Annotated in this window: 76 protein-coding genes and 4 tRNA genes; 54 read left to right on the top strand and 26 right to left on the bottom strand. The window is 57.0% G+C overall.

The window, feature by feature from the left end; all coding sequences use genetic code 11:
* Positions 1–426 precede the first annotated feature (426 nt).
* Together E1J53_RS13985 and E1J53_RS13980 are read left to right on the top strand one after the other, a co-directional pair.
* Positions 427–3,522 carry a DUF2723 domain-containing protein gene (locus E1J53_RS13985; protein ID WP_134273068.1) on the top strand — a complete coding sequence of 1,032 codons (3,096 nt, stop codon included), beginning with the start codon at positions 427–429 and terminating at the stop codon, positions 3,520–3,522.
* A gap of 235 nt (positions 3,523–3,757) precedes the next feature.
* Entirely contained in the window at positions 3,758–4,282 is a 525-nt protein-coding gene (locus tag E1J53_RS13980) for a DinB family protein (protein ID WP_134273067.1), read from the top strand.
* 140 nt (positions 4,283–4,422) lie between these two features.
* On the opposite strand, the gene E1J53_RS13975 is transcribed toward E1J53_RS13980, so the two are convergent.
* Positions 4,423–4,875, bottom strand: coding sequence for a hypothetical protein (locus E1J53_RS13975; RefSeq protein ID WP_134273066.1), 453 nt, complete (start codon positions 4,873–4,875; stop codon positions 4,423–4,425).
* A 236-nt stretch (positions 4,876–5,111) separates the two neighbouring features.
* Between E1J53_RS13975 and E1J53_RS13970 the strand changes: the two genes are divergently transcribed.
* The 17 genes from E1J53_RS13970 to E1J53_RS23985 all read left to right on the top strand — a co-directional run bounded on the left by E1J53_RS13970 (position 5,112) and on the right by E1J53_RS23985 (position 25,379).
* Positions 5,112–6,119: a hypothetical protein gene (locus E1J53_RS13970; protein ID WP_134273065.1), complete on the top strand. Its 1,008-nt coding sequence runs from the start codon at positions 5,112–5,114 to the stop codon at positions 6,117–6,119.
* A 69-nt stretch (positions 6,120–6,188) separates the two neighbouring features.
* The gene (locus E1J53_RS13965) at positions 6,189–7,040 is read left to right on the top strand and encodes an alpha/beta fold hydrolase (protein ID WP_134273064.1); all 852 of its coding nucleotides are present in this window, start codon (positions 6,189–6,191) and stop codon (positions 7,038–7,040) included.
* Between the two features lie 30 nt (positions 7,041–7,070).
* The gene (locus E1J53_RS13960; RefSeq protein WP_134273063.1) at positions 7,071–7,700 is read left to right on the top strand and encodes a LysE family translocator; all 630 of its coding nucleotides are present in this window, start codon (positions 7,071–7,073) and stop codon (positions 7,698–7,700) included.
* A gap of 3 nt (positions 7,701–7,703) precedes the next feature.
* Positions 7,704–8,456: a bifunctional 2-polyprenyl-6-hydroxyphenol methylase/3-demethylubiquinol 3-O-methyltransferase UbiG gene (locus E1J53_RS13955; protein ID WP_134273062.1), complete on the top strand. Its 753-nt coding sequence runs from the start codon at positions 7,704–7,706 to the stop codon at positions 8,454–8,456.
* Between the two features lie 104 nt (positions 8,457–8,560).
* Positions 8,561–8,911, top strand: a complete 351-nt coding sequence (locus E1J53_RS13950) for a TfoX/Sxy family protein (protein ID WP_134273061.1) — start codon at positions 8,561–8,563, stop codon at positions 8,909–8,911.
* A 72-nt stretch (positions 8,912–8,983) separates the two neighbouring features.
* Positions 8,984–9,487: a DUF1203 domain-containing protein gene (locus tag E1J53_RS13945; protein WP_134273060.1), complete on the top strand. Its 504-nt coding sequence runs from the start codon at positions 8,984–8,986 to the stop codon at positions 9,485–9,487.
* Positions 9,488–9,594: 107 nt separating this feature from the next.
* Complete coding sequence (locus E1J53_RS13940) at positions 9,595–11,079, top strand: acyl-CoA synthetase (RefSeq protein WP_134273059.1); 1,485 nt, start codon at positions 9,595–9,597, stop codon at positions 11,077–11,079.
* Positions 11,079–11,201 carry a hypothetical protein gene (locus E1J53_RS24470; protein ID WP_256366207.1) on the top strand — a complete coding sequence of 41 codons (123 nt, stop codon included), beginning with the start codon at positions 11,079–11,081 and terminating at the stop codon, positions 11,199–11,201. Before E1J53_RS13940 ends, E1J53_RS24470 begins: the two co-directional genes overlap by 1 nt.
* Before the next feature lie 11 nt (positions 11,202–11,212).
* Positions 11,213–12,733, top strand: coding sequence for a hypothetical protein (locus E1J53_RS13935; protein ID WP_134273058.1), 1,521 nt, complete (start codon positions 11,213–11,215; stop codon positions 12,731–12,733).
* A gap of 187 nt (positions 12,734–12,920) precedes the next feature.
* On the top strand, positions 12,921–14,096 hold the full coding sequence (locus E1J53_RS13930) for an AGE family epimerase/isomerase (RefSeq protein ID WP_134273057.1): 1,176 nt from the start codon (positions 12,921–12,923) through the stop codon (positions 14,094–14,096).
* Positions 14,097–14,470: 374 nt separating this feature from the next.
* A complete protein-coding gene (dnaB, locus tag E1J53_RS13925; protein WP_134273056.1) occupies positions 14,471–16,012 on the top strand; it encodes a replicative DNA helicase in 1,542 nt (513 codons plus the stop codon).
* Between the two features lie 248 nt (positions 16,013–16,260).
* Positions 16,261–20,400, top strand: a complete 4,140-nt coding sequence (locus E1J53_RS13920) for a DEAD/DEAH box helicase (protein WP_134273055.1) — start codon at positions 16,261–16,263, stop codon at positions 20,398–20,400.
* Between the two features lie 22 nt (positions 20,401–20,422).
* The gene (pgl, locus tag E1J53_RS13915) at positions 20,423–21,160 is read left to right on the top strand and encodes a 6-phosphogluconolactonase (RefSeq protein ID WP_134273054.1); all 738 of its coding nucleotides are present in this window, start codon (positions 20,423–20,425) and stop codon (positions 21,158–21,160) included.
* Between the two features lie 182 nt (positions 21,161–21,342).
* Complete coding sequence (locus E1J53_RS13910; protein ID WP_134273053.1) at positions 21,343–21,726, top strand: 2TM domain-containing protein; 384 nt, start codon at positions 21,343–21,345, stop codon at positions 21,724–21,726.
* 814 nt (positions 21,727–22,540) lie between these two features.
* Positions 22,541–23,680: a glycosyltransferase family 1 protein gene (locus E1J53_RS13905; protein ID WP_173021489.1), complete on the top strand. Its 1,140-nt coding sequence runs from the start codon at positions 22,541–22,543 to the stop codon at positions 23,678–23,680.
* 179 nt (positions 23,681–23,859) lie between these two features.
* Positions 23,860–25,092: a serine hydrolase gene (locus E1J53_RS13900; protein WP_134273051.1), complete on the top strand. Its 1,233-nt coding sequence runs from the start codon at positions 23,860–23,862 to the stop codon at positions 25,090–25,092.
* A gap of 128 nt (positions 25,093–25,220) precedes the next feature.
* Positions 25,221–25,379 (top strand): hypothetical protein, encoded by a 159-nt coding sequence (locus tag E1J53_RS23985; RefSeq protein ID WP_173021488.1) that lies wholly within the window; start codon positions 25,221–25,223, stop codon positions 25,377–25,379.
* Positions 25,380–25,476: 97 nt separating this feature from the next.
* On the opposite strand, the gene rsmG is transcribed toward E1J53_RS23985, so the two are convergent.
* Positions 25,477–26,112, bottom strand: a complete 636-nt coding sequence (rsmG, locus tag E1J53_RS13895; protein ID WP_134273050.1) for a 16S rRNA (guanine(527)-N(7))-methyltransferase RsmG — start codon at positions 26,110–26,112, stop codon at positions 25,477–25,479.
* Positions 26,113–26,248: 136 nt separating this feature from the next.
* On the opposite strand from rsmG, the gene E1J53_RS13890 reads away from it, so the two are divergent.
* The gene (locus tag E1J53_RS13890) at positions 26,249–27,046 is read left to right on the top strand and encodes a helix-turn-helix transcriptional regulator (RefSeq protein WP_134273049.1); all 798 of its coding nucleotides are present in this window, start codon (positions 26,249–26,251) and stop codon (positions 27,044–27,046) included.
* A 61-nt stretch (positions 27,047–27,107) separates the two neighbouring features.
* Positions 27,108–28,721, top strand: coding sequence for a serine hydrolase (locus E1J53_RS13885; RefSeq protein WP_134273048.1), 1,614 nt, complete (start codon positions 27,108–27,110; stop codon positions 28,719–28,721).
* On the opposite strand, the gene E1J53_RS13880 is transcribed toward E1J53_RS13885, so the two are convergent.
* The 3 genes from E1J53_RS13880 to E1J53_RS13870 form a co-directional block, all read right to left on the bottom strand.
* Positions 28,718–29,425, bottom strand: a complete 708-nt coding sequence (locus E1J53_RS13880) for an RluA family pseudouridine synthase (RefSeq protein WP_154640202.1) — start codon at positions 29,423–29,425, stop codon at positions 28,718–28,720. The two genes, E1J53_RS13885 and E1J53_RS13880, sit on opposite strands and share 4 nt — an antisense overlap.
* Positions 29,426–29,436: 11 nt before the next feature.
* Positions 29,437–29,622, bottom strand: coding sequence for a hypothetical protein (locus E1J53_RS13875; protein ID WP_134273046.1), 186 nt, complete (start codon positions 29,620–29,622; stop codon positions 29,437–29,439).
* A 140-nt stretch (positions 29,623–29,762) separates the two neighbouring features.
* A complete protein-coding gene (locus tag E1J53_RS13870; RefSeq protein ID WP_134273045.1) occupies positions 29,763–30,215 on the bottom strand; it encodes a GNAT family N-acetyltransferase in 453 nt (150 codons plus the stop codon).
* A 45-nt stretch (positions 30,216–30,260) separates the two neighbouring features.
* On the opposite strand from E1J53_RS13870, the gene E1J53_RS13865 reads away from it, so the two are divergent.
* From E1J53_RS13865 to E1J53_RS13855, 3 genes are all read left to right on the top strand, one after another.
* Positions 30,261–31,472, top strand: a complete 1,212-nt coding sequence (locus tag E1J53_RS13865) for a murein hydrolase activator EnvC (RefSeq protein ID WP_134273044.1) — start codon at positions 30,261–30,263, stop codon at positions 31,470–31,472.
* Between the two features lie 128 nt (positions 31,473–31,600).
* Positions 31,601–33,373: a right-handed parallel beta-helix repeat-containing protein gene (locus tag E1J53_RS13860; RefSeq protein ID WP_134273043.1), complete on the top strand. Its 1,773-nt coding sequence runs from the start codon at positions 31,601–31,603 to the stop codon at positions 33,371–33,373.
* A gap of 144 nt (positions 33,374–33,517) precedes the next feature.
* Complete coding sequence (locus tag E1J53_RS13855) at positions 33,518–33,979, top strand: four helix bundle protein (protein ID WP_134273042.1); 462 nt, start codon at positions 33,518–33,520, stop codon at positions 33,977–33,979.
* 27 nt (positions 33,980–34,006) lie between these two features.
* Here the strand turns inward: E1J53_RS13855 and E1J53_RS13850 are convergent, their stop codons facing one another.
* A complete protein-coding gene (locus tag E1J53_RS13850; RefSeq protein ID WP_134273041.1) occupies positions 34,007–34,675 on the bottom strand; it encodes a polysaccharide deacetylase family protein in 669 nt (222 codons plus the stop codon).
* A 350-nt stretch (positions 34,676–35,025) separates the two neighbouring features.
* Between E1J53_RS13850 and gltX the strand changes: the two genes are divergently transcribed.
* From gltX to E1J53_RS13825, 5 genes are all read left to right on the top strand, one after another.
* Positions 35,026–36,564 (top strand): glutamate--tRNA ligase, encoded by a 1,539-nt coding sequence (gene gltX, locus E1J53_RS13845; RefSeq protein WP_134273040.1) that lies wholly within the window; start codon positions 35,026–35,028, stop codon positions 36,562–36,564.
* 350 nt (positions 36,565–36,914) lie between these two features.
* On the top strand, positions 36,915–44,054 hold the full coding sequence (locus tag E1J53_RS13840; RefSeq protein ID WP_134273039.1) for a gliding motility-associated C-terminal domain-containing protein: 7,140 nt from the start codon (positions 36,915–36,917) through the stop codon (positions 44,052–44,054).
* A 4-nt stretch (positions 44,055–44,058) separates the two neighbouring features.
* Positions 44,059–45,009, top strand: coding sequence for a type IX secretion system membrane protein PorP/SprF (locus E1J53_RS13835; protein ID WP_134273038.1), 951 nt, complete (start codon positions 44,059–44,061; stop codon positions 45,007–45,009).
* Positions 45,010–45,393: 384 nt separating this feature from the next.
* Positions 45,394–45,561: a hypothetical protein gene (locus tag E1J53_RS13830; RefSeq protein WP_154640201.1), complete on the top strand. Its 168-nt coding sequence runs from the start codon at positions 45,394–45,396 to the stop codon at positions 45,559–45,561.
* 464 nt (positions 45,562–46,025) lie between these two features.
* On the top strand, positions 46,026–46,694 hold the full coding sequence (locus tag E1J53_RS13825; protein ID WP_134273037.1) for a DUF937 domain-containing protein: 669 nt from the start codon (positions 46,026–46,028) through the stop codon (positions 46,692–46,694).
* A gap of 143 nt (positions 46,695–46,837) precedes the next feature.
* On the opposite strand, the gene E1J53_RS13820 is transcribed toward E1J53_RS13825, so the two are convergent.
* From E1J53_RS13820 to E1J53_RS13810, 3 genes are all read right to left on the bottom strand, one after another.
* Positions 46,838–47,092 carry a twin-arginine translocase TatA/TatE family subunit gene (locus tag E1J53_RS13820; protein ID WP_134273036.1) on the bottom strand — a complete coding sequence of 85 codons (255 nt, stop codon included), beginning with the start codon at positions 47,090–47,092 and terminating at the stop codon, positions 46,838–46,840.
* Between the two features lie 146 nt (positions 47,093–47,238).
* Positions 47,239–48,186 (bottom strand): isopenicillin N synthase family oxygenase, encoded by a 948-nt coding sequence (locus E1J53_RS13815; protein WP_134273035.1) that lies wholly within the window; start codon positions 48,184–48,186, stop codon positions 47,239–47,241.
* Positions 48,187–48,379: 193 nt separating this feature from the next.
* Positions 48,380–49,429 (bottom strand): hypothetical protein, encoded by a 1,050-nt coding sequence (locus E1J53_RS13810; RefSeq protein WP_134273034.1) that lies wholly within the window; start codon positions 49,427–49,429, stop codon positions 48,380–48,382.
* A 60-nt stretch (positions 49,430–49,489) separates the two neighbouring features.
* Between E1J53_RS13810 and E1J53_RS13805 the strand changes: the two genes are divergently transcribed.
* The gene (locus E1J53_RS13805) at positions 49,490–50,248 is read left to right on the top strand and encodes a porin family protein (RefSeq protein WP_134273033.1); all 759 of its coding nucleotides are present in this window, start codon (positions 49,490–49,492) and stop codon (positions 50,246–50,248) included.
* A 388-nt stretch (positions 50,249–50,636) separates the two neighbouring features.
* On the opposite strand, the gene E1J53_RS13800 is transcribed toward E1J53_RS13805, so the two are convergent.
* On the bottom strand, positions 50,637–52,442 hold the full coding sequence (locus E1J53_RS13800) for an ABC transporter ATP-binding protein (protein ID WP_134273032.1): 1,806 nt from the start codon (positions 52,440–52,442) through the stop codon (positions 50,637–50,639).
* A gap of 274 nt (positions 52,443–52,716) precedes the next feature.
* Between E1J53_RS13800 and E1J53_RS13795 the strand changes: the two genes are divergently transcribed.
* The gene (locus tag E1J53_RS13795) at positions 52,717–53,082 is read left to right on the top strand and encodes a BlaI/MecI/CopY family transcriptional regulator (protein ID WP_134273031.1); all 366 of its coding nucleotides are present in this window, start codon (positions 52,717–52,719) and stop codon (positions 53,080–53,082) included.
* Positions 53,079–54,881, top strand: coding sequence for a M56 family metallopeptidase (locus E1J53_RS13790; protein WP_134273030.1), 1,803 nt, complete (start codon positions 53,079–53,081; stop codon positions 54,879–54,881). The genes E1J53_RS13795 and E1J53_RS13790 overlap by 4 nt, the downstream gene beginning before the upstream one ends.
* 751 nt (positions 54,882–55,632) lie before the next feature.
* Here the strand turns inward: E1J53_RS13790 and E1J53_RS13785 are convergent.
* Complete coding sequence (locus tag E1J53_RS13785; protein WP_134273029.1) at positions 55,633–56,514, bottom strand: DUF2911 domain-containing protein; 882 nt, start codon at positions 56,512–56,514, stop codon at positions 55,633–55,635.
* Positions 56,515–56,727: 213 nt separating this feature from the next.
* On the opposite strand from E1J53_RS13785, the gene E1J53_RS13780 reads away from it, so the two are divergent.
* The 12 genes from E1J53_RS13780 to E1J53_RS13725 all read left to right on the top strand — a co-directional run bounded on the left by E1J53_RS13780 (position 56,728) and on the right by E1J53_RS13725 (position 67,356).
* On the top strand, positions 56,728–57,684 hold the full coding sequence (locus E1J53_RS13780; RefSeq protein ID WP_134273028.1) for a phytanoyl-CoA dioxygenase family protein: 957 nt from the start codon (positions 56,728–56,730) through the stop codon (positions 57,682–57,684).
* Between the two features lie 526 nt (positions 57,685–58,210).
* A tRNA-Lys gene (locus tag E1J53_RS13775) sits at positions 58,211–58,283 on the top strand.
* 158 nt (positions 58,284–58,441) lie between these two features.
* Positions 58,442–58,518: transfer RNA gene (locus E1J53_RS13770), tRNA-Ile, on the top strand.
* A gap of 162 nt (positions 58,519–58,680) precedes the next feature.
* A tRNA-Asp gene (locus E1J53_RS13765) sits at positions 58,681–58,755 on the top strand.
* A gap of 66 nt (positions 58,756–58,821) precedes the next feature.
* Positions 58,822–58,893: transfer RNA gene (locus tag E1J53_RS13760), tRNA-Asn, on the top strand.
* 329 nt (positions 58,894–59,222) lie between these two features.
* Positions 59,223–59,786, top strand: coding sequence for a rhodanese-like domain-containing protein (locus E1J53_RS13755; RefSeq protein WP_134273027.1), 564 nt, complete (start codon positions 59,223–59,225; stop codon positions 59,784–59,786).
* A gap of 8 nt (positions 59,787–59,794) precedes the next feature.
* The gene (locus E1J53_RS13750; protein WP_134273026.1) at positions 59,795–61,417 is read left to right on the top strand and encodes a T9SS type A sorting domain-containing protein; all 1,623 of its coding nucleotides are present in this window, start codon (positions 59,795–59,797) and stop codon (positions 61,415–61,417) included.
* 120 nt (positions 61,418–61,537) lie between these two features.
* Positions 61,538–62,698, top strand: coding sequence for a PDZ domain-containing protein (locus tag E1J53_RS13745; RefSeq protein WP_134273025.1), 1,161 nt, complete (start codon positions 61,538–61,540; stop codon positions 62,696–62,698).
* Positions 62,699–62,767: 69 nt separating this feature from the next.
* Positions 62,768–63,535, top strand: coding sequence for a DUF1080 domain-containing protein (locus tag E1J53_RS13740; protein ID WP_368671756.1), 768 nt, complete (start codon positions 62,768–62,770; stop codon positions 63,533–63,535).
* A 71-nt stretch (positions 63,536–63,606) separates the two neighbouring features.
* A complete protein-coding gene (locus E1J53_RS13735; protein WP_173021486.1) occupies positions 63,607–64,287 on the top strand; it encodes a class I SAM-dependent methyltransferase in 681 nt (226 codons plus the stop codon).
* Positions 64,284–65,540 carry a GrpB family protein gene (locus tag E1J53_RS13730; protein ID WP_134273022.1) on the top strand — a complete coding sequence of 419 codons (1,257 nt, stop codon included), beginning with the start codon at positions 64,284–64,286 and terminating at the stop codon, positions 65,538–65,540. Before E1J53_RS13735 ends, E1J53_RS13730 begins: the two co-directional genes overlap by 4 nt.
* A gap of 262 nt (positions 65,541–65,802) precedes the next feature.
* Positions 65,803–67,356 carry a glycosyltransferase family 39 protein gene (locus tag E1J53_RS13725; protein WP_368671755.1) on the top strand — a complete coding sequence of 518 codons (1,554 nt, stop codon included), beginning with the start codon at positions 65,803–65,805 and terminating at the stop codon, positions 67,354–67,356.
* 26 nt (positions 67,357–67,382) lie between these two features.
* Here the strand turns inward: E1J53_RS13725 and E1J53_RS13720 are convergent, their stop codons facing one another.
* On the bottom strand, positions 67,383–68,828 hold the full coding sequence (locus E1J53_RS13720) for a S41 family peptidase (protein WP_134273021.1): 1,446 nt from the start codon (positions 68,826–68,828) through the stop codon (positions 67,383–67,385).
* 85 nt (positions 68,829–68,913) lie between these two features.
* Entirely contained in the window at positions 68,914–69,738 is an 825-nt protein-coding gene (locus tag E1J53_RS13715) for a helix-turn-helix transcriptional regulator (protein WP_134273020.1), read from the bottom strand.
* Between the two features lie 426 nt (positions 69,739–70,164).
* Here E1J53_RS13715 and E1J53_RS13710 point away from each other — a divergent pair, with 426 nt between their 5' ends.
* Positions 70,165–70,410 (top strand): hypothetical protein, encoded by a 246-nt coding sequence (locus E1J53_RS13710; RefSeq protein ID WP_134273019.1) that lies wholly within the window; start codon positions 70,165–70,167, stop codon positions 70,408–70,410.
* Positions 70,407–70,829: an HNH endonuclease signature motif containing protein gene (locus tag E1J53_RS13705; RefSeq protein WP_134273018.1), complete on the top strand. Its 423-nt coding sequence runs from the start codon at positions 70,407–70,409 to the stop codon at positions 70,827–70,829. The genes E1J53_RS13710 and E1J53_RS13705 overlap by 4 nt, the downstream gene beginning before the upstream one ends.
* On the opposite strand, the gene E1J53_RS13700 is transcribed toward E1J53_RS13705, so the two are convergent.
* From E1J53_RS13700 to E1J53_RS13670, 7 genes are all read right to left on the bottom strand, one after another.
* Positions 70,826–71,194 carry a hypothetical protein gene (locus tag E1J53_RS13700; RefSeq protein WP_134273017.1) on the bottom strand — a complete coding sequence of 123 codons (369 nt, stop codon included), beginning with the start codon at positions 71,192–71,194 and terminating at the stop codon, positions 70,826–70,828. The genes E1J53_RS13705 and E1J53_RS13700 overlap by 4 nt on opposite strands.
* Before the next feature lie 14 nt (positions 71,195–71,208).
* Positions 71,209–72,531, bottom strand: coding sequence for an NAD(P)/FAD-dependent oxidoreductase (locus E1J53_RS13695; RefSeq protein WP_134273016.1), 1,323 nt, complete (start codon positions 72,529–72,531; stop codon positions 71,209–71,211).
* Positions 72,532–72,743: 212 nt separating this feature from the next.
* Positions 72,744–74,381, bottom strand: a complete 1,638-nt coding sequence (locus E1J53_RS13690) for a DUF4038 domain-containing protein (RefSeq protein WP_134273015.1) — start codon at positions 74,379–74,381, stop codon at positions 72,744–72,746.
* 234 nt (positions 74,382–74,615) lie between these two features.
* A complete protein-coding gene (locus tag E1J53_RS13685) occupies positions 74,616–75,041 on the bottom strand; it encodes a CBS domain-containing protein (protein WP_134273014.1) in 426 nt (141 codons plus the stop codon).
* Between the two features lie 481 nt (positions 75,042–75,522).
* On the bottom strand, positions 75,523–76,428 hold the full coding sequence (hemF, locus tag E1J53_RS13680) for an oxygen-dependent coproporphyrinogen oxidase (RefSeq protein WP_134273013.1): 906 nt from the start codon (positions 76,426–76,428) through the stop codon (positions 75,523–75,525).
* Positions 76,429–76,567: 139 nt separating this feature from the next.
* On the bottom strand, positions 76,568–76,924 hold the full coding sequence (locus tag E1J53_RS13675; RefSeq protein WP_134273012.1) for an arsenate reductase family protein: 357 nt from the start codon (positions 76,922–76,924) through the stop codon (positions 76,568–76,570).
* A gap of 72 nt (positions 76,925–76,996) precedes the next feature.
* Positions 76,997–77,608, bottom strand: coding sequence for a CatB-related O-acetyltransferase (locus tag E1J53_RS13670; RefSeq protein ID WP_134273011.1), 612 nt, complete (start codon positions 77,606–77,608; stop codon positions 76,997–76,999).
* Positions 77,609–77,814: 206 nt separating this feature from the next.
* Here E1J53_RS13670 and E1J53_RS13665 point away from each other — a divergent pair, with 206 nt between their 5' ends.
* Positions 77,815–78,693, top strand: a complete 879-nt coding sequence (locus E1J53_RS13665; protein ID WP_134273010.1) for a hypothetical protein — start codon at positions 77,815–77,817, stop codon at positions 78,691–78,693.
* An 84-nt stretch (positions 78,694–78,777) separates the two neighbouring features.
* Here E1J53_RS13665 and msrA read toward each other — a convergent pair whose 3' ends face one another.
* The 4 genes from msrA to E1J53_RS13645 all read right to left on the bottom strand — a co-directional run bounded on the left by msrA (position 78,778) and on the right by E1J53_RS13645 (position 83,516).
* A complete protein-coding gene (msrA, locus tag E1J53_RS13660; RefSeq protein WP_134273009.1) occupies positions 78,778–79,506 on the bottom strand; it encodes a peptide-methionine (S)-S-oxide reductase MsrA in 729 nt (242 codons plus the stop codon).
* Between the two features lie 98 nt (positions 79,507–79,604).
* Positions 79,605–81,041 carry a hypothetical protein gene (locus E1J53_RS13655; RefSeq protein WP_134273008.1) on the bottom strand — a complete coding sequence of 479 codons (1,437 nt, stop codon included), beginning with the start codon at positions 81,039–81,041 and terminating at the stop codon, positions 79,605–79,607.
* The gene (locus E1J53_RS13650) at positions 81,038–81,583 is read right to left on the bottom strand and encodes an RNA polymerase sigma factor (protein ID WP_253931719.1); all 546 of its coding nucleotides are present in this window, start codon (positions 81,581–81,583) and stop codon (positions 81,038–81,040) included. The genes E1J53_RS13655 and E1J53_RS13650 overlap by 4 nt, the downstream gene beginning before the upstream one ends.
* A gap of 493 nt (positions 81,584–82,076) precedes the next feature.
* A complete protein-coding gene (locus E1J53_RS13645; protein WP_173021484.1) occupies positions 82,077–83,516 on the bottom strand; it encodes a sulfatase-like hydrolase/transferase in 1,440 nt (479 codons plus the stop codon).
* Between the two features lie 265 nt (positions 83,517–83,781).
* Between E1J53_RS13645 and hppD the strand changes: the two genes are divergently transcribed.
* Both hppD and E1J53_RS13635 read left to right on the top strand, forming a co-directional pair.
* Positions 83,782–84,909: a 4-hydroxyphenylpyruvate dioxygenase gene (gene hppD / locus E1J53_RS13640; protein WP_134273006.1), complete on the top strand. Its 1,128-nt coding sequence runs from the start codon at positions 83,782–83,784 to the stop codon at positions 84,907–84,909.
* Between the two features lie 421 nt (positions 84,910–85,330).
* Positions 85,331–85,951, top strand: a complete 621-nt coding sequence (locus E1J53_RS13635) for a DUF2202 domain-containing protein (RefSeq protein ID WP_134273005.1) — start codon at positions 85,331–85,333, stop codon at positions 85,949–85,951.
* Positions 85,952–86,043: 92 nt separating this feature from the next.
* On the opposite strand, the gene bamA is transcribed toward E1J53_RS13635, so the two are convergent.
* Both bamA and E1J53_RS13625 read right to left on the bottom strand, forming a co-directional pair.
* Entirely contained in the window at positions 86,044–88,575 is a 2,532-nt protein-coding gene (gene bamA / locus E1J53_RS13630; protein ID WP_134273004.1) for an outer membrane protein assembly factor BamA, read from the bottom strand.
* A gap of 65 nt (positions 88,576–88,640) precedes the next feature.
* Complete coding sequence (locus E1J53_RS13625) at positions 88,641–89,399, bottom strand: isoprenyl transferase (RefSeq protein ID WP_134273003.1); 759 nt, start codon at positions 89,397–89,399, stop codon at positions 88,641–88,643.
* Between the two features lie 233 nt (positions 89,400–89,632).
* Here E1J53_RS13625 and E1J53_RS13620 point away from each other — a divergent pair, with 233 nt between their 5' ends.
* From E1J53_RS13620 to E1J53_RS13600, 5 genes are all read left to right on the top strand, one after another.
* A complete protein-coding gene (locus tag E1J53_RS13620; RefSeq protein WP_134273002.1) occupies positions 89,633–90,109 on the top strand; it encodes a DUF4199 domain-containing protein in 477 nt (158 codons plus the stop codon).
* Between the two features lie 76 nt (positions 90,110–90,185).
* Positions 90,186–90,743, top strand: a complete 558-nt coding sequence (locus E1J53_RS13615; RefSeq protein ID WP_134273001.1) for a class I SAM-dependent methyltransferase — start codon at positions 90,186–90,188, stop codon at positions 90,741–90,743.
* Between the two features lie 193 nt (positions 90,744–90,936).
* Positions 90,937–91,539 (top strand): MCP four helix bundle domain-containing protein, encoded by a 603-nt coding sequence (locus E1J53_RS13610; protein ID WP_134273000.1) that lies wholly within the window; start codon positions 90,937–90,939, stop codon positions 91,537–91,539.
* Positions 91,540–91,568: 29 nt separating this feature from the next.
* Positions 91,569–94,400: a PD40 domain-containing protein gene (locus E1J53_RS13605; RefSeq protein ID WP_134272999.1), complete on the top strand. Its 2,832-nt coding sequence runs from the start codon at positions 91,569–91,571 to the stop codon at positions 94,398–94,400.
* A 78-nt stretch (positions 94,401–94,478) separates the two neighbouring features.
* Positions 94,479–95,099: a hypothetical protein gene (locus tag E1J53_RS13600; protein ID WP_134272998.1), complete on the top strand. Its 621-nt coding sequence runs from the start codon at positions 94,479–94,481 to the stop codon at positions 95,097–95,099.
* Positions 95,100–95,210 lie beyond the last annotated feature (111 nt).

The raw sequence follows: 95,210 nt of genomic DNA, 5'->3' as shown, positions 1-95,210 counted from the left end.
AAATGAAGTAGGCGAACCTCTCAGTCCGCCTACAGTAGCTCACTCAGTAAACTGAGCGGCTTTTTGATCCCTCAAGGTAAAAAACTTCTCACTTTACTTGGTTTTTATCATAGCACCTCGGAGGAGCGCAACGTGGGCTAGTCCCGTTCACGGCCAGTTTCTTTAAGTCTACCCGCGAGTTACCCTGTCCTTTCAATACAAATTTTCCTGCCCCGATTGAACGGGGAGCCCCCAATAGTGTATGCCCCCCAAAATTGCCTTCTGGTTCCCGCTACCTCACGGCAGTACAGGGTATTTTCGCTCATGGGGACCAAAGATGGGCCACGTTGTTCCTGATAAGGCCGGGGGCATTATGCTTGGAAGCAGCAATAAAGTGCTAGCTTTGTGGCGTTTTGCTCTTTGGAGCACTTGCAATAGAAAAATTACATGGGAAAATTAAATCGCCTACACCAATTAACGGGCTGGCTAGTTTTTGCCGTCGCGGCGGTCGTCTACCTGCTTTCCGCCGAGCGTACGGGTAGTCTTTGGGATTGTGGAGAATTCATCCTTGGTGCCTACAAACTACAGGTCGTGCACCCTCCCGGGGCACCGCTCTTCCTGATCATCGGTCGCATATTTGCCGGCCTGGGCAGTTTGCTGTCCTCCAGTCCGGAGGCCATCGCCTACGGCGTTAACGCCATGTCTGGCATCAGCACGGCCTTCGCCGCCGCCCTGGTTTCCTGGATCACCATCCGCCTCAGCATCCTTTCCCTGCTGGGCCGGGACGAGGAAGCGGAACTCGGCAGCGGACAAACCATTGCCGTAGCCGCTGCCGGCCTCGTGGCCGGGCTGGCTACGACCTTCAGTTCTTCCATCTGGTTCTCTGCCGTGGAGGGTGAGGTATACGCCATGTCGCTCCTCTTCACCTGTCTTACGGTATGGGCCATGATCCGCTGGTACGCCAAGCCGGACACCCCGGAAGCCGACCGCTGGTTGCTCTTTGCCCTTTTTGCCTCCGGCCTGTCCATCGGGGTTCACCTGCTGTCGATTCTGACGATCCCCGCCATGGCGATCTTCTACTACTTCAAAAAATATAAGGAAACCAGCTGGCTGGGCCTCGGCCTCGCCGTGGTCACCGGCATCGGCATTATCGTCTTCATTCAGGCCTTTATCATCGTGGGTATTCCCACCATCTGGCACTTCTTTGAAATCCCGATGGTGAACAGCTTCGGCTTGCCGGTTCATTCCGGCATCGTTCCCACCATCCTGCTCATGGGGGCCATCGTCTACTTTGGCCTGCGCTACGCTCACCGCAAGCAGAGTGCCGTCTGGCAGCAGGTATTCGTGGGCTTCGCGCTCTTGTGTATTGCCTTCAGCACCGTCGGAGTCGTCGTGACCCGGGCCGCCGCCAAGACGCCGGTGAACATGAACAATCCGGACAACGTCACCAGCCTCCTTCCCTACCTCAACCGGGAGCAGTACGGTGAGCGGAGTCTGCTCTACGGTCAGACCTTCCAGGCCCAGGTCGTTTCCACCGAGGTGGAGGGTCGCTACGGGCTGGTAGGCGACAAGTACGAAGAAGACGTTACCTACAAGATTACGCCGGAGTACAACAAGAAGATGTTCTTCAGCCGGATGTACGACAACAGCCAGGGCCGCCCTGGCCTCTACGCCCAGTGGATGGGGCTGGACCCCTCCCAGCCGGTTCCCCGCGGTCGTCCGACCCAGCTGGACAACATCCGCTTCCTGTTTAACTACCAACTGGGCTGGATGTACTGGCGCTACTTCATGTGGAACTTCGCCGGCCGTCAGAACGGTGAGCAGGGCTTCTACAGCTGGGACGAAAGCTCCGGCAACTGGATCAGCGGTATCAAGTTCCTCGACGAAGCCCGACTCGGCAACCTCGACGAACTGCCCGAAGACTTCAAGAATGATCCCGCCCGGAATACGTACTACCTGCTGCCGCTGCTCTTTGGCCTGATCGGTTTGTTCTGGCACGCCGGTCGGCGTAACAAGGAATTCCTGGGGCTGCTTACCCTGTTCGTCATTACGGGTATCGGCATCATCATCTACACCAACCAGCCGCCCAACGAACCCCGGGAACGGGATTACGTACTGGTCGGCTCCTTCTTCACCTTCTGCATCTGGATGGGCATGGCCGTTCCGGCCCTCTACGAGATGGCCCGGAAATACCTCAACCAGAAAGGATTTGCCGTAGCGGGAGGTATCGGTGCCGTTGTGCTGGTGGCTCCCCTCCTGATGGGCTTCCAGAACTGGGACGATCACAGCCGCGCCCTGCATTCCGGTGCCCGCGACTACGCCCACAACTTCCTGGAGTCCGTCGATCAGGACGCGGTAATTTTCACCTACGGTGATAATGATACCTATCCGCTCTGGTACGCCCAGGAGGTGGAAGGTATTCGTCCGGACGTCCGGGTGGTCAACCTGAGCCTGATTGCCGTGGACTGGTACATCGACCTGCTCCGGTACAAGATGAACGACTCTCGTCCGTTGAACCTGACCCTGACCGCCGACCAGATGCGGGGCCGTAAGCGGAACCAGATTCCCTACTTCAACCGCGACAATATGGAGCGGCAGTGCAACCGGGATCGCCCGATGAGCCTGGAGCAATTCGTAGCCGATCTCGGCACGGATCGCCCCGTGCCCACCCAGGGTGGCGGGCAGTTTGAAACCTACTACACCAGCTGTAACGTTGGCATTCAGGTGGATCCCCGCCGTCTGCAGAGTGCGCCGTGGTTGGTTCCCGACGGGGAGCCCGTGCGCCAACGCATTCCCATCCGGGTGAACAACAACCGCCTGCTCAAGGACGAGATTGCGATTATGGACATCATTGCCTCCAACATGTATGATCGTCCCATCTACTGGGCAGTTACCTGTCAGCCCAGCAAACTGCTGGGCCTGGAGGACTACCTCGAACTGGAGGGCCTGGCCCTGAAGCTGACCGTAACCCAGAACCCCTCCGACGCCAACTACGGCATCATCGGCAGTGGGGGCGTCAACGAAGACAAGACCGCTAACCTGGTGATGAACGAGTGGATGTACGGTAACTTCGATAAGGTCGACACCCACATCAGCAGTAGTTATGCCCCCGCCATCCAGTCGCACCAGCTCGTCACCATGCGCACCATGGAGACCCTGCTGGCCAAGGGCGACAAGGAACGGGCGCTGGCCCTCGGTGATCGTTACTTCGAGGCCTTCCCCGACATGAACTTCCCCTTCTTCTACCAGACGCTGTTGATGCTCCAGCCCTACTTCCAGGCCGGAGAACCCGATCGTGCCGCGGAGGTCATCCAGCAACTGGCCCGTAACACGGCCGACCGCCTGGATTACTTCGACAGCCTGGACGAGGAGATCATCAACACCAGCTACCGCCGGGAACTGAGCCAGGCGCGCAACATCGTGCAGCAGCTGCTGCTGCAGCTGCGCGTCAGTGGCAGCCCCGAGCTGCGGTCTTCCGTGGAGGCCATCCTCGGCAACCACCTCTACCTCCTGCCCGATCAGGACGGTCGCCTGCCGGGATAAGTTGAATCCCGTGTGAACCACAAAAGCCGCTTCCCGATGGGGGAGCGGCTTTTGTGGTTTTACCTCCCTTCAGTAGACAATGCTCCCAGTCAGAAGGTAGCCCATAAGATACCCTTCGAGACCATGGAATAGTCCCCGGTGGCTTCTTGGTGAGCGACCAAATTTCGGACGCCTGGTCTTCACCGTTACGGGTGCATCGTACCTTAGGTCAAAAGAATCAAAAAGCCCCAAATAGATGACGTACGAAATTGATAAAGCCATCGAAATTCTAAGCCGGACTCCCTTAGTGCTGGAAACTTTACTGAACGGAATTTCAGAAGAATGGGTGAGGTCAAATGAAGGAGCAAACACCTGGAGTCCCTACGATATCGTCGGACACTTTATTCACGGAGAGAAAACGGACTGGATTCCGAGGGCCAGGATCATTTTATCGGACGCGACGGATAAGACCTTTGCGCCCTTCGATAGATTTGCCCAGGAGCGAGAAGACCAGGCAAAGCCTATCACCGAATTATTAGCGGAATTCAAGTCCCTGCGGAAAGCGAACATTAAAGCATTACGATCGCTGGGAGTCAATGATTCAACGCTTCAGAAAACGGGGATGCACCCTGAGCTAGGAGAAGCCAACCTGAAGGAATTATTGTCTACCTGGGTAGTACATGATCTGGGGCATATTGCTCAAATGACTAGAGTAATGGCAAAGCAATATAAAACGGAAGTCGGGCCGTGGAAGGCGTATCTGACCATTCTAAAGAAGTAACTCAAACACCCCGCTTGATTTTGGTAGTCCATAACTCCCCCCTACCTTATACGAAAGTCACGGTCCTCCGTTTATTCCATCACCTTTAGGAACAACTAGAGTCTTCTACGGATGGTGATTGTCAGCAATCACTCTTCAGGTTATTCGGCCCTTTTCATTCTGGAAAACGGAAATCCATTACAGCCGGTCATGAGATTGGACTTATCCGTATTGACACTATCAATGGCGTTTTCAACGCTAATTTCATCGTAGCTACTGAAGCATAAGGCCCACTCGTAGGGGGCCATACCGTCAAGCTTTTGGTAGTCAATCCTCGTAAATAAAGCGGGGGCGAAGGTATTCAGCGAATCATTTTGCAGGATTAAATATCCTTCGGCAACATTTACGTTGAGGAGGTGGAACCTATCGTTAGGCAACAGACGAATTTCCTTTTGGTCGATTTGATAGCTAATGCCGTAGTCGTCTTCAAATTCGCCAAGTAGAAAGGTAGGCAGGGAGTTGGGGTGGTGTTTAGGAACGGCGGCGCACGAAAGCTGGAACAGCACGTAGGACATTAGTCCCACAAAAACCAGCATTCTACTTACTGACACCATATCATTGTCCGTTTTATCTCCACAGCCATGGTGGCTCAGCAAATATATTTGTTTTCGGACGGCTACCGTCCGGGAACTTCCTTAGGGATAGCGACCATTGGCCTGAGGCCATCACAAGCTGAAATTCTCCCGTAGCTTGGTCGCCTCTGTTTCTCTGCGCCTTGAGTCGGATGTAGGGGTAGAATAGATCGTTGAAACGAACCAGCAATCAGCGTTCAATGTGATAAAGTAAAGCCATGATCAAAAAGCAGTTATTATTACTCCCGTTGATCTTCTTTGTTTCCTGTCAGGAAGATGATCCCGTCATTCCTGAACCAGAGCTCTTCACAACGGACGCCAATCCAGTGTATCAAAGCCCCTTGAATCTCGCGGCGGACCCTGGAATAGTAAGAAGTTCCGACACGCTGTTTCTGTATTTTTCGGCCGCTGATTATGAGATTGGGGTAGTCTATTCCCTGGACGATGGAACGACCTGGACAACCCCCGATCGTGATACGGAAAACGATTATGGTGCCCTCAGCGGGCAATCCGACCACTGGGACCAAACCCTGGAGACCGTCGACGTAATTAAGGTGAATGGTTTGTACTACATGTACTACACCGGATATCGAGAAAACGAAAGCGACAACGAGCACGTAGAAAATTATGAAATTGGCTTGGCGACTTCTATTAATGGCATTGATTTTACAAGACATCCGACCAGTATAACCAGCCCGATACTCGCTCGAGACCTGAGGGACGATAATTCAAATGATCGTCACGCGATGACTAGTCCAGCGGTGCAATACGTTGACGGGTTATTTTTCATGACCTATACCGGATGGAACGTTGCTATGGACTGGACGGGGCCTAATGCGGGCTTTAAAATCCTTGGTGCTACTTCAACGGATGGGGTTAACTGGACGAAGCTTCCCGATCCTTTGATTGAATCATCTGATATCGTTTTTAGCCAGGACATTAATGAATCGTCTCTGGTTTATTCACCGGAAAGTAATCAATGGTACATCCCCTTCTCAACGGATAGATCCATCGGGTTGGCCCGGTCAACTAATTTCTCGGGGCCGTACGACATTTATCCGCAGGCAATAATCAACCCCAATGATTCCTGGGCTGGAGAAGTGACGGCACCGGACGGAATAATTGAAGATGGGAAACTGAAACTTTGGTTTCATGGCGTGCAAACCCCGGAATACTGGCCGTGGGTTATCGGATACGCAGAAGCCGACTTTCCTTTGAATTGGTAGTTTTGAAAAAGGAATAGGAATGACCTTTTCTGGCGATTATTACCAATATTGAACCATATATAGTAAAACATGCAGGAGACGGAAATAAAAATTCAATGTAGCGACGGAGTAAAACTCTCGGGTACACTATTCGAGCCGTCGCAGGCGAAAGCGGCCGTCATGATCGCCCCCGCCACGGGCATTAAGCGGCAGTTTTACCGGGCCTTCGCCAAACATCTGGTGGGAAAAGGATTCGCCGTCGTGACCTTCGACAATCGGGGTATCGGGCAATCCCTTCAGGGGGCCATCAACGCCGGCGATCCTTCCCTGATCAACTGGGGCACCCTGGACATGACGGCGGTGCTGGACGATCTGATGGCCAGATACCCCGGGCAGGATTACCATTTGGTCGGACACAGTGCGGGCGGACAGCTGGTCGGCCTCATGAAAAACGCCACGGCCCTGACCTCCATGTTCAACTTTGCCAGCTCTTCCGGGAGCATCCATAACGCTGAGTACCCCTTCAAGATCAAGTCGGCCTTCTACCTGAATTTCTTCATCCCGGTGAGTAACCTTCTGTTCGGGCACACGAAATCGCAGTGGGTGGGCATGGGCGAGCCCCTACCCAAAAACGTAAGCCGCGAGTGGTCAAGGTGGTGCAACGGGAAGGGGTACGTAAAGGTCGATTTGGACACAAAAATCAAGGACCACCTTTACGACCAACTGGAATTTCCTTCGCTGTGGGTACACGCCACGGACGATGACATCGCCAACTACGACAACGTCAAAGATATGGTCCGGGTGTTCTCGAAAATGAACGCCGAAATAATTACGCTGTCCCCGCAAGCCTACGGATTTAAATACATCGGGCACATGAAATTCTTCAGCAAACGGAGAAGTGCTCTGTGGGCTCTGGCCGTTGACTGGTTGGAGAAGAACTAGCCTGGGGGGCGTAAATTAGAATCAAATACTATGGATTTCACCACCTGGCTTTCCTACGTGGGTACCGTTTTTCTTCTGGCCATCACCCCTGGCCCCAGCGTACTCCTGGCCACCGCTAACAGTATGAAATTCGGAAGGGAAAAAGTCCTGGGAACTGTTGCCGGAGATTTAACGGCCAATCTCTGCCAAATCATCCTGGCCTCAATTGGGCTAGCGACCATCGTCGTTTCTTCGGGAACCTTATTTCAGGCCATCAAGTGGCTGGGGGTAGCCTATTTGATTTATATGGGAATCTCGAAAATAATCTCAAAGCCACAAATACAGCTTGAGACCGGAGCAGAAGAAAAAGGAAGCTTTTCGAAATTGTTCCTGGAAGGCTTCTTAATGTCCGCCGCCAACCCAAAAGCAATTGTCTTTTTTGCCGCACTCTTCCCGCTGTTTCTAAATAGTGCGCAACCCGTCATCCCGCAAATCGTCATTCTAGCCATTACTTTTCTGACCATCGACGGGCTTTCATTATTTACCTACGCCACCTTCGCGGAACAATTAAAGTCCTATCTGGAAAACCAGGAGAAAGTCCACTTACAGAATAAAATAGTTGGAGTCCTCCTAATACTAAGTGGTCTGCTACTTTCAATGGTTAAGCGAGCAAATACATAGAAAATGAAGAAGAAAAATCTGGTGGGCAACCTCATTTATGACGGCAATATTTATGACGGCATGAATACGCAGGTAGATGACATCGCCTTCTACCGGCGTTGGCTCCCGAAAAATAAGGACGCCCGAATTTTGGAGCTTTGTTGTGGCACCGGTCGCATTACCATTCCCATCGCTCAAGCGGGATATTCCGTTACCGGAGTAGACCACATGCCTTCCATGCTAAAGAAAGCAAAGATTAAGGCGGCAAGCGCAGGTGCAAAGATCAAATTTATTCAAGCAGACATCCGGGCGCTCGACCTCAAGGAGCAGTACGACTTTATCTTCATTCCCTTCAATTCCATTCACCACATGTATGAGAATGAAGATCTCTTCAATATGCTCAAAAACGTGAAAGACCACCTGAAGGAAGGTGGCCTTTTTTTGTTTGACTGCTTCAATCCCAGTCTGGAATACATCGTAGCCAGCAGTAAAGAAGAAAAAGAGGCGGCAAACTATACTACGGAAGATGGTCGGGCAATCGTGATCAAACAAACTATGCGCTACGAAAAAGACACCCAGATAAACCGGATTAAGTGGCACTTCTATATTAATGGTGAGTTTGATTCTACCCAAGAACTCGACATGAGGATGTTCTATCCCCAAGAATTAAATACCTACCTCAAGTGGAGTGGGTTTGACATCCTCCACAAATTCGGGAGCTTCGAGGAAAAGGCGTTTAGTGGCGAGTTTGATAAGCAGATCTTTGTTTGCCGGTAACCAGGTGAAAGATCTGGATTTCCTATTGACGACTCAGCCTCATCCGCGTATCTTATTGGTATTATCACAGTATCAACTCCCCCATCCCAACCAAAACCACCGCCATGGCCTACGATGAACTTTTCGCCGACCGCGTCGCCAATACCCTGACCGGACTCGGCGCCACCTACGACACCCGCAAAATGATGGGCGGACTTGTCTTCATGGTCCGGGGTAACATGTGCGTGGGCGTAGCCACCGACAAGGAAACCGGAGAGCACCGCCTGATGGCCCGCATCGGGCGGGCCGCCGAGGAAGCCACCCGCTCCCGACCCGGACAACGGGAGATGGCCTTCACCGGCAGGAAAATGAAGGACTTTGTTTTCGTCTACCCCGAAGGCACCGATCGAGAGGAAGACCTCACCTTTTGGGTGCAGTCTGCGCTTGATTTTGTGGCCGAGCTTCCGCCAAAGTGAGCAAGAATCGGATTGCGCTCGCCTGCCTAAGGCTCGAATTTTGGGTAATCAAAAAACTTCAACCCCAAAATAATGGCAACCGACTTCATCATTTCTGGCATTCAAAAAGCCGAAATCCAACACCTTTTTTCGCTGTCCAACGAAGAGCTCACCTCCCGGGGCATCACCCGGATGACCGTAGATGAGTACCCCGGCTATCCCTGTCGGCTAAGTTTAGAGGACGCCCCAATCGGGGAAGAGGTGCTCGCCTTTAATTATGAGCATCACGCCATCCAATCACCTTACCGGGCCTCGGGGCCCGTTTTTGTTCGGCTGAACCAGGAAGCTGCCCAACTAGAGAAGAACGAAATCCCCGCCATGCTCCTACACCGCTACCTCTCGCTGCGGGTTTACGATGATCACGGAATGATGATCGACGCCACGACCGTTGTGGGAGAACACCTGGAAGACGCCATCCAGACCATCTTCAGGGATCCCGCAGCCAAATACATTCAGGTACACAACGCCCGCCCCGGCTGCTATAACTGTCAGGTTGATCGGATTCCTAAAGGCCCCGGAGGGGACTTCCTCCAATAGCGAGGTCTGCAATCCGATGCGCTGCGTCGGATCAGGGCCTTGCGATCATTGATCTCCGGCACAACCCTAACCTCCCCACCAAACCCCAATTTCCTACCTTTAGCCCCATGCCAACATTAATGGACAACGCCCGGGGCTTCGCGGACCGGGAAGCCATCGTATCGGAAGGAACCGTTTATACCTACGGGGAATTAATGGCCGCCGCCAACGGCGTCTCCCGCAAGCTACTTGCCGGAAAGGGGAGCCTTCGGGAAGCACGGATTGCCTTCATTGTGCCCCCGTCCTTCGAGTACGTGAGTTGCCAGTGGGGTATCTGGCAGGCCGGTGGCATTGCCGTCCCCCTTTGCGTGGACCATCCGTTGCCCTCCCTCCGCTACGTACTGGAAGACAGTCAGGCCAACGCCCTGATCGTCCACCCCGATTACGAAGAATTGCTCCGGGATACCGCCCGGGAACTGGACGTCCGTTTCCTTCCCCTGGAAGCGTTCTCCTCCGCCCCCAACTTTGCCGTTCCCGAGTCTCCGGCACCTGCGCTGCGCGCCCAAATTCTGTACACCAGCGGCACCACCAACCTGCCCAAGGGGGTGGTGACCACCCACGCCAACATCGAGCAACAGATCCGGACGCTGGTGGAGGCCTGGGAGTGGTCCGCCGACGACCGCATTCTGAACATCCTGCCCCTGCACCACGTGCACGGCATCATCAACGTCGTCAGCTGCGCCCTCTGGAGCGGTGCCCGGGTGGAATTTCTTCCCCGCTTCTCCGCGAAGACGGTCTGGGAGAAAATGGCGACCGGAGCCATCACCCGCTTCATGGCCGTGCCCACCATTTACTTCAAGCTCATCAGTTTCTGGGAGCAGCAATCGCCGGAAGAACGGGACCGCCTCAGCACCGGTGCCCAACGGCTCAACCTGATGATTTCCGGCTCCGCCGCCCTGCCCGTCCCCATACTGGAACGCTGGCGTAGCCTCACCGGTCACACCCTGCTGGAGCGCTACGGGATGACCGAAATCGGCATGGCGCTCTCCAACAGTTTCCGGGGGGAGCGCCGCGCCGGTCACGTGGGCAAACCCCTGCCCGGCGTAGAGCTGCGCCTCGTCGATGGCGACGAACAACCCATCTTGGAGGAGCACGTCCCCGGGGAAATCCAGGTTCGGGGTCCGAGCGTCTTCCGGGAATACTGGCAAAAACCCGCGGCCACCGCGGAGGCCTTCACCGCCGACGGCTGGTTCCGCACCGGCGACGTGGCCGAGCGCAACGACGGTATGTTCCGCATTCTGGGTCGGGATTCGGTGGACATCATCAAGTCCGGCGGCTACAAAATTTCCGCCCTGGAAATTGAGGCCGTCCTCCTCCGCCACCCCGCCGTTGACCGCTGCGCCGTGGTCGGGCTGCCCGACGAAGAGTGGGGAGAAATCGTGGCGGCCGCCGTCGTACCCACCGCTCCCAACCCGGACTTTGCGGCCATTTCCGACTGGCTCCGGGAGCAAATTCCCGCCTACCGGCTTCCCCGCCGGTGGCTGGCCGTAGACGCCCTGCCCCGCAACACCATCGGCAAGGTGACCAAGAAACCGCTCAAAGAATTGTTCTGATGGATTTTCTCACCGCCTTTCCTTACTGGGGTATCCTGGTCCTCGTTGCCCTTAATGCCTTCCTGGTCATCCGCCGTGACGTGGAAGTAGAATCGCGTGACGACGAAGGTCCCACCCACTAAGCCGTCCGTCCGTGGAATACTTGCAAGAAAACTTTTTCGTCCTCTTCCTGACCCTGCTCTACGTGGGGGGCTGCCTCTACGTAGGGTGGTACTTCAAGCAGCGGGCCTCCGCCGGCGTCGCGGATTATTACGTGGCCAAGCGGCAGATACCCGGCTGGGTGGTTTCGCTGGCCTTCTTTTCCACCTCGGCGAGCACCAACACCTACATTGGTCAGGCCGGAAAGTCGTTTCAGTTCGGCCTGAGCTGGGCCTGGATGGGCTTCATCTGGACCATCTTCTGCATCATCTCCTGGCAGCTGCTGGGGCCCCGCATGCGCACCCAGACGGCCCGCCTGCAGTCGTACACCATCCCGGATTATTTCCATCTGCGCTACCAGAGCGACCTGGCGAAGGGCATCCGTATCCTGAGTGCCTTCATCATTCTCTTCGCCACGGCCTGGTACATGGTTGGTATCGCCAAGGGCTGCGCCAACGTACTCGAAACCGTACTGGACGTTCCCTACGCCTGGGGTGCCTTCGCCATCATCTTCATCACCTGCGCCTATACCATCTGGGGCGGCATGTACAGCGTTTTATGGACGGACGCCATCCAGGGCATCATCATGTTCGGGGTGGCCATTCTGATGCTGATGCTGCCCTTCATTTTCGCGGGCGGAACGGAGGAACTCATGACCCGCATTGCCGAGGTGGAGCACCCCACCCGCAGCGGGGAGCCGATGGGAAATGGACTGGTCACCTTCGGCGGCCTGGTCTCCTTTCTTTACATCCTCGGCATTGGTCTGTCCATCGGGATGAAGCAAATTTCGGAGCCCAAAAACCTGATCCGCTTCTACTCCATTGACAACGCCAAGAGTATGCGCTTCGCCATGATCTGGACGCCGGTGTTCCTTGGCGTTTCTCTGGTCTGCGTCATGGGACTGGGGGCGCTGGTGCACGGCATGGTGACCCAGGAAGAAGCGGCCTACCTCATTCAGGACACCGACAAGGTCGTAGGCTTCATGCTCGACAAATTCGACAACAAGATCGTGAGTGGCATCTGCGTCGCCGGGCTCTTCGCGGCGGGCATGTCTTCCCTGGCCTCCGTGATCATCATCATCGGCACCGCCTTCGTCAAGGACATCTGGCACGTGCTGCGCCCCATGCCCGAGGAACGCATCATTCCCCGCACGAAGTGGGCCATGCTAGGTTACTGCGGGCTGGTCTTTGTGCTCACGCTCTATCCCATCGCGGGCATCGTGGAGCTGACGGCCTTCGCCGGCGCGGTCTTTGCGGCCAGCTTCTTTCCGGCCATTTTTGGCGGACTTTACCTCCGCTGGGGCACGGACCTTGGGGCCCTGGCCAGCATGGTCGTCGGGATGTTCACCAACGTCATCTGGCGCTTCGGTTTCCGCTTTAACTACGCCGGGCTGCAGGACGTACACGAGATCATTCCGGCTTTCCTGCTGTCGCTGCTCACCTACCTCGTCGTCAGTAAAATGACCCAGGGGCGGCGTCCGGAAGTGGCTCACCTTCGCAAAGTCTTCGGCGCATAAATTGGGGCGAGGGGCCGCAGGTGCAGAGTGGGTTGGTGGTGCTTTGGATTGTTGGTCCATTACTAATTTAGTAGGTATTCCTTCCCCAACAGACTAACAGACCAACAGACTAACAGACTAACAGACTAACAGACTAACAGACTAACAGACTAAATTACCAAAAGCCTAACTTACCAACTCCCTCCCCATGACCATTCCCCAATTCAAGCAGTGCCTGGACGACATCCTCGGCTGGTGGATGAACACCATGATTGACCGGGAACACGGCGGGTTTTACGGTCGTGTTGACGGTTACGGTCAGCTGCATCCCACGGCGGATAAGGGCGTCATCCTCAACACCCGGATTCTTTGGGGATTTGCGGCGGCGGCCCGGGCGACGGGAAGGGAAGATTACCGTCAAATGGCCGATCGGGCCTACCGTTATCTCGTCGACCACTTTCTCGACCGGGAACACGGTGGCCTCTACTGGATGCTCGACCATCGGGGGCGGCCCAAAGACGGCCGCAAGCAGGTCTACGCTCAGGCCTTTGGCCTGTATGCCTTCTCGGAATATTACCTCCTCACCCGCCAGGCCGAGCACGCCGAAATGGTGTGGGCCTTCTTCCGGCTCATCGAAGACCACGCCTACGACGAGCAGTACGGCGGCTACCTGGAGGCCTTCACCCGGGAGTGGCGGCTACCCGAAGATTTTCGGCTGAGTCCGCGGGACCTCAACGCCGCCAAGAGCATGAACACCCACCTCCACGTCATGGAGGCCTACACCAACTGCCTGCGCACCAACGCCCACCCGGCGGTGCGGGGAGCGCTGGGACAGCTCATCGAGGTGATGCTCCGTCGCTTCGTGCGACCGGATTCCGGCCACCTGCACCTTTTCTTCGACGCCGACTGGACGCTCCGCGCCGAAATCGATTCCTACGGGCACGACATCGAGTGCAGCTGGTTGCTGACCGAAGCGGCCGAAAGCTTCCGGGTTTTTGCGCCGGCCCTCGTCGAGCGCACCGAAGCCGTGGCCCTCCTGATGGCCCGCACCAGCCGCGAGCGCGGCATCTTCCCCGACGGCGCCTTCCGGACGGAGGCCGCCGAGGACCTGGTGGATACCGACCGCCACTGGTGGCCCCAGGCCGAAGCCATCGTTGGTTTCTACAACGCCCATCAGCTAACGGGAGACGTGGACTACCGCGCAGCGGCCGAAAGCATCTGGGCCTACACCCGGGGGCACTTCATCCTGCCGGAAGGAGAATGGCACTGGCGGCTCAACCAGGACGGCACGCCCAACCCGACGGAAGACCTGGCCGGCCCCTGGAAAGCCCCCTATCACAATGTGCGGATGTGCCTGGAGATGATGCGGCGGCTGGGGGAGTAGCGACAAGGCATGCCTTGTCGCCAACCGTGCGCGAACGGGCAGGGCCCCAAAACAACGTTGTAGAACCCGTTCCCGAGAGAATTTCACCGGTCTCGTCGTAGATATACATATTTACGACCCGCCCGCTAACTGCCGGGGTTTTCCACCAAAAAACTACCGAAACGAAGCCCCCGTTATCCACCGTGGAAAAAGCGTTTAAGCTACTGATTTCAATGTACTTAGGGGTATGAACTGTTGAAAAACGAACACTCTTCCACACTTCTCCACCGCCCATTAACTGGTTCTCAACAGCTTTTCCACGCCTTTCTCCACGGCCCCGCGGGAAAACTTTGGCACCTGCGGCCGCGCCCCGTACCTTACCTTTGTTTCGAGCAATGGCAAAGGACAAAAAATCATCCCGACGCGCCGCCAGCAGCGGCAATAACTCCTGGAGTAACCGCAGTCGCCTCGAACAGGCGAACCTGCCCGAATACAGCAAATTACCGCCCCAAGCCCCCGATCTGGAAGAAGCTATTTTGAGTGCCATTCTCATCGAGAAGGAAGCCATGACCAAGGTGCTCGACATCATCGAGCCGGAGTCCTTCTACAAGCCCGCCCACCAGGCCATTTACCGCAGTATGCGCCGGCTCTTCGAACGGAGCCAGCCCATTGACCTGCTGATGGTCATGGAAGACCTGAAGAAGGCCGAAGAACTGGAAATGGTGGGTGGCCCCGCCTACCTGGCGCAGCTGACCAGCAAGGTGACCAGCTCGGCGAACATCGAATACCACGCCCGGATCGTCACCGAGAAATTCATTCAGCGGGAGCTGATCCGGACCAGCACCGAGGTCATCAAAGATGCCTACGAAGACAGCACCGACGTGCTGGACCTCCTCGATAAAGCCGGCAACTTCGTTTTTGAAATTACCGAGCGCAACATGGGTAAACAGGTGGCCGACATGGGCTCCCTGGCCAACCAGTTGCTGGAGCAGCTCACCATGCTGCGTGAACGGGAGGACGGGCTGACGGGCATCCCCACCGGCTTCACGGAGCTGGACCGCCTGACCTCCGGCCTACAACCCTCGGACCTCATCATCGTCGCGGCACGTCCCGCGATGGGTAAAACGAGCTTCGTCCTCTCCCTGGCCCGCAACGCCGCCGCCGACTACGGCAAGGGCGTGGCCATCTTCAGCCTCGAGATGAGCTCGGCCCAGCTGGCGGGCCGTATTTTCAGTCAGGACGCCGAAGTCAATGGACAGAAGATGCGGAACGGCAAATTCGACGACGACGAATGGACCCGGTTGGTGGACGCCATGAACCGTATCGGGGAAGCCCCCATCTACATCGACGATACGGCCGGCATCAACGTCTTTGAACTCCGCGCCAAATGCCGGCGCCTCAAACTGGAAAAGGGCATCTCGATGGTCATCATCGACTACCTTCAGCTGATGTCCGGCTCCGGCGAATCCAACAAGGGGATGAACCGGGAGCAGGAGGTTTCCGGCATCAGTCGCTCGCTCAAAGCCCTCGCCAAAGAACTCGAAGTTCCCGTCATCGCCCTGTCCCAGCTCAGTCGGGCCGTAGAAACCCGGGGCGGAGATAAACGGCCGCAGCTCAGCGACTTACGCGAAAGTGGTTCGATTGAACAGGACGCCGACATGGTGATGTTCCTCTACCGCCCGGAGTACTACAAAATCCTGGAGGACGAGCAGGGCAACTCCCTCATCGGCACGGCAGAGGTGATCGTGGGTAAGAACCGCCACGGAGAAGCCAAGGACATCCGCCTACGCTTCGAGAGTAACTTCGCCAAGTTCTCCGACCTGGACGACCCTGACTTTGACCTCCTGCCCGACAACACCATCCAGCCCGGCACCGCCCCCTACGGCGGCGGCACACTGCCCTCCAAAATGAATACCGACGAGGACATTCCCTTTTAAAGGATTGAAGGATGGAATAATTGAAGGACGGAATGGAAAGCGCCCCTCCGCCTTTCTCCTAAAGCCTGGATCCTAAATCCTTGATCCTAAATCCTTGATCCCAGGCCCACCTCCTCCCTCTTCGTGTCATTTTGTGCACCTTCCCCGGCATCCCCGCCAATTTGTCCGATATGCCAAAAAAATCGATTCATGATACAACTAAAGGTATTTCCCAGGCCTTTAGAAAGGGTTAAATCCCCCGTAACTGAATGAACGGTCTTTTTCGCGAAACCTGGACGAACCTCACCGCCACGGAACGCGACGTTGCGACGGTACTGAGCATCGTTTTTGAAGAACGCTCGGTACTTGACTTGTCCCGGCTACTGAACAAGATTGGCTTGCAACCTCCCCCCGGAGAAACCCGCTTTACCCACGCGGGCACGGAGCAGATCGTGCACAAGCTGCACGAACTGGAGGTGGTTGTCCGCCACGACGATCGCAACTGGCGCATCAACGTAGACCTGAGCGAGGCCATCATGCGGCACGCCAGCCGACGCCCCGACTTCAGCTACCTGCTTAACGAAATCCGCCGCGAGCTTCCCTACAAAACCTACTGGCAACCCTCCAGCCCCTTCGCGCTGATGCGCGAAATCCGCATCAGCTTCTACCTGCAGAACGAAGCCAGCTTTGACCGGCTGCAGCGGGAAGCCGAAACCTTCTATCCGGATCAGGCACAACGGGGCAACTTCATTGAGCCGCTCTTCGCCGAATTCGACGCCCGTTGGGTGGACAATCTCCTCCCCAAGTGGCAGGAGATCAACGTAAAGAATGCCTTCCGCAAGGCCATCCTCTCCCTGGAACCGCTGGACGAACTCGTGGAGTTCCTGGAACAGCACGAACTGATCCGGAACCCGGAATCCGGTGGCATGCGGGAGCTACTCGCCGAAGCCTTCGTGCTTCAGGGTGCCTGGAGCCGCCTTCAGCTGTGGGCTGACCTGGAAACCGACGAGTGGCGCCAAAGTGCCAACCACCTCATTTACCACGTCCTCCGTGACGACGACGAGGGGGCCATGGAGTTGATCGACGAAGTCCGGAAGGGATACCGCCGTGAATTCGACAACAAGTTCCCCGCCCACCTCGCCGGTTACCTCTACCTGCTCTCCCTGTTACGGAACGGTGGTGTGAAGAGTGCCGAAGTCATTGGTCGGCACCTGGAAAACGTCGACCCCACCCAAAACCTGCGCCTGGCCGGTACCTATCTGGTCCTCCGCTCTCTGTTCGCCTACCTACGCAATGACGAAAAGGCCCAAGCCATCGCCGACGAAGGCTTGGCCAGTACCGACCACAACGCCTTTACCCTCACCTTCCAGGCGCTGTACCGGATGTGGACGGACAGCTCCACCAAACCCGTGGACGAAGCCTACATCGCTCGGCTGGATCAGCTCCGTGACCGGGCCCAGGAAAGCGGCTACCGCTGGGTAGAAATGGAACTGACGCGGGTCCTTTCCCGCCGTCACCCCAACAAGGAGGCGCGGGCAGCCTACGCAGAACGGGCCGAAGCCCTCAGCCAGGAGCTGCGCATCTTCTCCCTGTCCAACGCCATGCCCCGGATCGAACCCTGGGAACGCGCACTGGAGGTCCTTGCCACGATGGGCGCCTCGGACAAAAACGGCGAGAAGAAACGGGCCAAGAAAACGGCCCGCTTCGTCTGGTTCGTTGACTTTGAGGCCCGGGAGCTGGAGCCCCGGGAACAAACGCTGGCCAAGAACGGCAGCTGGTCCAAAGGCCGCAAGGTTGCCCTCAAACGCGTCAAGCAGGGAGACGTGGAGGGAATGACCCCCCAGGACGTTTCCGTGGCCAAATCCATTGAGGAAGATTACAGTAAATACCACCCCAACGGCCACTTCCGCATCGTATACGAAGACGCGCTGGTGGCCCTGGTCGGCCACCCGAACCTTTACCTCAAACAGAATCCATCGATTGGGGTAGAGCTGGTGCGCCGTAACCCGCAGCTCCTGATCGAGGAAGGAGACAACCGGCTGTACCTGCGCTTTGCGCAGGAGTTCAGCGGCACGGGCGTCCAGGTGGTCAAGGAAACGCCCACCCGCTACCAGGTCATCGAGGTCAACGAGGCCCACGACAATATTCACCGGCAAATCGGTGCCGGACTGGAAATCCCGAAGCGGGCCCGCCATCGCCTGACGGAGGTGAGCCGCAACCTCAGTAAGATCGTCGAAGTACAGAGCACCCTGAACGGGGTAATCGACGACGTGGATGAGGCCAAGGCAGACGAACGCATTTACGTCCACCTGCTTCCCATCGGGGAGACCTTTAAGGTGGAGTTTTTCGTCCGGCCGCTGCCCGATGACGATCAGTACTTCAAGCCCGGACGCGGACGGAGTAAGGTCATCGGAGAAAAGGGTGGCCTGCGCCGCCTGGCCGAGCGCAACCTGAGCAAGGAGATCGAGCTGGCCGAGCAGATGATTCTGGAGTGCCCCACCTTGCAAAAGATCGTCCACCGCGACTACGAGTGGCAGGTCGACGAAGTGGAAGACTGCCTTTCCATCCTGCTGGAACTACAACCCCTGCGGGCCCTGAACAAGATTGTCCTGGAGCACCCCAGGGGCGAACGCATCCGCCTCATCGGCAGCGTAGACTTCAGCGACCTCAGCATCGGGGTGCGCGAAAAAGCCGGCTGGTTTGACGTGGAGGGTACCCTGGCGGTAGACGACAACCAGGTCATCAACTTCCGGGAATTGATGGAAAAGGTGGCCCAGAACGACCAGAGCCAGTTCATCCAACTCAGTGAAGGCCAGTACGTAGCCCTCACGGAACAGCTGCGCCGCAAGTTGCGGGAAATGGAGGGTCTGCTCAGCGAAGGCAAAGACGGCCTGCAACTCCACCCCCTGGCCTCCGGCATTCTGGACGACGTGGCGGATCAGCTCGGCAGCTTTGAAGCCGACGTTGCCTGGCGAGAAAGCCTGCAACGCATCCAGACGGTCAACCAGACCATCGCCCGGGTGCCGACGACCTTCCGCGCCGAACTGCGGCCCTACCAGCTGGACGGCTTCCGCTGGTTGATGCGGCTGGCCGACTGGGGCGTCGGTGCCTGTTTGGCCGACGATATGGGCCTGGGTAAGACCATCCAGGGACTGGCCATGCTACAGGCCCGGGCCGAACGGGGCCCGGCGCTGGTAATCGCCCCGGCCTCCGTCACCCGCAACTGGGTGCGGGAAGCCGCCAAGTTTGCGCCCACCCTCAATCCCGTGCTGCTCACTACCGGCGACCGCGCCCAAATCATTGATTCGGTTGGCCCCTACGATATGTTGGTGGTCAGCTACGGGCTGCTGCCCTTTGAGGGGGAAGCCCTGGCCGCCAAGCGCTTTGGCACCATCATCCTCGACGAGGCCCAGGCCATCAAAAACCGGGGTACGAAGCGCAGTCAGGTGGCCATGAGCCTCCAGGCCGACTTCCGCGTGGCCACCACGGGTACGCCCATCGAAAATCACCTCGGGGAACTGTGGAACCTCTTTAACTTCCTGAACCCCGGATTGCTGAACAGCTTCCAGCGGTTTAACGAGAAGTACACCATCCCGATCACGAAGAACAACGATAATGAGCGGCGGCAGCAGTTGCGGCGGCTCATTCAGCCCTTCATTCTCCGCCGCCGGAAGGAGGAGGTACTGGAAGAACTGCCCCCGAAAACGGAGGTAACCCTGACGGTGGAGCTCTCCGATCAGGAGCGGGCCTTCTACGAGGCCCTGCGCCAGCGCGCACTGGAAAGCATCGACGAGACGGAAGGGCCCAGCCGCCGCTTCCAGATTCTGGCCGAGCTGATGAAACTGCGGCAGGCGGCCTGCCACCCGAAGATGGTGGACCCCAGCCTGGACATCTCCAGCTCCAAGCTGGAGCTCCTCGCCGAAACGGTACAGGAGCTTCGGGAAACCGGCCACAAGGCCCTCATTTTCTCCCAGTTCGTCCGCCACCTGAAGCTGGTGGAGGAATGGGTGATCGAAAACGATATTCCCTACCAGTACCTCGACGGTAGCACCCCCGGCAAGAAACGCGACGAAGCCGTACAGGCCTTCCAGCGCGGGGAGGGCGACCTCTTCCTCATCAGCCTCAAGGCCGGTGGAACCGGCCTGACGCTGACGGCCGCCGACTACGTTATTCACCTCGACCCCTGGTGGAACCCCGCCGTGGAGGACCAGGCCAGCGACCGGGCCCACCGCATCGGGCAACAGCGCCCCGTGACGGTCTATCGCTTCGTGAGTGAAAACACCATTGAGGAGAAAATCGTCAAGCTCCACAACGAGAAACGCGACCTGGCCGACAGCCTGCTGGCCGGCACCGAACAGAGCGCCAGCCTGTCTGCCGACGAGCTGCTGGAGATGATCAAGTACGGATAAACAGCCACCCAAACGTTCAACCATGACCGCCCCACGCCCCCACCTTCACGTATTTCCCGACGGGCCGACCGTCGCCAAAGCCTTCGCCGAATTCCTCCGGGACCGCATGGACGAAAAACCCGAAGGCCCCTTCTTCTGGGCGCTTTCCGGCGGCAGTACGCCCAAGCTGCTTTTCACGTTGCTGGCCGAGTCTTACGTGGACCTGATCGACTGGTCGCGCATCCACTTCTTCTGGGGCGATGACCGCATGGTCCCCTACGACGATCCCGAAAGCAACTACGGGGAAGTCAAGCGGCTGCTGTTCGATCACGTTCCGGTAGTTCCCGAGCAAATTCATGTGGTGGACACCAGTTTATCTCCCGAAGACGCAGCCAGGGCCTACGCCGAAACCATGAAAAAGGTCATGCCCAGCAACGCGGACGGGCTGCCGGTCCTGGACATCAATATGCTCGGTATGGGGGGTGACGGCCACACCGCCTCCATTTTCCCCCACAACCTGGAGCTCATGGAGGCCGATGCCCTCTGCGCCGTGGCCCAGCATCCGGAAACGGGGCAGTACCGCGTCACGATGACGGGCCCGGTCCTGCGCGCGGCCGATCAGGTCGCCTTCCTCATCACCGGTGCCGGAAAAACGGAAAAGGTGAGCCAGATACTGGGCGCTAAGGAAGGAGCCCAAGCACTCCCGGTCAGCCACGTGACGGCCACCAACGGCCAGCTGCACTGGTTTTTGGACGAAGCGGCGGCGGCGGGGTTGAAGTAGATCCTACCTTTAATCAAGCAATTTTATGGCGAGGGACCGCAGGTGCCGTGCGTCAACGAGGAGCAACGATTTTTGAAGTCCAGTTAGGTCGTTTGTCCATCCCCGAAGGAGCGTACGTCTATTCCTTTTGCCCGTTAATTGATTACGACCTAGATTGAATCCCCTAGATCACTCCCACTACCATGGACGAAGAACTGCGCAAAAAAGCCAAGAAGAAAGTAGACGCCAAGATGAGCTTCTACACCACCCTCATCGTGTTCACCTTTACGGCGGTGATCCTCCTCATTCTCACTTTAATCATTCCGGGCATTGGCTTTTGGTTACTCCTTCCGATTCCCGCCCTGGTGATGGTGCTTGGTGTCCTTTACCTGAACGCCTTCGGATACAACCTGAACAAGCCCTACACCGCCGACTGGAAGGAAGAAGAAATTCAAAAGGAAATGCTCCGACTTCGGCAACAATCGCCTGCGGCTGACGCGAAGGCTCCCGCCAAAGACGAAACCATGGAACTCAAGGAGCTGGAAACGCTGAAGGAACGGGCCAACTGGGAGGAGGACATCGTATAAAGAAAGGGTGTTCCGTGAGGTTTCATCAGTGATTCCTGCGGAATCGCTGGTGCTTTTTGGGGATCACCGTAGGCGGTAAGGTATGTGTGGGATGGCATTAGCGTCATACCCCTTCTAGAAGCTATGGCTTGTTCCGTAATAATCAAGTCCAAATTCTCTAGGTTCTGGGCTTCTTGAAAATCATAATCACCTGAAAGTCGAAATCACCCACCCTAGGGATAAGTGCTTGGTGTCGCCTTTCCCCGAAAGGCGACCACCCCATCAAAGAAGGAAGGATTGTACAGGATCGATTGGCCACATTCTTTCGCGGGAGGCCCTTTAGTTATCCCGAGCTGATTCGGTTTCCTTTCGGTGAAAGGAAACACCACCTGCCTCCAATCATTTGATATTTCCTCAAGTAGGAGTCAGGATAAGTCTTTAGTCTGTCAGACTACTGGCCACAAAACTAAAGGTGAAAAAAAGGTATTCATGGGGCACAGATTACAAAGCATACAATGGCCGTAACTCTACGCCATTGTAAGGGTTACAAATTTGTGCTAACCTACAAATTTCCTACCGCTACTAGAAAATGCAGGGACTTGGCTGCCAAATGTTTAACGCACGAAACAGCCTACGTATAAAGGTCTTCCCCGCGCCGGCCCCGGAGGTTTACCCAACAAAAGTTTGGCGCCGGAGTCTTATCCATGAGCGAAACCCGGTTGGGAAATCCTTTCGCTCAACACACCAGGCCAACCCGCTCATGTGGCCCGTTCTCCGGCCGCGCCTTAGCTTTGCCGCCCACCAAATGTCCACCGATTTTAACGCTGCAGGAAAAATGACCATCGGATTTGACGCCAAGCGGCTCTATGGCAACTTTACCGGACTCGGTAATTACAGTCGGGCCATCGTGCAAAACCTCCAGCGGCAGTATCCGGAGCACCAGTACCATCTGTACACCACCAAAATCAACCGTACGCCGGAGACGCTGCCCTTCCTTCAGCACCCCGACCTCCGGACCTTCCGGACCGACGCGCGGCTGAAGGCCTACTGGCGCAGTTACGCCATCGTCAACCAACTCCGAAAGGACGGCATTGAGCTTTACCACGGCCTGAGCAACGAAATTCCCTTTAGTCTCGCCGGTAGCGGGATCAGGAGCGTGGTGACCATCCACGACCTCATTTTCAAGACCCTCCCCCACACCTACCCGCTGGTGGACCGGATGATCTACGACTGGAAGTTCAAAAACAGCTGCCAAAAGGCCGACCGGGTCATCGCCATCAGTGAGAGCACGAAGCGGGACATCGTTGATCTGTACGGGATTGTCCCGGAGAAAATTGAGGTCATCTACCAGCAGTGTAACCCCCTGTTTTACCAGCCGGCCGATGAAGCGTTAACCACCCAAATCGCGCAGCGCTATCAGCTCCCCACGGACTTCCTCCTGTACGTGGGCAGTATCGAAAAAAGGAAAAACCTGGCCAACATCGTCCGGGCCTACCGTCATCTCCCGCCGGACCAGCAGGTTCCGTTGGTCGTGGTGGGCCGACGGAACGATTCTCCCTACCGCCGGGAAGTCAACGAACTCATCGCCGCCTCCGACCTGGAAGACAAGGTCATCTGGATTACGGACCTGGAAGATAACTACGCTCTCCAGAGCCTCTACCACCTGGCCAGCCTCCTGGTGTACCCTTCCCAGTACGAAGGCTTCGGCCTTCCCGTAGCGGAAGCCCTGCTGAGTGGTACCCCGGTGGTAACCGCCAACGTTTCTTCCCTGCCCGAAGCGGGCGGCCCCCAGTCTCAGTACGTTGATCCGGAAAGCCCGGAGGACATCGCCGCGGCCATCGGCCGGGTGCTGAACGACACCGAGCTGCGGGCCTCCATGGTGGAGGCCGGGCGGCAATACGCCCGCCACACCTTCTCCCCGGACCGCGTCACCACACAGCTAATGGACTGCTACCAACGGGTACTGGCGGGATGAGGGCGGGCCCCTTTGCTTCCACCCTAGATCTCTGCACCTGCGGTCACGCCCAATGCATTACTTTCCACCCCTGCTTGCAACCGCACGGCCGGGATGCTGGTCTTTTGATTAGTTTTTCCAGCCCCTCTTTCGCCAACGCTCCGGCGAAGGCAGACGGGTAAACCTCTAACCCCCACGCTATGAGATTTTTCCTCCCCCTGATGGCCATCACCCTATTGTTCAGCTGTGGTAGCCCGAATACCCCTCACCAAGAAGACGCCACGCAGAGGGCCAAAGACTCCCTGTCCGCCGCCCTACGGACCATTCACGCCGAGGGTATAATTAACGGCTTCGCCGTTGGGGTGGTCGACCAGGAAGGGATTATTTATACTGAAGGTTTCGGATACGCTGACGTAGAAAAACAGCTTCCCTACACGGCCGCCACCGTGCAGAATATTGCCTCCATTTCCAAGACGCTCATCGGCATTTCTTTGCTGAAGGCCCAGGAGCTGGGACACCTGTCCGTCGACGATCCAGTTTCCAAACACCTCGACTTCCCGGTGGTCAACCCCCATTTCCCCGACCAGGAAATAACCCTCCGGCACCTGGCCACCCACACCTCTTCCATCATGGACGGGGATGTCTACGACGAGCAGTCCTACCTGCTGCTCACCGAAGTGGACTCCACGGGGACAAAAAAGATGGAAATTCCCGAAGAATTTAATTCTCCACGGGAGGCGCCCATGGGTAATTTTTTGGAAAAGGTCCTTTCTCCGGCCGGATCCTGGTACTCACCGGATAATTTTATGCAACAACCTCCGGGACAACTGTTTGAATACACCAACATCGGGGCCACCCTGGCGGCCTACGTCATCGAGCGCGCGAGTGGAGTACCCTACGATGAATTTACCACCCGGCACATCCTCCGTCCACTCGGCATGACCGGTTCGGGTTGGGCGTACGAAGCCGTTGGGGAAAATCATTCCATCCTTTACGCCGAGGGAGACACCAAGCTACCGCCGTACCGACTAATCACCTATCCGGACGGAGGGCTGAGAACGTCTTCGGAGGACCTGAGCAAGTATCTAAAGGAGCTCATTCGCGGTTATGCGGGATCGGGGACATTGCTGAGCCAGGAAAGTTATCGGGAGTTCTTCCGCAAGCAGCTTTCCGAAGAAAATTTCACGGAGCGAAACGCTGATCATCCCTACAATGACGAGTATGATTTTGGTTTATTTATCGGATTTTCCGCCAAAGGTTATGCCGGTCATACCGGTGGCGACCCCGGGGTGTCCTCCCTGATGTTCTTCCACGAGGAAAGAAAAGTAGGCCGGCTACTGATCATCAACACCGACCTGCGCAGCGAAGAAGGCGTAAAACAATTCATCAACATCTGGGAAACCCTGGAGGGTTACGAGGCACGACTGAAATAAGCCCTCCGGTTAGCCGGCGCAACCATCGCTGCCTTCGGGCTTGCTTAAGGGTGAGTAGGTATTCCGCAAGGCCGTTTAGATTTCCGCCACAAATGCTATCTTTGCCCATCCAAAAGAAAAGATACCCCATGGCCAATTCAACTGCCGCCGATCGCCGTAAATACTGGATGCTTTTCCTGGTTTTTCTGGTCATTTTCTTCCTGATGCTACTCTTCATGAATCAGTGGTTCTGGGTAGCGATGCCCTTTATGCTGACCTTCCTGGTGATGGCGCTGGGGTATATGTAGGGAATTAGTTTTTTAGACTATTGGTCTGTTGGTCTGTTGGTCTGTTAGACTATTGGTCTTTTAGTCTGTTGGTCCGTTAGTCTGTTGGACGGGGCCATCAATACTGGAGGTAGATTACCGCTTTTTCCTCGAAGAATTCTTCCTGGAACATTTCCCGGATGGGGTATTCCTCCAGGTAGGCGGACTTAGGCAGGGCCGCCATTTCCTCCGTCAAGTCGGTTCCCTTCAGGGCCAGGATGCCGTTGGGCAGCGCGTGGCGCTGCGTCGGCGTGATGAGCCGCATACTCCACTCGGCCAGCTTTTCCATCCGCGCCACGGCGCGCGTAACGACAAAATCGAACTCCCGCTTTTTCAGTTCCTCGGCCCGTTGTTGCCGTGCCCGGCAGTTGGTCAGTCCGAGGGCCGCAATCACTTCGTTGCACACCCGGATTTTTTTGGCGGTGCCATCGATGAGGAGGAAGTCCGTTTCGGGGAACATGATCGCCAGGGGAATGCCGGGAAACCCGCCGCCGGTGCCCAGGTCCAGAACTTTGGCACCGGGCTTAAACTTCAGGACTTTGGCGATGGCCAGCGAGTGCAGCACGTGCTTGACGTAGAGGTTGTCAATGTCCTTGCGGGAGATGACGTTAATCTTGGCGTTCCAGTCGCGGTACAGCTCGTCCAGGGCGGCGTAGTGAGCGCGCTGCTGTTCGGTAAGTTCGGGGAAGTATTGGTCAATCAATGCGGCAGTCATCGGCGTACGGTTGGGGCACAAAGCTAGTGGATATTGCCGTAGGTTAAACTCCCTTGGACCCGTAACATTAATCGAAGCACCACAGTTTTCGGTAGAAATCATTTCCGTTCCCGGTGACGGGACCGCACATTTGACCATGCGATCACTGAAAAGGGGAGAATTCTTCGGGGACACCAATCTTCGCGACGAGCGGGACGGACTCACGTTTACCGACACGGTCTACACCCACGCCAGGGTCGACTGGCACCACCACGAACACCCCTATTTCACCTATCTGCTGGCGGGAAAGCTCCTGGAAAAGAGTCGCCGGCACGAGCATCGGCTGACCGGAGGGAGCCTGCTCTTCCACCACTGGGACGACACCCACCGCAACGAAAAGCCCCCCGGCTACGCCCGGGGTTTTCACGTCGAAATTACCGGGGAATGGTTTGACCGTTTTGGGCTGAAAGCCGATGACTACCGGGGTTTCCACCGCCTGGCTGATCCCGGCGTGCGCCTGCGCATGATGGAGCTCTGGCAGATTTTCCGCCGGGGCGGAAGCACCGCCGAGCGGGACGTGGAACTTTTGAACGTCTTCGACGCGCTGCGGGGTGCGGGAATCCGGGAGGAACGGCATAACCCGCCGTGGGTACACCGACTACGGGAAATCCTCTACGAAGACCCCCGGGAGCAAAGCCTTACGGAGCTGGCCGCCAGCGTGGGGGTTCACCCCGTCCACCTTTCCCGCAATTTTCGCCGTCACTTCGGCTACGGCTTCAGCGCGTATCGCCGCCTGATCCGTAACCATCGTTCCGCCCTGATGCTCCGCACCGGTAACCGGACCCTGAGCGAGGTCGCCCACCACTGCGGCTACGCGGACCAGAGTCACTTCATCCGGGAATACAAACAACAATTCCGGCAACTCCCTTCCCAGGCCCGCCGGGAGGTGCCGTAGGGGAGGTTAATTTTATACAATGCCGTTTGGAATTCCACCCGGAACTTTACGGTAAACAAAGATGATGATCCGTCTACCACAAATTTTCCCGCTCCTCTTTAGCCTTACACTACTGGGTACTGGTCCTGCCGTAGCCCAGTCGTCGGCCACGGGCCAGCTCACTTTTCACGATCAGCAGTCGGGGGGCACGCCCCGGAAGCGGATGGTTTTTCGCGAGGGCGACCCCCTCTACGCCAACCTTAAGTTAGCGGCACCCATTGCCGCTTCGCTGGCGGAACTGGCCCCCGACACCCCTAAAGATTCTCTCTTCCTGCGGGGGAATTTTCATTTCACCTTCCGGGTCGACGGCGAAGTTGTGTATGAGGAGGCGCTGAACGCAGGTGCCGGTAGCCGTACGTTTAAGGAGCAAGCGACCGATTTTCGGATGCCTCTTTCCTCCAAGCTGGGCGAAGATTTCTGGAGCCGGTTTATGTGGATGCGCTTTTACTACCGGGGGGGCGGCCTTCTGGCGCTGGCCGAAGGCCAGCACGAGCTCACCCTCGAGGTGCGTCCCTACCGCTACGCCGACGGCAAGACCGGGCAGCTCCTGGCCCGTGGCTCGGTTTTGCTCGATTGCGTCCGCCCCGCCGTAGACGAACGACAGCTGGCCCTGAGCCCCCCGAACTACGACGAGGCCTTCGGCCCCGGCCGGATTCCCATTGACACCACGCTGGTGCAAAACCTGAAGCGCCGCATCCACCAGGGCGTTTTCAAGGACATTACGGGCATTGCCGTCGTGCGGGACGGACAACTGCTGCTGGAAGAATACTTCAACGGTGCTGCTGCGAGCACCCTCCACGATACCCGGTCGGTGGGCAAGACCTTTGCCGGCGCGGCACTGGGCATTGCCATCGCGGATGGCCACATTGCCGGTGAAGACCTCACCCTCGGCGAGGTGTACGATCTGCGAAAATTCGACAATTACCACCCCGCCAAGGAGGACATATCGCTTCGGGATTTGCTGACGATGTCCGTCCCCCTGCAGGGCTCCGACAATGATTTCTCCTCCCCCGGCAACGAGGAGTACATGTATCCCACCGACGACTGGGTGAAATTTGCCCTCGACCTGCCCGTAGATGCCACCAAACTCGAACGTCCCCGCTGGGACTACTTCACCGCCGGCGTCGTGGTGCTCGGTGACGTCATTCACCGGAGCGTTCCCAAAGGCCTGGAGGCCTACGCCGAAGCGAAGCTCTTCGCGCCCCTCGGCATCAAGGACTATCGGTGGCAATACACCCCGCAGCGGGTCGCCAATACCGCCGGCGGCCTCCAACTCAACCTGCTGGGCCTGGCCCGCTTCGGCCAGCTCTACCTCAACGGGGGAAGCTGGAAGGGAGAAAGCATCATCCCGGCGGAATGGGTAGACAAAAGCCTGGCCGAGCAAGTAGCCCTTCCCCGGGATACGCCGGGCGGCGGCTACGGTTACCTCTTCTGGCGACAGCACTACCGGGTGGGCGAAAAAATCTACCCCACCGCCCACTGCTCCGGCAACGGTGGCAATAAGGTGTACGTCTTTCCGGAACAGCACACGGTCATCATCGTCACCGCCCGGGCCTACGGGCGGCCCTACGGCCACCCCCAGGTAGATCAGCTCATGGAAAACTATCTGTTACCCGCCGTGATGAAGGGGCACTAATTCATCCAGTCCAGCGCCTCCATAATTTCGTGGAAGGCGGCCCAGACGGGCTGGTCGGGAACCGGGGCGGTTAACGATATCCGCTGTTTGCTGACGGGGTGGTCGAAGGCCAGCTTCCAGCTGTGCAGGTCGATGGTGCCGCCGGGATTGGAGCGTTTGAAGCCGTACTTGGTGTCGCCGCGCAGCGGCGAGCCGAGGGCCGCCAGCTGGGCACGGATCTGGTGCTTACGCCCCGTCTTCAGGGTGACGTGGAGCAGGTGGTAGCGTTCGCTGCTGCCGAGGTAGCGGTAATCCAGCTCGGCCCGGCGGGCGCCGGGCGTTTCGTCGTCGGAGACGACCGAACGATTATTGCGCCCCTCCGAAATCCACTGCACCAGCGTCCCCGCCTCCTCTTCCGGCCGCTCAGCCACAACGGCGAGGTATTCCTTCTTCACCGTCCCGGCCTTGAACTGCTGGCTGATCGCGGCCTGCGCGGAGGGTTTCTGTCCCAGCAGCACGAGCCCGGAAGTGGGCCGGTCCAGACGATGAATGGGGTACAGGTCGTGCCGGATGTAGGAGGCCCCCAGCCCCAGCAGGCTGGGATCCTTGCTCTTATCGGGCTGCACGAGCAAACCGGCGGGCTTGTTGAAGGCGATGACCTGATTGTCTTTATGCAGGATCCAGTCGCTGATGCGACCGGCAAATCGGTGGGGTTGATCAGCCAAAATGAACGGCTTTACTTGACGTCGTCGAAGTCGATGTAATCATCGTCTTCTTCGTAGGTAATGTCAATTACCTCCTCCTCGCCCCGGATCTTCTGGTCAGGTGGCGGACCGGACTTTACCTGGTTCTGCAGGCGCGTGTACCAGTTGTAGCCGCGGTAGGCGAGGTAGATGAGCAAAATGGTGAGGATAAGATCCATATTGCAAAGCTAGGGACTTTTATCCCGGCCAGGAAGTGCCCGGAGAGGATATTACCAAGTTGTGAAGGGATTGATGGAAGATGGGTGACTTTTTTCGAGAGCGTCCGGCAAAGCAGTAGGGCGCAAGCGCAGGTGCCACGCTACAGGTCTTTAGCCATGCAGACGCTGTTCTCCATCCCGACGTACTGCCCGTAGTTCGGGATGATCGTGTAGCCCGATTTCTGGTAGAGCCGCACCGCCGCCTTTTGCCGCCAACCGGTTTCCAGCACACAGCGCGCGTAGCCCAGCTCTCGCGACCAGTCTTCCAGCTCCCGGAGTACCCTGCCGGCTACCCCCCGTCCGCGGACCGTTTCTTCGGTGAACATCCGTTTAATCTCCATCGCCTGATCGTCGAAGTGTTTGATGGCTCCGCAGCCCACGCTTTGTCCGTCGGCCTGCACCAGAATGACGTACCGGATGGCGTCCAGCCCATTAAACTGGTGGTAGAAATCGTGTTCCTCGCCGTCGGTGACGGCCAGGTAGGCGTCCAGCTTCTTGACGAGTTGCCGGAATTCCGGGTTTTCCGCGTTCGTGCGGTGCAGGGTGATTTCCATATCCCAAAAATAGTTGTCCCCTGCGGGATTTCTTACTTTTATCCCATGGCACGTGTGCTTCTGTTACTATTTATCGGCTTGCTAGCCGTCGGTTCCCTCTCCGCCCAGGAGAGTGCCGCTTCCCTGCGCGCCAAGCGGCAGCGGCTGCAACAGGAGCTCAAGAAGACCAACCGGCAGCTCAAGGCCACGCAGGCGCGGCGGGGGGCGGCCGTTGGGCAGGCCAACCTGCTCCGGCAGCAGATCGAGCAGCGCACGGAGTTGCTGGCCACCCTCCAGGAGGAGGCCAACCGCAACGCGGCGCGGATGCGCCGCGATTCCAACGTGATCATCGCCCTCAACGACGATCTGGACCGGATGGCCGACGAATACGGCACCGCCCTGCGGGCGGCCAATCGTGCCCGCCTCAGTCAGGGGTGGCTGAGCTTCCTGCTGAGCGCGGAGGGCTTCAACGATGCCTTCCGCCGGATCGTCTACCTGCGGCAATACCGGGCCTATCGTAGCCGGCAAAGCCGCCTGATCCGGCAGACCCGCGGTGCCCTGGCCGATCGGCTCGACCAACTGGCCTTCCAGCGCATCGAACAGGACTCCCTGCTGGCCGCGGCCATCGACCAGGACGAAACCCTCCGGGAAGAGTTGTCCATCCAGACCAACATCGTCCGGCAATTATCGGGCTCCGAGCGGGCGTTGCTGGCGAAAGTCCAGGAGCAGCAGGAGCGGGAGAAGCGACTGCAGCGAGAAATCCAGCGGGCCATCGCCGCGGCCGTTGCCCAGGAGGAGGCCGCCGCCCGCGAGCGGGAGAAAACGGAAGGGACCACGGGCAGTACGGCGTCGACCGCCAGTAGTTCGGTCAGCTCGGCGGGCAGTAACATTGCCGAGCGTCGGGGCCGGCTGGGCTGGCCCATCCGCGGGCCGGTGGCCCGCCCCTTCGGCAACCAACCCCACCCCGACGTACCTTCCGTCAGGATCAACAACAGCGGCATCGACATCAACGTGGAGCCCAACCGGCCGGTGGAAGCCATTTTTGCCGGAAAGGTGATCAGCGACCGGGAAGTTCCGGGACTGGGCACGGTGCTCATGGTCCGTCACGGCGGTTACTACACGGTGTACTCCAACCTGTCGCGGGCCTCGGTCCCTTCCGGCGCGGAAGTCCAGGCCGGGGAGACCATCGGCTACACCGCCGCCGATGGCTCCGATTTTCACTTTGAGCTCTGGAAGGGGAAAACGCCGATGAATCCGGCGCGGTGGCTGGGGAAGTAGCTCAGTAGGGGGTAATAAACCTCCGGGCGGCGAAGCGGTTTTCAAATCATAAAATACCTAATATTTTCACCCTGAGGGCCGCACATCTCCAGCCCGATCCATTATCTTGAGTCAAACCCGCTTGTTAGATGCATTTGCGCTATCACCTCACCCTTTTTCTCTTCATTACCCTTGGGTCCCTTTTCGCTACGACCTACTACATCGACGCCAGCGGGGGGAGTAACGCCAACGACGGGCTGAGTCCCGCCACGGCCTGGGAGGATTTGGCGAACATCCGAAACGTTGCCCAGCAGGGTGGCGACCGCTTCTTGTTTAAGCGCGGAGGGCGCTGGGATGGTGCCATGCTTTACGTTACGTCTTCCGGTACGGCAAATGCGCCCATCACCTACGGCGCCTACGGCACCGGCGCCCGGCCCATCATCAGCGTGACGGGAGACCTTCCCGGCACCAGCGATCCCGCGAACTGGCAACCGGGCCCGAACGGGAGCTGGTACATCAGCCAGAACCGCTCCCCCGGCCGCCTCTTTCTGGACGGCGTGGAGGTGCTGCGCAGCAACACCCTGGCCACCCTCAACGTGGCGGACAACGTAGGGGCCACCGGCGTATGGTATTACGATTCAAATACGAAGCGGTTATACCTGGTCAGCGGTGCCAACCCGGCCTCAACCTTTTCCTCCGTAGCGGGCAGCATTCTACCGGATGCGCTTCAAATTTTCCTGGCCGAAAACCTCGTGTTCACCGACCTCGACCTGCGGGGCGGATTTCTGGGGGCCATCCGGTTCCTCGGGGGAAACAATATCCGGGTGGCCAACTGCAACATCGGGCTCAACGCCCGCAACGGGGTAGCGCTGGTCGGGGATACGATGCGCACCTGCCGCAACATAACGATCGAGGACAATTTCATCTACTCCGGCTTTGATTTCTTCTACGGTGAGGGTTCTGACCGGGGAGTCGGTGACGGCGTTTTACTGATCACCGGGGTGACCAACACCACCATCCGCAACAATACGATTCAGGACTGGACCCACAACGGCGTGGAATTACTGGGTAACTGTGGGGTTTGCGAAGGGGTGAACGGCAACCGGGTGATGGGCAACACCATCTCGGCGGCAAACGTCCCCTACGGACACCCATTGGGTGCCGATGGCCTACTGGATAAATGCCGCGACAACGAGATGGCCTACAACGTGGCCACGGATTGCCGGACGTCCACCCAGCTCAACGGCAACCACAACTGGTATCACCACAACACCTTTGCCCGCCAGCGCAACTCTCCTACCAATCTCAATCAGGGAACGAGTGCGGGCATCGTCCTGGCCATTTACGGACTGGGCCTCGTGTGCGAAAACAACCGTTACGAGCACAACGTGGTGCACGACCTCGACGAATCGGGGTTCCTCATCCGCAACTACGGTCTTCCCGGCACCATTCAGGGAAACGTTATCCGCAACAATATCCTGTCCGCCACCGGAAGGGCGCCCTTCAATAACGACTATCCGACCGGGACGGGCATCCACCTTTATCCAAGTTCTGGCGTGGGAGTAAACACCATCCAGCACAACCTCTACTTTGATCCTGCCGGCAGTGGCGTAGCGGTGTACGACCACGATGCCGCCACGGCCTTCACCTCCGATGAATTCAACGCCAGCGACGGAGCAGGCGGAGCCTACACCGACAACCTCACCGGGGACCCCGCCTTCGTCAGTGCCGCGAACACCAACTTCAGACTGACCCGAAATTCCACCGCCATCAATCGGGGACAGCTCATTCCCGACCTCACCATTGACCTCGACGGCAATCCAATTCCGGTAGGGGAAGGGACCGACATCGGAGCCTTTGAATTTCAGTGTTCTTCCCCGAAGTTAGACTGTGGGGGGTTCCCCTGGGACGGCGGGCGGTAGAGGGAGGGTTGGTCTGTTGGTCTGTTGGTCTGTTGGTCTGTTGGTGCCTAGCCGTAATTAAACGTATAAAAACGTAAGTATTCGTTTAATTGACGAGTATTACTTGCTACGGATTGACCTTGGGCCCACACCAAACAACTCTTCATGTCTAGGTCGCGATTCCAAGAATGGTCAGCATATCAGCATGCCTTTATTCTTGCACAACAAATCTTCACGCTGTCCAAAAATTTTCCCCGGGAAGAAACCTACAGTCTTACGGATCAAGTCCGACGGTCTTCCCGATCGGTGTGCGCAAACCTGGCGGAAGCCTACGGCAAGAGAAACTACCCGAAGCATTTCCGATCAAAGATCACCGACTGCCAGGCCGAGAACTTTGAAACGCAAACCTGGCTGACCATGGCACTAGAATGTGAGTACATCAATTCCGAAGACTTCCACTCCCTTACCGAGCTTTCCGAAGCGGTAGGCAAATTGCTCACCTACATGTACAATAACCCACAAAGGTATCTCGCCCGACGAACTAACGAACTAAAACTACTAACAGACTACAGACTACAGACAAAAAAAGGCCACGCTCCACCGGGGAACGTGACCTTACTTGAATAGCATTGAAGATATCTTGCGTAAACCGAATCAGGCCGGTTTCAGCGCCGGGGCAGTAACGCCGACCGGCTGGGTGAGCAGCTCGGGGGTCAGCGCTTCGAAGCGGTAACCAAGAGCGGCGTAGTGGGCCAACAGGCGGGGGAGAAGTTCCCGCACCTTTTCTTCGGACTTGAGGCTGTCGTGCATCACGACAATACTTCCGGGACGCGCGTTACGCACTACGTTCTGGAAGCAGTCTTCCGCGGTGAGTTCGGGGTCAAAATCGCCGGAGAGAACGTCCCACATCACGATTTCGTAGTGACGCTGCAGGAACTGGGCCTGGCTGGGACGCAGACGACCGTAGGGCGGCCGGAAGAGCGAGCTCTTCACCTGTAGGGCGCAGTGACGTACATCGTGGAAGTAAGGAACGTTGTCCGACTTCCAGCCATCGAGGTGGTGCATCGTATGGTTACCGATGCTGTGACCTGCGGCCAGCGTTTGTTCGATCAGTTCGGGATAACGGCGGGCATTGTTGCCGACGCAAAAGAAAGTAGCCTTGGCGTTGAAGGCTTCCAATTGCTCCAAAACCCAGGGCGTGACCTGAGGGATGGGGCCGTCATCAAAAGTCAGATAGAGGGTTGGTTCATCCTGCTTTTCTACTCGCCAATGAAAATTGGGGAATAGCTTTTGGATGACGCGAGGTGTTTTAACGAGGTACATGTTCGGGATATGTATAAATGTGAAAGGTATATGTTCAATATTGCGGGACCCGCAAAAAGTTGCCTTTTTGCGAGCGTTCGGGGGGGTATCCTTAACAGTGCTTGATGTAATCCGGCGGAAAAACCGTGTTGCCGGCCCGTGAATTCCAGTGAACGATAGCAACTACCCGTCAGTGATATTTCGTTCTTGACGAACAAGTGGTGAAAGACAAGGACACATTGCAATTTGTATCAATTACCTTTGCACCGCCTGAAGGCTCGCTGCTATTACGATTATAAACGATTTTTTGGTCCATTTAGCTGCTTGCCAATTAAAATTTTCTGATTCACCGCAGGTTTAATTACAATACCATGAATCCCGTTCGCGTACGTTTTGCCCCTTCCCCTACCGGTGCCCTTCACATCGGAGGCTTGCGCACCGCACTGTACAATTATCTGTTCGCCCGCGGAAATGGGGGTGTTTTTGTACTTAGAATCGAGGATACGGACCAAAAACGCTACGTTGAGGGGGCCGAAGAGTACATTGCCGAGTCACTGGAGTGGTGCGGAATCAGTCCGGATGAAGGCCCACAGAAAGGGGGGAATTACGGTCCCTACCGTCAAAGTGAGCGTCGGGAAATTTATGCGGAGTACACCCAAAAGTTGCTGGACAACGGCAGCGCCTACTATGCCTTCGATACCGAAGAGGAGCTGAACGACCGTCGGGAAGCAGAAAAAGCGGCCGGAAACCACAATTTCCGTTACGACGCCGCCACCCGGATGGGTATGCGCAACAGCCTGAGCCTCTCCGCAGAAGAAACCGCCAAATTACTGGAGAGCAACGCTCCCCGGGTGGTTCGCTTGAAGGTGGATCCCGGTCATACGGTAGTCATCAACGACATCGTACGGGGACGGGTGGAGTTTGCCTCCGCGGAAGTCGACGACAAGGTACTGATGAAGGCCGACGGCCTGCCGACCTACCACCTGGCCAACGTGGTGGACGACCACCTCATGGAAATCAGCCACGTCATTCGCGGGGAAGAATGGCTCCCCAGTACGGCCCTCCACGTCCTGCTCTACCGGGCCTTCGGCTGGGAGGACACGATGCCACAATTCGCGCACCTTCCGCTGCTCCTCAAGCCCACCGGAAAGGGCAAACTCAGTAAGCGGGACGGACAAAAGCTCGGCATCCCCGTTTTCCCGATCAACTGGGAGAAGGGTGCCCCGGAAGACTTCCTGCAGGGATTCCGGGAAACGGGTTTGCTGCCCGCCGCAACGATAAACTTCCTCGCCTTCCTGGGTTGGAACCCCGGTACGGAGCAGGAGCTTTTCCAGCTGGAAGAGTTGGTGGAAGCCTTCAGCCTGGAGCGGATCAACAAGAGTGGTGCCCGCTTCGACTTCGACAAGGCCCGGTGGTTCAACCAGCAGTACCTCATTACTACTCCCGTGGCGGAGGTTGCTCCCCTGGTCCGGGCCCAGTTCGCCGCCGCCGGCCACGAGTTGAGCGACGAACTGGCCGCCACCATCACGGAAATGCTCCGGGAGCGCGTGCACCTGATTCCGGAATTTTTCACCAAGGGCCGCTTCTTCGTGGAGCCCGTTTCGGAATACGAGGAAAAGCCCATCCGGAAAAAATGGAAGCCCGAGCAGCGCCCGGTTTTTGACCAACTCATCACCGATTTGGCGGGCCTCGACGACTGGTCAGCTCCGGCCATCAAGGCGACCACGGTGGCCTTCATGGAGCGCAACGAGCTGGGCTTCGGGGCGGTATTGCCGATTTTGCGCGTGGCCGTCAGCGGTACCGTTCAGGGGCCGGACGCCTTCGAAATGCTGGCCGTCGTCGGGCGAGAAAACACCGTGAGCCGACTACGCACGGGCTACGATGCTTTTGACCAGATCAAGGCCGGATAGGGGGCGAGGGGCCGCAGGTGCCGAGCAAGTTTGTTTTTGTACTTCACCGGAGCCCGGGGCATGGCCCCACCAAAATAGTTGGCACCTGCGTCAGCCAAAACGAGTATCACGCTGCGCATAAAGTGCTCCATGACCCGGCGTTTTGGCCCTTTAAATCGTTGAAAATCTAAAGCGACAACTGCTTGCCGTATATTTGTGACCAATACGCTGCCACGAGCCGCTTTTTTTAAAACTGATTTAAGTACAATCCCAATGACTATTTCTACGCTCCGCTACCTGAGGTGGCGGTGATGCCCAGTGCACCATCCCCTCATTCCTCTTTCCGCTATCCATCATAATCTTACCACGGTATGAACCGTAGCCTTTTTCCCATCGGGAGGCGCTGCTCCGTATTTGCAGTGCTTTTTTCCCTTTTCTTTTTCTTTTCCGCCACGGCTTTTGCTCAGGGGCCGCCCTTCTTCAATGAATCGGCCCCGGACGATACGACCGCGGATTGCTTTGGTGACATTGAAGCTGGCGAAACGCTGGAGGCGACCGTCCCGCAATCGGATGGCCCCGACCTAACGGCCTTTGTTGTCCCCAGGGACAGCCTCTCCAGCCCGGATGCCATCTGTGCGGGGGGCACGCTCTTCCGCATTTGGGAAGTCAGCAATTCCGCCGGTACCGCCCGCGAAGTACAGCGAATCGTGTTTGGTCCGGCCGCCGATGGTGACGGACCGAGCATCAACTTCAGCCTGCTGCCACCCCAGCAGGACACGGTAGACTGTCGATCCGTCAATGACCCTCTCGACCCCGATGGATACGATCGGTGGTTAGGGGACCGCCGCGTGGCGGTTGCCGCTGCGGCCCAGGCGGGTTGCGCGCCCATCATTTCCATTGTGGACGATGCCCCGCCCTCCATCAGTAATTTCGACTGTGACGACCAGCTGGAAGTGACGTTCCTCATCACGGACGACTGTAATCGTTTCACCACCGTAGGCTTCGTTTACGTTACCGTAGACACGGTGGGGCCAGAACTGATCGGCATCAACAGTGATACCATCAGGCTTTCCTGCGCCGACCCCATTCCCGCCCCTGCCAACGTGATGGTCGTAGACTGCAGTCCTTCTCCCGTCCTGAGCTTCAACGAAACCAACACCCAACTGCTGGACGGCAGCTGCCGGGAATATGAATACGACATCATCCGGGTTTACTCGGCCACCGATGATTGTGGCAATTCCACCACCATTCAACAGGTTATCGAAGTGCGGGACACCGAGGCGCCCAGCTTCGGCCGCCCTCCAAACCTTACCCTGAACTGTACCTTCGACCCCTTCGACCTCGACGTTACCGGAAGGCCAACGGAGGTGATGGACAACTGTACGCCAACCGATAGTCTGGACATCAGCTTCAACGATCTCATCATCAGCACCTCCGGCTGTGGGGACAACTTCCAGATTCGCCGGACCTGGCGGGTAACGGACCGGTGCGGAAACAGTCGCGTGAGGATTCAGGAAATACGCGTCAGAGACGATTTCGCGCCCACCTTCAACCCGCCCGTAGACAGCGTGATGGTGAATTGTGCCGACTACCTGAACACCGAACTCACCGGTACGCCCACCGACGTCTTTGACGATTGTGACCCTACCCCTAACCTGAGCTTTGAGGACGAGATTATTCCCGGAGACTGTCCCGGTAACTTCACCGTCAATCGCCGCTGGCGCATTTTTGACGACTGCGACAACTCCCGCTTTTTCACCCAGCACCTTACCGTGATCGACACCACGGCACCGGTATTTCTGGAGATGCCCCAGAACCTGATTTCCAGTTGTAACAACGAGCGCTCCCAGGCGGATTTGCTCGTGGAATGGGTCAACAACCTGGCCGGCGCCCGCTTCGCCGATGCCTGTACTGCCGAGGACGATCTGACGGTTTCCATTGTGGAGTCCGGAACGGATAACTTCCCGATGCTTCCTCCCCTCTCCTGTGCGGAGGGCGACGGAACCGTCCGCAGGCTTTCGGTTGACGTGATTGTCTCCGACCAGTGTGGCAACACCAGCATTGCCACCGTTGAATACCGTCAGATCGACGAACTGCCCGTCAACATTTTTAACTGTCCGGAAAGTCAGGTGATCCCCACGGATCCCGGTAATTGTGCGGCCATGGTGGCTCTACCCCCTCCGGTCATCGAAGATCAGTGCGTGAGCGGCCTTCCCTTCCAATTGTTGTTGCGGGACACGGCCACCATCACGAGCATGGCCAACAACCCCGCCGAACTCGGTTCCGTTCCGGTTGACCCCCTGACCTTTAACCTGCCCGTCGGCGTAGATCTACCGGTCAACGGTTTTGCGGCCGGCACCCTGGAAATTACCCTGGAGAATATCGATGCCGAAGGTGCGGAAGAATTCTTCACCATCCTCGGGGAGGACGATACCGTTCTGGGCGTAACGGCAAACGGGGAAGTTCAGTGCTCCGACGTGGAGACCACCGTGACGCTGCCCGCGGCCCTGTTCAACCGCTACGCCGTTGACGGGGTGGTGACCATTCGTCTGATTCCCAACATTCCCGCTGACCGCCCGGGAACCTTCGCCATCAACAACCTCTGTGACGGAGGGAGTCGCGCCTACATTTTCCTGCGGCAACCCGTCTTCCGTCTGACGGACATCGTCTACGAAGTAAGCATTGACGGGGAAGATTTCATGACGGTTGACCCCATCGATACGGTCTTTACCACCCTCGACCTCGGTCTGCACCAGATTCGCTACCGGGCCACCGACTGCGGCGGTAATACCGACGAATGCCTGTACACCATTACGGTGGAGGACCGGGAACCGCCCGTGGTTACCTGCCCCGATGACGTAGTGCTGTTCACCAACGAAGACAGCTGTCGGGTAGCCCTGGAGGTGCCCCTGCCCGTTGCCGTTTCCGACAACTGCGAAGCCTACGAGCTGATCAGTTTTGAAGCGCCGGCGTCACTTCAGGATCGCTTTTTCCCCTTCTTTTTCGACCCCAACCTGAACGACTTCCTGGCCGGGGAGATGGTCCTGAACATTAGTGGCATTCCCGCCCAACTATACGACAGCGTAGACATTGACCTGCGCTTCGTCGGTCGGTTCGACAATCAGCGCGCGGTCCTGGATGTCGTCTTGTCGGACGGGACCGTCCTGGGCTCTACCCAACGGGGAGACGCCACGTGCATGACCGAAGGACTGCTCCGGATGACCATCGGAGCCGAAGAATTCATGGCCCTGGTCAACAACGGTAATACGACCATTAGCCTGCGGCCCCGGGCCGTTACCGTACCGCCGGCAAGCCCCGGAGACGGACTGATTCCCTGCGATGGAAGCACCATCGAAAACGAAGGAGCTACCGACGGCAACACTTACGCCTACCTGACGCTTACCTTCCGGACACTGTACCCCCAGTTTTTTGCCAGCGGGGCCACCGAGATCCCCCTGACCCAGACCAACGAGGCCGCTCCGGCTCCCTTCGTGAACTTCAACCAGGGCATTACTAACCTGTCTTACCTCGTAACGGACCTCGGTGGTAATACCGACACCTGTACCATTCAGGTCAGCGTACTGGATACCATTGCTCCGATCGCCGTTTGCCAACCCACTACGGTATTTATCGATCCTTCGGGACTTAGTCCCGTAACCGTAGACCCTGTACTGGTCGACGGCGGCAGTTCCGACAACTGTGGCATTGACTCCTTCCTGCTGGCCCCCAACAACTTTACCTGTGACCGTATCGGCACGACGGAGAACGTCACCCTGCAGGTCTTTGATGCGGCCGGCAACGTAGACAGCTGTTCCACCATCATCAGCATTGCGGCCCAGGAACCCATGCCCACGGCCTCTACCACCGTATGTGGTGGAGACACCCTGCGGCTGATGGCCAACCCGCCCACCGCTGCCGGTCCCGGGCAGGTGATTTACACCTTCCGGTGGTTTGACCCCAACGGCAACCTGATCAGTACGTCCGAGAACCCAGTCATTCCTGGGGTTGACGAGGATAACGACGGTGCCTACCGGGTAGAAATCCGGGGAATTACCGGTTGTGTGGCCGAAGGCGTGGTGAACATCAACATCGGGGAGGTTCCCCCTCCACCGACGCTGGACGCTCCCATGAGCGTTTGTTTCGGAGAAATGGTTCCCCTGAGGTCTACCTCCACCTACGTCGGGGCCGTAGTTTACGAATGGTACCGCGGCATTCCGGGAGACGCTGTATTCCTCGGCACCAGTACCAGCGATAATTTTATGGCCAGTTTCGCAGCGGGACAAAACAGTGGAAGCTTTTTTGCCATCGCCCTGGTGAACGGCTGTTCTTCCACCCCTTCCGCGATCGTTAACGTAGGTTCGACGACCCGGCCCGTGGCTTCCATCATTGACGAGACCATCGAAGTTTGTGAGTTTGGCACCGCCAACCTGGTGACCACCGCGCAGGCCGGTCTGAGTTTCCGCTGGAGCGGTCCGAACGGCTTCTCTGCCCAGGGCCAGGTCGCCTCCCTGACCAACATCGGACCGGAAGACGCCGGCTTCTACTACCTGGAGGCCATCCGGGAAGAGGGCTGTATCAGCCTCCGGGATTCCGTCGAGGTAATCGTCACTCCCGCCACGCCACCCACCAACCTCCTCGTAGAAGGTGCGGTCTGTGTAGGGGATACCCTGACCCTGACCGCCCAGGACCCCCTGGCATCGAATTATGTTTTCTTCGGCCCGAACGGGCAGGAAATCGCCACCACCAGTCCCACGCTCCGGCTTGCCCCCGTAACGGCAGCAGTAGCCGGTGAATGGCGCGTCAGCGTCCAACGGGGCGAGTGCCCCTCCGCACCCGGTCCCGTCGCCGTAGTCACTCTGGGCGTAAGCCCCGAGGCGACAACCATGACCATCCCGGACCCCATTTGCGTAGGTAATGACCTGATCCTTCAGGGCAGCAGTTCCATCGCGAATAGTGAATACCTCTGGACGGGTCCTAACGGCTTTGAGAGCAGCCTGATTGCTCCGGTGATCGAAAGCGTGGATTCCAGTATCATGGGAGACTACGTGCTCACCGTAACTTCTCCTTCCGGTTGTACGGATCAGGACACCCTCGTGGTGGACCTGCTATCCGGTCTCAGCGTAGATTCCATCATCGTGGCCCAGGGCCGCTGTTTGAACGGGGGTGAAACCGTCACCCTGGTCGCCGCCGTATCGCCCAACGAAGCTCCGGGAAACAACTATTCCTTCAGCTGGAGTGGCCCGCAGGGAACGAGTACCAACGACACCCTCACCATCCCCAACGTCAGCCTCGCCTCCAACGGACTGTATTCGTTGACCGTAACCGACGAACAGGGCTGCCGTTCGCCGCGCTTCTCGCAGCAGATTGAACTGGACTTTGCGCCCGCGGCACCGATCGCTCCCTTTACGTTGGACGGACTGACGAACGTTTGTTCCGGCGACACCCTGGCGCTGCAGACCAATGATTTTGGTCCTGGTTTCACCTACCTGTGGCGACTGCCCGATGGTACCAACATTCCTACCAGCACCAACCGGCTGCTCCTGAATGAACTTGCGCCCGAAAATTCGGGGCCCTATACCGTGCGGGTAGTACGCAACGGATGCTCGTCCCTGCCTTCTCCGGCAAGGATGATTACCGTAACGGCCTTCCCCGAACTGAGCGTTTCGGCTAATGCCCCCGCTTGTTCCGGTCAGGCCATCAACTTCCAGGCCACCGACCTCCCGGGAGCCGTCTACACCTGGCGGGGTCCCAACAACTTCAGCAGCTCGATTCCGGATCCGGTCATCATCAGTGCCGACCCCGACGTTCACACCGGCCAGTACAGTGTGGTGGCCGCGATCAACGGCTGTGCCTCAGACACCATGTTTGTGGACGTGGAAGTCCGGCCCACCCCTCGGGTCCCCGTCGTTCAGCCGATCGCTCCGGTCTGCATCAGTGACGAAAGTTCCGTACTGGAACTGACCGTCAATCCCAACACCACCACGGCGGGCGCCAGCTATCAGTGGTACATCCAGAACGGACAGGTTCCCATCGGAGACCCCACGACCAGCACGACGCTCTCGGTCAGTGATTTTGGTCTCTTCGCCGGTGGAGGTCTCTTCGGATTCAGCGTTCGCACCATCCTGGACGGTTGCGAAAGCGAGCGTTCTACGGAAGTGAACGTCCGTCTGGACGAAGCCAATCAGGAAGTAGCCTTTGCGGGACGGGATACTATCGTCTGCGAAGGATTATTCCTGCTGGAGGCAGGACCCATTACGTCCGGAACGGGACGCTGGTCTATGGTGGCCGGCACCGGCGACATCACCATCGTCAACCCCACTTCCCGGACCACGGCCGTTCAGGGGCTTTCCGAATTTGGCGGCCCGTACGAGTTTGCCTGGACCCTGTCCAACGGCAGCTGTGTAGACTACGCGGCGGATACCATCACGCTTACGGTCTCCGACGGAGAGGAAGCCGTTGCGGGAGAAAACATCCTGGCCTGTATTGGTGAGGAGCTTTTCCTCAACGCGACGCCTACGGTTCAGGTGGGCAGCGCCGGAGAATGGACCCAGGCACTGGCGCAGGAAATTCTTGGCGTGGTCATCGAAGACCCCGAAGACCCCAACACCCTGATCACCGGCCTGCAGCCCGACAACGTCTATTCGTTCACGTGGACGGTCCGCAGTAACTGCGGCGTAAAATCCGACGTGGTCCTGGTGAACGTCAGTGATCCATCGCCGTTTGCCGGAGCCGATCGGACGGTTTGTAACCTGGAACAAACGGCTACCCTGGAGGCCAGCACCCCCAGTATTGGCTCCATCGGGCGTTGGACGGCACTTTCCGACGAGGTCTTCATTACCGACCCCGCAGACCCCAACACCACGGTTGGCAACCTCGCCCCCGGAGAGAACTTCTTTGTCTGGGAGGTAGACGAAGGCTTCTGTGGGGATCGTTCGCGGGATACCGTTTCCATCTTTTACAACGAACCTCCGAAGCCCCGTAACGACGCCCTCGAGGTCGAATTCCAGGGGGAGATCTCCTTTGACCCACTGGTCAATGATGATCTGCCAACCGGTAGTTCGATCCGTTTCCTGGACGCTCCCGCCCAGGGTGAGCTGATCGACAACGGCGACGGCACCTTCACTTACCGGGCCCCCGCCAATTTCGTTGGCGAGATCGAAATCGTGTACGAGGTAAGCTCCGACGGTTGCGAAACGGCCACGGCGAGCGTATTCATCCTCATCGGACAGGACGCGGAATGCCGGGCGCCAAACATCTTCACGCCCAACAACGACGGCATGAACGACACCTTCGTGGTGCCCTGTCTTCTGGACGTAGTCAGCTTCCCGGAGAGTCAGGTGACCATTTACAATCAGTGGGGAGACGAGGTCTTCCGGAGCGAGCGCCCCTACGCCAACGATTGGGACGGGACCTACCAGGGCAGTGAACTACCCGTTGCGACCTATTTCTTCACCATTGACTTCGGTGGCCAGCGCGAGCCCCTGAACGGTCACGTACGCATTGAACGATAATCCCATGAAAAAGCTACCATTACTTTGCTGCGCACTATTCTTCCTCACCCCCTTCCTTTGGGGTCAGCAGGACGCTCAGTACACGCAGTTTATGTACAATAAACTGGGCCTGAACCCCGCCTACGCCGGGGCCGTGGAATCCGCTACTTTTCACGCCATTGTTCGCCAGCAGTGGCTGGGCTTTGAGGATGCTCCGAGCAGTCAGTTGGCCACCTTCAACACCAACATCACCGCTGCGGGCACCGGCGTCGGTGCTCGCTTCAGCCGGGTTACCGTAGGGCTGGAGCAGCAGTACAACGTGGAGGGAAGCTACGCTTACCGTTTTGCCATTGGTCGGGGAACCCGGCTTGGGATCGGGGTATCGGCCTCCGCCCGCTACTTCAACATTGAGTACCAGAACGCGGATCCCATTCAGGGAGGCGGGGCGGATCAGGCCATTCCCGGAGCGACGGAATCCAAGGTGGTTCCGAACTTCGGAGCCGGCATTTTCCTGGACGGCCCCAACTTCTATTTTGGCCTCAGTCTGCCCCGGATGCTGGAAAACAACATCGACCTGGGGGAGGAAGAGACCATCATCTCCCGGGAAGCCCGCCACTACTACTTTATGGGGGGAATGAAGTTCAAGCTCAACGACAAGTTTGCTCTGGAGCCCCAGCTGCTGACCAAGATCGTGGCCGGAGCGCCCTTCGACGCCGACATCAACGTGACCGCCTACCTGGGGGAAAGCCTCTTCTCCGGCCTGTCTTACCGCCTGGGCGGTAACGGGGGTGGCGAGAGCGCCAGCGCGCTCTTCGGCGTGTCCCTCTCCGAGCACCTCACCCTGGGGCTCACCTACGACCTGGGGCTCAGTGACCTGCGAACTGCCCAGAGTGGCAGCATCGAATGTATGCTGCGCTACTCCGTTGGTGGTCGCTCGGATGCCGGGCGCATCGTGGACCCGCGGGATCTTCGGTAAGGGTGTTTAGAGTTTGCCGCGGCGCGCAGGTGCAATGAATTGAGGGATTGAAGGATTGAAGGAATGGAGGGTTGAAGGGAAAAATTGAATTTCATTGCTCTTTTTCCTGCTTTCGTGGCACCCGCGCGCTGCGGCCATACGATATCGTTTAAACGTAAGTCGGTCCGTGAATTAATCCTTTGGCCATCAAGTCCTTGAATTTTTCAGTAGCGGCAAGGCATGCCTTGCCGCTACCATTTGCCCCTCTAAACTGCCGCGATTCCGCAGGAATCGCTGATAAAATCTCACGGAACAGCCTAAGTTTGAGCGCTTGTTTGAATGAATCATTATCCTGCAAAGCCCCTACTCCGGACCGTATCTTTACCGCACCAAATTTCTACGCAAGTGCCCAGACAATCAACTCGCCACAAGTACAAAAGCCGCCGGGAGCGCAACGCCGAAACGGCCAAAAAAGCCAAACTGCTGCTGTTGTTCGGTGGTATCCTCGCCCTGCTGCTGCTCATCAAGAACTGGCGGGAGTACTACGCCTGGCTGAAAACCTATTTCTACTAGGCCGACCGTTTTAACATTCGGCGTCACAATCTTTTTGCCGACCGTTCCGTTTTGATGGCAAATGAAATCAAGAGCTTATTTGGACTTTAATAATCGGCCTCTATTTGGCCTTTTTTGACGCTAGCTGCGTTGGGAAAATCCTCAATTAGCGCTGCTAAAATCCGGTATTCCCGCCTTGCTATCGCCAAAAAAATCTCAAATCCGGCCAGAAGACCAAAATCCAAATAAGCTCAAAGGGTTATGCGCACCCGTAAGCGCATCAATTCCAAGACCGATATAGAGTAGTTTGAATCTTTGTGCGGCAACCGGCAATCGTTGGTCTGCCGCTTTTTTATTGGGGTTTATCCCCCTTTCCATAATTCGGAGATTTTGGTGTCGTTTTTGGGGAGAAAAATGAGGCCTGACCGGGGCCAATTATCCGCTGTGGGCTGGCGTTTTTCCCCCGAAAGTCCGATATTACTTCCATGGATTTATCACAATTACTACAAGAACAGCTCACCAAGCAGCTGTCCAGCGGTCTCATGGACCAACTTACCCAACAGATTGGCGGTGCGGACCGCCAGCAGACCACCGCCGCCTCCGGCGCCATCCTGAGCACCCTGATGGGTGCGCTGGCCCGTAATGCCTCCACGCCCGACGGCGCTTCGGCCCTGGCCAACGCCCTGGATCGGGACCACGACGGCAGCGTGCTGGACCACCTCGGCAGCCTCCTCGGGGGAGCCTCGCCCCAGCAGCAACAACAGCCCCAGATTCCGGATCAATTCCGCCGGAGTATGAACGGCGCGGGTATCCTGAAGCACATCCTGGGTGACCAGCAGGAAGCCACCATGAAGGAAGTGAGTGAGACCAGCGGCCTGAGCCTGGAAAAGGTGGGCCCACTGATGGTAACGCTGGCTCCCGTCCTGATGGGCATGCTAGGCCGCACCAAGAAATCTACGGGCATGGACGCCGGCACCCTGGGCGGTATGCTGACGGACTTCGTCACCAAGGGGCAGCAACCCCAATCCCGCAGCAACAGCCCACTGGGTAATATTGCCGGTCAGTTACTCGATCGCGACGGAGACGGCAGCGCCGTGGACGACATCGTGGACCTTGGCACCAAAATGCTCGGCGGCTTCTTCCGCCGGAAGTAAAGTTCTTTGCGTGAAGGGGGATGGAGGATGCCTCGTCTTACTCTGCCGCCGCACGCTGCTTAAACCACTTATTTAAAACTAAAAAGCCCCGCAGTGAAGGTCACTGCGGGGCTTTTTACGCCGGAAGGGGCGCAATGGGAGCACTAGTCATCGTTGCGGGTGATGAAGGATTCTTCCTTCTGCTTCATCCGAGCTTTCTCCTTTTGCTCTTCTTCCTTCATGCCTTCCTTGAGTTCTTTCTCAAGGTTGCCACGCGCCGTGTTGAACTCACGGATGCCCTTACCGACTCCACGCATCAATTCGGGAATTTTCTTTCCTCCGAATAGCAGCAGGATGGCAAAGAAGATGATGATCATCTCCGGGCCGATAGCGTTCAAAAATAACAGTGTAGCGTTCATATCGAGATACTTGGTTACCTACAACCGCAGGGATGGTAAAGGTAAGTGATGAACAGGGGCAAGTCCAAACGCCAAAACCGACGCTGCGTCATAATAACGTTAGTTTGGTGCATCCGGTTTTGGCGGGGTTGCCTCCCGATGGGGAATTATTTTTTCAATCCGATCTCCCGCAGGCGCTCATCCAGGTACTCTCCCGCCGTGGTGGGGGGGTAGTGCTGGGGGTTGTCGGCCGTCACGCAGCGCTCCAGAACATCGAGGCGCATGGAGGGACGGGGGTGCAGGAAGAAGGGAATGCTGAGGCGGGGCTTATGCCACTCCTCGCGGGGGGGATTAACGACCCGGTGGGTGGTGGACTTCAGGTAGTTGTTCGTCAGCCGTTGCAGCATGTCGCCCACGTTGATGACGATTTCGTCGTTTTCCGGCACGATTTCCTGCCAGACGCCGTCCTGGTTCTGCAGCTGCAGTCCACCGGCGCTGGCGCCCACCAGCAGGGTAATGAGGTTGATGTCTTCGTGCTGCTCGGCGCGGATGGCCGAAGCGGGTTCTTCGGTGATGGGAGGGTAGTGAATGGCCCGCAGGATGCTGACGCCGTCTTTGGTGTAGCCCTCAAAATAATTTTCGGGGAGTTCCAGGTGGAGGGCGATGGCCCGCAGCAGGCTGTTGCCCTTTTCTTCGAAGGCCCGGTACAGTTTCCGGCCCAGGTCCATAAATTCCGGCACCTCGGCCACATCGGGGTTCCGCTCTTCGGCGCTCATGCCCGCAGACTCCTGGCCGATCTGGAAAAACTCCTTCAGGTCCGCCACTTTACTTTGCTTGGCCTTTTCCTTCCCGAAGGAGGTGTATCCGCGCTGACCGGCCGCTCCCGCAATTTCGTACTGCTTCTTGGTCTCGGTGTCCAACGCAAAGAAGCGCTTGGCGGCCACGTAAAAATCATCGATGAGTTCCTTGGGGATGCCGTGCCCCGTTACTCCCACAAAACCGATGTCGTGGAAAGCATGTCCTAGTTTTTTGATGAAGGCCTGCCGGGTGGCTTCGTCCCCGTTTTCAAACTCAGCAAGATTGACCAGGGGAATGGTGCGAGCGGTAGTAGGCATGATGTGATTATTTAAAGAGTATTCGTAAGAAAGTCATGGAAGGGATGACCAGGGTTGGCCGGGCAAGACAGGATAGTTTTTAACCGGGGCACCAAAGGCAAGGAAGTGGTTTACCCATGGAGCCCGAGCTACATCCGGAAGGAAGCAGAAGGCTGATCCTTCCAATGGTCAACTGGAAAAATCCAACCTGACGTTACCTGGGTTTATAACGCGCTGCTTCCAAGATACGTTGACCATCTTCAATGTTTATCAACTCTTCCATGGTAATCTTGGGGTTTGCCCGCACGAAGGCCTCCACGATCCGCTTGCCCAGGTAGTTGACCGCGCCACCGGGAGACTCCTGCGGCATGCCCGGAGAGTAGGGAGCCGGCTGGGTGTATTTGCGGATCAGGTCGGTGCTGCTGTCATAGAGGATTTTCTCCTTCTGGACGTAAGCGTAGATCTGGGTTTCGTTTTCCCGCAGCCAGTCCATTTCCGCGCCGGACACTTCAAAGAGGATGCTGTCCGACACCCCGGGCAGCACCCGATCCAGGAGGAAGAGTTTTTTCCCTTCGTAGACCAGGTAGTCGATCAGGCGCCCGGCCCGGGGCCGGGGGATGTAGTCATCGATCAGGACCCGCATCAACTTCTCCGTCATGTGTTCGGGGGTGTAGGTACGGGACAGGTAGCTGGAAAAAATGGTTTCCCGGGCGTCCACGGCCTGGTAGTCAAATTCCGGGCCGAGGAAGAAGTCCAGTCCGACGGCCAGTTGCCCCTCGCCGTAGAGCAGGGCGGCCAGTTCGAACTGGGCCAGGTAGGTCATGAGGGTGTCCGGTAGGGGAGCGTCCGGCAGGTAGTATTTGTAGTAGCGGAGGGCTTGCTCCAGCTCATCCTGCTGCCGGGCCATCTTCTCGTCGGTGAATCGCTCGGCCACCAGGGAATCCAGGGCCTGGATGAGGGGAAAGGTGACGAAGGCCTTCATCACCGCCAATTGTTCTTCGGGGGAGAAATCACCCCGCCGCAGGGGAACGATGTAGGTGAGGTAGACATCGCTGAATTCGCCGAAGTCCTCGTCGAGGGCCGCGATGCCGGCCGCCAGGTCATTGGTGTCCAGGTTCATGACGGACCGCTCGTAGCGCAGCAGGTCCACCGAAACGTCGATACCGCTTACGTCGGGGGGTGGTGGCTCTTCGTCGCCCGAACAGGCGGCAAGACTTAATACGAGAATGAGGGACGCTACCGTTACTTTTACGTTCAATTCCATAGATTGCAGAATGCCGGCTGCACCGGCTCGTTATATCCAACGACAAAACCAACGCCTTGCATGTTTAAAAATTATCTAACTCCCTGCTTCTCCCTGCTCCTGGTGTGGTGCCTGGCACCTGCGCTCAGCGCCCAAAACGATATTCGCTTCGGCATTCAGATGAGCCCCACCTTCAGCTACATGGCCACCGACGACAACCTGATCAACGGTGACGGGACGAACCTCGGGGTCAAACTGGGACTGATCACCGAATACTATTTTCAGGAAAATTACAGCATTCACACCGGCATCGGATTCCATTTCAACGCCGGAGGAACGCTCTTTTACGAAGACCAGTACCGGACGATCAAAATCTGGCAGGAGTCGCTGGACGATGCGCTGGCCATGCCACCGGATAGTCTTTCGGGGGGTACCTCGTTCAAATACAATATGCAATTTCTGGAGATTCCCTTCGGGCTTACGCTGCGCACGCGGGAGTTCGGCTACCTCCGCTACTACGTGCGTCCGACGCTCAACCTGGGTATCCTGACGCAGGCCACGGGTAGCCTGCCGAACTCCGGCTTCGTCGACAGTGAGGAAGACTTCAAGATCAGCAGCGAGGTCAACTCCTTTAACCTGGGCTGGAGCCTGGGAGCGGGCGTGGAGTACGCCCTGTCCACCAATACCGCCCTGATTGCGGGCCTGGCCTTCCAGAACGGATTTGCCGACCTGACCACCGACCGGGGTACGGAACTGGTGCGGGAAGGCCGTAACCCCCAGGAAGACGACAGCCGGGGGAAGGTCAATTCCTTCGTGATTACGCTGGGGATAATGTTTTAGACTCGGTTGGCGAAAGAATAATTCCACTTCGGTCGGCCGACGAACCAGCTCGTGCCTCGCGTTTCGGCGGACGACCGGGTGCTTACACGCCAACCTGTTCCTCGTAGGAAGAAGATCGTGGTCGGAAGTCTGTGGCACGATGGCGCAGCCGAGGGCAACGACGGCCGAACACTTGAGGACCGTTACCTTATTTAGCACGGCCCTTCAAAAACTACACTGTTCGGACCAGCAGCCGTTTGCCGATGGCCGCACGGCAGACTGTTACAACCAGGGAAAGGTGTAAACGCCATTTGCCGATGTCCATTCCTTCCCTCAATCCTTCCTTCAATCCACTTCGGTCGGCCGACGAACCAGCTCGTGCCTCGCGTTTCGGCGGACGACCGGGTGCTTACACGCCAACCTGTTCCTCGTAGAGTGTCCGGAAGCGGTCGCTGTCCCGCAGGAGGGTGCGCAGGTCTCCCTCGGCCTGGATTTTTCCGTCTTCCATGTAGTAGATGTGGTCAAAGAAGCGCAGCAGGTGCAGGCGGTGGAGGGTGGAAACGATGGTCTTCTCGGGGAAGGCCTCGAATATCCGCTCGTACACCAGTAATTCGGTTTGCGGGTCCAGGCTGCTGGTGGGTTCGTCGAGGAGGAGCAGGGTGGAGGTATCTGCGGCCAGCAGGCCGCGGGCAATGCTCAGTCGTTGCCGTTGTCCGCCGCTCAGGTTGGCGCCGCCTTCGGCCAGGAAGGTGTCCAGCCCCGCCTCCGCATTACCGATTACTTCTTCCAGAACCGAGAGGTGAATGGCCCGTTCCAGTTCGGCGGGTTCTCGGGGTAGCCCCATGGTGAGGTTGTTCCGGAAGGTTTCCTCGAAGATTTCCGGCGTTTGCGGAATCAGGGTCGTCTGCTCAAAAATCTGTCCCCCCGATTTTTCCCGCAGTTCACCGCCCCCCGGTGCGGGGGCACCCTCGTCGAAGTGCAGATGAATGGATTCCGGCGGGTACAAGCCCCGTAGCGTGTACAGCGTTGTGGTTTTACCGCTGCCGCTGGGACCGATGAGGGCGATGCGCTTGCCGCGATCGAGGCGGAGTTCCACGTTCTGGATTCCGTCCCCTCCCGCTTCGTATTTGAAGTTGAGGTTAGAGATTTTCAGGGTGGTCCAGTCGCGACGGAGTTCCTTTTCCGGCGACTGCCACGACAGGGTTTCGTAGGCTTCGTAGATCGGCTCGATGGCCGCCAGGTCCGACCGGAAGCGAATGATCTGATTGTACTGGGCCGTCAGGCTGCTCAGCTGGTTGGCGAACTGGTTGACGTAACCGATGAGGGTCACCAGTCCGCCGACCAGGAAAACCTCTCCGGGCACGTAGTTCTGGTAAACGAAACCGATGACGATGCTGACGTACATCAGGCCGGTGAAGACCGACACGGTGAACCACTTGCGTTCGTTGATCTTGGTGCCGCTCAGGAAGGGTGGCCACACCCGGCCAATGCGCTCGTCGATCCGTTTGGCCGTCCGGGTGCCCAGGCGGAGCGTGGTGACCGTGATGATGTTACTCAGGTTGTCGCTCAGGCCGGCCATCAGTTCGTTTTCCCGGTCGTTGATGGCTTTGTTGGCCTCGATGATGGGGCCATCAAAGGTCAGGACGGTCATCAGGATGACCAGCCCCAGTACTACGGCGATGCCCCCGAAGATGGGGCTGAAGATGACGATGGCGATCAGGGCGATCACCATCCGGGTGATGGTCTGGAAGTAGGCGAAGCCGTTGTCAAAAAAGAGCCGGAGGGCTTCGTATCCCTTGCGGGCCCGGTTGATGGTATCGCCGCTGTGGTGGCGGCGGTGCCAGTCGAGCGGCAGGTGGACGATACGGTCATAGCTTTCGAGCATCAGCCGCCGGCTCAGCTCGAAGGCCATCCGGCGTTCCATCAGGCGGGCGGGCCACTGTAGGGACCAAAATCCGAAAATGATGGCCATGTACAGTCCACCGTAAATCAGGGCACCACGCAGGAGGTTGCCCTCTCCGGCCTGGAGAAAATTGATGAAAAGGCCGAAAATGATGGGCTGCAGGGAGATTAATCCGTTCACCCCAATGAACATGAGGTAGATCAGTACGTAACGCCGCCGCATACCTTCGGCGTAGCGCCAGGCGGTGGCAAGAAGATACTTGTAGGGGTTGTCCCGGATTAAGGCCCGCAAATCTTTCAGGCTAGCGGCCATAATGGGTTTTTTGGGTCCGATAAGACTGCGGAGCCTCGGTGCTCCGTAGTAGTACGCGTGGGAGGGGCATCACCACGTAAGACAAAGGTCGTGAGTTGGGGGAGAAGTTGCGACACTTAACCACCAAATCCGTATTCAAGTCGATCCATATTTACGAAATCCGCAGTCCGAAACCCAGTAAAACTAAGCAATTCGTTATTTAACTAATTATTTAGTTGCAAAACTAATTCAATAGTTATAACTTTGATCGCGTCAACTAATCAATTAGTTCAAAATGCAAAAGCTAGCCCCCCGTGAAGAAGAGATCATGTTGATTCTCTGGCGCCTGGAAAAGGCCTTCGTGAAGGAAATCGTGGAAGAGTTTCCCGAACCCAAACCCCACTACAATTCCATTTCCACCATGGTCCGTATTCTGGAGGATAAGGGCTTCGTGGGGCACCGGGCCTTTGGCCGGACCCACCAGTACTACCCCATCATCACCCAGGATGCCTACACTAACCTGGAGGTGGAGGACGTCGTCGGGAAGTATTTCGACAGTTCTTTTTCCAAAATGATTTCCCACTTCGCCAAGAAGGAAAAGGTTAGTTCGGGTGAACTGGAGGAAATTTTGAGGATGATCAAAAAACGGGAAGAAAAATGAGCTACCTGATCCACGTATCGATTCTACTGGGCGGCATGTATCTCTTCTACTGGCTGCTGCTGCGCAAGGAAACCTTCTTCAAGCTGAACCGCTGGGTGCTCCTGGCCAGCCTGCTGCTGGCCCTGTTGGTGCCCCTGGTGAAGGTACCCGCCGCCTGGTCCCTGCGGTCGGGGGAAACGGCCTCCCGGACTGCGCCCGTTTCGCCGACGATGACGGCCCCGAACGGTGCCATCCTGACCGCACCACCCGCAGCGACGGCGGGGACACCCGCCGCCGTCCGGGAAGAAGGGGCCACGGGTATCGGTCTTCCCGGCTTCCTCTCCCGGTTTCCCCTTCTCCCGCTGATCTACTTTCTGGGGGTAGGCATCTTCACCGCCGCCTTCCTCGTCCAGCTCTTCGTCGTGCTGCGGAAACGGCGGAAACTTCAGTCCATCCGCGACGGGCTTTATACCATCTACGAGCTGAAAGACGACACCCCTCCCTTTTCGTTCGGATCGTGGATTTTCCTCAATCCGGCCAGGTACGATCCGGACACCTACCAGCAGATTCTGGACCACGAAAAGCTCCACGTCGCCCAGGCGCATACCCTGGATAAAATCATCGCGGAGCTGACGGTCATCCTGCTCTGGTTCAATCCCTTCGCCTGGCTGATGCGCACGGCGATCACCAAAAATCTTGAATACCTGACGGACGCGGAGATGCTCAGCGCCGGCAATAACCCCACCACCTACCAGATGAGTCTGGTCAAGGTATCCGTGCCCCAGCACGCCCTGAATCTTACCACCAATTACAATGAATCCTTCCTCAAAAAACGTGTTATCATGATGAATACAAAGAAATCCAGCGCCCGTTCCAGCTGGAAGTACCTCCTCCTACTTCCCCTGTTGGCCGTCTCCATGCTGAGCCTCAACGCCACCCAGGCCCTACCGGAAATCGCCATGGCCCAGGACGACCATGCGGACATCCCGGACATGCCCTCCGGCACCGTTTACGGCGACGACGAAATCCCGGCCAGTGTCCTGCAGTCCTACCGGGAAGTGATTACCAAAAAGCTTTCCTTCGCCAACCTGAACGACGGTGCCGAAAAGGTACTGGCCGTCCGCAACATCACCGGGGGTGTCGACGTCGTCGGCTATGACGGGGACGAAATCCTGGTGACCGTCGAAAAAATCATCAAGGCGGATTCCCCGGCCGAACTCGAAAAGGGCAAGAAAGAAGTTCAACTCGGCATCGCCGAACGCGACGACGTCATCTTTCTCTACCACGAATCGCCCTACACCTCCCTTGACCCCAATACCGGAGATTTCAACATCAGTAACTGTGGTGGCGGCAACTGCTACAACTACCAGTTTTATCTGCACTACAAAGTCCAAGTGCCCCGCTCCCTGAGCCTCGGCCTTTCCACCATCAACGGGGGAGACATCAAGGTGGCCAGCGTTTACGCCAAAACGATTGAAGCCAAGCACGTCAGCAACAGCGTGTACATGACCGACGTCACGGGCGTCCGGGAAATCTTCACCGTTAGCGGCCACATCAAGGTCAATTTCCGCGAGAACCCCCAAACTCCGTCCTCCTTCGTGTCCACGAGCGGAGACGTGGAACTGGATCTCGTCGACAAGGATTTTGGCGCCGAGGTTTCCTACAGCACCATGAGCGGCGAGCTCATCACCAGCTTCCCGGTCCGCAGCACCAACAAGGCAACCGGCCTGATGAACATCTCCAACTCCCCCGTCACCATCGGCCGGGGAGGAGAAAGAATGGAAATCCGCTCCATCAGTGGCAATCTGGTGCTCAAATAATTTGGGCGATCACCGCAGGTGCAAGGTCAATCAATAAGGGCCATGCACGACCCGTAGAGCGGTATCGAGGTAACTCGGTACCGCTCTGGTCATTTCCGGCGTGCACCGGGGCGGGTGGCCAGCGATTCCGGGGGAATCGCGCGTGCATCTTGGGGGCCTCAGTAGGCGGCAAGGTATGTTTGGGATGGCATTAGCGTTATACCTCTCCGGTATTTGTAGTTTATCCAGTAATGTTTGATTCAACTTTCCTAGGTTCCGGGCTTTATGAAAATCATGATCACCTTACGGTAGAAATCACTCATCCAAGGGGTAAGCACTTGGTGTCGCCTTTCCCCGAAAGGCGACCACTCCATCAAAGAAGGAAGAATTGTACAAGATCGATTGGCCACATTCTTTCGCGGAAGGTCCTTTAGTCATCCCAGTCTGATTCGGTTTCCTTTCGGTGAAAGGAAACACCACCTGCCTCCAATCATTTGACATTTCCTTAAGTGGGAGTCAAGATAAGTCTGTAGTCTGTCAGACTACTGGCCACAAACCTAAAGGTGAAAAAGGTATTCGTGGGGCACAGAGTAAAAAGCATACTACGGTCGTAACTCTACGCTACGGTAAGGGTTACAACTTTGCGCTAACCCACATATGCCTTGCCGCTACTAGTCCTTTCGCCTAAATCCTAAGTCCTTAAACCTCCCTCCAGCGGGGCATCTGTTCCGGGCGACCGGGTCATCATGACAATTCAGGATGTCTCCTATTGTCATTGTTGCTTCGCATACGCCTCGCGCAACCGTCTCCATTCCGCGAGATCCCAGGCCTGTTGTTGCGCATCCTCAAAGGGATGCGCGAGCCGCATCTTGATCACCGCATCCAGCGTCTCAATCGCCCGACCATAATAACCCTGCGCCGCCAGAATTTCGGCCTTCATACGGTACCCCCAGCCACTGTGGGGCTCCACCTCGATGTACTTGCTGGCCAGGGCCAGGGCCGTGTTCATTTCCCGTTTCGCCAGGTACAGCTCTTCGGCGGCCATGCCGTAATCTTCGTTGTCCGTGGCCTTCCCGGGGAGTAGCTGGTCCCGAACGTACTCCATCACCCGGCGGTCGGTGCGGGTTTCGAGCGGAAAGTGTACCGTCTGGTCCGTCCAGGAAACGTAGATTTCCGCGTCGTTGGGGGTGATGTCCACGTCAATCGTCAGGCTTTCGTAGAAGCGGCTGCTCCGCTCGGCGGGCACGTCGAAACGGATGACGTCTTTGGCCGGATCGTAGTCTCTGCTTCCGTACAGAGTGGTATCCCGGTTGAGGATGATCGTCCAGTAATCGGGTCGTGGTATGGTTAGCAGGGCGTACTTCCCGGCGGGTACCGTTTGCTGACCCAAGCGGACTTCCCGATCAAAGCCGATGCGGGTGCAGTAGCCCGCCCCCGTGCGCCACACCTCGTTCCAGGGGACCAGTCTGCCGAAAATCTTGCGGCCCCGGGCCGCAGGGCGTTCGTAGGCGACGGTTACGGTGGCCTGTCCGACGGTCTGCGTCAATTTCCCCGGAGGACTGAGGGAAGGCCAGTCAAACTGGCCGCAAAGAGCGCTGCTCAGGAGGAGCACGATGGCCAGCATCGTGCACGTGGGGAGGGTCATAGTCTTCATGAAACTAAAGTATTGGCTTCCCGGAGGGGAAAGAAATTTGGGGGGTAAAAGAATGTAAAAGCTCCCGGTAAAGGTTTCTGAGAAGTAAAGTGGCGAGATGACTAAATTGCATTGGGGTCATGTAGGGCCCAGTGCGAGGTCTAGGTTCGACGCACAGCGTCTCCACCAATTAATTGAATTGCCCTACCTTAACTCAGCTTAAGTTTATCGATCATGCAAAACCACCACGACCACAACCACGACGATATTCCGGGGAACCCCTCCACGGCCAAGAGTAGCACCCACCGCCTGAACGACCGGAGCAACGGTCAACCGTTGCGGGTGCTCAGTGAAGCCGACTGGCAATTTTGGCGGCACCACGGCTACGTGGTCATCAAGGGGGCGATCTCCCGGGAGCGGGCCGCCGCCACGGCGGCCTTCCTGTGGGAGTTCGAGGAGAAGCAGCCCGATGACCCCACTACCTGGTACGCGGCGCCCCGCGCCGAGATGAAGATGAAGGAACTGGCCGGCACCGGCATGGTGGAAGTCTACAACCACCAGGAGCTCTGGAGCAACCGACAGTCTCCCCGCGTATATGACGCCTTCGTGGACGTGTGGGGAACCGAAAAGCTCTGGGTAACCATCGACCGGGCGAACCTCAATTTCCCCATCCGACCCGGTTACGCGTATCAAGGCTTCATCCACTGGGATTACGACCCCGAAACCCGGCCCCAGAACGTCCAGGGCGTGTTGGCCCTCAACGACCAGACCGACCCGGCCCAGGGTGGTTTCCAGTGCATTCCCGAACTCTACCGCACCTATGATACCTGGAAGCTCAGCCAGCCCGCGGACCGCGACCGGTTCAAGCCCGACGTCAGCGCCTTTACGGACCAACTCGTGAAGGTCCCCCTGGAAGCCGGCGACCTGCTCATCTTCAACAGCCTGCTGCCCCACGGCATTCGGCCAAACCACAGCGGAGACAAGGTCCGGATCGCCCAGTACGTCTCCATGATGCCCGCCCAGCCCGAAGACGAAACGCTGCGCCAGTGGCGCATCAATTCCTGGCGGGACCGCATCGCTCCGGAGGGCTACGCCTTCCCCGGCGATCCCCGCAACTGGGAACGGGAAAAGTACCCTACCGCCAACCTGAGCCCGCTGGGCGAGAAATTGCTGGGCCTGACCAACTGGTAAGTAGGTGGCGAAAGTATTTATCTCCTATTTCTCCTGGCGCCACCCCGATCTAGGCGGCCTCGGGTCGGCGGACGAACCAGCTCGTGCCTCGCGTTTCGGCCGACGACCGGCTGGTTTCAGTCAGTCCTTAATTATTCTGTGCTGTCCTTGCTGCATCACAAATCCCCCAACGAACTCGTCCAACGGGACGTGATGCAGAAACTGACTCGCCGGCCCAGTGGGGTTTCTTTAAAAAATTTCACCCCCCGCAACTTTTGGGTCACCTCCCGCCATTCTCCCCCCAGACAAGCGACAGACCATGTTGATGAATTACAAACATCTGAAGATTTGCCGGCGAGATATTGGCCGGGCCGTCATTAATCGCTAAGTCCCAATCCGGGCTTAGTGCAGTAGCCCGGACCTTCATCCTTCCCCCGCATTTCTTACGCTGGCGGCACGAGCGCCGCCCCCGCCGGGAGCCACGATGCTCCGGCGAATTCGTAAACACTCCCCCGGCCATTCTGGCCGGGAACTGTCCCTTCATTTCTGGTGTGTAGCTCAGCTGGTAGAGTAGCGGTCTCTTAAACCGTGGGTCGTGGGTTCGAGCCCCACCGCACCAACCCATTTATCGCATGGCTGTACAAATGCGCTTTCTTCCTCTCCTAACCCCGTCCGACTGGCCAGTCAGGCCGGGCGGGCTCCCCAGCATGAAATACTGCGAAGCAAAACCGCTACGCTGGGTAGGAACTAAAGCGAAAATTTGTACAACGATGCTCATTCCGATGTAGCACAACCGGTTAGTGCGTCCGCCTGATACGCGGAAGGCTGGTGGTTCGAGTCCATCCATCGGGACCATACCCGGCACAGAGTGGTTTGGGGAAATTAGCACGCGGCCATCCTGGTTTCCAGCAAGGCGCAAAACGTAGGCAAAGCCCATCTTTTGGCGAGGCTTTGTAACGATGCTGGGGATCAGGAGAGCAAGTGATAAATTCCCAAACCACTTCGTAACGGGTATAAGGTGGCGTAGCTCAACGGAAGAGCACTGGATTGTCTATCCAACGGTTGCGGGTTCGACTCCCGTCGCTACCGCCAGAAAGGTGATGATTTTACCCCATAACGGGTGGCCCGGTGAAAAACACCGGTAGGTTGCTCGTTCACGGTTCTCTAGCTCAACGGCAGAGCGGCACTTTGTTAAGGTGTTGGTTGTAGGTTCGAATCCTACGGGAACCGCAAAAGAACATGTTCCCACACCAATTATGTTAAAAATTCAAATATGTTGTCATACATCTTGATTTTTTCTATATAATTATCATATCTTTAAGTATCTATATGTGTTGTCCCCTCGTAATCTCATGATGTTTTAGACTTCTTAAATTCAAAACAAGTATTCACGAAAACTTTGCCGCCCCGCCGCTTACCGGCGGGGCTTTTTATTTGCCAAACTCCAACTAACGCACCGCGGAAAATTACTGCCCGCTTACTCAAATAAGTAGCGTCCATTGTGATGGTCATCACGGTATTACCCGCGGACCTTCGATACATTTGGAAAAAATTCCACCATGAAAACTTTCTTCTACGTAATCCTGCTGCTCGGCTTCGCTACGACCGCCTGGGGCCAGGATCTTGACGTCGCCACCATTGAGGTCACCCAGGTAGCCGCTGAGGTAGAGATGGGAGCCACTTTTGTCGATGTGCGGGAATCCCCCGAAGTCACGGACCTGGCCTACGATCTCCCCGGCACCCTCCACATTCCGCTAAGTGAGCTTCCCGGCCGCCTGGCAGAAATCCCTTCCGATCGTCCGGTTATCCTGGCTTGCCGGAGTGGGCGCCGTAGCGTCCAGGCCGCTAAACTGCTTCAGGAAAATGGATACGCTACGGTAAGTAGTCTGGCCGGAGGCATCATTGCATGGCAGGCCGCAGCCCTGCCGGTACGGCAGGGCTACCCCACGCTTGAGAAAAAGGAGGCAGCACCTTCCATGTCGTGCGGCGGCCATCAGGGCAAGGGTATGGGCAAGGGGCAATCCGCCAGTTGCTGCAGCAAAAAATCCGGCGAATCCACCGCCTCCTGTGGGAAACAGTCTTCGGCGGCTAAAGGAAGTTGCTGTAGCGGTAAGAATCAATAGTCCCGCCCATGAAGCGCTTTTTGTTTCTCCTCCTCTCGGCAGTACCCTTCCTGGTTGCCGCGCAGAACCTTCCACCCGACCACCTCAGCCTTTCCCCCGTTTCCATCACGGGTTTAGGGGGGATTCAGTCCTATGCCTTTGGTCAAATTAATGGAGAATGGGTAATTATCGGCGGCCGACTGGACGGGCTGCACCGGCGGCAGCCCTTCGCGGCCTTCGACCTCGCCGGTCATAACACGACCATCTGGGTGGTTGACCCCACCAACGATCGGTTATGGACGGCCCCGCTGGCAAGCCTGCCCGCTAACCTCCGGGAACCCCTCAGTGCCACAAATCCCGAGTTCTATCAGGAGGATACCACCCTGTTGATCATCGGCGGCTACGGCTACAGTCCGTCCCTGGGAGACCATACTACCTTCCCTACGCTGACGGTGCTCGACCTTCCCACCCTCATTGCCGCCGTTAAGGAGGGCACATCAATCCTACCGGCATTCCAGCAACTTAGGGACGAAAAATTTGCGGTTACCGGGGGACGGCTCGCGAAAATTTACGAGACCTGGTACCTGGTAGGGGGGCAAAAGTTTGAAGGGCGCTACAATCCAATGGGACCGGACCATGGCCCCGGCTTCACCCAGGTGTACACCGATCAGGTTCGCCGATTCAGCCTCCTGTTCGGGGGCGACACAATTGCCGTTGAGCACCTTACGGACTGGACCGATGAAGCCCACCTGCATCGACGAGACTACAACGTGGTACCCCAGATTTTACCCAACGGCGAGGAAGGGCTGACTGCATTCTCCGGAGTATTCCGGCGGGACGCCGACTTGCCATTTCTTCAGCCAGTAGATATTGACAGCAGTGGACACACCGTCAATTTTGATTTCCTGCAATACTATAACCACTACCACTGTCCGACCATCCCCCTTTACGCGGAAGGTGCCGGTCAAATGCACACACTGTTCTTTGGCGGGATGGCGCAATTCTATCCGGGAGATAACGGCCGCATTCAGGACGATAACGTCCCCTTCGTCAAGACCATCACCCGGGTTACCCGAATGGCTTCCGGCGAAATGGAAGAAGTCCCCCTTACCCAGCAGCTGCCCGCCTTTCTGGGGGCCGGCGCGGAATTTATCCCCCGGGAAGACCTTCCTACCTTCCCCAACGGCGTAATCCGAATGGATGACCTGAACGTTGCTCCGGGAGACAGCTTGCTGCTGGGGTATATTTTCGGAGGAATCCGGAGCAGTGCGGAGAATATCTTTTTCGTGAATGACGGCACCCAGAGTGATGCCCACAACCGGGCCTACGCCGTCTACCTCCACAACACCACTTCCACCGCCCTTCATCCCGACGCTGGGCCGACCGTATCCGGGTTCCGGGTGTACCCCAATCCCAACCAGGGAAGCTTCCGCATTACTTTCTCTACGCGCGAACCGCTTCAACACGTCCAGTTAAGCGTCTATGATCTGCTGGGGCAACGTATCGCCAGCAAAGCCCTTGCTCCCCTTTCCGTTGGCGACCATCAGTTGGAATGGCAGCATAAAGAAAAACTGGTGCCGGGGAATTATCTGCTTCAACTTACCCGGGGTACGCAGGTCCTAGTCTCGGGGAAGCTTGTCGTTCACGACTGACGGCGTTCCTCCGGAGATGATCGGCGGGTAAAGCGGGTAAGGGTAAGTGAAAACACCGATTTCGCCAGGAGAAACATCTCCCGACCTACATTCGTTTCTCCGTTAACGACCCCGACCCTCATGCACCGACTCCTATCACTGCTTTTCCTTTTTCTGTGGAGTACCCTGCCCGCCCAACCCGATCAGGACAGCGGCTGGATTCCCTTCGAGTTGGTCAAAAACAAGGTCATCGTTCCCGTTACCGTTGGGGAGCAGTCCTACCGCTTCATTCTGGATACGGGCGGTATTCTGGGCGTAGCGCCAAGACTTCAGGAGCGGCATCAGCTGCCCGCCGGTGCTCCCTTTCTGATTTCGGACATCAACCGGGTAGAAAAAGAAATCCCCACGGCCATCGTGCCCGACCTGGCCATCGGCAACTGGCACTTTAAAGACCGCCGGGCTTTTCTCGACGACGTCCTGGAACGCTACCCCTCCAACTGCCTGGAGGCCGACGGCATGATCGGACGGGACTTCTTTGACGACATCCTCCTGCAGTTTGACTACGCCCAACGACGCCTGCGGATGACCACCCGGCGGGACGCTCTGGACCTAACCGGACACGACCGCACGAAAATGCGCCTCAGCCGCCGGGGACTTCCCGACGTCAGGCTCAAGCTCGACGGAAAAAATACCTACGTCGAATTCGATTCCGGCTCCGGAGATTTCTTCAGCTACCGCACGGATCAGGCCGAAGCCATTCGGGCCAAAAATCCCGCAAAGGTCCTCGTCTTCCGGGGCATTTTTTCCTTCGGCATCAGTCAGGACGTTCCTCCCACCACCACCCGCTACGCCGTGAAGGTGGACGAACTGGTGATGGCCGGAACCAGCTTCCGGAATTTCTACGCTGACCTCTCCAAAGTAACCGAACCGCGCATCGGGGCCGACGTCCTGCGCTACGGTATCGTCACCCTCGATTACCAAAAGGGATGGTGGCACTTTAAGCCCTATCCCGAAGCGGCCAAAGCCCCGGGCTACGATACGTTCGGCTTCGATATCGCCAGAATCGGGGAGGCCACCATCATCAAGTGGGTGCTGGAAGATTCCCCCGCCGCCCGGGCGGAACTGGCTTCCGGCGACGTCGTCCTGCAGATCAACGGACGCCCCATCAGTGACCTCACGGGCGACTGTGCCGGCTACCTCAACGGCTACGATTTCCATCGGGAAGAAAGCGTACAGCTCACCGTCAAACGGGGTGACGATGCCGCCAGAACGGTACGGTTATCCAAAGTAAAATATCGTTAATGCATATCTTCCGGGTTACAACTCCCAACTATGTTTCTCCGGAGCCTACTGCTGATTACCTGTCTGACGATGCTGCTCGTGTCCTGCGAAAATGCCACGGAGCCCGCACCGCCCGAAGCCTCCACGAAGGAGGAGTGGGTGGACCTCTTCAACGGACGGGACCTGACGGGCTGGACGCCCAAATTCCAACACCACGAAACCGGCGACAACTACGCCAATACCTTTCGGGTGCAGGAGGGTGCCATCCTGGTGAGCTACACCGATTACGATACCTTTGACGAACGCTACGGCCATCTCTTCTACGACCGGCCATTTTCCTCCTTCCACCTGAAATTTGAGACCCGTTTCACGGAGGAGTGGATGGCGGACGCCCCGGACTATACCTACCGCAACAGTGGCATCATGTTCCATTCCCAATCGCCCCAGAGCATCCTGAAGGAGCAGGACTGGCCCATTTCGGTGGAGTACCAGATTCTCGCCGACGCCGATGACGGCAATCCCCGGCCGACCGGCAACATGTGCTCTCCGGGTACGGACGTGGTCTACGGTGACACCATCTCGCCGCAGCACTGCATTTCTTCCTCCTCCGAAACCTACCCCTGGGACCAGTGGGTGGCCGGAGAACTGATCGTCTACGGCGACTCTTTGGTGCTTCACCTCGTGGAGGGCGACACCGTGCTCCAGTACCGCAAGCCCCAGATTGGGGGCGACGTAGCCGCGCGTTTCGACCCCGCCCTCAAGGTGGACGGACAAGCCCTCACCAACGGATATATCGGCCTGCAGGCCGAAGGCCAGGGCATCGCCTTCCGGAATTTGCGTATCCGGGAATTGGAATGAATTTTGGCGGCGCGCGCAGGTGCCAAGAATCGCCTGACCGCCAAGCCGTTTCCGACCTAAACCTCATCAAAATGCACTCCCAACGGACCGTCACCACCTACTACGACCAGTTGGCCCCCGACTACGACGAGAACCGCTTCGGGAATTCCTACGGGCAGTACCTGGATGCCCAGGAGCGAAAAATTCTCCGGGCCTGGCTGCCCGAAGCGTCCTACCCGGACAATCTGGATCTGGGCTGCGGGACCGGTAGACTGCTTGATTTTGCCGGCCACGGACTGGACGCCAGCGCCCCCATGATCGGAGAGGCGCGAAAGAAATACCCGGAGAAGGACCTCATCGTCGGGGATGCCACCACGCCGCCCTTCGGGGCGGCCCGCTTCGCCAACGTCTACTCCTTTCACCTGCTGATGCACCTCGACGCCGATAAAGTAGCGGCCATCTTTCGGGCGGCCCACCAATACCTGCTGCCCAATGGACTGATGATCGTGGACCTACCCTCCGCCCAGCGACGCCGGCTGGTTAACTACCGGGCCAGCAACTGGCACGGTGCCTTCGGCGCATCTCCCCAGGAGGTCCGGCAACTCCTCGGGGACGACTGGGAGTTGGTTGCTTACGTGGGCATCGGCTTCTTTCCCGTCCACCGCATTCCCGTACGGTGGCGCCCCACGCTGCGGAAGCTGGACGACTGGCTCTGCCGTTCACCGCTGCGCCACCTGAGTTCCTACCTCGTCTACATCCTCCGCAAGCAATGAATTTTCGACGCTATATCCCGATGAGCCTGAAGGTTCGGTACCAGCTCTTGCGGCGGAGTTGGCGCGACTGGCGCAGTGGGCTCCGCCATCAGTTCGCCCGTGCGGAAGGCGGAGCACTCACCGATCTTCCCCATCGCATCAGTCTCCGGCAGGCCGTCATGCCTTCCGCTACCCTCGCCGCAAAACGGCACAACTTTAGGTTGGCCATTGGGCGCATAACGCCCGTGCGGGTCCGACCCGGAGAGGTGTTTTCGTTCTGGCGCGCCGTGGGCGCGCCCACCCGGGCCAACGGTTTCCGGGAGGGAAGGACGATCATCGACGGAAAGCTGCAAGCCTCCTTCGGCGGGGGCTTGTGCCAGCTATCGGGCCTCCTCTACGCCGTGAGCTTACGGGCGGGGCTGGAGGTGGTAGAGCGCCACAACCATTCCGTGGATATTTACACCGAAGCCACCCGCTACGCGCCCCTTGGGGCTGACGCAACGGTAGCCTACGGCTACAAAGACCTCCGCCTGCGCAACAATGCTGCCGGGCTGATCACCTTCCGCTTCACCCTGGAAGATCATTCGATCAGCGTACACCTTGACAGTGAGGTTCCGATCCGCGAACGGACCGTCACCCACGTCGTCAATCCGTCCCCGGACGCGACGGTAACCGTCGCCACTTTTCTGGACGGGCAGCAGACGACCACTTCCAGATACCGCAAACTTGAAGAGGAAGCGGCCATTCCTCCACTCATCCAGGATTATGACCCGAAGTGGGTCGGCCAATTCGACACCATCCGGGAGGTGCTACAGGCCGCGCTGGCGGGGCTTTCCGTAGAGATTGAGCACGTTGGCAGTACGGCCGTTCCGGGTCTGGCGGCAAAGTCGATCATTGATATCGACATGATTTATCCTCCCACCCTTCCCCTGGAGGAGATCACCCAACGACTGGCCAGTATTGGCTACCGGCACCACGGCGACCAGGGAATTGCCGAACGGGAAGTTTACAAGCGCGTTCCGGGCAGTGACCATCCCGTCCTCGACCACATCCGGCATCATCTCTACGCCTGCCCTCAGGGCAGCGCGGAACTGCATCGCCACCTGACCTTTCGGGATCAGCTGCGCGCCCACGCCCATCACCGCGAGGCCTACCAACGGATCAAACGGGAGCTGGCCCGCGAGGCCGGTCAGGATAAGAAAGCATACGCCCGGTTGAAGCAGCTAAGGGCCACCGACTTCGTGCAACGCGTTCTCCGGGAGGCCGATACCTGATGGGCCGGCACCCGGAAAAAACACGGCACCTGCACGCCGTTGCCCAAGGGCTAGTCGCACGAGCACGTCGTTGCATTTCCTTAGAAATCAACGATCCTAACGAGTTACTAATCCGGTGTAAGCAGGCCCAAGTCATGGGACCTCATAGCCATTCATATTGTTAATGGAGACCTCCATCGGAGGCTGGCCGGCAAAGCGTCGATAGTTTTCGGATACTTCCGGTTCGGAAGCCTATTTTACTTTACCTAAGCACCCACTTACCGTGAACACACCAGCACCACCCAGTATCCACCTCCCCATCCTTTTCGGACTGCAGGCCGTAAAAATTTTTCTGACCGTTGCGGCCGTTCTGGTCGGCTACGGCCTCCACCGGGATGAATACCTTTACCTGGCGGAGGGTAGTCATCCCATGTGGGGCTACATGGAAGGTCCGCCCATGATCGGTTGGGTCGCCGGCCTCAGCCGGCTCTTTCTGGGAAGCTCCGTCTGGGCGGCCAAGCTGCCCGTGCTTCTGGTGGGCCTACTCTGCCTTTACCTGCTCCTGAAACTCGTCACCGAATTCGGGGGTGGCAAGTACGCCCAACTGATTGCCGGCGCTGCCTGGTTATTATCTCCCGCCTTTTTGGGTACCAACTATCTTTTTCAGCCGGTCAGCTTTAATCAGTTGGCCTGGCTCGCCATTGGCCTGGCGCTCGTCCGCGTGGTGAAGTACGAGCGGCCCAAAGACTGGTACCTGCTGGGAGGAATCGTGGGGCTGGCGCTGCTCACGAAATACAGTGTCGTCTTTTACCTGATCGCACTGTTTGCGGGACTGCTGCTCAGCCCGCAAAGAAAGTTGTTTCTACAACCCAAGTTGTGGGTAGCCGCGGGCATTGCCTTCGTTATCTGGTTACCCAACCTGCTGTGGCAGTGGTACTACGATTTCCCCGTGGTGACCCACATGGAAGAATTGGCGCGCACCCAGTTGGTCAATATGTCTACGGCTGACTTCCTGATTCCCCAGATCATCTTTCACGGTGGCTCGCTGTTCGTGTGGGCGCCGGGGCTCTACTGGCTACTCCGTAACGAGAAGCTCCGCCCCTACCGCTTCCTCGGTATCGCCTATCCGGTACTGTTGTTGCTTCTGCTGGCGTTGAGCGGTAAGAGTTACTACATGATGGGTATTTACGCCTCCCTGATGGCCGCCGGCGGGTTGTTCTGGGAAAGAATCCTGAAGGAAAAAAGCTGGTGGTTTCTGATCATGTTCACCGGCAATGTCTTCCTGATGCCCTTCTCGATCCCCATCCTCCCCATCGAAAAAATGAAGGCCTTTGGCGTCTACATGCGGGACCAGTGGAACTTCTCGCCGCCCCTGCGCTGGGAGGATGGTACCGTACGCGACCTCCGGCAGGACTACGCCGACATGCACGGCTGGGAAGAAATGGTGCAAACGGTGGCCGAGTATTACTACGCCCTTCCCGAAGAAGAGCGGAGGAACACCATGATCTACGCCGGCAACTACGGACAGGCGGGTGCCCTAGCCTTTTTCCGCAAGAAATATGACCTGCCGGAACCCTACAGCTTCAACGCCAGTTTCATTCTATGGGTACCGGAGGAGGCGGCTCCCTTTGATCGGCAAATCGCGGTGGAGGATTATCCCTGGGGACCGTCCGACTTCTTCGAAAGCACCGAAACCCTGACGGTGCAGCAAAGTCCGTTTGCCCGGGAGACGCACCACATTTATTACCTGACCGGCCCGACGGGAGATACCCAGGAGGCCTGGCGGGCCGTACTGGAAGAGCAGCGCCGGGAGCGGTTGGGGTTGGGAGGAGAATAATTCGCCGAGCCTTTTGTGGCCTTCCCTTATTCGCCCAAAATTTCCGTCACGTACTTTAACCACTCGTATTGCGGAATGTCCTTGTCGATGTAGTAGTCGGGTTGTATCCCCTTATCGTCAATGGTCATCTCCGGTATCCTCATGCTTTTCGATAGGCAGTATCCCAACTCGAACTCATTACAGGGAGAGGGGACGAAGTACATATTTGAAATATCAAGCACGCCGATCGTAGTGGTTCCAAACAGCTTCACCTTTTTACTTTGCTTAGCCGCAAGCAGGAACTCCTCGGTGGTGCTTCCGTTGTTTTCGTTGATGATGATGCCGATATTTTTCGGAAAAGCATAGACCGTATCGTAGCTCGTAATCGTAACGGGATATTCGTTCAGCATCACGAATTCGCCGATCCGCTCGGAAAGTTTATCGTAGGCAGCCTGAGCCCACCGCTTCCCCGCTTCGTCAAAGCCGTATTCCTCCTTATTGATGAAGTCCAGCATTCGTTGATTATTCAGGGGCGTAGACAGCAATTCTACGCCCACCGTCCGGATGGGATTGGTGTACAGGATGGGAAGTAGTTCCTGGAAGCTGCCATCACTTCCACCACCGTTATTTCTCAAGTCAATAATCAGGTTTGGCGTTTGGAGAATCAGTTCCCGATTTGCGTTGATTACACTATCAATTTTCCATTTTTCGGAGCCCCAAAACCTCGGAATTCTCAACAGGGTCGTTTGCGGATTGACCTGCTCGAAGTAGGGATCCTGCGCAGCAATGGCCCGGTAATAGTTTTCAACTGCTGGTTCCGTTTCCAGGGAGGGCGTTACTCTCTGTAGGGTTATAAAACCCATCTGCAGATAATTATTCCCCACTAATTCTGCGGCCGCAAACTCCTGCGCGGAATGATCTCGCATATAAAAAGTTGCGGATTGATCTTCGTGAATTCTCAACTTAATCTGGCCCTCCGTCCAGTAGACGCCATCCGCTTCAATGATGAAGCCGAGGTATTCCCCACCAACTTTTTTAATGCCGATTCTATAGGGATTCGAAACCCAGACGCCTTCAAAGTCGTGCGCCTCCTTCCCTTCCAGGTATTCCTCGAATTCGGCGACGTCCACTCCCAGCTTTTCCCATTCCGCAAATTGCTGAATGATATCCTCATCCGTGGGTTGGCTTCCGGCCTGGTTGCTTTGTCCGCTCAGCGTTTGGACGGAAAGGTGGCCCGAGCGAAAAAAAGTAAGGAACTCATAAATCGTTTGCGTACACTCATTGATATCCCCAATTCCCTTAACCTTTTCCGCGAACACACCTACGTGGTCCTCGTAGGATTGCCGTCCTTTTTCGTCAATGACGTAGGCGAAACCCGCATCGTTTTCTTCGAAGGTTTTTTTGGTCCACGCAAAATTGGACGGACAGTCGCAGTCCTGGGCGGACAATAACAAGGGCAAGGACAGGAGGAGGAGAAATACTATTTTTTTCATGCGGCTAAGTTGACCGGTGTTTTGTCAGTAGGAGGGGCAAACCTAGCGGCTTCTCATGGGGTAAAATTGTAAAAAAACTGCACCCTTAACCGTTGCTTACGATTACTTCACCATCGATAGTCATCAGGTTATTTTTGAGCTGCCTGGGAATCAGGTTACACATAGACTTCGCTTCCTTGATGAAGTGGCTCTGGTCCGTATAACCACATTGATAGGCGATCTCGGTCAAGGACAGTAGCGGATCAAGCGTCATCAATCGGAGTGCCTGTCGGATTCTCACCACCCGGATATACCATTTCGGTGTAATTCCAAAATGGTCCTGAAATAAACGGTATAGTTTCCGTTCACTGCACCTGGTGTGTCGCAGGATATCCTTGACGGAGAGGATTCCCTGTTGCTGGTGAATATAATCGATGGCTAGCTGAAGGTTGGCCTGATCAAAAGCCTTCAATTTTGCCAGCAGCAACTCTTCAATGGCTGCTGATCGCTGATGGAGATTGGACTCATTAAGAATGCCCACCAGGCAACGTTGGTCGTCTTGGGAAAAGAAAGCATTCGAAAAGCCCTCCTCAATAATTTTGGGTTTGCTGGGCAGATCAAAAAATTGATAATAGCCGCAGGGATGAAAGTCGACGCAAATTTCATCCCAACTTTCCCCGACCCTGATTTCGTGCGGTTTAGTGTACAATCCCGTAGTGTAGACGAAAAGCTCGTCCTGCTCCTTTTTCGTACTCACGAAAGCATCCTCCGCCTCGTGCAGGGCATTGCTTTTTGAAATCCCCAAACAGACATTGGTATTGGGGAAAGAGGTTACCGAATGCTGCGTGCCGCCATCGTATTGGTTGTATAGAATGTACTGTACGAAGGGTCGTAATTTTTGGGACCGTATTTTATGAACCTGTGAAATCATTGTCTACCAAAAATTGAAGTTGCCCCTCCCTTGCATGCTGAAATATATTCCCCTTTTCTCTCGGAAGATAGCCACGGAAAGCGGATCGGCCCACTAAAAGAAAAACGAGGGTATTTCCCAGGGGATGCAGCTTAAAGCAATTGCTCCAACCATCCAGTAGCAAATAATCGTTTTGCGGCCGGTAGAAGATGATGTCATTACCCACCCCCATAATATCCCTCACATCCTCCCAAAACGATTAGGACTGTCAGCAGGTAGAAACTTTTGATCTTCATTCGACCGGATTAAGAAGTCATCACTCCTAAAACGGAATTGCCCCCCTGAGCGTATTGCCCCAAAAGGCCTTAAGCATTCCCCAGGGAATGCCCCCCTAAACTTTTTTTGCGTTCGAAAGCGTTATATTTATCAAGCTCAACGCAACAAACCATGGCCGAGCGCAGCGAACTACTTAGTCGGGTCATCAACGTACTCTCGGATTTTCCCACGCCGGAGGAGGTCATGCAATTGCGGACCAGCGAAGCCGACGAGCAGCGGCTTCAGGAGTTAGCCGACAAAAATGCTGCGGGGACGCTGACCCTGGAAGAGCACATCGAACTGGAGCACTACCGCGTAGCTGAGCACATGGTCCGGATGGCTAAAGCCCGGGCCTTCAGCCGTCTGCAGGGAGCGTGAGCAAAACCTACATCCCCGTTATTCTTCGCCGGCAGATTACGGAAGCCGCCAAGGATTGCTGCGAGTACTGCCTGGTGCCCAGCAGCGTAGCCCTGGCCTCCTATCACATCGACCACATCATCAGCGAAAAGCAGGGAGGAGCGACCGTTTTCTCCAACCTCGCCCTCGCCTGCCGACTCTGCAACCTTAGCAAGGGAAGCAGCATCGCGGCCTACCGCATCCCCGAAGATGAATTGGTCCGGCTCTTTAATCCCCGACGGGATAAATGGTCCGAACATTTTCTCCTCCGCCCCGATGGTTTTATTCTTCCCAAAACACCCGTCGGGGAGGGCACCATCAAAGTCCTCAACCTGAACGACATCAATCGCGCCGAAGTGAGGTCGGTGCTGCTCGCCCGCGGCCTCCTGGGCGAGCGTTAGTTACCCCATTGCACGGGAGGAATGACGCGCCCAAAAAACCTACGCTCCCCAAACAAAAATATACTCAGCTTCGGGCCGCGCCACGAAAGTTGCCAGGGGTCCGTTTTGCCGGGTTGCTGCACCCGGCCCCCAACGATCGGATACTTTTTTTCCAGCAACTTCAGGTGGCCGGGACCACCACCCCCATAAATCACCGGCACGTGTACCTCCAGGACCATTTCCTTTTCCGAGGACTGATGAAACACCAACTTGAGCTCTCCCCGCGAAAAGACACAGTCGATCCAATTTGTAACGTTTGAATTGTAATTGGGAATCGTGATCAGGGGACCACTGCGCCACGTTCCGGGGAGGGCTTTGGGTAGCATGATACTAAAATTGATTACCCCACCAACTCCCTCTCCTTACCCAACGCGCGTTTCCTTCCCTTCGCCAGCTCCCGTTCCAGGCGCTTCATGAAGGCGTGGTAGTGCACCTCGATGGTGTGCCGTTTGGAGCGGGTAAATTCCCGCTCGATGTGATCACTGTCCGCCTCGGCCTCCTGGCCGAGCTTTGACGGGAGAACGTATTCCCCGGTCATGTACGCAGCCGCCACCCGCGACTGCATGTCGGACAGGGGCCAGATCGCCCCCTGGGGCTGAAACAGGCCGATGAAGATCAGGGTGGGATAGTCGGGGTGGAACATCCGCAGGAAGAGGGGGATGCGGTCCGCTTCCTCGTAGTTGATCATCGCCCGGTCAAAGAAGGGGAAAGTGATCTTGTAGCCCGTGGCCGCCACGATGGTGTCGTAGGTACCCTGACTGCCGTCCGTGAAGTGAACGGTATTCCCGGCTACGGATTGGATGCCCCGCCGGGGGTGCACCTTCCCGTGCCGGATCTTGTAGAGCAACTCGGAATTGAGCGTCGGGTGGGTTTTCGTCACCGGTTCGGTGGGTTCCTCCAGCCCGTAGGCGGCGTACTTCCCGACCTGGAACCGCAGGCTCAGTTTTTGCAGCGGCCCGCGCAGAAAGCCGGGCAGGTACTGCAGTCCCTTGTTGAAGGTATCCGCCGGCTTGCCCAGGAAGAACTTCGGGATGATGTAGTGGGCGCGGCGGATGCTGATGTCCACCGAAGCGGCTACCCGACTGATCTCCACGGCGCAGTCGCAGCCGGAGTTGCCGCTGCCAACAACCAGCACCCGCTCATCCTTAAAGCTGCGGTTGTGCTTGTAGTCGTGGCTGTGCAGGTAACGCCCGGCGAAGGCCTCCGCGATGCCCTCCGGATGACGGGCGTGGTGGTGATGACCGTTGGCCGTGAGCAGGTAATCAAAAACTTCGGTGGTCCCATCGCTGAGGGTGAGCGTCCAACGCTGGTCCTCGCCCAGCTCCGCCCGTTCCACGCGGACGTTGAAGCGGATGTGGGTTCGCAGCCCAAAATGGTCGGCGTAGCTGCGGAAATAGCGCAGCACCTGCTCGTGGCTGGGGTAATCCGGATAGTCCTCCGGCATGGGAAAATCCAGGTACTCACTCAGCGTTTTGGAGCTGATGATGTGGGTGGTTTCACAGACGCTGCTGTGGCTTTCCTGCTCCGAATAAATCCAGTTGCCACCGATGTCGGCATTAGCCTCGTAGCAGGTGGCGTCCAGTCCTTTTTCCAGACAATTCTTCAGGGCCGTAATACCGGAACAACCGGCGCCAATGACGGCTACGCGGGGAACGTTTTTCATAGTTTACGGATCGACTCAGTTCGTGGCTAAGGTAAACAATTTGGGCGAGGGGCCGCGGGTGCAACGGTCGTTCGCCGGGCCGGGTAGGTGCGGAGGAAGGCGGATTAGCACGGTAGCTGGCGTTCCTTTTCACGGGAGGGCTTTTGCATCGTTCCTTCAGCGGAACGATTTAAGTCGACGCACAGCGTCTCTACCGCGAAGGGGTAACTGGGCTACCGGGCTTCCAGGACCAGCACCCAGTGGTCTTCGGTCGGCGCGGGGTACCCGCCATCCTTGAGGGTAGCCTCCCGGAATATTCCCGTTCGGGGGTCGAACCAGGCGGCCATTAGGTCTCCCTCCAGATCGGTCAGTTCCACGGTGCCGCCCTGAGGGGCGTAGGCGAGGTAGGCCTTCCCCGGCACCGCCAGGACCTGGTGCCCCGAGGGGGATAATTCCGGACGCTTTTCCATATCGGCCAGCGGTAAACTTTCCAGGCCCTCGCTGACGTAGCCTACGTATTTCGCCCCCTCCAGCTCCAGGGCATCCCGCCAGGACATCGGCTGGGTGGCCCAGGCCGTCCAGCCCGCTTCGTCGGCGGAGACTTTCCACTGCCACAGGCCCGCGGCGCCGTACACGACGCCCATGGTGCCGCCGGCGAAGAGTTGCCCCCAAGCATCTTCACCCTGCCACCAACCCAGGCCATTCTGGCCGTCATTCATGCCCTCGTAGGTGGGTTCTCCGTTGGCGGCCGCCTTGGTCGGGAGGTTATCGTACATCCGCTCCACTTTGTGGTACTGGTGTTCCTGCCCGTGCCCCGTTTGGGCCCACTGAAAGTCCAGCCAGTCGGCCTCCTGAAAGCTCTTGTTGTAGTGTTCGCAGTGTTTGAGGTCGTTGCCGACCGCCCACTCGGCCAGGTAGTCGTCGCAGGGGTTGTAGTGCAGGCCGGTGGGTTGCTGGTAGCTGTCCCAGGCCTCCATCATGATGCCGGCTTCTTCCACGCCGGGATCACGGCCGCCGTTGTCTCCCGCCAGCAACCACAAGGCGGGTTGGGCCCCGTAACGCCCCAGCAGGTATTTGGTGTAGCGCTCGTACTGCTCGGGCGCAATAACGTTGCCCAACACGTCCAGTCCCTTCCAGCCAAAGCCGTGGAAAACCGGCTGGTAAACGGGCACAATCTCGTGCTCCAGTAGGGTTTGGATCAGAGTGTCCAGATACTGGAAGTAGCCGGGTTGCAGCTGTTGCAGCTGCCCGTCGGGTAGGTCCGTGAAGGCCCGGGCAAAGCCCTGGTCAATGTTCCTTCCTTCCGGGCCCTCGGCCCGCATATCGGGTTGTAGGGTCATCAGCAGGGCCGCGTTGAAGCCCTGAGCTTGCCGCTTTTTGGCGTACACTTCCACCTGTTCCACCGTGGCCCGGAAGGGGATCGCCCAGGGCGTGTCCGCCACTACCAGAAAGGTGCTTCCGTCGGCGTGCACCACGTTGCGCTTGCCGGCGGACATCTTCAGTAATCCCTTTCGGAGCAGGGCATTGTCTCCCTCGTAGGCTTCAACGACCACCGATCCCTCCTGGTCGTGTAATCCTGCGTCCGCCGGTTCAGCGGTGGTGCGCCAGCGCCAGGTTTCTCCCGCTTGCGGACCGGCAAACCGAATTTTCCAGCTCTTCTCGCCATCCCAGAAAGCAGGACGGGTGATGACCTCCCCCGCATCGTTCTCGAAGCTGGCCGATACCGCCACGTCGGTGTAGGGATTAGCGTAGTTCCCTTCGGCGGTCAGACTGATCTCGTACACCGTGTTCTGGGCAACGGTCGGCAGGGCAGCCTCTTCCTGATTACACCCCATGAGCAATAAGCATAAGCAAGCGGAAAGAATGCGCATAAATAATTGGATCTGGTAAACGACTACAACCAGTAGAGCCCGCAGGCTCCACCTTGCTTCCGGGACGAAGACCAGGAAGGTAGCAGTAATTAAAATGTTATTTAGGAATTCTCGATGGACTTATTGGAAATCCCAGTAGAATCACACCTCCCTCGAAAGATGTTCCGCTGGGACGAGTACGACTTAGGCCAAGCCGCCATTCAAGGATTGATTAACGACGGAAACGTTCCGACCTCATTTCTTTACGACCTCGGCGTACAGAATGGGCTCCGGATATTCTTTCTTGAAGCTGTAGCGAATCACGTCAAAGGCCGTCACCACGCCCTTGAGCTCTCCACGAAGGTTGACGACCGGCAGGGTTTTGAACCGGCGATCCATGAACAGTTCCGCGGCCGTACCCACCTTATCCTTGGGGGCTAGTTTAACCACGTTCGTAGTCATTACTTGTTTGACCAACTCCTGCTCGCACCCTTCGCCATTCCGGCAGTGCTTCCAGAGGTCATAGGAGGTGATCAGCCCTACGAGCTTATCGTCTTCCACCACTGGCAGTTGCTGCAGGCGCTTGTTTTGCATCACCAGCAGAACGTCTCCCACCGACTGGTCCGGGGCGACCGTAACGACATTGGTGGACATGATCGTCCGGACTTCTTCGTTCATCATAATTCAAGTGCTTTTGTGATCCTTCGGGGGGTGCTCCTAATTTAGGGATAAAGGAGTAATTTTCCCAAGCACTCAAAAAAGGGACTAGATTAGATGCTTTCCTTTCACTTGACCACGAGTAAGTCCATTGGGCCGCGACAGCTCAGCGCATGGAATCTCTTCATTGTTACAAATTGAAGCCCTTCCCCTGGTCCGGTAAGTTTCCAGGTCGTCCGCCGAAACGCGAGGTACGAGCTGGTTCGTCGGCCGACCTGGGGTCACGGAAAAATCCATTGTTCAAACCAGCCATGGTTCAACTATCGGAGCATCAGGCACTATTCCGGCGAGGATGGTTATGACAATGTGTAAGTTTCCCACCCAATCACTCGGCCGACAGGTCAGTCTCACGCCGAGACCTACGAGCAGCATATTGGGCCTATGTCCCCATAAAGACTGCTCGGAGGACCGGCGGCACTATTTACCGAAGCGCGAGTAGGGCCAATTATCCCGCCACCCAGTTCACGTCCTTCCTCAGGGAATTCAGGGTTTCTTCTTCCCGGCTTCCCTCCACGGGCTGGTAGTCGTAGGTCCAGCCGGCCAGTGGCGGCAGGCTCATCAAAATGGATTCCGTGCGGCCGTTGGTCGTCAGCCCAAACTTCGTGCCGCGATCCCAGACCAGGTTAAACTCTACGTAGCGGCCCCGGCGGAGCTGTTGCCAGCGGGCCTCCGCTTCCGAAACGGGCTGCTCACGATTCAGCTCCATCAGGTGAATGTAGGTAGGCGCGAAGGTGCGGCCCACGGCCGCCGTGAAATCAAACAGGGTGCGCTTGTCCTTTTGCTCGGTGGCGGGCTGCAGCCGGTCGAAGAAAATGCCGCCCACGCCCCGGGTTTCGTTGCGGTGAGGAAGGTAGAAGTAATCGTCCGCCCACTTTTTGAAGCGGGGGTAATAGTCGGTATCGTAGGCGTCACAGGTATCCTTCAGCTGCTGGTGGAACCAGGCCGCCTGCTCGCGATCGACGTAGTGCGGAGTCAGGTCGATGCCGCCGCCGAACCAGAAGCGGCCGCCATCCAGTTCGAAGTAGCGAACGTTCATGTGGATGATGGGTACGTGAACGTTTTTGGGGTGGAGCACGATGCTCACGCCAGTGGCGTAAAAGCTGGTTTCCTCCGGTTGGGTCTCGAGGCTCCGGGCGGCGGCGGGGGGAAGCTCGCCGTGTACCGCGCTGAAGTTTACGCCCCCCTTTTCAATGTAGTTCCCCCGCAGCACGCGGGCCCGGCCCCCGCCCCCGCCGGGGCGATCCCAGCTGTCTTCCACGAAGGTGCTGCCATCGGCGGCGCTCAGGGCGTCACATATTTCATCCTGCAGTTGCCGGAAAAAGGCCGTGATTTCTTCACGATTGGGAGCCATGATACTTTGCTCTTAGGTGATGCTGTGGCACCTGCGCCTCGTCGCCTTCTCTTAGAAGCGATGATCCCGACGAGTTTCGGATCTCGGGATCGTCGCCCAAAAGGCGGCTAAACACCGATGCCAACAATAAATATTGCGACTATTCTTCGGCCAGTGCTTTGGCCGTGCCCTGCACCGAAGCCTTGGCGCTTCCGATGAAGATTTGGTCACCGACGACGGTCACGGGCCGCTTCAGGAAGGTGTATTCTTCCAGGATCAGGCGACGGTAATCAGCTTCGGTGAGCTCCTGGTCGGCCAGCCCCATGCTGCGGTACTTCATCGCCCGGCGGCTGAAGAGCGCCTCGTAGCTTCCGGCCAGCTCGGCCATCCGATCCAGTTCTTCCGCCGTGATCTTGCGTTCCTTGATGTTGATGACCTCCAGCCCGGGCTGATCGCCCAGTTCACCGAGAATCCGCTGACAGGTTTTGCAGTTGCTGAGTTGAAACATTGTTGCCATACCGCGAAGGTAACGGATGGCGGAGGGAAGGAGGGGGCGTGCCGCAAAAGTTTACGGAATCCAGACAGCGCCTTACTCCCCCGCCGGAGCATTCGTGAGCCAGTGCAGGTTCTCGGTGATCTTCTCCAGCGGCCAATCCCACCACTTCAGCCGGAGCAGTTCATCAATGTGCTCCTGGGCAAAGCGCTGGCGCAGCACCTTCGCCGGATTGCCCCCCACTATGGTGTACGGCGGCACGTCTTTCGTGACCGTGGCGTTGGTGGCAATGATGGCGCCGTCTCCGACGGTCACCCCGGGCATGATGGTCGCGCGGTGGCCAATCCATACGTCGTTTCCGATCACCGTATCCGGTCGGCGGGGATACTCCTTGCCCTCCATGGCCGCCTCCCAGCCCGAAAAAATCGCAAAGGGGTAGGTGGACCTGCTTTCCGTCAGGTGGTTGCCACCGTTCATGATGAAGGTCACGTCGGAGGCAATCATGCAGAACTTACCGATGATCAGCTTGTCGCCAATAAAGTCAAAGTGATACTTGACGTTCTTCTCGAAGTTATGCACGTCCGCAAAGTCATCGTAATAGGTGAAGTCGCCCACGATGATGTTGGGATTTTTGATGATGTTTTTCAGGAAGCATAATCGATCGTAATGCTTCAGGGGGAAGGTGGTGTTGGGGTCCGGGTGGGGCATGTGGGTAAGATTCTGGTTTTTACGCAATCAGTAAGCGATACGTTCCCCAAATGTATGCTGGAATCAGAAGACTACTTCTGCGGGAAGAAATTATTGGCCGGCTGGTTGCTGAAGGTTAAACCCTACTTCAAATAAGCAGCCTGCATACATATGCGGGATAATTACAGTATCCTAACAACTAATTATCAGGGACTAAATCTTCAATTATGAAAAGGATCACCTTGCTACTTGCTTTCCTCTTTTTCAATACCGTTGGTTACGGTCAATCCTTCTACGACCTCAACTGGAAGCTCGACAATGGCGAACAAATAAATTACCAGTTAACCATTACCTCTTATGAAAAACTTCCATTGAATATGGATAGTATACTCAACACTTTTTCCAGGGACTCCGAATCTGAATTAAGTGAAGATGATTTAGCGGGCTTAGAGAAGTTGAGGAACTATGATGGCAAAACAGAAAATCGATATCATACCAACATTAGAAATTCCAATCATTTTGAAAAAGTACTGGACGTAACAATGATTGATACCGATCAGGAGCCCATCGCCTATCTGGACGATTTCCTTGATTCCCTGGGTATTCAACGCAACGGTATCACCCTGAGAGGCACGCTAAATAAAAGTGGTACTATTCACAGTTTCTGGATGAATAGAGCTCAGAAAAACATGCTATCCCTGCTCTTTGAACTGCCCGACCATCAGATACAAAAAGGCGATACCTGGCAACTACCCAACGTCAACATGACGGGGAATAGTCAAAATTTTATTTGTCACGAAGCCAAGAAAAGAAATCAAGTCCAGTTGGTGGACGTGGAATATTCAGCGACGGATACGATTGCCGTCATTGCCTATGATATTATGGAATATGTCTCGGGTGAATTTACTGCAGCTGCGTTGTTCAATAAAGACAATGATACCTCACACGAAGCCACCTCAACGTTCACCGCTGAGGCTAAGTTTTCAATCGCTCAGGGAAAATGGCTTGAATTTAAAGGCAGGATGGAGGTAGAAACCAAGGGCTTTATGGACCGTTCTGTTACCCAGGTGTATACTTTGGCTGAAACTGGTAATCGTAAGGAGTAAGCAAGGTCTCTGGCCACAAATAATGAGCGGGCGCTAGCAAAATTCGCTAGCGCCCGCCAATCGATGCAAGGATGGTAATCCTTACTATTTCTTGAATTCGGGTTTGAGCCGATCGGCGAACACCTTCATTACCTTTTCCACCTTGGGCCGACTCACGTTTTGCACGTAGCCTTGGTTGGGGTTGGTGGGGTCTTCGTAGTAATCCTGATGGTAGCCCTCCGCCAGGTAGAACTGAATCGGGTCTTCGATGGTCGTGGCCAGGGTTTTGCTGAACTTACCACTCGCGTTAAGTTCCGCGATTTTGGCTTCCGCCCGCTGGCGTTGCTCGTCGTTGAGTGGGAAGATGGCGCTGCGGTACTGCGGTCCCACGTCGGGGCCCTGGCGGTTGAGCTGGGTGGGGTCGTGGGCCACGAAGAATACGTCCAGGAGCGTTTCGTAGCTGATCACCTCGGGGTCGTAGTAGACCACGATGGCCTCCGCGTGGCCCGTAGCACCACTGGCCACCTGGCGGTAGGTTGGATTCTTTTCCTTCCCCCCGGCGTATCCGCTCCACACGTCTTCCACACCCATGATCCGGTCGATGGCCGCTTCGGTGCACCAGAAGCATCCTCCGGCCAGGTAGGCTTTTTCGAAGCCTTCGTAGCGGGCATCGAGCTCTTCAATGGACATATCGCCCGCAAGCGGAGAAGCCGTTGCCGTATTGGCAACTTCCTTATTCTGGGCGTTGGCGGAGTTGGCCTTCTGGCTATCGCAGGATTGGGCGAACAGCATGAAGATCAGGAACAGGGAAAGAGAAAACAGGGACTGTTTCATAATCTTGGTTACGTCTGGTTACCTCTGTAACGCAAGAACATCCGAAAGGGTCATTTGCGGAAACGCATATGGTCGGGAAATGACGTTTCCCACACCGATTACCGCAGCGATTTACGCACCCCGAGCTGCAGTCCGGCCACCCAGTACTTTTCCTGCAGCGCGGCGCTGGGAGCGGTAAACGCACCGGGGTAGTACTTGAAGAAGGGCTCTACCAGGAGGGTGAAGGGGCGTTCCTTTCCGATTTGGTAGGCGGTGGTGATGGAAGACATCCAGCCGATACCGACGTTACTCCGGTAGTTGGCGTCAACCGACAGATCCTGGAGTCCCGGAGCATCCGGGGAGATGAAGCGCCCGCGGGCGCTGGTGGTCAGGTTCACTACCGGACCGACGTTGAGGGAAACCCGCATCCGACGACCGGGGATGGAGAAGCCCACCAGCAGGGGGGCTTCGAGTAAGCGGATGGAGTTGTTGGTCTTTACGAGGGTCTGCACGCCGTTCACGAACTGGTCGTATTCCAGTTGGTTACGGACTTCGGCGTAGGTCAGTCCGCCCAGCAGGTAAATGCGTTCCTTCAGTTGCCAGGTTGCCCGGGCCGTGACCTGGTAGCTCGTCTCGGGGAACTCGCTGACCTCCCGGGCGTCCAGCAGAGCACGATTGCTTTCGTCGCGGATGGAAAACATCTGGTTGGCGTAGGCAACCCCGAAGAGAAGTTCCATTTGCACGCCGCTCGGACTGGCCCGAAATGCCCCGCCGGCCCGCGGCCGGGGGCGCTGGCTTCGTTTCAGTTTTGGCAACTCGGTCGGATTGTCCAGCAGCATAAGCTCGGCCAGCTCCAGGCTGGGGGAGGCGGCTTGCACGGAACGGTCTACAGTATAGTCTTCAACGATCGCGGAAGTTGTCTCCGTAAATTCTTCCGGAGCAGTACCGGTGATCGCTTCCGTGAACGACGTGTTGGTTGGGGGACCTGAAGCACCTTCCGGTTCATCGGTTTCCACGGGGATGGAGATCACGGGTGCCTCCACTTCGGGAGTATTCAGATCATCAGTGGCTGCTCCCGACGCGCTGGCCGTAACCGCCGCGCTGACGACTGACGACGCACCTTCACCGGAAGTAATTTCGGGACTTTCGGCCGGTACAACCGCAGATTCAGGTTGCGCCTCGGTATCCTGATTAGCAATGGCCTCCCGCGCCGTTGGTGCGGTGGGCGCTGGCGGATCGATCGCGGGCGTTTCCTGGCTTTCCCCGGGCCAGAACAAGAAAGCCGCCGCGATGAGCAGGAGTGCCAATAGTGTGGCTACTCGGGTACGCGTAATGACCGGGGAAGTGGGTTTTCTGGCCGCCATGATGCGCGCCCACATGCCCGCGGGGAGCGCGGCCCGTCGGTCCTTCAGCTTATCGGAAAATAGCGCGTCCAGTTCCGCGCCTTCGGGCGCGGCGGCGGGTTTGCCCGCCTGAATGCGTTGCCACATATCCTGGGGTAAATCGCCCTTACGACCACCCAAACCATCCCGGAACAGGTCATCTATTGGATTCATATCGCAATGCGTTGACGATTTTTAATTTGTTGCTGTAGCACCTTGCGGGCCTTGAGGAGCTGGGAGCGGGAGCTGGCTTCCTGAATACCGAGCATTTCGCCGATTTCCTTGTGGCTGTACCCCTCGATGGCGTACAGGTTGAACACCAGTCGGTAGCCGTCGGGCAGGGCCTGCACCAGCTCCAGCAGTTCTTTTTCTCCGAGTTCCGCGTAGGCCGTGGGTTGGCCGGCGCCTTCGGGGACGTTCTCGAGTCCGGTTTGCTCCAGCTGGTAGCGCTTTCGTTGGTAGGTCTTCAGGGCCACGTTGACCGTCAGGCGGCGGGCCCAGCCCGCAAACGATCCCTTGAAACCATACTGGGGAAGCTTGTCGAAAAGGCGAATAAAGCTGTCCTGAAGCACGTCTTCGGCTTCGGCCTGGGTACGACAATAGCGCTGACAGACGGCCATAAGCATGGGACCGTAACGCTCAAACAGCGCACGCTGACAGCGTTCGTCTCCCCGGAGGGACCCTTCGATCAGTTCCTTTTCTTTCATGCTTAGCATCGGCGCGGTCTACCAGCTTGGTACTGAGGAGACACGCGTACTTTAAAAAACGTGGTCTACAAAGATAAAAGTTGTGAGACTTAGGGCGGGATGATGCGAGAATCGAGGGGGGTGAAGGGTGTCATTTCTGGTGTATAGACGTATCTGTACGTCAAGAAATCTCACCCAAGCTTGTCCGCGAAATATTGACTAGTTAAGCAACGGGCCCGAGTTCCGCAAGGCTCGTCGGGATCATTGATTTCTGAGAAAATGCAACGGCCCCGAGTTCCGTAACTCGTCGGGATCGTTGATTTCTAAGGAAATGCAACGGCGTGCAGGTGCAAGGTAGATGAGTAAGGCCGGGTGAATCGGTTGAAGTACGAAATCTTCACGCCACGACTTCTGCGTAGCGGCCCGATCTCCCGGAAGTGTGGTGCTTTGATTTTTTTGGGAGAGGTCGATTTTGTCGTACTTCTACATATCTACGACAAAGATGGTTTTTTCTCCTCCCAAACTACCGATTGAAAACCCGGACTTCCTCCCCCTTTACGCCCGTATGCGTATCGCCCATCTCCCGGCGGAACTGATCCGCCCGATCACTGAGCGCCGAGACGACCTCCGGGTGTTGGTCCTTCACGTCCGTGGTTTCGAAGGGGTCGTTGACCAGATCGAAGAGGGCCAGCCCGATGGAATCCTGGAAGTAGGCGATGGGGACACCGTCGGTGGGGGTTATCTGTCCGGCTACCAACGACCGGAAGTGGTGGGGGAAATGCAGTTTCCAGCGGCCATTGGCGCTCACTACGGCATCTAGTCCTTCGATCCAGTAGATTGCGTAGGCGTCGGGGCTGGGTCCTTCCGATTGCCCCAGGAAGTCGGCGAGTCGTTCGTGGCCGTCCAGTCTGGCTTCGGGCAGGCTGGCTCCCGTCAGGGCCGCCAAACTTGGCAACAAGTCCGTGGACATCAGAGGGGCGTGGCTCACCTTCCCGGAGGGAGTCTGGCCGGGCAGGTAAGTCAGCAGGGGCACCCGGACGCCGCCTTCGAAGCTGGTACCCTTACCCTCGCGGAGGCCGGCCGTCTGGCCGGCGTGGGTGCCGTAGGAGAGCCAGGGACCGTTGTCGGAAGAAAAAACGATCAGTGTATTCTCCGCCATGCCTTTTTCGGCCAGCGCCCGCCGGATTTCCCCCACACCCGCATCAACTTCGGCGATGACGTCGCCGTAAATACCCAGTCCGGTGGCCGGAGCGTAGGTACGGTCTTCGTAGAGCGGAACGTGCGGCAGGGAATGCGCCAGGTAAAGCATCAGCGGCCCCGCCGCGGGATCATGATCGTTGATGATGGAAACGGCCTCCTGGTTGTAGTCTTTCGTCAGGGTCGTGAAGCTCGCCAGGCTGTCAATGACGAGGCTATCGCGCATCAGGGCCACGCGCCGGGGAAAGATGCGGGCCATGTGGGGTTCGGGGTGCCCGCCCCACATATCGTGGCTGTAGGTGATGCCGTAGTAACGATCAAACCCCTGATCGGTGGGGAACAGTCCCGGCCGGTTCCCGAGGTGCCATTTCCCCACCATGGCGGTTTGGTAGCCGTGCTCCCCGAGCATTTCAGCGATGGTTACTTCCGCGGGGTTGAGCCCGTGGGGGGAGCGCGGGCCGAAGGCCCCGCGGATGTCCAGCCGGGTGGGGTAACAGCCCGTCAGGAGGGCCGCCCGGCTGGCCGAGCATACCGCCTGAGCGACGCGGAAATTGGTGAAACGAACCCCGTCTTCGGCCAGGCGATCAAGTTCCGGGGTCTTTACGTGCACTCCGCCGTAGGCTCCCAGGTCGCCAAACCCCTGATCGTCGGTGAAGATGATGACCACGTTGGGTGGGTTTACCGCCTCATCTGAAGAGGCACTTTCTCCACACCCAAGTATTCCGAGGAAAAGGAAGCAAGGCAGGAGGTATCGTAGCGTTTTCATGAAAGCAAGATAGGTAATCACCGCTCGTCGTCCCGTCGCCCGGCCATACCGGAAATTATTGCACCTGCGGCCGCGCCCTAATGCTGCCCAGGGGCCGCAATAACCGGGAAAGCAGGATGACGAATCCCGGAAGCGAAAGAAATGCATTAGCCCTTCGTAAAGCTTCCCTTAAATAAACCTTTGGTCGTCCATTTCTCTTTTAAATATTGTACGAAGAGCCTATCTTTGCCCTCACAAAAGTTGTCACAACAACAAAATTGAAAATATGACTACCTCAGCCCCCGCCAACCAGGCGGCCATGACCAAGGATACTTTCCCCATTAACGGGACGGATTACGTAGAGCTGTACGTGGGTAATGCCCGCCAGGCGGCCATTTTCTATCAGTCGGCCATGGGTTTTCAGCCCCTGGCGTATGCGGGCCTGAGTACCGGACTCCGCGACCGGGAAAGCTACGTCGTGGTACAGGATAAAATTCGTCTGGTGCTGACCAGCCCCCTGAAGCCCGGAACCGAAATTGGCCGTTTGCACGATAAGCACGGCGACACCGTGCGTGCCGTTGCACTCTGGGTGGACGACGCTGCGGCCGCCTTCCGTACCGCCGTTGAGCGGGGAGCGGAACCCTTCTTCGAGCCCAAGCGGGAAGAGGACGATCACGGCCACACCATGCGGGCCGCCATCAAGACCTACGGAGACACCATCCACGTATTCGTGGAACGCAAAGACTACGAAGGTCCCTTCCTCCCCGGTTTTGTGGCCTGGGAACCCGAGTACCGTCCCGAGTCCGTGGGTCTGAAGTACATTGATCACATGGTGGGCAACGTGGAGGAAGGCAAGATGAACTTCTGGGTGAACTGGTATCAGGAAGTCATGGGCTTCCACCAGCTCGTCAGTTTTGACGACAAGGACATCAGCACCAAGTACACCGCACTGATGAGTAAGGTGATGAGCAACGGCAACGGCCGGATCAAGTTCCCGATCAACGAGCCCGCTCCCGGTCTGAAGAAATCACAAATTGACGAATACCTCGAATTCCACGATGGTCCCGGCATCCAGCACATTGCGGTTGCCACGGACAACATCATCGAAACCGTGACGGCCCTGCGGAGCCGCGGTATTGAATTCCTGCGGGTTCCTACTACCTACTACGATGAGTTACTCGACCGCGTGGGCGAGATTGACGAAGAAGTCGCTCCGCTGCGGGAACTCGGCATCCTGGTAGACCGGGACGACGAGGGTTACCTGCTGCAGATTTTCACGAAGCCCGTGCAGGTGCGCCCCACGGTGTTCTTCGAGATCATCCAGCGTAAGGGTGCGACCAGCTTCGGCAAGGGCAACTTCAAGGCGCTCTTCGAAGCCATCGAACGCGAACAAGAACTGCGGGGTACGTTGTAACGCAACTCCAGGCTTCGACCATCAGTGTAGGCCTTGACAAAGCTTCGGCCCGTACGATTATAACGTAGGCTGTTCCGTGAGGTTTCACCAGCGATTCCTGTGGAATCGCGGCAGTTCAGAGGGGCAAATGGTAGCGGCAAGGCATGCCTTGCCGCTACTGGAAAATTCAAGGACTTGATGGCCAAAGGGTTAATTCACGGAACAGCCTAGCTTATAACGTAATCTAAGGGGGCGATCCCAAAACCTTAGAGCGGTATCGATGCGTTTCGGTACCGCTTTGTATTCCACCCCATTTTACGGTAATTTTCGTTCGTTTTATTCGAGTTTTCCTCAAGCATATACAAAAAAGCTTCTTGTAACCGCCATCACGAATTGCTGATGGCGTTAGCTCCTAAATTGCTGATGAACCAAAAGTATTGTCATGAGCGATTTAAAAGTAATTCCAATCTTCTTCATCCTTGTCCTTGGCGCTTTCAGCTTTTCCGCCTGTGAAAAAGCTGATCCAATAACGACCACTGAAAATCTTGCGCTTACCGCTGGCGAACAGGCCTTGCTTCAGTATATGTGGGAAGAAGAAAAACTGGCCCGAGACGTTTACAGTTACCTGGCCGGACTATACGACACGAACGTTTTCCCTAATATTTCGGGTAGTGAACAGTCTCACATGGACCTCACCCTTGAAGTTATGGTACAGTATAACGTGGTGAATTTGGGCAGCAACGATGTGGGTGTCTTTACGGACCCAGCCCTCCAAGATTTGTATGATGCACTCACCGCTCAGGGAGCAACCTCTATAATTGAGGCCCTGAAAGTGGGAGCAACAATTGAGGATGTCGATATTTTTGACCTCCGGGCCGCAAAGTCTCAAACCGACAATCCGGACCTGATTTCGCTTTTTAACTTACTCGAATGCGGATCAGGAAATCATATGCGGGCCTTCACCGCCAAGTTATCCGGATACGATGTGACGTATTCTCCCCAGTATATTTCAACCCCCGATTACGAGGCCATCCTTGCGGGAGAGCATATGCGTTGCGGGTAGCAACCCACCAACCATAAGCCGATTGACAGAAAATAAAAACGCGACCATTCAGAATATCTGGATGGTCGCGCTTTAATTTTCTATCGTACTTCTTACTCCGGCTCGAAGCCAAGAATAATGTTGAAGGTACTCAGGTTACCGTTCTGGGTATTGGCGGCGTCCTTATCGAAACCGAGACCCCAGTCAAATCCGAGCGTACCGAACATGGGCAGGAATACCCGGGCACCGAATCCGACGGAGCGACGAAGATCGAAGGGGTTGAAGTCGCGGGCCGAGCGCCAGGCGTTACCGCCCTGGGCGAAGGCCAGGACGAAAATCGTACTGGAGGGGTTGAGGGAAAGCGGGTAGCGGACCTCCAGGGTGTACTTGCTGAAGATTGGCGTAGCTCCCTGCTGACCCGTAACCGGATTCAGGTTACTGGGCAGGTCCTCAATTTCGTATCCCCGCAGGCTGATGATGTCCACCCCGGCGAAGGCGAACTGCTGGTTGTTGATTCCGTCACCACCCAGCTGGAAGCGCTCGAAGGGCGATACCCCGACGGCGTCATCGTAGGCGCCGAGGAAACCAATTTTGGCCTGGGTCTTCAGGACAAACTTGCCGCCCAGCGGGGTGTACCAATCGGCGTTAAGCCGCCATTTGTGGTACTCCAGGAAGCGGAAACGTTCTTCGACGTCGCTGAGGAGTTCGGGGTCGCTGGACCGCAGGCCCAGGGACCGGTAGGGGGGCGTCAGCTTCACGGTCAGTTCGATGTTGGAGCCCTGCTTGGGGAAGATGGGGTCCGTGGCCGTGGTCCGGGCCAGGGTAAACTGGAAGCTGAAGTTGTTGTAGTTACCGTTCCGTACGGTTTCCCCTTCGTCCGTGATGAAGAGGTTAGACCATTCGTTCAGCTCGAGTACCTGGAGGTTGATGCCCGTGCGAAGAATGAAGTTGTCGTCGGGCCAGCGCAGACGCGTACCGAGGCTGACGGCCGCCTGCTGAATGATCAGTTTGCGGGGCAGGGCCGTGGTACCCAGGTCATACTTATTGTAGAAACCGGAGACCGTGAGGGAGGTCGGGCGCTTACCACCGAGCCAGGGCTCGGTCAGGCTGGCGTTGTAGCTCTGGAAGAAGCGGCCGTTCGTCTGCGCCCGCAGGCTCAGTCGCTGGCCGTCGCCCTGCGGCAGCGGGTGCCAGGCCTCTTTGTTGAAGAGGTTCCGCAGGCTGAAATTGTTGAAGGTTACCCCCAGGGTACCGATTACCCCCTGGCGACCACCCCAACCGGCGCTCAGCTCCAGCTGATCGCTGGGCTTTTCTTCTACGGTGTAGATGATGTCTACCGTACCGCGGTCCGGATTAACGGGCGTATCGATTCCCAGGGTTTCCTGGTTGAAGTACCCCAGGCCAATGATCTGACGCTGGCTGCGGATGATGTCGGAGCGGCTGAACTTCTGTCCGGGGCGCGTAAATACTTCCCGGCGGATGACGTGCTCGTGCGTACGGTCATTCCCCTTGATGATCACCTTATCGATGGTAGCCTGCGGCCCCTCAAAGACCCGCATCTCAATGTCGATGGAGTCATTCTCAATGGCGATCTCAATGGGATCCGCATTGAAAAACAGGTAACCGTTATCCATGTACAGGGAGGAGACGTCGGCGTTGGTGGGGCTGAAGCTCAGTCGGGTTTGTAGTTCCTCCTCGTTGTAGACGTCGCCCTTTTCAATGGCCAGTACGCGGCTCAGGGTTTCATCATCGTAGATGGAGTTCCCCTTCCAGGTGATGTTCCGGAAATAGTAACGATTGCCTTCGTTGACCTTAACGTCAATCATCAATTCTCCGTCTTCGTTGCGGTAAATGCTGTCTCCGATGACGCGGGCATCCCGGAAGCCCTGGGTGTTGTAGTAGGCGATAACGGCATCGAGGTCTTCCTTGTACAGCTCGGGGCGGAACTTGGAAGACTTCAGGAATTTCCGCTTCTCCGCGGTTTCTTTCATCCGCTTGCGCAGTTTCTTATCCGCGATCTCCTCGTTGCCATCAAAGGTGATGCGTTTGATCTTAACCTTTTCCCCGCGATTAACGTCAAACACGAGGCGTACGCTATTGGCCCGGCTGGTATCCACGATCTCTTCCACACTGACGGTGGCGTCCAGAAACCCCTTATCCTCGTAGAACTCGCGGATCCCCTCGGCGGCATTCACTTTCGCGTCTTCCGTGACGATTCCGCCACGAACGATGTAGGTGTTGACGATCTCATTGAGGTCTTCGTGGGCCCCCTGCTTGGCTCCCCGGTAGCTGTGTCGGAGGAAACGGGGTCGTTCCTCTACCCGCACTACGAGGAAGATCACATCACCGATACTCTTTTCCTGTTCGATGGAAACGTCGGTGAAGAGTCGCAGCCGCCAAAGGTTTTTGATGGCCCGGGGGATGTCCGGTCCGGGGATGCGAATCTTATCTCCTACGGCCAGACCGGTTACTCCGATGATGGCGTTCTGTTCGGCAAAGAAGGCACCTTCCACCTTGATGCTACCGATTTCGAATTCCTGGGGTGACGCGTAGTTGTATACGGGCAGGTTCAGGGAATCAGTTTGGGCCCCGAGAAATCCGGTGGCCAGCAGGCTAAGAAGTAGTAAAAGTGAGCTTAATCTCATTTGTCGCTAGAATTTACCGTCGGCAAGGGGGGTGACGGTTCCCGTTAAAGGACAGGTTTTGGGGCCTAGGGGTTGGTTGATGGATCGAGTTGTTCGCTGGTTTTGCCAAAACGTCTTTCCCGTCCCTGAAAATCGAGAATGGCCTGGTACAGGTCAGGCTTGCGGAACTCCGGCCAGAATACGGGGCTGAAGTAGAATTCAGCGTATGCTGCCTGCCAGAGGAAGAAGTTACTCAGGCGATGTTCACCGCTCGTCCGGATGATCAACTCGGGGTCCGGCCACTGGCCGGTGCTGAGCTGACTGCCGATGGTGGCTTCGTCTACCGCGTCCGGAGATAGCCGGCCCGATGCTACCTCGGCCGCAATCCGCTGAACGGCCTGGGTTACGTCCCATTTCCCGCTGTAATTCAGGGCAAGGATCAGGGTCATCCCGTCATTGTCCGACGTATTCCGAATACCAAATTCCAGCGCCTGCTGGGTGGCCTCCGGCAACTGGGAGGTGTCCCCGATAGCCGCCAGACGAATATTATTCTCCAGCAGGGTGCTCATTTCAGAACCGATCGTATCCACCAGTAGCTGCATTAACGCACCAACTTCCATCTGCGGTCTACTCCAGTTTTCCGTACTGAACGCGTAGAGCGACAGGTAGCCTACGCCCAGTTCAGCGCAAGCTTCCACGGTGGCCCGAACGGCTTCCACCGCACTGTGATGACCAAAGACCCGGGGTTTCCCCTGGCCCTTTGCCCAGCGCCCGTTACCATCCATGATCACGCCAACGTGGCGGGGAAGACGGCTCTTATCAATATTTTCAGCAAGATGCTTCATATCCAAAAGTGCCGCAAAGGTAACCCGTTTATTTAGGATGCACTAAGTAACAAGCCCTTAGGACGCCATCGCGATGCTTTTTAATAATAATTTGGCCGTTTACCGCCCCCGAATGAATCCATTTGTTTTGCAATTTTTGACACAAAAAAATAATTTTTATCAGTTATTTAAACATAAAGTTGCAATAAATGACTTTTGCCACTATCTTGAACACACATTAACCACTCACCGCAATGAATAAGTACCGTACCGAACTCAAATGGGCGCTCATTTTTACCGGCATGATGTTTCTCTGGATGATCGGAGAGCGCCTGACGGGGCTGCACGACGTGCACATCGATAAGCACCCCATCTTCACCAATTTTGTGGCCATCCCGGCCATCATCATCTTCGTCCTGGCCCTACGCGAAAAGCGGGATAAGGACCTGGACGGCAAAATGACCTGGATGCAGGGCTTCATTTCCGGCTTGATCATTTCGGTCATCATCGCCGTCCTCAGTCCGCTGATGCAGTTCATTACGCTCACCTACGTATCTCCCCAATACTTCGAAAACGCCATCGCTTATTCCGTCGAAAGTGGTAACGCCACCCAGGAAGAGGCAGAAAGCTTTTTCAACCTGAACAGCTACCTGATCATGGGAGCCATCGGCTCCATTTTCATGGGCATGGTCACCTCGGCGATTGTTGCCATTTTCGTGCGCAAAAGCTAGCCTCGCTCGTCATTTCCCCCCACAATTTCTCTTCCTCCGGGCTTTGCGGTTACCTTAGCGGCAAAGCCCGTTTTCTATGTCTACCTTTTCCTTTTTGCTCGAAGGCCTGCGCAATATCCGCACCACGGGAACCTTTACCCGCAGCAGTCCGGCACTTTGTCGGGCCGCCATTGACCGCATCGATTTTGCCAAGGCCAAGGTTATCGTGGAACTCGGCGCCGGCGACGGGGTCATCACCCGCTATATCCTCGACCGATTGGGAAAAGACGGGAAAGTCATTGCCTTCGAAGTAAGCCCCGACCTCTGTGATGATATGCGCGCCATCGGAGACCCCCGACTCGTGGTCGCTCAGGACAGTGCCGAAAACATCCGCAAGTATCTGGATCAAATCGGTGCGGACCTGGCCGATCACGTCGTTTCCGCCATCCCCTTTGCCGCCCTCCCGGAGGCCCTGGGCAAATCCATCGTCGAAGCGGCAAAAACCAACCTTCGTCCCGGCGGATGCTACAACCAGGTCCACTACAGCCTGAAGACAAAATCGTACTACGAAGCCGCCTTCGGCCAGGTAGACGCTCATCGGGTGTGGGCCAACCTTCCGCCAGCATGGGTGCTGTACTGCAAAAAGGAAGTCTGAGCAAAACGTCCCTCGCCTACAACCTCTGGAACTGCGGGTAGAAATTTTGGTACCCTGCGACAATGAACTCCCGTTCGCAAGAAAACGATAGCATAACTTTCAACTTAGTTAGTAAAACTATTGTATTCCTAGCAGCACTAGTTCTTCACCGCGATCGCAAAGCCTCCCGCCTTGCCGCCCAAAATTTTCTCCGATGGCCCTGTACGATAAAATCAAGTGGATCCTGGGGATACTCCTGGTCTTCTTTCTGATTCTGACCACCAACCTGATTGATCGGCAAAACTTTCGGATTGTCACCAACAGCATCGAAACGATTTATGCTGACCGACTAATTGCCAAGAACTTAATCTACGACCTAAGCGGCTACCTCCACGAAAAAGAAGTTCGTTTCATCCGCCAGAACCAACAATCCTTTGATGGTGAAAATGACATCATCAACGAGCAGTGCAGGGCCCTGATCGAAGCCTTTTCCAAAACCAAACTCGTGCCGGAAGAAGAGATTGTTTTCATCCAGTTTCGCCGGGCCTTCGAAGAACTGGCCCAGTATGAAGGACGAGCTAGTGATGCGGCCCCAAACGGCGAACCCTATTTTAATCAGCTATCGCGCTTATCTGACCTACTTGATGAGCTGTCCAATATTCAAATTATGGAAGGCCGACGGGAGCTAAAGGAAAGCCGGCGGGCACTCAAGGCGGTAGATTTGTTTACCAATCTCGAAATCTACATGCTCGTTTTCATGGCCATTATCGTGCAAATTCTGGTGATGTACCGCTCTCCGACATCTTCCGCAGAATAAAATAGCTAGGGGCGACGTAATTTTCCCCAATGTTTCGTCGCCTGCTCCCCCTCGCCTTTCTACTGTCAATTTCCGCACTACTTCCGGCCCAGGATATCGGCCTGCACCCCCCGGAAGTGGACTGGCAGCAATTACGCAGCCCTCACGTCCGGGTCATCTTTCCGGAAGGGTACGAGCAACGTGCGCAGCGGGTCGCCTCCCTGATTGATCGCCTCGCCACGGAACACAACCGAAGCGTGGGCGAAAAGCTGTACGATTTTGACCTGGTGCTACAAACACCCAACACCCGCATCAACGGATACGTGGGCCTGGGTCCCTTCCGCTCGGAGTTTTTCGTCACGCCCCCCCAGAGCTTTAGCCTCCTCAGCACCGCCGACTGGGTGGATCTGCTCACCATCCACGAATTCCGTCACGTGCAGCAGGCAAGTAACGAACGGAGGGGCATCACAAAGCTTTTCTCCTACCTCCAGGGACAACTCGGCTGGTCCGTGTTCTCGGCCCTGGCCACCCCGAACTGGTTTACCGAAGGCGATGCCGTCATCGCCGAAACGGCCCTGACCGGATCCGGACGCGGGCGAACGCCCGCCTTCAGCGAAACCCTACGGGCCATGCTACGTGACGATATTATTTACTCCTACGCCAAGGCGAGAAACGGAAGCTATCGGGACCTGGTTCCCGATCATTATCGCTACGGCTACGCCATGCTTACTTACGCCCGGGAACGCTACGGCAATGACGTCTGGAAGCCCATCCTGCAGGAGGGAGCCGCCTACCGGGGACTGATTTACCCCTTCAGCAATGCGCTAAAAAGGGCCACCGGTTTCACCACTCCCGAACTGTATGATACCACCATGGAGGCACTTGCGGCGGCGCAGGACAGTGCGCTCAAGTCTCGCCGGGTGCTGGAAGGCGTCGCTTACGCTCCCGCCCCGAAGGTGAACACCAATTATCGCTTCCCTCTGATGGATGATCAGGGGCGTCTACTGAGCCTGCGATCCAGTTTTACCCACATACCGGCTCTGGTCTCGGTGGATCCGACGACCGGCAAAGAATCCATCCTGACCACCATCGGTTTTCAGCGGGAACCCTGGCTTGACGTGCGGGACAACCTCGCCCTCTGGATTGAAAACCGCCAGAACCCACGGTTTACGAACGAGGGGTTTTCGGAAATCATCGTCTACGAACTGGGCAGCGGCCGCAAACGACAGATCACCAAAGAAGGGCGCTATCTCTCCGCTCGTTTCAGCCCGGACCGCCGACAAATTGCCGCCGTGGAATACCTCCCCCTCGAAGGGAAACCCTCGCTGGTTATCCTCAATACCCAGGATGGTACGACACTCCAGAAGTACGCCATTCAGGCCCGGACCATCGCCTGGCCTACCTTCGCTCCCGACGGACAAACCGTCTACTTTTTTGAGCAAACTGACCGGGGTATCGCCATTGCGGCCCTCGACCTGAACTCCGGCAACAAGCAATTGCTGACCGACTACGCCACCACCGCCGTCGATATGCTGACCGTCGACGAAGCAGGCAAGCTGTACTTCACCAGCGGCCGAAGTGGCGTGGACAACATCTACCGTCTCGACCCCACGAATCGGCAGCTCACTCAACTGACCCGGGCCACCATCGGGGCGGCCTATCCTTCCGTGGGGGCCGACGGAAAAATTTACTACGCCGAACCGCAATCCACGGGCATGCACCTCCGGGTACTGGCCCCGTCCGTCGCCAAAGCCGCCGGGGAACCGGAGGCCGACAGCCCGGGAATTTTCACCCGCCCGAAGGCCTTCTCGGCAGAAGAGATCAACATCGTCCGCCAGCTCGAACAAGGTGAGTACCCCACCGAGAATTTTTCGAACACCCTCGGCGGCATCAAGCTGCACAGCTGGTCCTACAACGGCAGTTACGTTGCGCCCGGGCTGCGGATTGAAGCCACCAATGCCCTCAATACCGTAGACATCGGCGCCGAGGTGCTCTACAACCTCAACGAAGAACGCTACTCGGGTGGCCTTCAGGTTGACTACGGCGGCCTGTACCCCGTCCTCTCTGCCGAAGCCATTTTTCGGGACCGTAACTTCAGCGTCCTCGACCCGGCCACCGATACCATCATCGTTCGTCGGCAAGAGTTTAATCAGCTGAGCTTTGGCGCCGGAGCGCGGGTGCCGTGGCAGTGGGTGGATGGCCCCATGTTCACCCGCCTGACGCCCTCGGTCAGCTACGACTACCTGACGCTGAACGACGCCAACCTTGAAGATCTCCCCGACAACTTCAGCAGCCTCGGGGTAGGGATCAGCTTCTCCTCCCTCCGCCGCATCGCCTACCAAAACGTGCAGAGCCGCCTGGGCATCTCCCTTGAGGTCGCCTATGACCGCGCACTCGGTGACGAAAACCTGGGGGAACGGCTGCGCCTGAATTCTTCCCTCTTTCTACCGGGGCTCTGGCCCAATCACGGATTGCGGCTCGACTTTGGCTACCAGCGGGAAGACGCCAACCTGAGCTACCAGTATCCCGACTTCTTCCGCTACGCCCGCGGCTACGCCGCGCCCCTCAACGATCAGGTGAGCCGGTTCAGCGTGAACTACCAGCTGCCCCTGCTCTACCCCGATTTTGGCATTGCCGGCATTACCTACTTTAAACGCATCCGCCTCAATGCGTTCTATGATTACAGCCGCTACCGGATTGACCAGTACGACTTCACGGGAGTGGAAAGCTCCGTGGGCGGTCAGCTTTTCTTCGACAACGTCTGGCTGAATTCTTCCGAAATTACGCTGGGTGTGGAAACGGCCTATCGGTTGGACCCCGATATTTTCTCCGCCGACGAGAACAGGTGGCAGTTTCGTTTGCTCTTCGGCGGCTTCTTCTAAAGCGCAAAAAACAATAGTACCTTTGGGACTCCCGTTTTCAATTGCCGGAGGGGATTCCTCCGGTACTAATCCTATGACATGACTACTCTACGTTACTTTACCCTGTTCCTGGCCCTGGCCGTGACGACGACCCTGTCCGCTCAGGACAAAGGGGACGCCTACATGAGCGAAGCGGCCGAGGCCGTCTGCGAATGTTACCAGGCAAAAGAAAATCCCAGTACCGCCAGCGAACGCCAGATGCTACTCGGTACCTGCATGATCCAGCACATCGAAAAGGACCGGGCCAAGGCCGAAGCCGCCCTCGGGCCGATCGACTACAACAACTCCACGGCCATGACCCGCATCGGGGAACGCCTCGGCGTTAAGATGCTGGAGTTCTGCCCCGACATCATCATGGCCCTGGCCGGAGAATCGATGCAGGGGGAGGAAGAAACCGAAACCCCGGCTAAGGAAGCTTCCATGACGGCCACCCTGAGTTCACTCCCCACCACGGACCCCGCTATGGTCCGCTTCGTGTCGGCCGATGGCCGCCCGGTGGATTTGCTCTGGCTGGAATTCTTTCCCGGAGCGGACCTGCTCAACACCATGGCCGTAGGCAAGAAGTTCACCATCCAGTATGCGACGGTTGACATCTTCTCCGGCAAGACCGGCGAATACGTTACGCGGCGGGTGATTAAGTCCCTGAAGGTCGCTCAGTAAGACCGCATAATCCCGGAAGGACTGCCACCGGGAAATACCCCGGCATCCTGCACCGGCTGAGCCGAGTATTCCGCTTCGCTTCACGCTCCGTCGCATTGTCTAAAAGCAATG

Origin of the sequence: Lewinella sp. W8 (assembly GCF_004375085.3) — a bacterium.
Lineage (GTDB): Bacteria > Bacteroidota > Bacteroidia > Chitinophagales > Saprospiraceae > Neolewinella.
The sequence above is the reverse complement of the archived record's forward strand: the minus strand, read 5'-3'. Positions and strand labels throughout refer to the sequence as shown.

Excerpts from the sequence above, each read along its gene's own strand:
- E1J53_RS13800 (WP_134273032.1), bottom strand. The coding sequence starts at position 52,442 with ATGGCCGCTAGCCTGAAAGATTTGCGGGCCTTAATCCGGGACAACCCC.
- E1J53_RS13685 (WP_134273014.1), bottom strand. The coding sequence starts at position 75,041 with ATGATGAACGAAGAAGTCCGGACGATCATGTCCACCAATGTCGTTACG.
- E1J53_RS13625 (WP_134273003.1), bottom strand. The coding sequence starts at position 89,399 with ATGAAGCATCTTGCTGAAAATATTGATAAGAGCCGTCTTCCCCGCCAC.
- E1J53_RS13870 (WP_134273045.1), bottom strand. The coding sequence starts at position 30,215 with ATGGAAATCACCCTGCACCGCACGAACGCGGAAAACCCGGAATTCCGG.
- E1J53_RS13635 (WP_134273005.1), top strand. The coding sequence starts at position 85,331 with ATGAGCGATTTAAAAGTAATTCCAATCTTCTTCATCCTTGTCCTTGGC.
- E1J53_RS13745 (WP_134273025.1), top strand. The coding sequence starts at position 61,538 with ATGCACCGACTCCTATCACTGCTTTTCCTTTTTCTGTGGAGTACCCTG.
- E1J53_RS13600 (WP_134272998.1), top strand. The coding sequence starts at position 94,479 with ATGACTACTCTACGTTACTTTACCCTGTTCCTGGCCCTGGCCGTGACG.
- E1J53_RS13805 (WP_134273033.1), top strand. The coding sequence starts at position 49,490 with ATGTTTAAAAATTATCTAACTCCCTGCTTCTCCCTGCTCCTGGTGTGG.
- pgl (WP_134273054.1), top strand. The coding sequence starts at position 20,423 with ATGACCGCCCCACGCCCCCACCTTCACGTATTTCCCGACGGGCCGACC.
- E1J53_RS13700 (WP_134273017.1), bottom strand. The coding sequence starts at position 71,194 with ATGCTACCCAAAGCCCTCCCCGGAACGTGGCGCAGTGGTCCCCTGATC.
- E1J53_RS13605 (WP_134272999.1), top strand. The coding sequence starts at position 91,569 with ATGTTTCGTCGCCTGCTCCCCCTCGCCTTTCTACTGTCAATTTCCGCA.
- E1J53_RS13835 (WP_134273038.1), top strand. The coding sequence starts at position 44,059 with ATGAAAAAGCTACCATTACTTTGCTGCGCACTATTCTTCCTCACCCCC.
- E1J53_RS13950 (WP_134273061.1), top strand. The coding sequence starts at position 8,561 with ATGGCCTACGATGAACTTTTCGCCGACCGCGTCGCCAATACCCTGACC.
- E1J53_RS13985 (WP_134273068.1), top strand. The coding sequence starts at position 427 with ATGGGAAAATTAAATCGCCTACACCAATTAACGGGCTGGCTAGTTTTT.
- E1J53_RS13955 (WP_134273062.1), top strand. The coding sequence starts at position 7,704 with ATGAAGAAGAAAAATCTGGTGGGCAACCTCATTTATGACGGCAATATT.
- E1J53_RS13740 (WP_368671756.1), top strand. The coding sequence starts at position 62,768 with ATGCTGCTCGTGTCCTGCGAAAATGCCACGGAGCCCGCACCGCCCGAA.
- E1J53_RS13610 (WP_134273000.1), top strand. The coding sequence starts at position 90,937 with ATGGCCCTGTACGATAAAATCAAGTGGATCCTGGGGATACTCCTGGTC.
- hppD (WP_134273006.1), top strand. The coding sequence starts at position 83,782 with ATGACTACCTCAGCCCCCGCCAACCAGGCGGCCATGACCAAGGATACT.
- E1J53_RS13780 (WP_134273028.1), top strand. The coding sequence starts at position 56,728 with ATGCAAAACCACCACGACCACAACCACGACGATATTCCGGGGAACCCC.
- E1J53_RS13620 (WP_134273002.1), top strand. The coding sequence starts at position 89,633 with ATGAATAAGTACCGTACCGAACTCAAATGGGCGCTCATTTTTACCGGC.
- E1J53_RS13975 (WP_134273066.1), bottom strand. The coding sequence starts at position 4,875 with ATGGTGTCAGTAAGTAGAATGCTGGTTTTTGTGGGACTAATGTCCTAC.
- E1J53_RS13930 (WP_134273057.1), top strand. The coding sequence starts at position 12,921 with ATGACCATTCCCCAATTCAAGCAGTGCCTGGACGACATCCTCGGCTGG.
- E1J53_RS13840 (WP_134273039.1), top strand. The coding sequence starts at position 36,915 with ATGAACCGTAGCCTTTTTCCCATCGGGAGGCGCTGCTCCGTATTTGCA.
- E1J53_RS13720 (WP_134273021.1), bottom strand. The coding sequence starts at position 68,828 with ATGAAAAAAATAGTATTTCTCCTCCTCCTGTCCTTGCCCTTGTTATTG.
- E1J53_RS13865 (WP_134273044.1), top strand. The coding sequence starts at position 30,261 with ATGGCACGTGTGCTTCTGTTACTATTTATCGGCTTGCTAGCCGTCGGT.
- E1J53_RS13945 (WP_134273060.1), top strand. The coding sequence starts at position 8,984 with ATGGCAACCGACTTCATCATTTCTGGCATTCAAAAAGCCGAAATCCAA.
- E1J53_RS13820 (WP_134273036.1), bottom strand. The coding sequence starts at position 47,092 with ATGAACGCTACACTGTTATTTTTGAACGCTATCGGCCCGGAGATGATC.
- hemF (WP_134273013.1), bottom strand. The coding sequence starts at position 76,428 with ATGGCTCCCAATCGTGAAGAAATCACGGCCTTTTTCCGGCAACTGCAG.
- E1J53_RS13920 (WP_134273055.1), top strand. The coding sequence starts at position 16,261 with ATGAACGGTCTTTTTCGCGAAACCTGGACGAACCTCACCGCCACGGAA.
- E1J53_RS23985 (WP_173021488.1), top strand. The coding sequence starts at position 25,221 with ATGGCCAATTCAACTGCCGCCGATCGCCGTAAATACTGGATGCTTTTC.
- E1J53_RS13790 (WP_134273030.1), top strand. The coding sequence starts at position 53,079 with ATGAGCTACCTGATCCACGTATCGATTCTACTGGGCGGCATGTATCTC.
- E1J53_RS13980 (WP_134273067.1), top strand. The coding sequence starts at position 3,758 with ATGACGTACGAAATTGATAAAGCCATCGAAATTCTAAGCCGGACTCCC.
- rsmG (WP_134273050.1), bottom strand. The coding sequence starts at position 26,112 with ATGACTGCCGCATTGATTGACCAATACTTCCCCGAACTTACCGAACAG.
- E1J53_RS13875 (WP_134273046.1), bottom strand. The coding sequence starts at position 29,622 with ATGGATCTTATCCTCACCATTTTGCTCATCTACCTCGCCTACCGCGGC.
- E1J53_RS13755 (WP_134273027.1), top strand. The coding sequence starts at position 59,223 with ATGAAAACTTTCTTCTACGTAATCCTGCTGCTCGGCTTCGCTACGACC.
- E1J53_RS13795 (WP_134273031.1), top strand. The coding sequence starts at position 52,717 with ATGCAAAAGCTAGCCCCCCGTGAAGAAGAGATCATGTTGATTCTCTGG.
- E1J53_RS24470 (WP_256366207.1), top strand. The coding sequence starts at position 11,079 with ATGGATTTTCTCACCGCCTTTCCTTACTGGGGTATCCTGGTCCTCGTT.
- E1J53_RS13850 (WP_134273041.1), bottom strand. The coding sequence starts at position 34,675 with ATGTACCTCGTTAAAACACCTCGCGTCATCCAAAAGCTATTCCCCAAT.
- E1J53_RS13715 (WP_134273020.1), bottom strand. The coding sequence starts at position 69,738 with ATGATTTCACAGGTTCATAAAATACGGTCCCAAAAATTACGACCCTTC.
- E1J53_RS13710 (WP_134273019.1), top strand. The coding sequence starts at position 70,165 with ATGGCCGAGCGCAGCGAACTACTTAGTCGGGTCATCAACGTACTCTCG.
- msrA (WP_134273009.1), bottom strand. The coding sequence starts at position 79,506 with ATGAAACAGTCCCTGTTTTCTCTTTCCCTGTTCCTGATCTTCATGCTG.
- E1J53_RS13910 (WP_134273053.1), top strand. The coding sequence starts at position 21,343 with ATGGACGAAGAACTGCGCAAAAAAGCCAAGAAGAAAGTAGACGCCAAG.
- E1J53_RS13735 (WP_173021486.1), top strand. The coding sequence starts at position 63,607 with ATGCACTCCCAACGGACCGTCACCACCTACTACGACCAGTTGGCCCCC.
- E1J53_RS13965 (WP_134273064.1), top strand. The coding sequence starts at position 6,189 with ATGCAGGAGACGGAAATAAAAATTCAATGTAGCGACGGAGTAAAACTC.
- E1J53_RS13885 (WP_134273048.1), top strand. The coding sequence starts at position 27,108 with ATGATGATCCGTCTACCACAAATTTTCCCGCTCCTCTTTAGCCTTACA.
- E1J53_RS13675 (WP_134273012.1), bottom strand. The coding sequence starts at position 76,924 with ATGGCAACAATGTTTCAACTCAGCAACTGCAAAACCTGTCAGCGGATT.
- E1J53_RS13815 (WP_134273035.1), bottom strand. The coding sequence starts at position 48,186 with ATGCCTACTACCGCTCGCACCATTCCCCTGGTCAATCTTGCTGAGTTT.
- E1J53_RS13900 (WP_134273051.1), top strand. The coding sequence starts at position 23,860 with ATGAGATTTTTCCTCCCCCTGATGGCCATCACCCTATTGTTCAGCTGT.
- E1J53_RS13810 (WP_134273034.1), bottom strand. The coding sequence starts at position 49,429 with ATGGAATTGAACGTAAAAGTAACGGTAGCGTCCCTCATTCTCGTATTA.
- E1J53_RS13730 (WP_134273022.1), top strand. The coding sequence starts at position 64,284 with ATGAATTTTCGACGCTATATCCCGATGAGCCTGAAGGTTCGGTACCAG.
- E1J53_RS13855 (WP_134273042.1), top strand. The coding sequence starts at position 33,518 with ATGTCTAGGTCGCGATTCCAAGAATGGTCAGCATATCAGCATGCCTTT.
- E1J53_RS13665 (WP_134273010.1), top strand. The coding sequence starts at position 77,815 with ATGAAAAGGATCACCTTGCTACTTGCTTTCCTCTTTTTCAATACCGTT.
- bamA (WP_134273004.1), bottom strand. The coding sequence starts at position 88,575 with ATGAGATTAAGCTCACTTTTACTACTTCTTAGCCTGCTGGCCACCGGA.
- E1J53_RS13960 (WP_134273063.1), top strand. The coding sequence starts at position 7,071 with ATGGATTTCACCACCTGGCTTTCCTACGTGGGTACCGTTTTTCTTCTG.
- gltX (WP_134273040.1), top strand. The coding sequence starts at position 35,026 with ATGAATCCCGTTCGCGTACGTTTTGCCCCTTCCCCTACCGGTGCCCTT.
- E1J53_RS13695 (WP_134273016.1), bottom strand. The coding sequence starts at position 72,531 with ATGAAAAACGTTCCCCGCGTAGCCGTCATTGGCGCCGGTTGTTCCGGT.
- E1J53_RS13785 (WP_134273029.1), bottom strand. The coding sequence starts at position 56,514 with ATGAAGACTATGACCCTCCCCACGTGCACGATGCTGGCCATCGTGCTC.
- E1J53_RS13645 (WP_173021484.1), bottom strand. The coding sequence starts at position 83,516 with ATGAAAACGCTACGATACCTCCTGCCTTGCTTCCTTTTCCTCGGAATA.
- E1J53_RS13750 (WP_134273026.1), top strand. The coding sequence starts at position 59,795 with ATGAAGCGCTTTTTGTTTCTCCTCCTCTCGGCAGTACCCTTCCTGGTT.
- E1J53_RS13860 (WP_134273043.1), top strand. The coding sequence starts at position 31,601 with ATGCATTTGCGCTATCACCTCACCCTTTTTCTCTTCATTACCCTTGGG.
- E1J53_RS13825 (WP_134273037.1), top strand. The coding sequence starts at position 46,026 with ATGGATTTATCACAATTACTACAAGAACAGCTCACCAAGCAGCTGTCC.
- E1J53_RS13970 (WP_134273065.1), top strand. The coding sequence starts at position 5,112 with ATGATCAAAAAGCAGTTATTATTACTCCCGTTGATCTTCTTTGTTTCC.
- dnaB (WP_134273056.1), top strand. The coding sequence starts at position 14,471 with ATGGCAAAGGACAAAAAATCATCCCGACGCGCCGCCAGCAGCGGCAAT.
- E1J53_RS13890 (WP_134273049.1), top strand. The coding sequence starts at position 26,249 with ATGCGATCACTGAAAAGGGGAGAATTCTTCGGGGACACCAATCTTCGC.
- E1J53_RS13655 (WP_134273008.1), bottom strand. The coding sequence starts at position 81,041 with ATGAATCCAATAGATGACCTGTTCCGGGATGGTTTGGGTGGTCGTAAG.
- E1J53_RS13940 (WP_134273059.1), top strand. The coding sequence starts at position 9,595 with ATGCCAACATTAATGGACAACGCCCGGGGCTTCGCGGACCGGGAAGCC.
- E1J53_RS13670 (WP_134273011.1), bottom strand. The coding sequence starts at position 77,608 with ATGCCCCACCCGGACCCCAACACCACCTTCCCCCTGAAGCATTACGAT.
- E1J53_RS13650 (WP_253931719.1), bottom strand. The coding sequence starts at position 81,583 with ATGCTAAGCATGAAAGAAAAGGAACTGATCGAAGGGTCCCTCCGGGGA.
- E1J53_RS13615 (WP_134273001.1), top strand. The coding sequence starts at position 90,186 with ATGTCTACCTTTTCCTTTTTGCTCGAAGGCCTGCGCAATATCCGCACC.
- E1J53_RS13690 (WP_134273015.1), bottom strand. The coding sequence starts at position 74,381 with ATGCGCATTCTTTCCGCTTGCTTATGCTTATTGCTCATGGGGTGTAAT.
- E1J53_RS13905 (WP_173021489.1), top strand. The coding sequence starts at position 22,541 with ATGACCATCGGATTTGACGCCAAGCGGCTCTATGGCAACTTTACCGGA.